Source organism: Lentzea aerocolonigenes (genome assembly GCF_000974445.1).
Taxonomy (GTDB): Bacteria; Actinomycetota; Actinomycetes; order Mycobacteriales; family Pseudonocardiaceae; genus Lentzea; species Lentzea aerocolonigenes.
Map to the genome: position 1 here is coordinate 620,796 of NZ_BBOJ01000001.1, position 111,272 is coordinate 732,067.

At 68.1% G+C, this 111,272-nt stretch carries 112 protein-coding genes, 2 tRNA genes, 1 other RNA gene and 1 pseudogene (2 of these 116 cut by a window edge); 66 read left to right on the forward strand and 50 right to left on the reverse strand.

What is annotated here, in order from left to right:
* Positions 1-267 carry the 3' portion of an ABC-2 membrane transporter-related protein gene (locus AOM45_RS03070; RefSeq protein ID WP_030469517.1) on the forward strand. It extends 711 nt beyond the left edge of the window, so 267 of the gene's 978 nt are visible here — the last part of the coding sequence; its start codon lies off the left edge, out of view; its stop codon occupies positions 265-267.
* Here the strand turns inward: AOM45_RS03070 and AOM45_RS03075 are convergent.
* Complete coding sequence (locus tag AOM45_RS03075) at positions 264-1,031, reverse strand: maleylpyruvate isomerase family mycothiol-dependent enzyme (protein ID WP_030469516.1); 768 nt, start codon at positions 1,029-1,031, stop codon at positions 264-266. The two genes, AOM45_RS03070 and AOM45_RS03075, sit on opposite strands and share 4 nt — an antisense overlap.
* Positions 1,032-1,231: 200 nt before the next feature.
* Here AOM45_RS03075 and AOM45_RS03080 point away from each other — a divergent pair, with 200 nt between their 5' ends.
* Entirely contained in the window at positions 1,232-3,664 is a 2,433-nt protein-coding gene (locus AOM45_RS03080) for a DUF8508 domain-containing protein (protein WP_304607978.1), read from the forward strand.
* Between the two features lie 19 nt (positions 3,665-3,683).
* Here the strand turns inward: AOM45_RS03080 and AOM45_RS03085 are convergent, their stop codons facing one another.
* From AOM45_RS03085 to AOM45_RS03090, 3 genes are all read right to left on the reverse strand, one after another.
* Positions 3,684-4,319: a GOLPH3/VPS74 family protein gene (locus AOM45_RS03085; RefSeq protein WP_030469514.1), complete on the reverse strand. Its 636-nt coding sequence runs from the start codon at positions 4,317-4,319 to the stop codon at positions 3,684-3,686.
* 47 nt (positions 4,320-4,366) lie between these two features.
* Positions 4,367-5,020 carry a GOLPH3/VPS74 family protein gene (locus AOM45_RS48790; RefSeq protein WP_030469513.1) on the reverse strand — a complete coding sequence of 218 codons (654 nt, stop codon included), beginning with the start codon at positions 5,018-5,020 and terminating at the stop codon, positions 4,367-4,369.
* A gap of 57 nt (positions 5,021-5,077) precedes the next feature.
* A tRNA-Ser gene (locus tag AOM45_RS03090) sits at positions 5,078-5,162 on the reverse strand.
* Between the two features lie 129 nt (positions 5,163-5,291).
* On the opposite strand from AOM45_RS03090, the gene AOM45_RS03095 reads away from it, so the two are divergent.
* The 3 genes from AOM45_RS03095 to AOM45_RS03105 are packed head-to-tail and all read left to right on the forward strand — an operon-like array spanning position 5,292 to position 7,335.
* Complete coding sequence (locus AOM45_RS03095) at positions 5,292-5,624, forward strand: YciI family protein (RefSeq protein WP_030469512.1); 333 nt, start codon at positions 5,292-5,294, stop codon at positions 5,622-5,624.
* Positions 5,624-6,805: an RNA polymerase sigma factor gene (locus AOM45_RS03100; RefSeq protein ID WP_030469511.1), complete on the forward strand. Its 1,182-nt coding sequence runs from the start codon at positions 5,624-5,626 to the stop codon at positions 6,803-6,805. The genes AOM45_RS03095 and AOM45_RS03100 overlap by 1 nt, the downstream gene beginning before the upstream one ends.
* Complete coding sequence (locus AOM45_RS03105; protein WP_030469510.1) at positions 6,802-7,335, forward strand: maleylpyruvate isomerase family mycothiol-dependent enzyme; 534 nt, start codon at positions 6,802-6,804, stop codon at positions 7,333-7,335. The genes AOM45_RS03100 and AOM45_RS03105 overlap by 4 nt, the downstream gene beginning before the upstream one ends.
* Here the strand turns inward: AOM45_RS03105 and AOM45_RS03110 are convergent.
* The gene (locus AOM45_RS03110) at positions 7,317-9,050 is read right to left on the reverse strand and encodes a glycoside hydrolase family 84 protein (RefSeq protein ID WP_051783987.1); all 1,734 of its coding nucleotides are present in this window, start codon (positions 9,048-9,050) and stop codon (positions 7,317-7,319) included. The two genes, AOM45_RS03105 and AOM45_RS03110, sit on opposite strands and share 19 nt — an antisense overlap.
* 112 nt (positions 9,051-9,162) lie before the next feature.
* On the opposite strand from AOM45_RS03110, the gene ffs reads away from it, so the two are divergent.
* From ffs to AOM45_RS03140, 6 genes are all read left to right on the forward strand, one after another.
* An RNA gene (ffs, locus tag AOM45_RS03115) (signal recognition particle sRNA small type) lies at positions 9,163-9,257 on the forward strand.
* 31 nt (positions 9,258-9,288) lie between these two features.
* Positions 9,289-11,328: a DNA polymerase III subunit gamma and tau gene (locus AOM45_RS03120; RefSeq protein ID WP_030469508.1), complete on the forward strand. Its 2,040-nt coding sequence runs from the start codon at positions 9,289-9,291 to the stop codon at positions 11,326-11,328.
* A 175-nt stretch (positions 11,329-11,503) separates the two neighbouring features.
* Positions 11,504-12,661, forward strand: coding sequence for an amidohydrolase family protein (locus AOM45_RS03125; protein WP_030469507.1), 1,158 nt, complete (start codon positions 11,504-11,506; stop codon positions 12,659-12,661).
* A 137-nt stretch (positions 12,662-12,798) separates the two neighbouring features.
* The gene (locus AOM45_RS03130; RefSeq protein ID WP_035911413.1) at positions 12,799-13,101 is read left to right on the forward strand and encodes a YbaB/EbfC family nucleoid-associated protein; all 303 of its coding nucleotides are present in this window, start codon (positions 12,799-12,801) and stop codon (positions 13,099-13,101) included.
* Between the two features lie 30 nt (positions 13,102-13,131).
* Positions 13,132-13,740 carry a recombination mediator RecR gene (gene recR, locus AOM45_RS03135; RefSeq protein WP_030469505.1) on the forward strand — a complete coding sequence of 203 codons (609 nt, stop codon included), beginning with the start codon at positions 13,132-13,134 and terminating at the stop codon, positions 13,738-13,740.
* Positions 13,737-14,258: a uridine kinase family protein gene (locus tag AOM45_RS03140; RefSeq protein WP_030469504.1), complete on the forward strand. Its 522-nt coding sequence runs from the start codon at positions 13,737-13,739 to the stop codon at positions 14,256-14,258. The genes recR and AOM45_RS03140 overlap by 4 nt, the downstream gene beginning before the upstream one ends.
* On the opposite strand, the gene AOM45_RS03145 is transcribed toward AOM45_RS03140, so the two are convergent.
* A complete protein-coding gene (locus AOM45_RS03145) occupies positions 14,237-17,515 on the reverse strand; it encodes an AfsR/SARP family transcriptional regulator (RefSeq protein WP_030469503.1) in 3,279 nt (1,092 codons plus the stop codon). The genes AOM45_RS03140 and AOM45_RS03145 overlap by 22 nt on opposite strands.
* Before the next feature lie 216 nt (positions 17,516-17,731).
* Here AOM45_RS03145 and AOM45_RS03150 point away from each other — a divergent pair, with 216 nt between their 5' ends.
* The 6 genes from AOM45_RS03150 to AOM45_RS03175 all read left to right on the forward strand — a co-directional run bounded on the left by AOM45_RS03150 (position 17,732) and on the right by AOM45_RS03175 (position 24,190).
* Complete coding sequence (locus AOM45_RS03150) at positions 17,732-19,411, forward strand: ABC transporter substrate-binding protein (RefSeq protein WP_030469502.1); 1,680 nt, start codon at positions 17,732-17,734, stop codon at positions 19,409-19,411.
* Between the two features lie 42 nt (positions 19,412-19,453).
* Positions 19,454-20,458, forward strand: a complete 1,005-nt coding sequence (locus AOM45_RS03155) for an ABC transporter permease (RefSeq protein ID WP_030469501.1) — start codon at positions 19,454-19,456, stop codon at positions 20,456-20,458.
* 5 nt (positions 20,459-20,463) lie between these two features.
* Positions 20,464-21,390 (forward strand): ABC transporter permease, encoded by a 927-nt coding sequence (locus tag AOM45_RS03160; RefSeq protein WP_051783986.1) that lies wholly within the window; start codon positions 20,464-20,466, stop codon positions 21,388-21,390.
* Positions 21,391-21,396: 6 nt separating this feature from the next.
* A complete protein-coding gene (locus AOM45_RS03165; protein WP_030469499.1) occupies positions 21,397-22,395 on the forward strand; it encodes an ABC transporter ATP-binding protein in 999 nt (332 codons plus the stop codon).
* Positions 22,392-23,498 (forward strand): ABC transporter ATP-binding protein, encoded by a 1,107-nt coding sequence (locus tag AOM45_RS03170; RefSeq protein ID WP_030469498.1) that lies wholly within the window; start codon positions 22,392-22,394, stop codon positions 23,496-23,498. Before AOM45_RS03165 ends, AOM45_RS03170 begins: the two co-directional genes overlap by 4 nt.
* 110 nt (positions 23,499-23,608) lie before the next feature.
* Positions 23,609-24,190, forward strand: a complete 582-nt coding sequence (locus AOM45_RS03175; protein WP_063757098.1) for a TetR/AcrR family transcriptional regulator — start codon at positions 23,609-23,611, stop codon at positions 24,188-24,190.
* Positions 24,191-24,210: 20 nt separating this feature from the next.
* Here AOM45_RS03175 and AOM45_RS49100 read toward each other — a convergent pair.
* Positions 24,211-24,633: pseudogene (locus AOM45_RS49100) on the reverse strand (DedA family protein); the annotation flags it as partial.
* Between the two features lie 198 nt (positions 24,634-24,831).
* Between AOM45_RS49100 and AOM45_RS03185 the strand changes: the two are divergent.
* From AOM45_RS03185 to AOM45_RS51680, 4 genes are all read left to right on the forward strand, one after another.
* Positions 24,832-25,548: a DUF4184 family protein gene (locus tag AOM45_RS03185; protein WP_051783985.1), complete on the forward strand. Its 717-nt coding sequence runs from the start codon at positions 24,832-24,834 to the stop codon at positions 25,546-25,548.
* Positions 25,549-25,706: 158 nt separating this feature from the next.
* The gene (locus AOM45_RS03190; RefSeq protein ID WP_051783984.1) at positions 25,707-27,275 is read left to right on the forward strand and encodes a discoidin domain-containing protein; all 1,569 of its coding nucleotides are present in this window, start codon (positions 25,707-25,709) and stop codon (positions 27,273-27,275) included.
* Between the two features lie 13 nt (positions 27,276-27,288).
* Complete coding sequence (locus tag AOM45_RS51675) at positions 27,289-28,422, forward strand: MFS transporter (protein ID WP_063757097.1); 1,134 nt, start codon at positions 27,289-27,291, stop codon at positions 28,420-28,422.
* Positions 28,419-29,366: a hypothetical protein gene (locus AOM45_RS51680; RefSeq protein ID WP_372497458.1), complete on the forward strand. Its 948-nt coding sequence runs from the start codon at positions 28,419-28,421 to the stop codon at positions 29,364-29,366. Before AOM45_RS51675 ends, AOM45_RS51680 begins: the two co-directional genes overlap by 4 nt.
* On the opposite strand, the gene leuA is transcribed toward AOM45_RS51680, so the two are convergent.
* Positions 29,356-31,164 (reverse strand): 2-isopropylmalate synthase, encoded by a 1,809-nt coding sequence (gene leuA / locus AOM45_RS03205; protein WP_030469492.1) that lies wholly within the window; start codon positions 31,162-31,164, stop codon positions 29,356-29,358. The two genes, AOM45_RS51680 and leuA, sit on opposite strands and share 11 nt — an antisense overlap.
* 292 nt (positions 31,165-31,456) lie before the next feature.
* Between leuA and AOM45_RS03210 the strand changes: the two genes are divergently transcribed.
* The 3 genes from AOM45_RS03210 to AOM45_RS03220 are packed head-to-tail and all read left to right on the forward strand — an operon-like array spanning position 31,457 to position 32,569.
* Positions 31,457-31,753, forward strand: coding sequence for a hypothetical protein (locus tag AOM45_RS03210; RefSeq protein WP_051783983.1), 297 nt, complete (start codon positions 31,457-31,459; stop codon positions 31,751-31,753).
* Between the two features lie 30 nt (positions 31,754-31,783).
* Positions 31,784-32,059, forward strand: a complete 276-nt coding sequence (locus AOM45_RS03215) for a hypothetical protein (protein ID WP_059362183.1) — start codon at positions 31,784-31,786, stop codon at positions 32,057-32,059.
* Positions 32,060-32,068: 9 nt separating this feature from the next.
* On the forward strand, positions 32,069-32,569 hold the full coding sequence (locus AOM45_RS03220) for an NUDIX domain-containing protein (protein ID WP_030469489.1): 501 nt from the start codon (positions 32,069-32,071) through the stop codon (positions 32,567-32,569).
* Here AOM45_RS03220 and AOM45_RS03225 read toward each other — a convergent pair.
* Complete coding sequence (locus AOM45_RS03225; protein ID WP_030469488.1) at positions 32,555-33,115, reverse strand: nitroreductase family protein; 561 nt, start codon at positions 33,113-33,115, stop codon at positions 32,555-32,557. The two genes, AOM45_RS03220 and AOM45_RS03225, sit on opposite strands and share 15 nt — an antisense overlap.
* On the reverse strand, positions 33,115-34,299 hold the full coding sequence (locus AOM45_RS03230) for a glycosyltransferase family protein (protein ID WP_236703072.1): 1,185 nt from the start codon (positions 34,297-34,299) through the stop codon (positions 33,115-33,117). Before AOM45_RS03230 ends, AOM45_RS03225 begins: the two co-directional genes overlap by 1 nt.
* 143 nt (positions 34,300-34,442) lie before the next feature.
* On the opposite strand from AOM45_RS03230, the gene AOM45_RS03235 reads away from it, so the two are divergent.
* The 9 genes from AOM45_RS03235 to AOM45_RS03275 all read left to right on the forward strand — a co-directional run bounded on the left by AOM45_RS03235 (position 34,443) and on the right by AOM45_RS03275 (position 43,559).
* Complete coding sequence (locus AOM45_RS03235) at positions 34,443-35,708, forward strand: aspartate kinase (protein ID WP_030469486.1); 1,266 nt, start codon at positions 34,443-34,445, stop codon at positions 35,706-35,708.
* Complete coding sequence (locus AOM45_RS03240; protein WP_030469485.1) at positions 35,705-36,769, forward strand: aspartate-semialdehyde dehydrogenase; 1,065 nt, start codon at positions 35,705-35,707, stop codon at positions 36,767-36,769. Before AOM45_RS03235 ends, AOM45_RS03240 begins: the two co-directional genes overlap by 4 nt.
* 43 nt (positions 36,770-36,812) lie before the next feature.
* A complete protein-coding gene (locus AOM45_RS03245; protein WP_030469484.1) occupies positions 36,813-37,376 on the forward strand; it encodes a hypothetical protein in 564 nt (187 codons plus the stop codon).
* Positions 37,373-38,851 carry an ADP-ribosylglycohydrolase family protein gene (locus AOM45_RS03250; RefSeq protein ID WP_156094023.1) on the forward strand — a complete coding sequence of 493 codons (1,479 nt, stop codon included), beginning with the start codon at positions 37,373-37,375 and terminating at the stop codon, positions 38,849-38,851. Before AOM45_RS03245 ends, AOM45_RS03250 begins: the two co-directional genes overlap by 4 nt.
* A 10-nt stretch (positions 38,852-38,861) precedes the next feature.
* Positions 38,862-39,590 carry a class I SAM-dependent methyltransferase gene (locus AOM45_RS03255; RefSeq protein WP_030469482.1) on the forward strand — a complete coding sequence of 243 codons (729 nt, stop codon included), beginning with the start codon at positions 38,862-38,864 and terminating at the stop codon, positions 39,588-39,590.
* Complete coding sequence (locus AOM45_RS03260) at positions 39,548-41,002, forward strand: gluconokinase (RefSeq protein ID WP_201779875.1); 1,455 nt, start codon at positions 39,548-39,550, stop codon at positions 41,000-41,002. The genes AOM45_RS03255 and AOM45_RS03260 overlap by 43 nt, the downstream gene beginning before the upstream one ends.
* A 194-nt stretch (positions 41,003-41,196) precedes the next feature.
* Complete coding sequence (locus AOM45_RS49115) at positions 41,197-41,475, forward strand: hypothetical protein (RefSeq protein ID WP_051783980.1); 279 nt, start codon at positions 41,197-41,199, stop codon at positions 41,473-41,475.
* Positions 41,476-41,490: 15 nt separating this feature from the next.
* Positions 41,491-42,387, forward strand: coding sequence for an MFS transporter (locus AOM45_RS03270; RefSeq protein WP_051783979.1), 897 nt, complete (start codon positions 41,491-41,493; stop codon positions 42,385-42,387).
* Positions 42,384-43,559 (forward strand): MFS transporter, encoded by a 1,176-nt coding sequence (locus tag AOM45_RS03275; protein WP_030469480.1) that lies wholly within the window; start codon positions 42,384-42,386, stop codon positions 43,557-43,559. The genes AOM45_RS03270 and AOM45_RS03275 overlap by 4 nt, the downstream gene beginning before the upstream one ends.
* Here the strand turns inward: AOM45_RS03275 and AOM45_RS03280 are convergent.
* Positions 43,535-44,587, reverse strand: coding sequence for an alpha/beta hydrolase (locus tag AOM45_RS03280; RefSeq protein WP_030469479.1), 1,053 nt, complete (start codon positions 44,585-44,587; stop codon positions 43,535-43,537). The two genes, AOM45_RS03275 and AOM45_RS03280, sit on opposite strands and share 25 nt — an antisense overlap.
* A 65-nt stretch (positions 44,588-44,652) precedes the next feature.
* On the opposite strand from AOM45_RS03280, the gene AOM45_RS03285 reads away from it, so the two are divergent.
* From AOM45_RS03285 to AOM45_RS03295, 3 genes are all read left to right on the forward strand, one after another.
* A complete protein-coding gene (locus AOM45_RS03285; protein WP_030469478.1) occupies positions 44,653-45,228 on the forward strand; it encodes an NADPH-dependent FMN reductase in 576 nt (191 codons plus the stop codon).
* A gap of 81 nt (positions 45,229-45,309) precedes the next feature.
* A complete protein-coding gene (locus AOM45_RS03290; RefSeq protein ID WP_030469477.1) occupies positions 45,310-45,732 on the forward strand; it encodes an organic hydroperoxide resistance protein in 423 nt (140 codons plus the stop codon).
* A gap of 16 nt (positions 45,733-45,748) precedes the next feature.
* The gene (locus tag AOM45_RS03295; protein WP_030469476.1) at positions 45,749-46,225 is read left to right on the forward strand and encodes a Dps family protein; all 477 of its coding nucleotides are present in this window, start codon (positions 45,749-45,751) and stop codon (positions 46,223-46,225) included.
* A 59-nt stretch (positions 46,226-46,284) separates the two neighbouring features.
* On the opposite strand, the gene AOM45_RS03300 is transcribed toward AOM45_RS03295, so the two are convergent.
* Complete coding sequence (locus tag AOM45_RS03300; protein ID WP_030469475.1) at positions 46,285-48,096, reverse strand: prolyl oligopeptidase family serine peptidase; 1,812 nt, start codon at positions 48,094-48,096, stop codon at positions 46,285-46,287.
* Between the two features lie 42 nt (positions 48,097-48,138).
* Between AOM45_RS03300 and AOM45_RS03305 the strand changes: the two genes are divergently transcribed.
* Positions 48,139-48,762 carry a hypothetical protein gene (locus tag AOM45_RS03305; protein WP_035911365.1) on the forward strand — a complete coding sequence of 208 codons (624 nt, stop codon included), beginning with the start codon at positions 48,139-48,141 and terminating at the stop codon, positions 48,760-48,762.
* Between the two features lie 80 nt (positions 48,763-48,842).
* Positions 48,843-49,322, forward strand: a complete 480-nt coding sequence (locus AOM45_RS03310; RefSeq protein ID WP_051783978.1) for a GAF domain-containing protein — start codon at positions 48,843-48,845, stop codon at positions 49,320-49,322.
* On the opposite strand, the gene AOM45_RS03315 is transcribed toward AOM45_RS03310, so the two are convergent.
* The 4 genes from AOM45_RS03315 to AOM45_RS03330 all read right to left on the reverse strand — a co-directional run bounded on the left by AOM45_RS03315 (position 49,315) and on the right by AOM45_RS03330 (position 51,259).
* A complete protein-coding gene (locus tag AOM45_RS03315) occupies positions 49,315-49,611 on the reverse strand; it encodes an antibiotic biosynthesis monooxygenase family protein (protein WP_030469473.1) in 297 nt (98 codons plus the stop codon). The genes AOM45_RS03310 and AOM45_RS03315 overlap by 8 nt on opposite strands.
* Before the next feature lie 10 nt (positions 49,612-49,621).
* Positions 49,622-49,849: a hypothetical protein gene (locus tag AOM45_RS03320; protein ID WP_030469472.1), complete on the reverse strand. Its 228-nt coding sequence runs from the start codon at positions 49,847-49,849 to the stop codon at positions 49,622-49,624.
* A 363-nt stretch (positions 49,850-50,212) separates the two neighbouring features.
* Positions 50,213-50,286, reverse strand: a tRNA-Pro gene (locus tag AOM45_RS03325).
* A 19-nt stretch (positions 50,287-50,305) separates the two neighbouring features.
* Complete coding sequence (locus AOM45_RS03330) at positions 50,306-51,259, reverse strand: metallophosphoesterase (RefSeq protein WP_030469471.1); 954 nt, start codon at positions 51,257-51,259, stop codon at positions 50,306-50,308.
* 68 nt (positions 51,260-51,327) lie between these two features.
* Between AOM45_RS03330 and AOM45_RS03335 the strand changes: the two genes are divergently transcribed.
* Positions 51,328-51,798, forward strand: a complete 471-nt coding sequence (locus AOM45_RS03335; RefSeq protein ID WP_030469470.1) for a GatB/YqeY domain-containing protein — start codon at positions 51,328-51,330, stop codon at positions 51,796-51,798.
* Between the two features lie 43 nt (positions 51,799-51,841).
* Here the strand turns inward: AOM45_RS03335 and AOM45_RS03340 are convergent, their stop codons facing one another.
* The gene (locus AOM45_RS03340) at positions 51,842-52,558 is read right to left on the reverse strand and encodes an HAD-IA family hydrolase (protein WP_030469469.1); all 717 of its coding nucleotides are present in this window, start codon (positions 52,556-52,558) and stop codon (positions 51,842-51,844) included.
* Positions 52,559-52,610: 52 nt separating this feature from the next.
* Between AOM45_RS03340 and AOM45_RS03345 the strand changes: the two genes are divergently transcribed.
* On the forward strand, positions 52,611-53,261 hold the full coding sequence (locus tag AOM45_RS03345; RefSeq protein WP_051783977.1) for a GntR family transcriptional regulator: 651 nt from the start codon (positions 52,611-52,613) through the stop codon (positions 53,259-53,261).
* A 1-nt stretch (position 53,262) separates the two neighbouring features.
* On the opposite strand, the gene AOM45_RS03350 is transcribed toward AOM45_RS03345, so the two are convergent.
* Positions 53,263-55,722 carry a penicillin-binding protein gene (locus AOM45_RS03350; RefSeq protein WP_035911363.1) on the reverse strand — a complete coding sequence of 820 codons (2,460 nt, stop codon included), beginning with the start codon at positions 55,720-55,722 and terminating at the stop codon, positions 53,263-53,265.
* Between the two features lie 238 nt (positions 55,723-55,960).
* Here AOM45_RS03350 and AOM45_RS03355 point away from each other — a divergent pair, with 238 nt between their 5' ends.
* A complete protein-coding gene (locus AOM45_RS03355; RefSeq protein WP_030469466.1) occupies positions 55,961-56,251 on the forward strand; it encodes a WhiB family transcriptional regulator in 291 nt (96 codons plus the stop codon).
* Between the two features lie 4 nt (positions 56,252-56,255).
* Here AOM45_RS03355 and bagB read toward each other — a convergent pair whose 3' ends face one another.
* Genes bagB through AOM45_RS03370 form a run of 3 tightly spaced genes read right to left on the reverse strand, consistent with a single transcriptional unit; the run spans position 56,256 to position 58,665 of the window.
* Positions 56,256-57,380, reverse strand: coding sequence for an ATPase BagB (gene bagB, locus AOM45_RS03360; protein ID WP_030469465.1), 1,125 nt, complete (start codon positions 57,378-57,380; stop codon positions 56,256-56,258).
* On the reverse strand, positions 57,377-58,369 hold the full coding sequence (bagA, locus tag AOM45_RS03365) for an ATPase BagA (RefSeq protein ID WP_030469464.1): 993 nt from the start codon (positions 58,367-58,369) through the stop codon (positions 57,377-57,379). The genes bagB and bagA overlap by 4 nt, the downstream gene beginning before the upstream one ends.
* A gap of 44 nt (positions 58,370-58,413) precedes the next feature.
* Positions 58,414-58,665 carry a hypothetical protein gene (locus tag AOM45_RS03370; protein ID WP_030469463.1) on the reverse strand — a complete coding sequence of 84 codons (252 nt, stop codon included), beginning with the start codon at positions 58,663-58,665 and terminating at the stop codon, positions 58,414-58,416.
* A 68-nt stretch (positions 58,666-58,733) separates the two neighbouring features.
* Between AOM45_RS03370 and sp36 the strand changes: the two genes are divergently transcribed.
* From sp36 to AOM45_RS03385, 4 genes are read left to right on the forward strand one after another with little or no spacing between them, the layout of a single operon-like run.
* Positions 58,734-58,889: a Sp36 family protein gene (gene sp36 / locus AOM45_RS50510; RefSeq protein WP_112262548.1), complete on the forward strand. Its 156-nt coding sequence runs from the start codon at positions 58,734-58,736 to the stop codon at positions 58,887-58,889.
* Positions 58,886-59,338 (forward strand): RidA family protein, encoded by a 453-nt coding sequence (locus tag AOM45_RS03375; RefSeq protein ID WP_030469462.1) that lies wholly within the window; start codon positions 58,886-58,888, stop codon positions 59,336-59,338. The genes sp36 and AOM45_RS03375 overlap by 4 nt, the downstream gene beginning before the upstream one ends.
* Position 59,339: 1 nt before the next feature.
* Entirely contained in the window at positions 59,340-59,942 is a 603-nt protein-coding gene (locus AOM45_RS03380; protein ID WP_030469461.1) for a hypothetical protein, read from the forward strand.
* Between the two features lie 11 nt (positions 59,943-59,953).
* Entirely contained in the window at positions 59,954-61,132 is a 1,179-nt protein-coding gene (locus tag AOM45_RS03385; RefSeq protein WP_051783976.1) for a hypothetical protein, read from the forward strand.
* On the opposite strand, the gene AOM45_RS03390 is transcribed toward AOM45_RS03385, so the two are convergent.
* Positions 61,126-61,935, reverse strand: coding sequence for an MBL fold metallo-hydrolase (locus AOM45_RS03390; RefSeq protein WP_030469459.1), 810 nt, complete (start codon positions 61,933-61,935; stop codon positions 61,126-61,128). The genes AOM45_RS03385 and AOM45_RS03390 overlap by 7 nt on opposite strands.
* Positions 61,932-62,726, reverse strand: a complete 795-nt coding sequence (locus AOM45_RS03395; RefSeq protein ID WP_030469458.1) for an NUDIX hydrolase — start codon at positions 62,724-62,726, stop codon at positions 61,932-61,934. The genes AOM45_RS03390 and AOM45_RS03395 overlap by 4 nt, the downstream gene beginning before the upstream one ends.
* Before the next feature lie 39 nt (positions 62,727-62,765).
* Here AOM45_RS03395 and AOM45_RS03400 point away from each other — a divergent pair, with 39 nt between their 5' ends.
* The 3 genes from AOM45_RS03400 (at position 62,766) to dnaN (ending at position 65,253) form a co-directional block, all read left to right on the forward strand.
* Positions 62,766-63,122, forward strand: coding sequence for a hypothetical protein (locus AOM45_RS03400; protein ID WP_030469457.1), 357 nt, complete (start codon positions 62,766-62,768; stop codon positions 63,120-63,122).
* Between the two features lie 14 nt (positions 63,123-63,136).
* Positions 63,137-64,027, forward strand: coding sequence for a Gfo/Idh/MocA family protein (locus tag AOM45_RS03405; RefSeq protein ID WP_030469456.1), 891 nt, complete (start codon positions 63,137-63,139; stop codon positions 64,025-64,027).
* 134 nt (positions 64,028-64,161) lie between these two features.
* Positions 64,162-65,253 (forward strand): DNA polymerase III subunit beta, encoded by a 1,092-nt coding sequence (dnaN, locus tag AOM45_RS03410; protein WP_030469455.1) that lies wholly within the window; start codon positions 64,162-64,164, stop codon positions 65,251-65,253.
* 266 nt (positions 65,254-65,519) lie between these two features.
* Here the strand turns inward: dnaN and AOM45_RS03415 are convergent, their stop codons facing one another.
* From AOM45_RS03415 to AOM45_RS03425, 3 genes are all read right to left on the reverse strand, one after another.
* Positions 65,520-66,773 carry an MFS transporter gene (locus AOM45_RS03415; protein ID WP_030469454.1) on the reverse strand — a complete coding sequence of 418 codons (1,254 nt, stop codon included), beginning with the start codon at positions 66,771-66,773 and terminating at the stop codon, positions 65,520-65,522.
* 348 nt (positions 66,774-67,121) lie between these two features.
* Complete coding sequence (locus AOM45_RS03420; protein ID WP_030469453.1) at positions 67,122-67,796, reverse strand: Crp/Fnr family transcriptional regulator; 675 nt, start codon at positions 67,794-67,796, stop codon at positions 67,122-67,124.
* Positions 67,797-67,975: 179 nt separating this feature from the next.
* Positions 67,976-68,215 (reverse strand): hypothetical protein, encoded by a 240-nt coding sequence (locus AOM45_RS03425; protein ID WP_030469452.1) that lies wholly within the window; start codon positions 68,213-68,215, stop codon positions 67,976-67,978.
* Between the two features lie 136 nt (positions 68,216-68,351).
* On the opposite strand from AOM45_RS03425, the gene nth reads away from it, so the two are divergent.
* Genes nth through AOM45_RS03445 form a run of 4 tightly spaced genes read left to right on the forward strand, consistent with a single transcriptional unit; the run spans position 68,352 to position 71,475 of the window.
* Positions 68,352-69,059, forward strand: coding sequence for an endonuclease III (nth, locus tag AOM45_RS03430; RefSeq protein WP_035911358.1), 708 nt, complete (start codon positions 68,352-68,354; stop codon positions 69,057-69,059).
* Positions 69,056-69,616 (forward strand): TlpA family protein disulfide reductase, encoded by a 561-nt coding sequence (locus AOM45_RS03435; RefSeq protein ID WP_030469450.1) that lies wholly within the window; start codon positions 69,056-69,058, stop codon positions 69,614-69,616. The genes nth and AOM45_RS03435 overlap by 4 nt, the downstream gene beginning before the upstream one ends.
* A complete protein-coding gene (locus tag AOM45_RS03440) occupies positions 69,613-70,272 on the forward strand; it encodes an NUDIX hydrolase (RefSeq protein WP_030469449.1) in 660 nt (219 codons plus the stop codon). The genes AOM45_RS03435 and AOM45_RS03440 overlap by 4 nt, the downstream gene beginning before the upstream one ends.
* Before the next feature lie 15 nt (positions 70,273-70,287).
* Positions 70,288-71,475 carry a MarP family serine protease gene (locus AOM45_RS03445; RefSeq protein WP_030469448.1) on the forward strand — a complete coding sequence of 396 codons (1,188 nt, stop codon included), beginning with the start codon at positions 70,288-70,290 and terminating at the stop codon, positions 71,473-71,475.
* Here AOM45_RS03445 and AOM45_RS03450 read toward each other — a convergent pair.
* Positions 71,438-72,151, reverse strand: a complete 714-nt coding sequence (locus tag AOM45_RS03450) for a TetR/AcrR family transcriptional regulator C-terminal domain-containing protein (RefSeq protein ID WP_030469447.1) — start codon at positions 72,149-72,151, stop codon at positions 71,438-71,440. The genes AOM45_RS03445 and AOM45_RS03450 overlap by 38 nt on opposite strands.
* Before the next feature lie 69 nt (positions 72,152-72,220).
* Between AOM45_RS03450 and AOM45_RS03455 the strand changes: the two genes are divergently transcribed.
* The gene (locus AOM45_RS03455; protein ID WP_030469446.1) at positions 72,221-73,705 is read left to right on the forward strand and encodes an FAD-dependent monooxygenase; all 1,485 of its coding nucleotides are present in this window, start codon (positions 72,221-72,223) and stop codon (positions 73,703-73,705) included.
* Here the strand turns inward: AOM45_RS03455 and AOM45_RS03460 are convergent.
* The 4 genes from AOM45_RS03460 to acs form a co-directional block, all read right to left on the reverse strand.
* Positions 73,677-74,594 carry an alpha/beta fold hydrolase gene (locus AOM45_RS03460; RefSeq protein ID WP_030469445.1) on the reverse strand — a complete coding sequence of 306 codons (918 nt, stop codon included), beginning with the start codon at positions 74,592-74,594 and terminating at the stop codon, positions 73,677-73,679. The two genes, AOM45_RS03455 and AOM45_RS03460, sit on opposite strands and share 29 nt — an antisense overlap.
* Positions 74,591-75,031, reverse strand: a complete 441-nt coding sequence (locus tag AOM45_RS03465; RefSeq protein ID WP_030469444.1) for a phage holin family protein — start codon at positions 75,029-75,031, stop codon at positions 74,591-74,593. Before AOM45_RS03465 ends, AOM45_RS03460 begins: the two co-directional genes overlap by 4 nt.
* The gene (gene nhaA / locus AOM45_RS03470; RefSeq protein ID WP_030469443.1) at positions 75,028-76,194 is read right to left on the reverse strand and encodes a Na+/H+ antiporter NhaA; all 1,167 of its coding nucleotides are present in this window, start codon (positions 76,192-76,194) and stop codon (positions 75,028-75,030) included. Before nhaA ends, AOM45_RS03465 begins: the two co-directional genes overlap by 4 nt.
* A gap of 126 nt (positions 76,195-76,320) precedes the next feature.
* Positions 76,321-78,303 carry an acetate--CoA ligase gene (acs, locus tag AOM45_RS03475; RefSeq protein WP_030469442.1) on the reverse strand — a complete coding sequence of 661 codons (1,983 nt, stop codon included), beginning with the start codon at positions 78,301-78,303 and terminating at the stop codon, positions 76,321-76,323.
* Between the two features lie 259 nt (positions 78,304-78,562).
* Here acs and AOM45_RS03480 point away from each other — a divergent pair, with 259 nt between their 5' ends.
* Entirely contained in the window at positions 78,563-79,291 is a 729-nt protein-coding gene (locus AOM45_RS03480; protein ID WP_030469441.1) for a hypothetical protein, read from the forward strand.
* Here AOM45_RS03480 and kynU read toward each other — a convergent pair.
* The gene (kynU, locus tag AOM45_RS03485; RefSeq protein ID WP_236703074.1) at positions 79,281-80,381 is read right to left on the reverse strand and encodes a kynureninase; all 1,101 of its coding nucleotides are present in this window, start codon (positions 80,379-80,381) and stop codon (positions 79,281-79,283) included. The genes AOM45_RS03480 and kynU overlap by 11 nt on opposite strands.
* Entirely contained in the window at positions 80,378-81,193 is an 816-nt protein-coding gene (locus AOM45_RS03490; RefSeq protein ID WP_030469439.1) for a tryptophan 2,3-dioxygenase, read from the reverse strand. Before AOM45_RS03490 ends, kynU begins: the two co-directional genes overlap by 4 nt.
* Positions 81,194-81,299: 106 nt before the next feature.
* On the opposite strand from AOM45_RS03490, the gene AOM45_RS03495 reads away from it, so the two are divergent.
* Positions 81,300-81,740 (forward strand): Lrp/AsnC family transcriptional regulator, encoded by a 441-nt coding sequence (locus AOM45_RS03495; RefSeq protein WP_201779876.1) that lies wholly within the window; start codon positions 81,300-81,302, stop codon positions 81,738-81,740.
* A 95-nt stretch (positions 81,741-81,835) separates the two neighbouring features.
* On the opposite strand, the gene AOM45_RS03500 is transcribed toward AOM45_RS03495, so the two are convergent.
* From AOM45_RS03500 to AOM45_RS03510, 3 genes are all read right to left on the reverse strand, one after another.
* Positions 81,836-82,747 carry an N-acetylmuramic acid 6-phosphate etherase gene (locus AOM45_RS03500; protein WP_030469437.1) on the reverse strand — a complete coding sequence of 304 codons (912 nt, stop codon included), beginning with the start codon at positions 82,745-82,747 and terminating at the stop codon, positions 81,836-81,838.
* Complete coding sequence (locus AOM45_RS03505) at positions 82,744-83,664, reverse strand: MurR/RpiR family transcriptional regulator (protein WP_162185691.1); 921 nt, start codon at positions 83,662-83,664, stop codon at positions 82,744-82,746. The genes AOM45_RS03500 and AOM45_RS03505 overlap by 4 nt, the downstream gene beginning before the upstream one ends.
* 71 nt (positions 83,665-83,735) lie before the next feature.
* A complete protein-coding gene (locus AOM45_RS03510; protein ID WP_030469435.1) occupies positions 83,736-84,182 on the reverse strand; it encodes a carboxymuconolactone decarboxylase family protein in 447 nt (148 codons plus the stop codon).
* Positions 84,183-84,232: 50 nt separating this feature from the next.
* Here AOM45_RS03510 and pdxR point away from each other — a divergent pair, with 50 nt between their 5' ends.
* A complete protein-coding gene (gene pdxR / locus AOM45_RS03515) occupies positions 84,233-85,570 on the forward strand; it encodes a MocR-like pyridoxine biosynthesis transcription factor PdxR (protein ID WP_201779877.1) in 1,338 nt (445 codons plus the stop codon).
* Here pdxR and AOM45_RS03520 read toward each other — a convergent pair.
* The 4 genes from AOM45_RS03520 to AOM45_RS03535 form a co-directional block, all read right to left on the reverse strand.
* Positions 85,553-87,076 carry a serine hydrolase domain-containing protein gene (locus tag AOM45_RS03520; RefSeq protein WP_051783974.1) on the reverse strand — a complete coding sequence of 508 codons (1,524 nt, stop codon included), beginning with the start codon at positions 87,074-87,076 and terminating at the stop codon, positions 85,553-85,555. The genes pdxR and AOM45_RS03520 overlap by 18 nt on opposite strands.
* A gap of 7 nt (positions 87,077-87,083) precedes the next feature.
* A complete protein-coding gene (locus AOM45_RS03525) occupies positions 87,084-88,289 on the reverse strand; it encodes an exo-beta-N-acetylmuramidase NamZ family protein (protein ID WP_156094021.1) in 1,206 nt (401 codons plus the stop codon).
* Positions 88,286-89,938 carry a glycoside hydrolase family 3 protein gene (locus AOM45_RS03530; RefSeq protein WP_051783993.1) on the reverse strand — a complete coding sequence of 551 codons (1,653 nt, stop codon included), beginning with the start codon at positions 89,936-89,938 and terminating at the stop codon, positions 88,286-88,288. Before AOM45_RS03530 ends, AOM45_RS03525 begins: the two co-directional genes overlap by 4 nt.
* Before the next feature lie 626 nt (positions 89,939-90,564).
* A complete protein-coding gene (locus AOM45_RS03535; protein WP_051783973.1) occupies positions 90,565-91,359 on the reverse strand; it encodes an HAD-IB family hydrolase in 795 nt (264 codons plus the stop codon).
* A 436-nt stretch (positions 91,360-91,795) separates the two neighbouring features.
* Between AOM45_RS03535 and ssd the strand changes: the two genes are divergently transcribed.
* From ssd to AOM45_RS50515, 7 genes are all read left to right on the forward strand, one after another.
* A complete protein-coding gene (gene ssd / locus AOM45_RS03540) occupies positions 91,796-92,830 on the forward strand; it encodes a septum site-determining protein Ssd (protein WP_030469429.1) in 1,035 nt (344 codons plus the stop codon).
* A gap of 1,044 nt (positions 92,831-93,874) precedes the next feature.
* The gene (locus tag AOM45_RS03545) at positions 93,875-94,987 is read left to right on the forward strand and encodes a TadA family conjugal transfer-associated ATPase (protein WP_030469428.1); all 1,113 of its coding nucleotides are present in this window, start codon (positions 93,875-93,877) and stop codon (positions 94,985-94,987) included.
* Positions 94,984-95,751 (forward strand): type II secretion system F family protein, encoded by a 768-nt coding sequence (locus AOM45_RS03550; protein WP_059362202.1) that lies wholly within the window; start codon positions 94,984-94,986, stop codon positions 95,749-95,751. The genes AOM45_RS03545 and AOM45_RS03550 overlap by 4 nt, the downstream gene beginning before the upstream one ends.
* Positions 95,748-96,275 (forward strand): type II secretion system F family protein, encoded by a 528-nt coding sequence (locus tag AOM45_RS03555; RefSeq protein ID WP_030469426.1) that lies wholly within the window; start codon positions 95,748-95,750, stop codon positions 96,273-96,275. Before AOM45_RS03550 ends, AOM45_RS03555 begins: the two co-directional genes overlap by 4 nt.
* Positions 96,276-96,961: 686 nt before the next feature.
* A complete protein-coding gene (locus tag AOM45_RS03560; RefSeq protein WP_030469425.1) occupies positions 96,962-97,321 on the forward strand; it encodes a hypothetical protein in 360 nt (119 codons plus the stop codon).
* A 218-nt stretch (positions 97,322-97,539) separates the two neighbouring features.
* The gene (locus tag AOM45_RS53710; RefSeq protein WP_369406682.1) at positions 97,540-97,893 is read left to right on the forward strand and encodes a helix-turn-helix transcriptional regulator; all 354 of its coding nucleotides are present in this window, start codon (positions 97,540-97,542) and stop codon (positions 97,891-97,893) included.
* 529 nt (positions 97,894-98,422) lie between these two features.
* Entirely contained in the window at positions 98,423-98,602 is a 180-nt protein-coding gene (locus AOM45_RS50515) for a hypothetical protein (RefSeq protein ID WP_156094017.1), read from the forward strand.
* Positions 98,603-98,647: 45 nt separating this feature from the next.
* Here the strand turns inward: AOM45_RS50515 and AOM45_RS03565 are convergent, their stop codons facing one another.
* The 5 genes from AOM45_RS03565 to AOM45_RS03585 form a co-directional block, all read right to left on the reverse strand.
* Positions 98,648-99,097, reverse strand: a complete 450-nt coding sequence (locus tag AOM45_RS03565) for an NUDIX domain-containing protein (RefSeq protein WP_030469424.1) — start codon at positions 99,095-99,097, stop codon at positions 98,648-98,650.
* A gap of 2 nt (positions 99,098-99,099) precedes the next feature.
* Positions 99,100-100,359, reverse strand: a complete 1,260-nt coding sequence (locus AOM45_RS03570; protein ID WP_030469423.1) for a DegT/DnrJ/EryC1/StrS family aminotransferase — start codon at positions 100,357-100,359, stop codon at positions 99,100-99,102.
* Entirely contained in the window at positions 100,356-101,411 is a 1,056-nt protein-coding gene (locus AOM45_RS03575; RefSeq protein ID WP_035911355.1) for a Gfo/Idh/MocA family protein, read from the reverse strand. Before AOM45_RS03575 ends, AOM45_RS03570 begins: the two co-directional genes overlap by 4 nt.
* Before the next feature lie 104 nt (positions 101,412-101,515).
* Positions 101,516-102,034 (reverse strand): hypothetical protein, encoded by a 519-nt coding sequence (locus AOM45_RS50520; RefSeq protein WP_156094015.1) that lies wholly within the window; start codon positions 102,032-102,034, stop codon positions 101,516-101,518.
* Positions 102,035-102,102: 68 nt separating this feature from the next.
* Positions 102,103-102,408: a hypothetical protein gene (locus AOM45_RS03585; protein WP_156094013.1), complete on the reverse strand. Its 306-nt coding sequence runs from the start codon at positions 102,406-102,408 to the stop codon at positions 102,103-102,105.
* A 465-nt stretch (positions 102,409-102,873) separates the two neighbouring features.
* On the opposite strand from AOM45_RS03585, the gene AOM45_RS03595 reads away from it, so the two are divergent.
* Positions 102,874-104,277 carry a helix-turn-helix domain-containing protein gene (locus tag AOM45_RS03595; protein WP_030469418.1) on the forward strand — a complete coding sequence of 468 codons (1,404 nt, stop codon included), beginning with the start codon at positions 102,874-102,876 and terminating at the stop codon, positions 104,275-104,277.
* A gap of 398 nt (positions 104,278-104,675) precedes the next feature.
* Here the strand turns inward: AOM45_RS03595 and AOM45_RS03600 are convergent, their stop codons facing one another.
* The 3 genes from AOM45_RS03600 to AOM45_RS03610 all read right to left on the reverse strand — a co-directional run bounded on the left by AOM45_RS03600 (position 104,676) and on the right by AOM45_RS03610 (position 107,825).
* Entirely contained in the window at positions 104,676-105,155 is a 480-nt protein-coding gene (locus AOM45_RS03600; protein ID WP_156094011.1) for a hypothetical protein, read from the reverse strand.
* A 114-nt stretch (positions 105,156-105,269) separates the two neighbouring features.
* On the reverse strand, positions 105,270-106,664 hold the full coding sequence (locus AOM45_RS49125; protein WP_081902325.1) for a NucA/NucB deoxyribonuclease domain-containing protein: 1,395 nt from the start codon (positions 106,662-106,664) through the stop codon (positions 105,270-105,272).
* Positions 106,665-106,700: 36 nt separating this feature from the next.
* The gene (locus tag AOM45_RS03610; protein ID WP_156094008.1) at positions 106,701-107,825 is read right to left on the reverse strand and encodes a hypothetical protein; all 1,125 of its coding nucleotides are present in this window, start codon (positions 107,823-107,825) and stop codon (positions 106,701-106,703) included.
* 652 nt (positions 107,826-108,477) lie between these two features.
* On the opposite strand from AOM45_RS03610, the gene AOM45_RS03615 reads away from it, so the two are divergent.
* The gene (locus AOM45_RS03615; protein ID WP_030469414.1) at positions 108,478-108,759 is read left to right on the forward strand and encodes a helix-turn-helix domain-containing protein; all 282 of its coding nucleotides are present in this window, start codon (positions 108,478-108,480) and stop codon (positions 108,757-108,759) included.
* A gap of 115 nt (positions 108,760-108,874) precedes the next feature.
* Here the strand turns inward: AOM45_RS03615 and AOM45_RS03620 are convergent, their stop codons facing one another.
* A complete protein-coding gene (locus tag AOM45_RS03620; protein ID WP_059362189.1) occupies positions 108,875-109,162 on the reverse strand; it encodes a hypothetical protein in 288 nt (95 codons plus the stop codon).
* A gap of 137 nt (positions 109,163-109,299) precedes the next feature.
* Positions 109,300-110,115, reverse strand: coding sequence for an alpha/beta hydrolase (locus AOM45_RS03625; protein ID WP_030469412.1), 816 nt, complete (start codon positions 110,113-110,115; stop codon positions 109,300-109,302).
* 458 nt (positions 110,116-110,573) lie between these two features.
* Between AOM45_RS03625 and AOM45_RS50525 the strand changes: the two genes are divergently transcribed.
* Positions 110,574-111,272 carry the 5' portion of a hypothetical protein gene (locus AOM45_RS50525; RefSeq protein WP_156094006.1) on the forward strand. It continues 198 nt past the right edge of the window, so 699 of the gene's 897 nt are visible here — the first part of the coding sequence; its start codon is at positions 110,574-110,576; its stop codon lies beyond the right edge, outside the window.

Sequence of the window (111,272 nt, forward strand, 5' to 3'; positions counted from 1 at the left end):
CTCGACTGGACCATCGCGTCCGGCTACACGGACTCGGCGGGCCGGCCGCTGTCGCTCTACGACTCCGCGGCGATGTACTCCGCCGCGGAGAAGGAAGGCGTGAAGTTCAGCGCGTACCTGCACGAGCGCGGCGTCCAGCAGTGGGTCGAGTTCCAGCCCGCCGAACGGTTCTGGACGTTCCAGCTCGTCGAGACCACGATCTTCGCCGGTCTCGCCGCGGCACTGCTCGCGCTCGTCGTGTGGCGGTTCCGGCGCCGCGTCTTCTAGAAGCGCACCCGGTCCAGGAGGAGATCGAGCAGCTCTGCGTCCCCGAACACCTCCAGGCCTTCCACGGGTCGCCGCCGGTACACCGCGAGCACCAGCTCGACGATCAGCCCGCGCACCGCGACGGCGGCCTTCTCGTGGCCGTGCCGCACGACCGGTCGCGAGCCGGTGAGATCGATCACCAGCTCGGCGTCGGCGTCGGTGGCGTGCAGGTGCACGGTCCGCCCCGGACCGACCAGGGGAGCGGTTTGCTCGGGCCACCGGTAGAAGGCGAACGGCAGCGCCAGGTCGGTCCACTCGACCAGCGTGTCGCGGGCGACCTCCGGATCCAGCTCGAAGGGCACTCCCAGCGCGTTCGTCACGTCCCAGCGGTGCAGCACGGTCTCGTGCGTCATCCGCCGCGACCACACGCGCGGGCCGGGATGCCCGCCGAGGACCGCGATCATCTCGTCCGGATCGACCTCGGACAGCGCCTCCGACAACGACTTGGCGCCCTCCACCAGCCACGGGACGACCTCGGAGGTCTTCTCGCCGACGTAGGAGTCGAGTTGCTGGGCCTCGTTGCGGTCGTACGGGATCTCCGCGACTCTCTCGCGGATCATCAGATCCGTCCACCGGTGCGCGAGGCCGACGTGGCGGATGAGCTGGTTCAACGTCCAGTCGGGGGTCGACGGCACCTGGACGCCCAGGTCGGCGCCGTCCAGCGACGACACGAGGAGCGAGGTCTGGTGGATGATCTCGGCGCAGCGGCGCTCGTAGGTCAGCATGCCCTCAAACGTAGGGACGCCGGCCGGTGCCTGGGAGGGGTTCACCGGCCGGCGTTCCGAAATCGAGCATACACCATGATCGAACACTTGTTCGAGTGATCATTGATGGGCCAACCGGTTAACCGTTAGTAACAACGCCTTCCAAACGTCACTCGATCGAGGAAAGATGCGGCGGTCCGCCGCATCCCCTGGAGGAAGTTTTGAGACCCACCCTGCCCGGCGTCGGGACAGCGGTGGCGGCGCTCGTGTTCGCCGCCGTCCCCGCCGTTGCCGCACCCAGCACCGACGCCTTGATCTCCGAGGTCTACGGAGGCGGCGGCAACTCCGGCGCCACGCTCAAGCAGGACTTCGTCGAGCTCGCCAACAAGAGCGCGAGCGCGATCAGCCTGGACGGCTACAGCGTCCAGTACATCTCGGCCAGCCCCGGTGCGACGACGCAGTGGGGCGTGACCCCGCTCGCCGGTTCGATCGCGCCCGGCAAGACGTTCCTCGTCGCCGAGGCCAAGGGCACGGGCGGCACCGTCGACCTGCCGACGCCGGACGCCGTCGGCACGATCGCCATGGGCGGCACCAGCGGCACGATCGCGCTGGTCAACGGCACCGCGCCGCTCACCTGCAAGACGGCGGCCGACTGCGCGGCCGACTCGCGGATCAAGGACCTCGTCGGCTACGGCACCGCCGTGGTCAGGGAAGGCACCGCGGCCAACGTCCTGAGCAACACCACGTCGGCGTTCCGCAACATCGAGCTCGGCGACACCGACGACAACGCGACCGACTTCAAGGTCGGCGACCCGAACCCGACCAACTCCAAGGGCGAGACGCCGGGCGGCGGCAACCCGGATCCCGACCCCGACCCCGTGCCCGGTGACAAGCGCATCCACGACATCCAGGGCGTCACGCGCATCTCGCCGCTGCTCGGCCAGAAGGTCAGCAACGTCCCCGGCGTCGTCACCGGCACGCGCGCCACGGGTGACCGCGGCTTCTGGATCCAGGACACGGTCAGCCCGGACGCCGACCCGCGCACCAGCGAAGGCGTCTTCGTCTACACGGCCGGCAGCGCGCCGACCGTGGCCGTCGGCGACAACGTGCTGGTCAGCGGCACGATCGCGGAGTACCGGCCGGGCGGTGAGACGGGCTCCAACCAGACCCTCACCGAGATCACCCAGGCGACCACGATCACGGTCTCCAAGGGCAACCCGGTCCCGGCGCCGGTGGTCGTGAAGAACATCCCGACCGGCTACCTGCCCGCGCCCGGCGGCAGCATCGAGCAGCTCCCGCTGGAGCCGGAGAAGTACGGCCTCGACTACCTCGAGTCGCTCGAAGGCACGCTGGTCCAGGTCAACGACGCCCGCGTCGTCGGCCCGAGCAACTCGTTCGGCGAGGTCTGGGTGACGGTGAACCCCGACCAGAACAAGAACGAGCGCGGCGGCACCACCTACACCGCCTACGACCAGCCCAACAGCGGCCGGTTGAAGATCAAGGCGAGCCCGCTGCCCGCGTCGAACGTCGGTGACGTGTTCACCGGCGCGACCGTCGGTGCCATCGAGTACACGAACTTCGGCGGCTACACGCTGGCTGCTCTGACGCTCGGCACCCACACGTCCTCCAACCTGCAGCGCGAGATCACCGCGCAGCAGAAGGAGAGCGAGCTGTCGGTCGCGACCTACAACGTCGAGAACCTCGACCCGTCCGACCCGCAGGAGAAGTTCGACCGGCTCGCCGAGGGCGTGACCACGAACCTGCGCAGCCCGGACGTCGTCGTGCTGGAAGAGATCCAGGACAACAACGGCGCCACCAACGACGGCACCGTCGCAGCCGACCAGACGCTGCAGAAGTTCTCCGACACGATCGTCGCCAAGGGCGGCCCGCGCTACCAGTGGCGGCAGATCGACCCGGAGAACCTCAAGGACGGTGGCGAGCCCGGCGGCAACATCCGCGTCGGCTTCTTCTTCAACCCGCAGCGGGTGTCCTTCGTGGACCGTCCCGGCGGCGACTTCAAGACCCCGGTCGAGGTCGTCAAGAAGAACGGCCGTGCCGCGCTTTCCGTGTCACCGGGCCGGATCGACCCGCTGAACGACGCGTGGGCGAACAGCCGCAAGCCGCTCGCCGGTGAGTTCAAGTTCCGCGGCCGCACGGTCTTCGTGGTCGCGAACCACTTCAACTCCAAGGGTGGCGACGAGGCGATGCACGGCCGCAACCAGCCGCCGACGCGTTCGTCCGAGGTGCAGCGCGCCAAGCAGGCCGCGGCGCTGAAGACGTTCACCGAGCAGATCCGCGCGATCGACAAGGGCGCCAACGTGGTCCTCGCGGGCGACCTGAACGACTACCAGTTCTCGCCCGCGGTGAAGGCGCTGACCGGTGACGGCAACCTCAAGGCGCTGATCGAGACGCTGCCCGTGAACGAGCGGTACAGCTACGTCTTCGAGGGCAACTCGCAGACGCTCGACCACCTGATCATGAGCAGGAACATCACGCGGTTCAGCTACGACGTGGTGCACATCAACGCCGAGTTCGCTGACCAGGCGAGCGACCACGACCCGCAGATCGTCCGCGCCCGCCCGTCCACGGGTGACGCGAACATCGACAAGATCGTGTTCGCGCTCGAGGACATCCTCGACTGCCTGAAGAAGTAACCGCTGCTCCGCCGCCGCGTCATTCCCCTGACGCGGCGGCGGTGGCCGCAGCCGCCACTCCGGCCTGCACCGCCGCGACCGCCCTGCGCACCGCGTCGCCTGCCCAGTTGCCCGCGGCGATCCCCTTCGCACGTTTCTTCAGCTCGCGCCTGTCGCCGTCGAACACCCGGTGCACGGCGTCCACCGCGTACAGCAGCGTGATCAACGCCCCCGTGCGCTCGTCCGCTCCCCGGTGCCCGGCCGCGACCTCGCCGACCGCCTCGCGCACCTCACCGTGCGCCCGCTCGTCGGTGATCACGTACCTCTTCGCGGGAAAGATCCCGAGCACCTTCCGCGGTTCCACGCGCACGGCACCGCGATCGACCAGCCGCGCGATGACGTTGTCCTGCAACCGCTTCCTGATGCGTTCCACCGCGCGTTGCGGCCTCATCGGCCGGTCGAACCGCGACATCGCCTCGTACAGCACCGGATCGTTCAACGGCGTCGGGTCGACGACCTGGAGCTTCTTCCCGTTGGGCTCGAACGCGACGCGCCCCGAGTTCACCAGCTCGATCAGCACGGCGCCGGCGAGCGCGTTCTCCGCCGGGGAGAAGCCGCTCCGCACCCTGCCGGTCCGCTGGTCGATGAACAGCAGCATGAGGTCGTCGTGCAACATGAAGTCACGGTAGGTGCGCGGCCTGCGCCAGCAATCCCACTTTCGTCTCAGCTGCTGCTCACCGAAGTAGCGGCCACCGTCGTGGCCACCATCATCGCCATCAGCGCGACCTGGACCGCCTCCAGCGCCTTCTTCACCGCGACCCCGGCCCAGTTCCCGGCGGCGATCTCCTTCGCCCGCGCGTTCATCTCCCGCCGGTCGCCGTCGAACACCTTGTGCAGGCCCTTCACCGCGTACAGCAGCGAGATCAACGCCCCGGTGCGGTCGTCCGGCGCGCGATGTCCCAGTGCGACGCCGCCCACCGCGTCCCGGAGGTCGCTGACCGCCTGCGGGTCCTGGATCACGTAGCTCGTCGTCGGGAAGATCCCGAGCATCTTCGTCTTCTCGACGGACAGCACGCCCCGGCCTTCGAGCTGGGCCATCACGTTGTCCCGCACGTGGGTCCGCAGCTTCTCGACCGCCTGCTGCGGCTTCATCGGCTTGGTGAGTCTGCTGAGCGACTCCTGCAGGAACTCGTTGGGCAGCGGTGCCGGGTCCACGACCGCGAGCCTCTTGCCGTCCGCGTCGAAGGCGACCCGTCCGGAGTTGACGAGCTCCAGCAGCACGGCGCCGGCGAGGGCGTTGTGGATGGACGTCGTGTCCATGAGCACGCGGCCGGTCTCCTCGTCGAGGAAGAGCAGCATCAGATCTTCGGGCAGCATGGCCTCATAACGCCAGAAGGGCGCCGACTGTTGCAAGTCGACGCCCTTCGCAGCGAGCGGAGGATACGGGATTTGAACCCGTGAGGGGGTGAACCCAACACGATTTCCAGTCGTGCGCACTAGGCCGCTATGCGAATCCTCCGTGGAGAACCTTACCGGACAGGTGTTCCGCGACCCAAAACGGGGGTCGCCGGAAAAACTCCGGGGGCGGTGTCGATCTGGCGGGTGCCCGCTCGTCGTGATCCCGTAAGACCGACCGAGGAGGACCTTCGTGAAGTACATGCTGATGATCTACGCGGCCTCTGACCAGCAGGCCACCTGCACCGTCGAGGACTGGATCGCCCACGAGAAGGAGATGCGGGACGCGGGCGTGCTCGTCTCCGGCCACTCGCTCGCCGACCTCGTCACGGCGACCACCGTCCAGGTCGGCCAGGACGGCAGGCGCACGGTCACCGACGGGCCGTTCGCCGAGACCCGCGAGGTGCTGGGCGGCTACGAGGTCATCGACGTTCCTGACCTCGACGCGGCGCTGGAGTGGGCGGCGAAGTGTCCTGGTTCACGTGACGGCGGCGCTGTCGTCGTGAGGCCGATCGCCGAGTTCTGATGAACGTCGAGCAGGTGTTCCGGGAGGAACGCGGCAGGCTGCTCGCCACCCTGGTCAAGCGCTTCGGCGACCTCGACCTCGCCGAGGAGGTCACCTCCGACGCGATCGAGGCGGCGCTGCGGCACTGGCCGGTGGACGGGGTGCCGGACCGGCCCGGCGCGTGGTTGCTCACGACCGCGCGCCGCAAGGCCGTCGACCGCCTGCGCCGCGACCAGGCCTACGCGGCGCGCCTGGCGTTGCTGCAGGTGGAGGTCGACCGGGCGGATCCGCCGGCGACGGACGCGCTGCCGGACGAGCGGCTGGAGTTGTTCTTCACGTGCGCGCACCCCGCGCTGGCGGCGGAGGACCGGGGCGCCCTGGTCCTGCGTTGCCTGGCCGGTTTCACGACGCCCGAGGTCGCGCGGGCCTACCTGGTGCCGGTCACGACGATGCAGCAACGGATCGTGCGGGCGAAGAAGAAGATCAGCCAGGCGCGCATCCCGTTCCGCGTGCCGGACCCGCACGAGCTGCCGGAACGCCTGCCCGGCGTGCTGCAGGCCGTCTACTCGATCTTCACCGAGGGCTACGCGGCCCAGCGCACCGATCTCGCGGACGAGGCGATCCGGCTGGCCAGGATCCTGCGCTCGCTGATGCCGGGAGAACGCGAGGTCACGGGCCTGCTGGCGTTGATGTTGCTCGTCCACGCACGCCGGGACGCGCGCGCTGAGCTGCTGGAGGACCAGGACCGCACGCTGTGGGACCAGGACATGATCGCCGAGGGCAGCGCGCTCACGGAGCTGGCGCTGACCGGCGGCCACGGCCCGTACGGGGTGCAGGCCGCGATCAACGCGCTGCACGACCAGGCCGAGGACTTCACGAGCACCGACTGGCCGCAGATCGTCGCGCTCTACGACGTGCTGGACGGCCTCGCGCCGTCGCCGGTGGTCGCGCTGAACAGGGCCGCCGCCGTCGCGATGCGCGACGGTCCGGAGGCAGGGCTCGCGTTGCTCGACGAGCTCGCCGGCGAACCCAGGTTGCGCGACTACCACCCGTTCCGGGCGGCCCGCGCCGACCTGCTGCACCGCCTGGGCCGCTCCGAGGAGGCCGCACAGGCCTACCGCGAGGCGATCGCGCTCGCGGGCACCGAATCCGAACAGGACTTCCTGCGTCGCAGGCTGAGCGTCGTCGAGGGGCGATCATGATCATGAAGTGGCTGGAGGCGGAACGGCTGGGCGTCGCCGACCTGCTCGAGGACCTGACCGACGACGAGTGGCGGCGCGAGACGCTCTGCGCCGGCTGGACGATGCAGGAGATGGCCGCTCACCTGACCACGTCGACCCGCACCGGGTGGCGTGACGTGCTCACGGGAGCGGTGAAGGCGCGGTTCGACTGGAACCGCATGGAGGACGAGAAGGCTCGCGCGATCGCCGCGCGGTGCACGCGGCCGGAGCTGATCGCGCAGATCAGGGAGACGGCCGGGTCGCCGAAGCGGGCGCCGATGGCCGCGCCGATCGACCCGTTGGTGGACTTCCTCGTCCACGGCCAGGACATCGCCCGGCCGTTGGGCCGCGTCCGCGAGATGCCGCTCGAACCGGCCCAGGCCGCCCTGGAGCACGTGCTGAAGAGCCCGTTCTGGGGTGCGCGCAAGCGTTTCCGCGAGTCGGGGGTCCCGGACCTGCCGACCCCCGACCTGCTGATGCTCGCCACCGGACGTCACATCTCCGGCGCCTGATCCAGGAACTTCTCCAGCTTGCCGTCGCCCGTCTTCAGCTTCTTGTCGAGCCGCTTCACCAGCTCGTCGGAGTCGGCGAAGCGCTCGCGGTTGCCGCCCAGCCCGTCCGCCGTGGCCTGGAGCGCCTTGCCGAGCAGCTCGGACTGGTCGAGCCACGGCGCGGAGTCCGTGACGAACCCGGGGTGCGCCTTCTCCCGGATCAGCTTCGCGGCGCCGGCCAGCACGTCCGCGTAGGCGCGCAACCCGGCCACCGCGGTTCCCTTGTCCCCGGCCCGCCACTTCTCCGTGAACTCGTCGAGCTCCCCGGCGAGGCGCGGCGCCGTCCACGAGTTGAGGTCGAAGAACGCCAGCAGCGCCGTCGTCAGCTTCTCGTCGCCGCCCGCGAGCAGCCGGGCGTAGGCGTCTTCCGAGCGGTGTTCGTCGTACGCCGCGTCGTTCCAGGCGTAGTCGGCCATCTCGAACATCGCGACCCGGCTCGCGTAGGCCTGGCTCATGGGGTTCGCGAGGAGCCCCTCGACCTGCAGACCCGGTTCGCGGTCCGAGTACGAGCCCAGGAACAGCCGCCCCGCCGCGTCCGGGTAGTCGTTGACCGGGTAGTTGTCCCAGATCAGGGTCTTGCGGCCCCACAGCTCCCTGGCGCGCTCGGACTCCTTCCTGGTGATCGCCCTGGGCACCACCGCGGTGCCGGTCCACATGACGACGACGGACTTGTCCAGGCCGTCGCGGAAGACCTTCTTGTACGGCGTCGGGGTGATGTCGCCGTACTCGGTGAGCACGGTGATCAGCGGTCCGACGTCCGGCATCTGGTTGCGGATGGTCAGCGCGGTGTCGTTGAGCAGGTCGTTCTGCGCGCGGGCGGCGTTCGTTCGGTTCGGCGGCCCGTACTCGGCCTGGTCCTCGGCGCAGTTCCACTTCGCGTAGTCGATGTCGTCCAGCAGCAAGGCGAACGACTTGATGCCCGCGTTGTGCAGCTGCGCGAGCTTGGCCCCGATCGCGTCGCGGTCGGCGTCCTTCGAGTAGCACATGGAGAGGCCTGGAGCGAGTGAGTAGGTGAACTGGACGTGCGAGGCGGCGGCCCGTTTCGCCAGCTCACCGAGCTCGGCCAGGCGGTCGGCCGGGTAGAGCTCGCGCCAGCGGTCGCGGTGGTACGGGTCGTCCTTGGGCGCGTACACGTACGAGTTGGACTTCACGGAGGCCGCGAAGTCGATCTGGTCCTGCTGCTCGGCGTAGGTCCAGCGCCGTCCGTAGAAGCCCTCGACGATGCCGCGCAGGCGCAGCGACGGGTGGTCGTCGATCTTCACGCCCAGGACCTTGCCCTGTTTGACCAGCTGGCGGAGGGTCTGCGCGGCGTAGAACGCGCCTGACGGGTCCGCGCTGGCGATGCTGATCTCGTCCCGCCCGACGTTCAGCGCGTAGCCCTCGGCCGGCAGCGACTTGTCGGTGCGGAACCGAACCTTGAGCTCGCCGTCACCGGTGCCACCCGTCAGTGCCTTCTCGACCACCTGACGGGTGATCGCCTCGACGCCACCCTCGACGGTGACGGAGGCAGGGATCGGGACGTCGTCGCCCACGCGTTCGCTCGCCTGAGGCGTTGGCCACACGTCCACGTCGCTGGCGCGCTTGGGAGCGGCGGTCTCCCGTGTGGCCCAGAACCCGACCGCACCCGCCGCCACCAGCACGATCACGGCCACGAAGATCAGGCCTTTTTTGCGCATGATCGCCAGTCTGCACGACTCGGGTCGTGGCCCGGGAGTGTTGTCCACAGGTGGGGACAACACTGTGGGCAACTCGAACACCCGTTCGAGTCGAACCCTTCGCTACACTTGCTGCGGACCTCGTGCGGCACACATCTCGCGAACCTCCCCAGGGCCGGAAGGCAGCAAGGATAAGCGGGCTCTGGTGGGTGCACGGGGTCCCCTTTTTGTGTCGGTGCCCACCGGTACTGTCTGCGGCGTGGCGCTCGCTCTGTATCGCAAGTACCGTCCGGCCACGTTCTCCGAGGTCGTCGGCCAGGAGCACGTGACCGATCCCCTGCGCGTCGCCTTGTCGGCGGGCCGGGTGAACCACGCGTACCTGTTCAGCGGCCCGCGCGGCTGCGGCAAGACGTCGTCCGCCCGCATCCTGGCCCGCTCGCTGAACTGCGTGAAGGGCCCGACACCCGACCCGTGCGGCGAGTGCAACTCGTGCATCGGCCTGGCGCCGAACGGCACGGGCAGCGTCGACGTGGTGGAGCTCGACGCCGCGTCCCACGGTGGTGTGGAGGACGCCCGCGAACTCCGTGACAAGGCCTTCTACGCCCCGGCCGAGTCCAAGTACCGCGTCTTCATCATCGACGAGGCCCACATGGTCACCACGCAGGGCTTCAACGCCCTGCTGAAGATCGTCGAAGAGCCGCCGGACCACCTGATCTTCATCTTCGCCACCACCGAGCCGGACAAGGTCCTCCCGACCATCCGCTCGCGCACGCACCACTACCCGTTCCGCCTGATCCCGCCCGGCGTGATGCGCGGCCTGCTCGAACGCAACTGCGCGGCGGAGGGCGTGGCCGTCGAACCGGCCGTCTTCCCGCTGGTGATCCGCGCGGGCGGCGGCTCGGCCCGCGACACCCAGTCGGTCATGGACCAGCTCCTCTCCGGCGCGGGCCCGGACGGCGTGAAGTACGAGCGGGCCATCACGCTCCTCGGAGTCACCGACTCGGCCCTGATCAACGACGTGATCGACGGCCTGGCGGCAGGCGACGGCGCCGCGGTCTTCGGCACCATCGACCGCCTGGTCGAAGCCGGCCACGACCCCCGCCGCTTCGCCTCGGACCTGCTGGACCGCCTCCGCGACCTGGTCCTGCTCTGCGCCGTCCCGGACGCCGCGGACCGCAACCTGGTCAGCGCCCCGGAAGACGAGCTGGCCACCATGTCGGCGCAGGCCCAGCGAATCGGCCCGGCGGCCCTCACCCGCTACGCCGAGATCGTCCACACCGGCTTGGTCGAAATGCGCGGCGCCACGGCCCCGCGCCTCCTGCTGGAACTCCTCGTCTCCCGCATGCTGCTTCCGTCGGTGAGCCAGTCGGAAGCAGCCCTGCTCCAACGCCTGGAACAGCTGGAACGCCGCCCACCAGCAGCAATCGCCGCACCGGGCGAGCCCCAGGCAGCCGCCCCCGCGGGCGGCCCGGTCTTCACCCGCAAGTCGCAACAGCCGACGGACCCGGCGCCCGCGGAACAGCCGCGCCAGCCCGCGCCCGCACCGGCCCAGGCGGTGGCCCCCGCGCCTCAGGCCGCCGCTCCCGTTCAGCGTCCGACAGTTCCAAGTCAGCCTGCGCCTGCTCCGGCCGCTCAGCCCCCGGCTGCCGCGCCGACTCCAGTCGCCGCCCCACCCCAGGCCGCAGCTCCGCCCTCCGAGCCCGCCGCCCCGGCCCCCACCACCGGCGGCATGGACGCGACCGCGGTCCGCCGGGTCTGGTCCGAGCTGCTCGCCGCGGTCCGCGCCTCCAGCCGCAGCACCGAGGCGATGCTGACCAACGCCATGGTCAGCGAGGTGGACGGCAACGTCGTCACCATCACCCACACCTCGGCCCCCCTGGCCCGCCGCCTGGCGGAGCCCCGCAACACCGAGGCCATCGCCAACGCCCTGGCCACGGTCCTGGGCGGCACCTGGCAGGTCCGCTGCACCCACGGCACTCCCAGCGCCGCCCCACAGGCCGCAGCCCCCGCCAAGGCCCCGCGCCCGGCCCCGACCCGCCCGAGCCAGGCCCAGACCGCCAGGCAGCCCGAGCCCCAACGCCAGGCCCCGCGCCCACCGGCAGACGACGTCCCACCGCCCCCGGAACCCCCGGAGCCAGACGAACCCCTCCCGCCGGAACCCGACGACGAAGAGGCGATGCTGGCCGAAGCCGCCCGCCCGATCGACCCGGACAGCGTGAACGAGGCCCAAGACCCGGAAGCCGTGATGCTCAAACTCCTGGCCGACGAACTGGGCGCCCGCCCGCTCAAGAAGGCCTGACCACCCGCGCTGCCGCCGCGAGCAAGCAAACGCGGCGGCGCGAGCCGAGTAGCCAGGCAACGCGAGCGCGCCGGGAAACGCCCACCGGCGCCTCGGGCCGAGCGAGCGCAACGCCCGCGAAGGCCGGTGAGACGCCACCGGCCGGAAGCATGGTCGAGCCGGACGGGGGAGCACAGTGGCCACGGCAACCACGATCGTCAACGCAAGGGTGTTCGACGGCACGAAGCTCCAAGCCTGGACCTCGGTCCGCTTCGCCAACGGCGTGATCACCGACTGCGCGCCCACCTCAACCGCCCAAGAGGGCGACGAGGTCATCGACGCACAGGGCAGCACCCTCCTCCCAGGCCTGATCGACACCCACGTCCACCTCCTTCCCGGCGCCCTGGCCAAATCCCTGAACTTCGGCGTCACCACGGTCCTGGACATGTTCAGCAAGCCCGACCAGCTGACCACCGCCAAGCACCAGGCCGCCTCAAACCAGCACGTGGCCGACGTGCGCTCCTCCGGCATCGGCGCCACCGCCCCAGGCGGCCACCCGTCCCTGATCTACGCCCCGCTCCCCACCCTCACGACCCCGGACCAGGCCGACCGCTTCGTCGCGGACAGAGCCGCCGAGGGCTCGGACTACCTGAAAGTCATCGCTGCCCCAGGCGGCCTCTGGCCGTCACTGAACTCCGAAACCATCAGCGCCCTGGTAGCCGCCGCCCACGCCCGCAACCTGCTGGTAGTCGCCCACGTGAACTCAAGGGCAGGCGTAGAACAGGTCGTCTCGGCAGGCGTAGACGTGATCGCCCACGTCCCAGCAACCGCCGAACTGGACCAGCCCCTCGTAGACCGCATCGCCGAGGCCGGAATCGCAGTGGGCCCAACCCTCGTCACCGCCGAAAACACCCTCGGCACCTCCCAAGCCGAGGCCAACGCGCGCCGCCTGGCCACCGCAGGCGTCACCCTCCTGGCAGGCACCGACGCCCCCAACCCGGGCACCGTCTACGGCGAAAGCCTTCACCGCGAACTGGAGCTCCTGGTCAGATGCGGCCTGAGCCCGACCCAGGCCCTCTCCGCCGCCACCGCCGAACCGGCACGAGTCTTCGGCCTCGACGACCGAGGCCAAATCGCACCAGGCAAACAAGCAGACCTGCTCCTGGTGACCGGCGACCCGCTGACCGACATCACCGCAACCCGCGCCATCGAACGAATCTGGCGAGCAGGCACCCCGCACGAGCGAACCGAATTCGTCCCGACCAAGCCAGAAGCCGAGCAACTGGAAGCCTTCGACACACAGGTCGCGAAGGCAGTGGCAGCAGTGCGCAAGGCGATGGCCAACAGGCTTTGAGCAAGACCACTTCACCCACCGCACCGGGGACGACCAGCACAACCGGTGCGCCCGGAAAAACCCACCCCCGTACGCTGGAGACACCACAAAAACCACCGGAGAGGACGGACCACGCGGTGCAACCCGGTCAGTTCGACATGCAGGCCCTGCTCCAGCAGGCCCAGAACATGCAGCAGCAGATGGCGACCGCTCAGGAAGAGCTGGCCAACACCGAGGTCACCGGCAACGCGGGCAACGGCCTGGTCACCGCCACCGTCACCGGCGGCGGCGAGCTGGTCAACCTCGCCATCGACCCCAAGATCGTCGACCCGGAGGACGTGGAAACCCTCCAGGACCTCGTGATCGCCGCGATCAAGGACGCCAACCAGAAGGCGCAGAGCCTGGTGGAGCAGAAGCTCGGCCCACTGGCCCAGGGCGGCCTCGGCGGACTGCTCGGCTGACCGAGCGCGAACGAAGAAACGGGCAGAGAGATGTACGAGGGCCCGGTACAGGACCTGATCGACGAACTGGGCAGACTCCCAGGCGTGGGCCCCAAGAGCGCCCAGCGCATCGCCTTCCACCTCCTGGCAACGGAACCGGCTGACATCGAGCGGCTCCAGCACGCGCTCCAGAAGGTCAAGGAAGGCGTCGTCTTCTGCGACGTCTGCGGCAACGTGTCCGCCGAGACCAGGTGCCGCATCTGCCGAGACCCCAAGCGGGACCTCAGCCTGGTCTGCGTGGTCGAGGAGCCGAAGGACGTCCAGGCCATCGAGCGCACCAGGGAGTTCAAGGGGCGCTACCACGTCCTGGGCGGCGCGCTCGATCCGTTGAGCGGTGTCGGGCCGGACCAGCTCCGCATCCGGCAGCTGCTGAACCGGATCGGCACGACGACCGACGGCGTGGACATCTCCGAGGTCATCATCGCCACGGATCCCAACACCGAGGGCGAGGCCACGGCCACCTACCTGGTCCGGATGCTCAGGGACTTCCCGGGGCTCACCGTCACTCGGCTGGCCAGCGGTCTGCCGATGGGTGGCGACCTGGAGTTCGCGGACGAGCTCACCCTGGGGCGTGCGCTATCTGGTCGCCGGAGCATGTGACCAACGCTCCACCGCGGCTGGGCACCACCCGCCTGGTCGCGGTGGACGGCCCGTCCGGCGCAGGCAAGTCGACGTTCGCCAGGGACCTCGCCGAGCAGCTGAACGCCCAGCTGATCAGCACCGACCACTTCGCGACGTGGGACGACCCGACGACGCGGTGGTGGCCGCGGCTCACCCAGGCCCTCGACGACGTCGCAAACGGCAAACCTGGTCGCTACCGCAAAACCGACTGGTCCCAAGGCTTTCCGTGCGTAGCAGAAGGCAACGAGGTCACGATCAGTCCACAAGGGACCATCATCCTGGAAGGCTTCTCGTCAGCCAGGAAAGCAAACGCCACAAGGCTGAGCCTGGCGATCTTCGTCGACCACGGAGACGAAGCAACCCGCCTGGAACGCGCCGTCGCACGAGACGGTGAGAACGAAAGAGAACACTTCATCCGTTGGCAGCAGTACGAACGAGGCTGGTTCGCGGTCGACGAGACGAAGGCCAGAGCGGACTACGTCGTCACCTCGAGCTGAGCGCGGACGACCGAGGCCTCCGGCGTTCCGATCGCGCTCAACACCTCCAACGCGGACGACCAGTGCGTCCGGGCCGCGTCGATGTCGCCCAGCGCGCCGTACGCGTCGCCGGCCAGCAGGAGGGCGCGTCCGAACACCCAGCGGTGGCCGGAGTCCGAGCCGACCGAGGCCGCGCGCAACGCGCATTCCAGGGCACCGGAGGCGTCCGAGGTGTCGAGGTGGATGCGCCCGAGCACGAGCAGCACCTCCATCTCGGCCAGGCGGAACTGCGAACGGCCCGCCTCGACCAGCGCCGAGGTGGCCATCGACATCGCTTCCTCGTACCGGCCGCTGCCCCGGTACGAGGCCGCCAGACCGCGTCGCGCCGAGCAGATGCCCCACGAGTAGCCGGTCTCCACGGCGATCGTCAGCGCCGACGAGAACTGCTCGACGGCGTCCTCGAAGCGGCCGGCGCCCTCCAGGGCACGGCCGAGCAGGTTCATCGCGTCGCAGACGCTCTTGGCGTTGTCGAGGTCCTGGGCGATCTGCATCGCGGCCGACGCCTCGACCGCGGCTTCCTCGTACCGGCCGCGCATGATCAGCGTGATGGCCATGCCCTCGTGCATGGTGTGGCCGAAGTTGCGGGCGGCCGCGCGTTCGTACAGCTCGCTCGCCTGCGCGAAGTAGGAGGCGCCGAGGTCGGGCTCGCCGCGCCACGCGTGCACCTCGCCCAGCGCGCGCATCGAGTTGGCCTGGGTGATCCACGAGTCGAGGCGCGTGCCGACCTCCAGGGCCTCCTCGAACGTCGACGCCGCGCGGTCGAGCTGGCCCAGCTGCATGTAGACGCCGCCGAGGTTGAACAGCGCGTTGGCCTGGACCTGGAACGCGCCGATCCGGCGGGTGATCACCAGGGCGCGTTCGAGGTGATCGGCGGCGTGTTCCAGCTCGCCGAGGTCGATGTTGACGCTGCCCGCGTTGGACAGCACCGCCGCCTCGGCCTCCGGCAGGTCGATGTGCTCCTGCAGGGCGATGGCCTGCTGGTAGTAGCCCAGGGCGTTGCGGTGCTGGCCCGTCACCCAGTAGAGCGTGCCCAGCGACGACAGCATCGCGAGCTGGCCGAGCTCGTCGCGCGGCGCGCGGGCGCCGAGCAGGCCCGCCTTCGCCGTCTCGCGCCACTCCGCGGTCAGGCCCTGCGTGTAGAAGTAGCCGCGCAGGGCGTCGGCCAGCTGCCACGGCGAGTTCTCGGGATCGCGTTCCACGGCGTGCGCCACCAGGGCCACGAGGTTGGCGCGTTCGACGTCGAGCCACGTCAGCGCCTCGGTGGAGCTGCTGAACGTCCGCGGCAGCACGCCGTCGAGCGGGGTCGGGCGCGGGAAGCGGAACAGCGTCGACTTCATCGCCGACGTGGCGTTGTCGACCGAGCGCACCGCCCAGTCCAGCAACCGCCGCAGCGCCAGCCTGGAGTCTGCGCGACCGTCCTCGAAGGCCAGACGTTCGGCCGCGTAGTCGCGCAGCAGGTCGTGGAACTGGTAGCGGGACGGCGCGTGGTTCGCGATCAGGTTCGCCGTCGCCAGGCGGTCCAGCCGACGGCGAGCGTCCTGTGTGGTCAGTCCGGACAGCGCCGCCGCCATCTCGGGGGTGAAGTCCGTGCCCGGCACCAGCGACAGCAACCGGAACATGTGCGCCAGCTCGGGTTTCAGCGCCGTGTAGGACAGGTCGAACGCCGCGTGCACCGCGACCCGCTCGTCGCCCTCGACCGCGAGTGCCGCCAGCCGGTTGCCCGCGCGGAGCTCCTCCACGTAGTCCGCAATGGACAGTTCGGGGCGTGACACCAGGTTCGCGGCAGCGATACGCAAAGCCAATGGCAGATGCGCGCACAGCTTGGCCAGCTCGAGCGCGGCGTCCTCCTGGGACGCGACTTCGTCCGCACCCAAAATGCCTGCGAGGAGTGACTGCGTCTCGCTCCAGTCGAGCACGTCGAGCCGCACGTTCGACGCCGCGTGCGAGACGGCCAGACCGCGCAGCGTGTCCCGCGAGGTCACCAGCACCGCGCACCCCGGCGAGCCGGGCAGCAGCGGCCGGATCTGCTCGGCCGACGACGCGTTGTCGAGCAGCAGCAGCACGCGCTGGCCGGTCAGCGTCGACCGGAACATCGCCTCCTGCTCGTCCTGGTCGAGCGGCACCTGGTCCGGCTCGGTCCCCAGCGCGCGCAGGAACCGCGGCAGCACGTCGACGGCGCTCAGCGGCGGGCCGGGAGCGTACCCGCGCAGGTTGACGTACAGCTGACCGTCCGGGAAGTCCGCCCGCATCCGGTGCGCGGCGTGGACGGCCAGCGCCGTCTTGCCCACGCCCGGCGGTCCGGCCAGCGTCACGACCGGCACGCCCTGCGCGGTCCGCAGCAGCGCGACGATCAGGGAAACCGCCTCGTCGCGGCCGACGAAGTCCGGGATGTCGGCGGGCAGCTGCGACGGCACGACCCGTTCGGGCTTCGCGGCCACGACCGGCGCACCGGACGACGCCGCGGCCACCGCGTCGATCGACCCGGACAGCACCTGGCTGTGCACGCGCCGCAGCTCGTCGCCGGGATCGATGCCCAGCTCGTCCCCCAGCAACCGGGAAACCCGCTGGTAGGCGGCCAGCGCCTCGCTCTGCCGGCCGGAGCGGTACAGCGCCACCATGAGCTGCGCCCAGAACCGCTCGCGCAACGGATATTCGCTGGTCAGCCGGGACAGCTCCGCGACGAGCTCGCCGTGGCGGCCCAGTTCGAGATCGACCTCGACCCGGCGTTCCAGCACGTGCAGACGACGTTCGTCGAGGCGCGGCACCTCGTCGCGGTGCAGGATCTCCGACGGCACGTCGACCAGCGCCGGGCCTCGCCAGAGCCCCAGGGCGGCGGCGAACGCGGCCGAGGCGGCCTGCAGGTTCCCGGCGGCGCGCTCCTGCTCGCCCTGTTCGATCAACGGCTCGAAGCGCATCAGGTCGATGGACTTCTCGTCGACGTCGATCAGGTAGCCGTCCGGGACGGTCCGGATGGGCACCGACGGCCCGAGGAGCTGTCTGAGACGCATCACGTACGTCTGAAGAGTGGCTCTCGCGCGGGCAGGAGGCTCGTCGCCCCACACGTTCCCGGCGAGCTCGTCCACGGACACCGAAGTGCCCGCACGCAGCAACAACGACACCAGCAGCGCTCGCTGGCGACCCGCGCGGACGAGCAGTGGTTCGGAGTCGATGAGGACCTGGAGGGGGCCGAGCACGCGGAACTCGACCTGCCTGTTCATACGACCTCCTCCGCGTGTCGTTGTCGTTTCTACAGCCTAGGAGAGCGTTCGACGCATCTGCCGTGCTCACGTTGGGTCAGCGGGCATGCGCCAGACGTATCAGAATGCCTGGTCTAGTGGCCGGATCGTGACCTGAGTTGACCCGGAGGGGTCATGAACAACGGTTATGGTCGGCGACCACACCGTGAGATGTGCGGATTGTCCAAGGGGTGTTTGATGGTCCACTCAGTAACGGCTCGCCGCCGTTGGGTCGCCGCGATCGGCTTCCTCAGCGTCAGCGCGCTGGCCCTGTCCGGTTGCGCGCAATCCCAGCGCGACTCCGGTGGTGGCGGTAAGCAAGGCGGAACGCTGACCTTCGGTGCCGCAGGCGCGCCGAAGCTCTTCGACCCGTTCTACGCGACGGACGGCGAGACCTTCCGGGTCTCTCGCCAGATGTACGAGGGCCTGGTCGGCTTCAAGCCGGGTACCGCCGAGGTCGAGCCCGCTCTGGCCAGCAAGTACGAGCCCAGCGCGGATGGCAAGACGTGGACCTTCACCCTCCGGGAGGGCGTGAAGTTCCACGACGGCACCGCCTTCAACGCCGAGGCCGTCTGCTTCAACTTCGAGCGCTGGTACAACCAGAAGGGTGCCGCGCAGAGCGACGCCGTCTCGCAGTACTGGCTGGACAACTTCGGCGGGTTCAAGGACACGCCGGACAAGCCCTCGCTGTACAAGTCCTGCACGGCCAAGGACGCCAAGACCGCGGTCATCGAGCTGAACGAGGTCACCTCGCAGTTCCCGTCGGTCCTCGGCTTCACGTCGTTCTCGATCTCCAGCCCCGAGGCGCTGAAGAAGTACGACGCCGACAACGTCGTGGCCGCCGGTGACGCGTTCACCTACCCGGCCTACGCGAACGAGCACCCGACCGGTACGGGCCCGTTCAAGTTCGGCAAGTACGACAAGGCCAACAACACGGTGGAACTCGTGCGCAACGAGGACTACTGGGGCAACAAGGCCAAGCTGGACAAGATCGTCTTCAAGATCATCCCGGACGAGACCGCCCGCAAGCAGGCGCTCAAGGCCGGCGACATCGACGGTTACGACCTGCCGAACGCGGCCGACTGGGCCGGCCTGAAGTCCGACGGCTTCAACGTCGCGATCCGCCCGGCGTTCAACGTGTTCTACCTGGGCATCAACCAGAAGAACAACCCGAAGCTCGCCGACCTCAAGGTCCGCCAGGCGATCATGTACGCGATCAACCGCGAGCAGCTGGTCAAGTCGCAGCTGCCCGAGGGTGCCAAGGTCGCGACGCAGTTCATGCCCGACACCGTGAACGGCTACAACAAGGACATCAAGGCCGTCGGCTACGACCTCGAGAAGGCCAAGTCCCTGTTGAAGGAGGCCGGTGCGGAGAACCTCAAGCTGAAGTTCTACTGGCCGTCCGAGGTCACCCGCCCGTACATGCCGTCGCCGAAGGACCTCTTCGGTGCGATCTCCGGTGACCTGGAGAAGGCCGGCATCACGTTCGAGGTCGTCACCAAGCCGTGGAACGGCGGCTACCTGACCGACGTCGACAACAGCATCCCGGACCTGTTCCTGCTCGGCTGGACCGGTGACAACGGCACCGCGCACAACTGGGTCGGCACCTTCTTCGGCCGCACCGACAACCGCTTCAACACCGGTGTGTCGGCGTGGGGCAACACGCTGAAGACGGACCTGGCGAAGGCCAACTCCGAGCCGGACGAGGGCAAGCGCACCAAGCTGTACGAGGACATCAACAAGCGGATCATGGAGGAGTACCTCCCCGCGATCCCGATCTCGCACTCCCCGCCCGCTCTGGTGTTGAAGTCGGACATCAAGGGTGTCGTCCCGAGCCCGTTGACCGACGAGAAGTTCGGCCCGGCCTCCAAGGGCTGAGCTGACTAGCTCCCACCACAAGAGAACAACGGGGTAGCTCAAGTGCTCCGCTACACGATTCGACGGCTGATTCAGCTGGTCGGCGTGGTGCTGGTGCTCTCGCTGCTGCTCTTCGCGTGGTTGCGACTTCTCCCAGGAGGGCCGGTTTCGGCCCTCCTGGGAGAACGCGCTACGCCGGAGTCGCGCGCAGCCCTCACCAAGCAGCTCGGCCTCGACCAGCCGATCGTGGTCCAGTACTTCAAGTTCCTCGGTCGCGCGGCGACCGGTGACTTCGGCGTCTCCACCGGTGTTCAGCCCGGTGACTCGGCGCTCGACATCTTCCTCCAGCGGTTCCCCGCGACGCTCGAGCTGAGCTTCTTCGCGATCCTGATCGCGATCGCGATCGGCGTTCCGCTCGGGTACCTCGCCGCGAAGCGCCGCGGCAGCTGGTTCGACAACCTCAGCGTGGTCGGCTCGCTCATCGGCGTCGCCGTTCCGGTGTTCTTCCTGGCCTACGTGCTCAAGGACGTGGCGGCCTCCGGGCTCGGCCTGCCGTCCAGCGGTCGTCAGGACGCCATCGACGCCACGCGCGTCACCGGGTTCTTCACGCTCGACGGCATCATCACCGGTGAGTGGGACGCGACGTTCAACGCGCTGGAACACCTGATCCTGCCCGCGATCGCGCTGGCCACCATCCCGTTCGCGGTGATCTTCCGGATCACCCGTGCCGCCGTGCTCGACGTGCTCGACGAGGACTTCGTGCGCACGGCCGAGTCGAAGGGCCTCACCGCACCGGTGATCCGCCGCCGGCACGTGCTGCGCAACGCGATGCTTCCGGTCGTCACGACGATCGGTCTGCAGACGGGCGCGCTGCTGTCCGGCGCGGTGCTCACCGAGAAGGTGTTCTCGTTCGCCGGTGTCGGCGAGGCGCTCGCCATCGGGTTCGAACGCCGTGACTACCCGGTGCTGCTGTTGCTGATCATCATGGCGACCATCGTCTACGTCGTGGTCAACCTGCTGGTCGACCTGTCGTACGCGGTCATCGACCCGCGCATCAGGACGAGGTGAGCGCTGTGGTTCTCGGACTTTCCTCCAAGAAGGACAAGATCGACGGTCTCGCCGAGACTGCGGGCGTCTCGCTGGCCGCGAGCGCGTGGAAGAGGCTGCGCCGCAGTCCGGTGTTCCTCACCGGCGCGGTGATCATCGGCATCTTCATCGCGATCTCGCTGCTCTCGCCGTGGCTCGCCCCGCACAACCCGGCCGATCCGATGCTGATCGACCAGGTCGTGAAGGCGCGCAACGAGATCCCGCCCGCTCAGCCGGGCCACCCGCTCGGTGGTGACCTCCAGGGCCGCGACTTCCTGTCGCGACTGCTGGTCGGCTCGCAGCAGACGTTGATCGTCGGTGTCGGTGCGACGCTGATCGGCCTGTCCGGCGGCCTGATCCTGGGCACGCTCGCGGGCGCCATCGGCGGTTGGGTCGACTCGGCCGTCATGCGTCTGGTCGACGTCATGCTCTCGCTGCCGTCGCTGCTGCTGGCGTTCTCGATCGCGGCGATGTTCGCGCGGCCCAGCCAGTTCACCGTGATCCTCGCGGTCGCGATCGTGCAGATCCCGGTGTTCGCCCGGTTGCTGCGCGGCTCGATGCTGGCGCAACGGCACAGCGACCACGTGCTGGCGGCGACGGCGCTCGGCGTGAAGAAGGGCGCGATCGTGTTCCGGCACATGCTGCCGAACTCGCTCGGCCCGGTGATCGTGCAGTCCACCCTGGTGCTCGCCACCGCGATCATCGAGGCGGCGGCGCTGTCGTTCCTCGGCCTCGGCAACCCGGACGACCGGGTGCCGGAGTGGGGTCAGATGCTCGGTGACGTGCAGAAGGTGTTCGACACCCACCCGCACCTCGCCGCGTGGCCCGCGATCTGCATCATCATCGTCGCGCTCGGCTTCACGCTCATGGGCGAGACGCTGCGCGAAGCCCTCGACCCGAAGAACAGGCGGTGAGTCGTCGTGGCACTGCTCGAAGTTCGTGACCTCACCGTCGTGTTCCAGCGCAAGGGCGAGGAGCCGTTCCGCGCGGTCGACGGCGTCAGCTTCGACGTCGAGCCCGGCCAGACGGTCGGTCTCGTCGGCGAGTCGGGCTGCGGCAAGTCCGTGACATCGTTGGCGATCATGGGTCTGCTGCCCAAGCGCGGCGCCAAGATCACCGGCACCGTCTCCTACGACGGCACGGACCTGCTGAAGCTCTCGGACAAGGAGATGCGCGACCGTCGTGGCCGCGATCTCGGCATGGTCTTCCAGGACCCGCTGTCCTCGCTCAACCCCGTCGTCCCGATCGGCCTGCAGGTCACCGAGGTGCTCGAACGGCACCGCGGCATGCCCCGCAAGGAGGCCATGATCGAGGCGAAGAACCTGCTCGACAAGGTCGGCATCCCTGACCCGAACCGCCGGCTCAAGGAGTACCCGCACCAGCTCTCCGGCGGCATGCGGCAGCGCGCGCTCATCGCGATCGCGCTGGCGTGCCGGCCGAAGCTGCTGATCGCGGACGAGCCGACGACGGCGCTGGACGTGACCATCCAGGCCCAGATCCTGTCGCTTATGAAGGAACTGGTGCAGGACCTCGGCACCGCACTCGTGATGATCACCCACGACCTGGGTGTCGTCGCGGGCCTGTGCGACGAGGTCAACGTGCTGTACGGCGGCAAGGTCGTCGAGAAGGCCATGCGGCACAAGCTCTTCGCCGAGCCGCGCCACCCGTACACGCACGGCCTGCTGTCCTCGATCCCGCGCCTGGACGCGGCGCCCGGCGAGAAGCTGACGCCGATCAAGGGTTCCGTCGCCGACAACATCCCGTGGTCGGAGGGGTGCGCGTTCGCACCCCGCTGCCCGAACGCGCTGGACATCTGCGTTCAGGTCACGCCCGCGGAAGAGGACCAGCTGGGTCGCCTGCTCCGCTGCCACAACCCGGTGGTGCCGGGAACTCCCGCCGCCGAGGAGGTGCCGGTATGAGCGAGACCCTGGTCTCGGTCCAGGACATGAAGGTGCACTTCCCGATCAAGCGGGGCGTGTTCTTCGACAAGACCGTCGGCTACGTCTACGCGGTGGACGGCGTCGACCTGGAGATCAAGCGCGGCGAGACGTACGGCCTGGTCGGCGAGTCCGGCTGCGGCAAGTCCACCCTCGGGCGGGCGATGCTGCGGCTGAACGAGCCCACGGCCGGGAAGATGGTCTTCGACGGGCACGACTTCTCGACCCTGAAGGGCGAGGAGCTGCGCAAGATGCGGCGCCGGATCCAGATGGTCTTCCAGGACCCGCTGTCGTCGCTCGACCCGCGCCAGTCCGTGGAGTCGATCCTGGTCGAGGGCCTGCGGGCGCACGACCTGGACGAGGGCAAGGAATCCACGTCGAAGCGGCTCCGCGAGCTGCTGTCGGCCGTGGGCCTGCCGACGACGGCGCTGCGCAAGTACCCGCACGAGTTCTCCGGCGGTCAGCGGCAGCGCATCGGCATCGCCCGCGCGCTGGCGCTCAACCCGGACCTGATCGTCGCCGACGAGCCGGTGTCCGCTCTGGACGTCTCGGTGCAGGCCCAGGTCGTGAACCTGCTGGAAGAGCTGCAGGAGCAGTTCGGCCTGACCTACCTGGTGATCGCGCACGACCTCGCCGTCGTGAAGCACATCTCCGACCGGGTCGGCGTGATGTACCTCGGCGGACTGGTCGAGGAGGCCACGTCCGAGGACCTCTACGCCGAGCCGCTGCACCCGTACACGCGGGCGCTGCTGTCGGCGATCCCGGTGCCCGACCCGGTGGTCGAGGACCGGCGCGAACGGATCCTGCTCGCCGGTGACCTCCCGTCGCCCGCGAACCCGCCGAACGGCTGCCGGTTCCACACCCGGTGCCCGTGGCGGCAGCAGACCCGGTGCGACACCGAACGCCCGGCGCTGCGCGAGCTCAAGCCGGGTCACAAGGTGGCGTGCCACTGGGCCGAGCAGATCCAGTCCGGCGAGATCCAGCCGCACGAGGTGAAGCCGATCCTGATCGAGGAGGACGACGGCATCTCCCCAGACGTCCCTCTGGTAGGCCCAGCCTCAGTAACCGAGGCCCTCAACCCCTAGTTTCAAAGTTCACGCGGGAGCCCCGCGTACCGAAAAAGGGTACGCGGGGCTCCCGCGTGTCTCACGCCAGTGGCGAGTGGGGCTCTAGTGGGTGACGGTTCAGTGGTGCGGTGGACAGTCGCGGGGCGATATTGCTGAGGGCCGCCGAGATCGCGTCCGTCGAAGGGCTCGAAGGAGTCACGATTGGGCGGCTCGCGGTCGAGCTCGGCATGAGCAAGAGCGGGGTGTTCTCGCACTTCGGCGCCAAGGAAGAACTGCAGATCGCGACCGTCCACACAGCTGCGGAGATCTTCGCGCGCGAGGTCGTGACCGCCGGCGGCACCGCACTGGACCTGTGCGAACGCTGGCTCGACTACTCGAAGCGCCGCGTGTTCCCCGGCGGCTGCTTCTTCGTGGTGACGCGCTCCGAGTTCGCAGCACGCCCCGGCCGCGTGCGCGAGGTGCTCATGCTCTTCACCCTGCGCTGGTTCTCACTGCTGGAACGGCTGACCGGCGACGCGCAGCTGGCGTTCGAGCTCGACGCCCTCCTGACCGCCGCGGACCGGTTCGCGGTGCTCTACGACGACGCCTCGGCGTACGAGAGGGTGCGGCTGGCGTTGCGCGCACGGATCGCCATGCCGACCGGGATGGAGATGAGCGTGGCCACGGCGAACGACAGCAGCATCGCGAGCCAGGCGTCGTCGATGATCTGACCGCCGATGTACCCGACGGTGGCGGGGTAGACGCTCCACAGCGTCGACCCGACCGCGGCGACCGGCACGAACCTGCGCAGCGGCCACTTCAGCGCACCCGCCAGCAACGCCCCGACGATCCCACCCGCGGGCAGGAACCGCGCCGCGATGAGGATGGTCTCGCCCTTGGACGCGAGCTGGTCCGCCGTCCACACGACCATGGCCCGCGCCTTGGCGTTCTTGTTGACCTTGTCGAGGGCCTTCATGCCCATCCGCCGACCCGCGGTAAAGTTGATCATGTCGGCGATCAGGCAGCCGGCCGCGGCGACCGCGACCACGAGGTACAGCGGAACCTCACCGGACGCAGCCAGGACACCGGCGCCGATGAGCACGGCCTCCGTCGGTGCCAGTGGCACGACGGCGACCAGGAACAGCACGACGAGACTGGCGGCTGTGGTGCTCATGATCCGTGAACGTACGTGACGCAGATGAACAATCCCGACCTGGGTGTTTCTTCAGCGTGCCCACAGGTGGCGGAGTCGATCCAGGGCCGCAACCGGCAGCCTTCACCGCGTCTTCCGGCGCCCAGCAGGGCGCGATGCACCCGTCTGAACGTCGAAATACGGGGCAAAGGCTGCCGGTTGCGGCCCTAGGCTGGTCACGTGCCGTTCACGCTCGCGCATCCGGCCGCCGTGCTGCCGTTGCGCCGGCACCTCTGGTTCCCAGGGCTCGTGGCGGGCGCCGTAGCACCCGACGTGGGCTACTACCTGCCGTTCCTGCCGACCCACGACGTGCTCGGCGGATCCCTCGCCGCGGTGGTGTTGCTGCTGGCCGGACGGGTGATGCTGCCTTCGCTGATGGCGTTGGCGCCGACGTTCGTGCGGGACCGCGTGCAACGCCCCGGTGGCTTCCGTCAGCCGTTCGTGCGCGCGTTGTCCATCGTGGTGGGCGTGCTCACGCATCTGCTGTGGGACGGCTTCACGCAGACGGACGGGTGGTTCGTTCAGCGGTGGGACTGGCTGAACGTGTCGGTCATCGGACCGCACCGCCTCTACAACGTGGTCGGGTACGTGTCGTCCCTCGGAGGCCTGGCGCTGCTCGCCTGGACAGCGCGCCGGGCTGCTCCGAACGGCCCTGCCCGCTGTTCGAACGGGCATGACTGGCCGTCACGCACCGGGAATTCCCGGTACCAGTTCCGGATCTTCATCGGGCTCGCCGCCGTGGTCGGCGCCGTCGTTTCACTGTCCGATCCGGTCAGTCAGGTCAGCTCGTATGACTGGGTGCGCTGCCTCCTGCTGGGCCTGATCCAGGGTGCGGCCGCGGGTTTGGTCGCGCACGCCGTTCTGTGGCGCTTCAACCAGTCAGTGCGTGACACGTGATGACTGCTCGGTTCTGCCGGTAAAGCTCCGATCTGTCACGCGTTCAACGGCCAGTTCCGCCGTTGACCTGTGTCCTGGGCCACAACTAGCCTCCGAAATCAATTAGGAAAGCTTCTTTACCAATACTTCGAGCCGCTGCCCTTGCCCAGGAGGACGAAGTGATCAGAAAACACACCCGAACAGGCGTCGTGGTGGCGGTGTTGGCGCTGGTGATACCGCCTCTCGCGGCATCAGGCACCGCCAACGCGGCCGACGTCCTGCTCTCCGCCAACAAGCCCACCACCGTGTCGTCGGTCGAAGCGGCGACCTTCGGCGGTGCCAACGCAGTCGACGGCAGCACGACGACCCGCTGGGCGAGCCTCGAAGGCCACGACCCCGAGTGGATCGCCGTCGACCTCGGCGGCAACGCCACCATCTCCAGGATCAAGCTGAACTGGGAGGTCGCGTACGCGTCGGAGTACAAGATCCAGACTTCGACCGACGGGTCGACGTGGAGCACGAAGAAGACGATGACCGGCCAGAACGGTGGCATCGACGACGTCGCCATCGCCACGTCCGGCCGCTACGTGCGGATCTACGGCACCAAGCGCGGTACGTCCTACGGCTACTCGCTGTGGGAGATGGAGGTCTACGGCAGCAACCCCAACGGTGACAACACCGCCCCGACGGCACCCACCGGCCTCGTCTCGACCGGCACCACGTCGAGCTCGGTGAGTCTGCAGTGGACGGCCGCGACCGACAACGTCGGCGTGACCGGCTACGACGTCCTGCGCAACGGCAGCGTCGTCGGCTCACCCACCGGCACGTCGTTCACCGACACGGGCCTGGCGTCCGGCACGGCGTTCACCTACACCGTTCGCGCCCGTGACGCGGCGGGCAACCTCGGTCCCGCGAGCAACGCGGTGCAGGTGACGACCCAGCCGGCCGGACCCGGCGACACCATCACGGTCGTCGTCGCCGGCGACATCGCGTCGCTGACGAACACCGAGCACTACGAGACCGCGAAGCTCATCGACCAGATCAAGCCGAACCACATCCTGACGGTCGGCGACAACCAGTACGACAGCGGCAAGCTCACGGAGTTCATGGCCCACTACGACAAGTCGTGGGGCAAGTACAAGAGCATCACGCACCCCGCGACCGGCAACCACGAGTGGGAGGACAACCTCAACGGCTACAAGTCGTACTTCGGCACGCAGGCCTACCCGCAGGGAAAGCCGTACTACAGCTGGGAAGCCGGCGAGTTCCACTTCGTGTCGTTCGACTCGAACACGCTCTACGAGACCGGTAGCGACTCCACCCAGCTGACCTGGCTGAAGAACGACCTGGCTGCGAACACCAAGCCGTGCGTCGTCGGCTACTGGCACCACCCGCGGTTCAACTCCGGCCAGTACGGCGACAAGTCCGTGATGGCACCGCTGTGGAACGCGTTCGCGGACGCCAAGGCCGACGTCGTGTTCAACGGTCACGACCACCACTACGAGCGCCTGAAGCCGTTGAACAAGAGCGGTTCGGTGGACGAGACCAACGGCATGCGCGCGGCGATCGTCGGCATCGGCGGCGACTACCTCTACGACGAGGTCAACCCGCGCACCGGCGTCGAGAAGTGGTTCGCGGACAGCCACGGCGTCATGAAGCTCACCCTCTCCGGCCGCTCCTACTCGTGGGAGGTCATCGACACGGCCGGAACGGTGCGCGACAAGGCCGGTCCGTACACCTGTCGTTGATTCGGAGGCCGTCGTGTACATCGCAACAGCTCGACAAGCTCCCGCCGCGGGTGGCACCGGCAGGATCGCCGCGAACGTGCTCGCTCTGGGCGCGGTGTCACTGCTCACGGACGTCTCGTCCGAGATGGTGACCGCGATCCTGCCGCTCTACCTCGTGCTGGGGCTGGGATTCTCCCCGCTGCAGTTCGGTGTGCTCGACGGCATCTACACCGGTGTCACGGCACTGGTTCGTGTTGCCGGCGGTCATGCGGCCGACCGCTGGCAACGGCGCAAGCTCGTGGCCGGTCTGGGTTACGGGATCTCGGCGGTGGGCAAACTCGGACTGCTCGCCGCCGGGACCTCCGCCACCGCGATGGGGCTCGTGCTGGCCGGTGACCGGACCGGCAAGGGCTTGCGCACCGCGCCGAGGGACGCGCTGATCACGTTGAGCAGCGAGCCCTCCGCGCTCGGACGCGCCTTCGGTGTCCACCGCGCCATGGACACCGTCGGTGCGTTCCTCGGCCCGCTGGTGGCGTTCTGTCTCTTGTGGACGCTCCCGGCGCGTTACGACGTGGTGTTCGTCGTCAGTTTCTGCTTCGCGGCACTGGGTTTCCTGGTGCTCGTGCTCTTCGTCCGCGACCACCGTGACGTGTTGCCACGCGTCGCGGTGTCGCTGAGGAACGCCTTCGGGCTGCTGCGGTCCAGGCCGTTCCGGCGGGTCTGCCTGGTCGCGTGCGGACTCGGGTTCCTGACGCTGGGCGACGGGTTCATCTACCTGTTGCTGCAGAAGAAGCTGAACGTCGAGGTCGCCTACATCGCGTTGCTGCCCCTCGGCACGGCCGGCGTGTACCTGCTCGCCGCCGTGCCGATGGGGGCGCTCGCCGACCGGGTCGGGCGGTGGCGGATCTTCCTCGCCGGTCACCTCGCGCTGTTCGGGGCGTACGTGCTGCTCGCCGGCACGTCCGGGATTTCTTTGCTCGTCGGTGTTCTGCTGCTGCACGGGTTGTTCTACGCGTGCACGGACGGCGTGCTGATGGCCGTCGCAGGTCCGTTGATGCCCGACGAACTGCGCACGTCCGGTCTGGCCCTGCTCCAGACCGGCCAGGTGCTCGCTCGGGCCTGCTCCTCGGTCCTGTTCGGTGCCCTGTGGACGTGGTTCGCGTGGTGAGGATCCTGATCGTCGTCGCGGCGGTGATCGCGCTGGGCTTGGGCGCGACCGCCTACGCCCTGCGCTCTCCGGATGAGGTGGCCGTCGCTGTCGAAGCCGGACCGGTCGAGCTGACGCCGGGCCGGCTGCTGTTCGTGGACGACGTGACCGGGAAGGTCGCCTCGGTGCCGCTGTCGGCGCCGGGCGGGCCTCGCCGGGTGAGCTCGTTGTCCTGCAAGCGTTTCTACACCGCTGCCCAGCAGGGTCTGTGCCTCGCGGACGGTTCGCGCCCGATCCCCGGTTCGACGGCGGTGTTCGTCGACCGGACGTTGACGGAGCGCCGGCGCGTGGACGTGGCGGGCGTGGCGAACCGCGCCAAGCTGTCGGCGGACGGGCGGATGGCGTCGTGGACGACCTTCGTCACCGGTGACTCGTACTCCCAGGCCGGGACGTTCTCGACCCGGACCGCGATCCTCGACCAGCAGACCGAGGTGTACTCCAGCAACATCGAGGGCACGCGGATCGCCGGCATGAAGATGGCCGGCGACATGAACTTCTGGGGTGTCACGTTCACCGCGGACGACCGCACGTACTACGCGACCATGAGCACCGCCGGCAGGACGTACCTGATCCAGGGCGACGCCGTCGAGGAGTCGGCGAAACCGTTGCGGGAGAATGCCGAATGCCCGTCGCTCTCACCGGACGGCAAGCGCGTGGCGTTCAAGAAGCGGGTGGCGGGCGATGGCGCGCGACCGTGGCGCGAGCACGTGCTGGACCTGACCACGATGGTGGAAACGCCCCTGGCCGAGACGCGTGGGATCGACGACCAGGTGGTGTGGCTCGACAACGACACCATCGCCTACGGCCTGCCGGGCGAGGGCATCTGGGCCGTGCAGGCGAACGGGGAGGGCGCGCCGCGGCAGTTGGTGCCGCACGCGTCCTCCCCGTCGCTGGTCACCGGTTAGCGCGGTTGACTGCGCTCACGATCGCGCGGAAGCTCGCCGCGACCGTGGACGAGTCGATGCCCACGCCCCACAGGACGCGGTCGCCCACGGCGCACTCGAGGTAGGCGGCGGCACGGGCGTCGTCACCGGCGGACAGCGCGTGCTCGGCGTAGTCCAGCACCCGAACGTCGTAGCCCACCGACGCCAGCGCGTCGACGAACGCGGCGATCGGGCCGTTGCCGGACCCCGTGATCTCCTGCTGCTCGCCGTCGATCAGCAGCGTCGCGGTGATCTCCTCGTGGCCGCTGCCGTCCGACGACGCGCGGTGCTTCAGCAGGTACAGCGGCACCCGGCCGTGGAGGTACTCCTCCGCGAACGCGTCCCACATCTCCTTCGGGTTGATCTCGCCGCCCTGCGTGTCGGTGACCTCCTGGATCACCCGCGAGAACTCGATCTGCAGGCGCCGCGGCAGGTCGAGGTGGTGCTCCTGCTTCATCAGGTACGCCACGCCGCCCTTGCCGGACTGCGAGTTGACCCGGATGACGGCCTCGTAGTTGCGGCCGACGTCCTTCGGGTCGATCGGCAGGTACGGGACCTCCCACGGGAAGTCGTCGACGTGCTGGCCCGCGTCCTTGGCGTCGGCCTCCAGGGCCTCGAAGCCCTTCTTGATGGCGTCCTGGTGGCTGCCGGAGAACGCCGTGAAGACCAGGTCGCCGCCGTACGGGTGCCGCTCGGGCACCGGCAGCTGGTTGCAGTACTCGACGGTGCGGCGGATCTCGTCGATGTCGGAGAAGTCGATCTGCGGGTCGATGCCCTGGCTGAACATGTTCATCGCCAGCGTGACCAGGCAGACGTTGCCGGTGCGCTCACCGTTGCCGAACAGGCAGCCCTCGATGCGGTCCGCGCCGGCCAGGTACCCCAGCTCGGCCGCCGCGACGCCCGTGCCGCGGTCGTTGTGCGGGTGCAGGCTCAGGATGATCGAGTCGCGCTGGGCCAGGTTGCGGGACATCCACTCGATGCTGTCCGCGTAGACGTTCGGCGTGGCCATTTCGACCGTGGCCGGCAGGTTGATGATCAGCGGCTTCTCCGGGGTCGGCTGGATGACCTCGGTGACCGCGTTGCAGACCTCGAGCGCGTAGGTCAGCTCGGTGCCCGTGTACGACTCGGGGGAGTACTCGTAGCGGAAGTCGGTTTCCGGGTAGTCGGCTTCCTGCTGCTTCGCGAACTTCGCGGCGTCCGTGGCGATCTTCTTGATGCCGTCCTTGTCGGACCTGAAGACCACTCGGCGCTGGAGGATCGACGTCGAGTTGTAGAAGTGGACGATGGCCTTGTTGGCTCCGCGCAGGGACTCGAAGGTCCTGGCGATCAGCTCTTCTCGGCACTGGGTGAGGACCTGGATCGTCACGTCGTCCGGGATGGCGCCGTCTTCGATGATCTCTCGGACGAAGTCGAAGTCGGTCTGGCTGGCTGCCGGGAAGCCGACCTCGATCTCCTTGAAGCCCATGCGGACCAGGAGGTCGAACATCTTGCGCTTGCGGGCCGGCGACATGGGGTCGATCAGGGCCTGGTTGCCGTCCCGCAGGTCTACCGCGCACCACTGGGGGGCGGTTTGTGCTCGTTTGGTGGGCCAGGTGCGGTCCGGGACGTCGATGACCTCTACCAGCTCGTGGAACGGGCGGTAGCGGTGGAAGGGCATGCTGCTGCCGAGTTGGCGGTTCCAGGTGGGCTGCTGTGCTGGCGCCTGGCGGGCGGGCTGGCGGATTCGGCTGGTGCCGGAGGTGTACGCGTCAGCTGAGGTGTAGGCGTCGCTCGGGGTCATTTTGGTGTGCTCCTGCGGGTCGTCTCATGGGAACGACCGGCGGCAACGCTGAATCCCGCGACGGGGGGCCGGTCTGATCAGACCCCGTCACGGCAGCGAAGCAGGAGGGAACGCCACACGAGGGACAGGGTAGTCACAGATTGGGCTGTTGTGGAACTCGGGGACCGGATCGTGGGATGTTTTGGGTTCGCTCTGGTTCCGTAAGCCGTGCCGAGGTCGCCTTCAGCCTCGGCCTCGGGGTAGTGGTCGGTCCGCAAGTTTTGCCGGGCTCGAATCCGGGAAAAGCTCATGTATGTCCAGATTACGTACGACCAGTGGCCGCGGCACGGCTTCCCGCGTGATCAGCGGCATCGGCGCGCTCTTCGCCCTCATCGAGGTCCTCTACATCCTGATGATCGTGCTTGGCGCTAACCAGGCCAACGCGTTCTTCAAGTTCATCCAGTCCCTCGCCGAGCCCCTCGCCCTGTTCTTCCCGGGGTTGTTCAACACCGGCAACTACAACGTCGACGTGTTCTTGAACTACGGTCTGGCCGCCGTGTTCTGGCTGGTCGTGACTGGTTTGCTCGCACGTGCGGTGTCTCGCTACTGAGTAGTAGATTCCTGACCTATGCGAACGCGCGTGGTCGGGATCGCCGCAGCGGTTGTCAGTTGGGTCGGCCTCGCGCTGGCGGTCGTGCTCGTCGTTCACGTCGTGCTGACCGTCGGCGGGGCCAACCCCGACAACCCCATCACCAGCACGGTCAAGGCCGTGGCTGAACCTGTGGCGCTGGCGTTCAAGGATCTGTTCTCGCCTGCTGATGCCGAGTTGAGGGTCATCGTCAACTTCGGGCTCGCGGCGGTGTTCTGGTTGGTCGTTCGAGCGATCGTCCTGAGGCTCGTTAGGCGCCTGAACTAGGTTTTGACCATGGCGCGCGACGACTTCTGCAACAGCTGTGGGGCCCGGTATGAGGACACGGCTGGTTACCCGCGCACGTGCGGTGGGTGTGGGCACGTGGTGTGGGCCAACCCGGTGCCTGTCGTGGTGCTGCTCGTGCCGGTCAAGGACGGGGCGCGGACTGGGCTGTTGACTGTGCGGCGGGCCATTCCGCCGGTGGGGGAGCTGGCGTTCGTCAGCGGGTTCATGGACTACGGGGAGTCGTGGCAGCAGAGTGCTGCTCGCGAGTTGGAGGAAGAGGCCGGGGTTCGGGTTGATCCCGACGGGTTGCGGCCCCTGCACTTCGTGTCGACGCCGGATGGTGGCACGGTGCTGTTGTTCGCCACGGCGCCCGCGATCGGTGTTGAGGACCTGCCGCCGTTCGTGCCCAACGACGAGGCTTCTGAGCGCAAGGTCATCTTCGAGTGGGAGCCGTTGGCGTTTCCGCTGCACGACGATGTCGCGTCGCGGTACTTCTCAGCCGAACAGTGACTGGCCCCAGGTGTCGGTGAAGACCGTTTCCGAGAGCGGGTGGCGGCGGCGTTCTCGCTGTTCGCGGGCTTGAAGGTCCTCGGGGAGGTCTTCGAGATCGCCCTGGCGGCCGATGGCCATGGCCACCAGGGGGCGGACGTCGTCGGGCATCGAGAAGGTGTCGTGGGCGGCTTGCTTGTCGAAGCCGCCCATCATGTGGGCGATGAGGCCCAGGTCCACTGCTTGGAGAGCGATGTTCTCCATGGCCAGGCCCAGGCCGAACTCCACGTTGGGGAGGTCGCCCCGGTCGTCCTGGGTGATCACGCAGCCGATCAGGAGGATCGACGCGCGGTGGGCCCAGGTCTTGTTGCCTGGGCGGAGGGTTTCGAAGATCTTCGTGAACGTGGCCGTGCCTCGGTGGCCGACCACGAAGCGGGCCGGCTGGCTGTTGCCGTGGGACGGGGCCCAGCGGGCTGCTTCCAGCAGGGTGCGGAGTTCGTCGTCGGAGACGGTGGCCTCAGCGTCGAAGGCTCTTGGGCTTCTGCGGCTCGAGATCAGCTCGTTCATCAGATCGCATACTGCCAAACGGCCAGGGAGTAGGCGCCGAACCAGGCGCTGAACAGGATGGCCATGCCCAGCACCGTCAGGACCGTGGACGGGCGGCGGCGGGCCAGGACCAGGGCCAGTGGGATCAGCAGGGTGAAGGCTGGGAGCAGGAGGCGGGCCTTCGAGTTCATCAGGCCGTTCGAGCCGATGTCCATGGCCAGGACGCCCAGGCCGTACGCGATCAGCGGCCACTCCAGGCGGCGCTGGAAGGCGTAGAAGACCAGGACGATGGCCAGGGCCAGGAGCCAGACCGTGCCGGTTTCGAGGACCGAGCGCGGGTTGCCGAGGTGGCTGAGGCTGAACTCCCAGGTGGCGGCGCCCCCGTCGAACTTCGAGTTCCAGCCGCGTTGCTGCACGCCGAACCAGCCCGCGAGGTCGCCGGTGCGGAACGAGACCCAGGCCAGGTAGCTGAGCATGCCCAGCGGGGCGATCAGGCCGCCTGCCCACGCGCGCCAGTCGCGGCGGTTCGCGATCACCGCCACCACGACCGCGAGGCCCACTGCCGCGATGAGGGCCGCTGCGGTGGGGCGGACCAGGCCCGCTGCGGCGCAGCAGACGCCGGCGAGGATCCAGCGCTTTTTGACCACGCCCACCAGGGACCAGATCGCGAACGCGCAGAACGTGGCCTCGGAGTAGGTCATGGACAGGACCACGGCCATGGGGGAGGCGGCGAAGAGCGTGACCAGGATCAGGCCCGCGCGCGAGGAGCCGTCGCGGACCGTGCGGCCCAGGACGAACAGGCCGTACGCGCAGAACAGGCCGCTGATCAGGCTGACCGCGAAGGCTGCGCCCACCAGGTCCACGCCCGGCAGGCCGTCCACCCACCTGATGAGCGCGGGGTAGCCGGGGAAGAACGCCAGCGGGGTCTCGGCCGTGCGGTGGCCCGCCGCGTCGGTCAGGCGTTGCGGCACGTCGTTGTAGCCGCCCTGGGCGATGCCGAGGAACCACTCGCCGTCCCACGACTTCAGGTTGTCGACGGACGTGTCGGTCTTGCCGGTGGTCTTGTTCTGGTACTCGACGACCAGCTGCAGCACGAAGAGACCGACCTGTCGCACGAACAGGTAGATCAGCGCCGGAGCCGTCCAGAGCGCGGCGGGGTGTCTGAGCGCCTCGGCCAGCCGTGTGCGCGCAGTGCTCTCATGCACGGCTGCTGGGTCCTCCACGTCAAAGGCGATCGACGACACCCGGACAGAGTAGTCACGCGCGTCACGGCTCCAGAGTCTCACCAGGTGGTCCGGGTAGGCTGCCTACGACGTGCAGTTTTAGTCGCGTGAAGGAGGTTGGGTCGGTGGCGCTCGTCGTCCAGAAGTACGGCGGTTCATCGGTTGAGAGTGCCGAGCGGATCAAACGCGTGGCCGAGCGCATCGTCGCGACCAAAAAGGCGGGGAACGACGTCGTGGTCGTCGTGTCCGCCATGGGTGACACGACCGACGAGCTGCTCGACCTCGCCCGCCAGGTGTCCCCGGTGCCGCCCGCACGTGAGCTCGACATGCTGCTCACCTCGGGCGAGCGGATCTCGATGTCGCTGCTCGCGATGGCGATCCACTCGCTCGGTGCCGAGGCGCGCTCGTACACGGGCTCGCAGGCAGGCGTGATCACCACCTCGGTGCACGGCAAAGCCCGGATCATCGACGTGACTCCCAGCCGGATCCAGGACGCGACGTCCGAGGGGGCCATCGCGATCGTCGCGGGCTTCCAGGGCGTCTCGCAGGACTCGAAGGAGATCACCACGCTCGGCCGTGGCGGCAGCGACACCACCGCGGTGGCGCTCGCGGCGGCGACCAAGGCCGACGTGTGCGAGATCTACACCGACGTGGACGGCGTCTACACCGCCGACCCGCGCATCGTGCCGAACGCGAAGAAGCTCGACACGATCACGTACGAGGAAATGCTCGAGATGGCCGCCTGTGGCGCCAAGGTGCTGATGCTCCGCTGCGTGGAGTACGCCCGGCGCTACAACGTCCCCGTGCACGTCCGCTCTTCGTTCAGCAACAAGACCGGAACCATCGTGTCCGGTTCAGTGGAGGACCTTCCCGTGGAACAGGCGATGATCACCGGCGTCGCGCACGACCGGTCTGAAGCCAAGATCACCGTGACCGCCGTCCCCGACCACCCCGGCATCGCGGCCAAGATCTTCCGGGTCGTGGCGCAGGCCGAGCTCGACATCGACATGGTCGTGCAGAACGTCTCGCAGGCCGCGTCCGGGCGCACCGACATCACGTTCACGCTGGCCAAGGTCGACGGTCCGCGTGCCGTCGCGGCGCTCGAGAAGGCGCGCGGCGAGATCGGGTTCGACCAGGTCCTCTACGACGAGCACGTCGGCAAGGTGTCGCTGATCGGCGCGGGCATGCGTTCGCACCCCGGCGTCACGGCGACGTTCTGCGAGGCGCTGGCCACGGCCGGCGTCAACATCGACATCATCTCCACCTCGGAGATCCGCATCTCGGTCATCTGCCGCGACACCCAGCTCGACGACGCCGTCCGTGCCCTGCACGACGCGTTCGAGCTCGGTGGCGACGAAGAGGCCGTCGTTTACGCAGGGACTGGACGATGACCGCGCCTGTACTCGCGCTGGTTGGCGCGACCGGTGCCGTCGGCACCGTGATGATCGACATCATGAACACCCGCTCCGACTTCCCGTGGGGCGAGGTCCGGCTGATCGCGTCGCCGCGGTCGGCGGGCAAGAAGATCAGCGTGCGCGGCCAGGAGCTGACGGTCATCGCGCTCTCGCCAGAGGCGTTCGACGGCGTCGACATCGCGATGTTCGACGTGCCGGACGAGGTCTCGGCCGAGTGGGCCCCGATCGCCGCTTCCCGCGGTGCCATCGCGATCGACAACTCCGGTGCGTTCCGGATGGACGCGGACGTGCCGCTGGTCGTGCCCGAGGTCAACGCGGACCAGATCGACAACCGCCCGCGCGGCATCATCTCGAACCCGAACTGCACGACGCTGTCGATGATGGCGTCGCTCGGTGCCCTGCACCGCGAGTTCGAGCTCAAGGAACTGGTCGTGGCCTCGTACCAGGCCGCGTCCGGCGCAGGGCAGTCCGGCGTCGACCGCCTGTACGCCGAGGTCAGCGCGCTGGCCGGCAAGGAGGCGGGTGTCGTCGCGGGTGACGTGGCGCAGGCGCTCGCCGCCGCCGGTCTGTCGGCAGAGGACTCGCCGTTCCCGGCTCCGCTGGTGCTCAACGTGGTGCCGTGGGCGGGTTCGCTCAAGGACGACGGCTGGTCGTCGGAGGAGCTCAAGGTCCGCAACGAGGCCCGCAAGATCCTCGGCATCCCGGACCTGAAGGTCTCCGCGACGTGCGTGCGCGTCCCGGTCGTCACCACGCACTCGCTGTCCGTCCACGCGACGTTCGCCCGCGAGGTCACGGTCGAGGCCGCTCACAAGATCTTCGAGGAGCAGCCGACCATCGTCCTCATCGACGACCCGGCCGCGAAGAAGTTCCCGACGCCCGCCGACGTGGTGGGCGGCGACCCGACGTACGTGGGCCGCGTGCGCCAGGCGCTGGACTTCCCGAACACGCTGGACTTCTTCGTGTGCGGTGACAACCTGCGCAAGGGCGCGGCGCTGAACACCTACGAGGTCGCGGAAGAACTCGCGAAGCGCCTCTGATCTGTCCCGCTGTCGCCGCCCGGCCAGGTAGGGTCGGGCGGCGATGGGGGAGATCGAGTGGATCAGGCCGCCCCGCCTCACCGAGGTCGTGGCCGCCTATCAAGGGTTTGCCGCGGGTGCGGGTGTCCGAACAGGACTGGTCGACCAGCTGGTCGCGTGTTCTGCCGACGATCCCGCGAAGGCGCTGGCGGAGTGGGCCGCGAAGCCCGCCGTGCAGCCGGATCTGGTGTCCCGGCAAGGAGCCCGTGACCAGGTCAAGATCCATTACCGCGGCAAGATCAGGTCGCAGGGGCCAGGAGCGTTGATCTGGGCGCTGCCCGCCGCCGTCCAGCGTCTAGACGAGGACCGGATCCGCGAGCTCGTCGCGCTCACGCACGGCCCGGACTCCCCGGCCGTCGAAGCCGTGGTCCTGCTGGCCGAACACCTCTTCACATCGTCGGAGCTCGAACCTCCCGACGCCGACCCGTTCACCGCCGCGGGTGCGCTGGCACAGGCCGTGCGCGGTGAGGGCAGGGGTGTCGCGCGAGCGATCGCCGGTGCGTTGCAGGGCGGGCCGGAGCACGAGATCCGGCACGTCGCCGAAGAGCTGTACCGGAGGTCGTGGTGAGCAGGCCGTTGACCCCGATGGAACACCTGCTGGCGAAGTACGAAGGCGACGTCAACGGCTTCGGCCACCACGCGGCGCACGGTGAGTTGCTCGTTCCCGGTGAGTCGCTGCTGACCGACGTCGAGGTGCTCGACGTCTACACGGACGAGTCGCGGATGCCGGCGGATGTCGAGCAGTGGAACCGCCTCCCGTTGCACACGATCCTCAGCAGACTGGTCAAGATCTCGCCGCAGCGGCTGCACGTCAATCCCGGTCAGCCGTTCGACACCGAGTTCGATTTCACCGAACTGGGTGACGCCGCCGCGCAGCACATGCGGATCTGCGGGTGCGGTGAACGGCCGTCCGCCACGCGCGAGGCCCGCCGCTGGGCCGATGCCGCGGGCCGCAGGTTCTTCGTGGTGCGGCACAAGGACAACGCACGGCTGCGCGGATGCCTGACCGCGGGCGCGATCGGTGACGCGCTCGGTGCGAACACCGAGAACCTGCCGATGGAGGTCATCCATGAACGGCACGGGCCGGACGGCATCACGGACCTGCCGGAGAAACCGGACATCACCGACGACACCCAGATGACGCTGTTCACGTTCGAGGCGGTCATCAGGTGGCACGTCCTCGAACGACTCAGCGGTCCCGCCGATCTCACCGCCGTCACGCAGAACGCCTACCAGCGGTGGCTGCACACGCAGAAAACGCCGTGGGAGAAGGCACGCGGCGCACTGTCCACTCTGGAGGAACCGGACGGCTGGCTGATCACGCACCGGGACCTGTTCCGGATGCGCGCGCCCGGACTCACGTGCACGAGCGCGTTGCAGGAGTTCGCCCGCACCGGTGAGCAGGCCTCGATCACCAAGCCCGTCAACAACTCCAAGGGCTGCGGCGGAGCCATGAGGGTCGCGCCGGTCGCGCTCGCCGACGAGGACCCGCAGATGGTGTTCGCGCTGGCGGCCGCCAACGCGGCGCTGACCCACGGCCACCCGAGCGGCTACCTGTCGGCAGGCGTGTTCGCCGTGCTGGTGCACCAACTGTTGCGCGGCAAGGGTTTGCCGGAAGCGCTCGAGGTGGCGGTCGACTCGCTCGTCCGGCGTGAGGACCACGAAGAAGTCGTCGCCGCCATCGAGCACGCCGTCGAACTGGCCGCGCTGGGGGAGCCGAGCGTGGCGCGCGTCGAGGAACTGGGACGCGGCGGCGTCGGCGACACCGCGCTCGCGATCGCGCTGTACTCGGCGCTCGTCACCGACGACCCCAACGAGGCGTTGCTGATCTCGGTCAACCACGGCGGCGACAACGACTCGACGGCGTCGATGTGCGGCAACCTCGTCGGCGCGCTGCACGGCATCGGCAAGATCCGCCCGGACTGGGTCGAGCGCGTGCAGTTCCGCGACGTCATCGACCGGATGGTCTCCGACTGGGAGCTCGAGAACAGCCCGGCCGCACCGGTGGCACAGGAGTGGTTCACCCGCTACCCACCGTCCTAGGGTGAGATCCATGGCGGAGAGCGACGAGCAGTACGACGCGCTGGGTGCGATCTACGAGCGCGCCAAGCACATCCCCACCGGCCTGGCCGAGCGCGCCACCCTGCTGTCCGCGGTCGGTGACCTGCGCGGCAAGGCGGTGCTGGACGTGGCGTGCGGCACCGGGTTCTACGCGCGGCTCTTCCACGACCTGGGCGCGACGACGGTCGTGGGCGTCGACTCGGCCGGCGAGATGATCGGCTACGCCCGCCACGTCGAGAAGCGCGAACAGCGCGGCATCACCTACGAGCAGCACGACGCGACCACACTGCCGGTGCTCGGCGAGTTCGACGTGGTGACCGCGGTGTGGCTGCTCGGCTACGCGGACGACGTGCCCGCCCTCGACGCCATGGTCGCGAACCTTGTCGCCAACCTCGCTCCCGGCGGACGGCTCGTCGTGCTCGTGCCGAACCCCGAACCGGACTGGGAGCTGTACGCGAAGTACGGCCGCTACGGCTACGAGATCATCCCGACCGGCCCGATGAACCTGAAGCAGCCGGTCAGGGTGCAGGTCCTCGGCGACCCGCCGTTCGACTTCGACTCCTTCTACTGGGAGCGCGGCGTGTTCGACGGCGCGCTCACCCGTGCGGGACTGGCAGAGGTCACCCGCCAGCCGGTCGTGGTGCCGGACGAAGAGGAGTCCTGGGACGCACTGCTGCAGTGCCCGAGCTTCGGCGTCTTCACCGCCGTGCGGTCCTCGTGATCGTCCTCGCGGTGGACCTCGGCACCACCGCCACCAAGGTCGTCGCGGTCGACGCGCAGGCTCGCGTCATCGCCTCGACGGAACGCGCGTACCCGATGCGCACCAGCGGTCTCGAAGCCGTGCACGACCCTCAGCACGTGCTCGACGCCGCGTTCGACGCCCTGCGCGAGCTGGCGTCCGACGACGTGCGGGCCATCGCGCTGACCGGTGCCATGCACTCGATCATGGGCCTCGACGCCGACCTGCGTCCGGTCACCGAGTCGTTGAGCTGGGCCGACAACCGCGCGGTCGAGCAGACCGAACGCCTGCGCGGGACGGCGGAGGGCCGCGAGCTGCACCAGGCGACCGGCGCGCCGATCCACTCGTTCACGCCGCTGATGAAGCTCGCCTGGTTCCACGAGAACGGCGTCCGCGCCGCGAAGTGGTGCGAGATCAAGGACTTCGTGCACCTCCACCTCACCGGTGCGCTGCTCAACGAGCACTCGTGCGGCTCGGGCACGGGCCTGATGAACGTCAACACCCTCCAGTGGCACGAGCCGTCGCTGGAGTTCGCGGGCATCACCGCGGACCAGCTCCCGCCGCTCGTCGAACCCACCCACTCGACGCCGCTGAAAGCCGAGATCCCCGGTCTGCGCCGAGGCATCCCGGTGATCGTCGGCGGCGGTGACGGGCCGCTCGGCAACCTGGGCGTCGGTGCGGCCACCCCCGGCGCCGGCGCGGTTTCGCTCGGCACGTCGGGCGCACTCCGCGTGGCCCAGCAGGGTCCGGGCGTCGACGCGGAGGGCCGCACGTTCAGCTACGCCATCGCCGAGGGGCTCTGGGTCCGCGGCGGCGCGATCAGCAACGGCGGTGTCGTCGCGCAGTGGGCTTCGGAGACGTTCGGCATCCCCATCGGTGATCTTCTCGACCAGGCTTCGACGGCCGACTCGGACGGCCTCGTCGCGCTGCCGTACCTGCTGGGGGAACGCGCGCCGTGGTGGGACCCGACCGCGCACGCCGCGCTGCTGGGCCTGCGTCGCGAACACACCCCGCAGCAGATCACCAAGGCACTGGTCGAGGGCGTGTGCCAGCAGCTGGCGCTGGTGCTCGAAGCCGTCCCGCACGTGACGTCGTTGCGGATCACCGGCGGCGCCTTCCGCGCGCCGGTGTGGGCGCAGACCCTGGCGAACGCGCTCGGCACGCCGTTGCACCTCACCGAGGACACCGGTGGGTCGGCCGTGGGCGCGGCGCTGCTGGCGTGGCGCGCTCTCGACGAGATCCCGAGCTTGACCGTCGACCTCGTGCGGCCGATCCGGACGATCACGCCGGACGAGGACGCGATCAGGCGGTATGCGCGGGCACGGCCGTTCGTGGCGAAGGCGTACCGGGCGCTGGAGGAGCTGTACAGCGAGGACACCGGCCCCAGAACGTGACCTCGGCACGTTCGACGTGGAACCCGGCGAGCTCGGCCGCCGGCTCGAAGACGCAGTCCACGTCCTCGATCCGCCCGCATTCGCGACACACGAGGTGGTCCAGAGCTGGCACCTGACCACACTAGTACTGCGATCTTGAGCACATCAAGAAAACGAAAGGTTAAACATTTTGCCATCCCGGTGAGGATGGCCTTGTGGATCTCGCTCCCTTCAAACACGTTCTCATGCTGCCCAGGGTTCGTTCTCTCGCGTTGTTGATGTTCTTCGCGAGGATGCCTCCCGCAGCGACCGGCGTGATCCTCACGTTGCACGTCGCGGTCACGCTCGACCAGGGCTACGGCGCCGCCGGACTGGTCGGCGCCGCCGGCACGATCGGCATGGGGCTCGGCGCTCCGATGATGGGCAGGCTGGTCGACGAACGCGGCCTGCGCGCGATGCTGAGGGTGAGCGTCACGGCGACCGCGGCGTTCTGACTCACCGCGCCGTTGATGGGTTACTGGACGTTGCTGGTCAGCTCGTTCGTCGTCGGTCTGCTCGGCGTGCCGATGATGTCGATCGGCCGGCAGGTGATCACCGCGCTCGTCCCGGACAGCCAGCGGCGGGTCGCGTTGTCGGTCGACTCGATCTCGGTCGAGCTGTCGTTCATGGGTGGGCCCGCGCTCGGCGTGTTCGTGGCGACGAAGTTCTCCACCAACGTCGCGTTGATGTTCATCGGCGTGTCGCTCCTGGTCGCGGGCGTGCTGCTGTACTGGGCGAATCCGCCGACGGTCCACGAGGACGAGGTCGTCGACGGGCCGAAGCCGAGGATCGTGGAGTGGATGCGCGGCCGGATCGTCGGCGTGCTGGTCGTGTGCACGGGCGCGACCGTGTGCCTCGCCGGCATGGAGGTCTCGGCGATCGCGTCGCTGGAGCACATCGGCAAGCAGAGCTGGCTCGGTGCGGTGTTCTTCGCGATGTGCGCGGCGTCGATCGTGGGCGGTCTGGTCTACGGCGGCGTGAAGAGGGCGCCCAGCGTGCTGGTCCTGCTCGCGCTGATGGCCGCGTTGGAGATCCCGGTCGGACTGGGCGACGGCAACGTGCTGCTGCTGTGCCTGCTCCTCGTTCCGATGAACCTCATGTGCGCGCCGTTGATCGCGGCGTGCGGTGAGCAGATCAGCAGGCTCGCGCCGCCGACCGCCCGTGGCCTGGCGATGGGTCTGCAGGGGTCGGCGTTCACCGTCGGCGGCGCGATCGGCGCACCGCTCGCCGGTGTCGCGATCGACCGCGGCGGCGCTCCTGCCGGGTTCGCGGTCGTCGGCGTGGCCGGGCTCGTGGTGGCGGGTGTCGCCTGGGCGCTCGCCCGGCAACGTAAACCCGTTGCCACCGGGGTGACGATGGCACCGTGAACCTCGCCCCGTTCAAGTCCGTCCTGGCGCTGCCCGGGGTACGACCGCTGATGCTGCTGATGCTGTTCGCCAGGATCCCTCCGACGGCGGCCGGCGTCACAGTGACCCTGCACGTCGTCACCACGCTCGACGAGGGGTACGCGGCGGCCGGCTCGGTCGGTTTCGCGACCATGATCGGTCTCGGCCTCGGGTCGCCGCTGATGGGCAAGCTGGTCGACAGCAAGGGGCTGCGGATCACGCTGATGCTCAGCCTGCTGGAGGGCGTCTTCTGGGTCACCGCGCCGTTGATGGACTACTACGTGCTGCTCGTTCTCGCGTTCGCCAACGGTCTGGTGGCGGTGCCGGTGATGTCGATCGGCAGGCAGGCGCTCACCGCGATCGTGCCCGAGCCGCAGCGAAGGCCGGCGTTCTCGTTGGACTCGATCTCGGTCGAGCTGTCGTTCATGGTCGGGCCCGCTGCGGGTGTGCTGATCGCGACGAAGTTCTCGTCCGGCATCGCGCTGGTCTCGATCGGTGTGGCGATCCTGGTCGCGAGCGCGGTGCTCTTCGTCGTGAACCCGGTGCTGGTGCACGAGGACGAGGTCGCGGAAGGACCGCCACCGAAGCTGCGGGAGTGGTTGCGCGGGCCGATGATCGCGGCGTTGATCATCCCGTTCGGCGCCACGATGTCGTTGTCGGGGATGGAGATCGCGTCCATCGCCTCGCTGGAGCACGCGGGGAAGCAGGCCTGGCTCAGCTTGATCTTCGTGGTGATGTGCGCCGCGTCGGCGTTGGGCGGGCTCGTCTACGGCGGCCTGAAACGGGCGCCGGGAGGACTGGCCCTGCTGGCGATCATGTCGGCGCTGCTGATCCCGGTCGGCATCGGCGACGGCAACGTGTGGCTGCTGGCGCTCGCGCTCGTTCCGGCGAACCTGGCGTGCGCGCCGACCATCGCCGCCTCGTCCGAGCAGATCGCCAAGATCGCGCCGCCGACGGCACGCGGGCTGGCGCTGGGACTGCAGGGCTCGGCGTTCACGTTCGGCGTTGCCGCAGGTCAGCCGCTCGCGGGGGTCGCCGTGGACCACAGCGGACCCCCGCTCGGCTTCGTCGTCGCCGGTCTGGCCGGACTGACGATCGCGGGACTGGGCCGGGTGCTGTCCCGTCAGCGTCAGGCGGTCTCGGCCACGTCCTGAGCGGAGTTGGCGAGCGCCAGGCCGGTCCGGAGCGCACCGACGGCTTCGGACACGGCCTCGCGGAAGATCCCGCCGACGCCGAGCACGTTCGCGAAGCCGTGGAAGAGGCCTTCGTGCCTGCGCAGCACGACCGGCACGCCCTCGGCGGCCAGTCGTTCCGCGAAGGCCTCGCCCTCGTCGCGCAACGGGTCGTAGCCCGCGGTCGCGATGTAGGTGGGCGGCAGGTGCGAGACGTCCTCGGCCAGCATGATCGACAGGCGCGGGTCGTGGCGGTCCTTGCCTCCGGCGCTGTACTGGTCGAGGAACCAGTCCATCTTCTCGTCGGTCAGGAAGAACCCGTTGCCGAAGAGCTCACGCGACCGGCGGCGCACCGACGCGTCGACGCCGGGGTAGAAGAGCAGCAGGAACGCGATGTCGACCTCGGCGGCGTGCGCGGTCACCGCGGCCAGGTTGCCGCCCGCGCTGTCGCCGCCCAGCGCGATCCGCTTCGGGTCGATGCCCAGGTCCTCCGCCTTCGTGACGGCGTACCGGAGCACCTCGGCGGCGTCGTCGGCCGCGGCGGGGAACGGCGCCTCGGGGGCGAGCCGGTAGTCGGCCGCCAGCACCCGGACACCGCCCTCCCTCGCGAGGAACCGGCACAGCTGGTCGTGGCTCTCCAGGCTTCCGGTGACCCAGCCACCACCGTGGTAGAAGATCAACAGCGGCGAGCCCTCCGCGAGGCCGTCCGGCGTGTAGAGACGACCGGCGAACTCCCCGATCGTGAGCTCCCGCGTGCTCAGTCCGGTGATCTTCGGACCGGCGACGAGCTTCGAACTCAACTCCAGGTCCAGTCGGCTCTCGGATGCTGACTTCGTGCGCCAGTCCGTCCCGGACAGCTGCTGGAGCTTCAGCAACAGCTGCGCCTCCGGGTGCAGGTCCTGGCCGTCCAGGCGGATCGGGGTACCGGCGATGAGGCGGCGCACCGGACCGGGAAGACCGAACGCGAAGCGCAGTGCACCGGCCAGCACGGCCGCCTGGAAGTTCGACATGTGTTGCACGTTACTAGCGAGTAGCGCTGGATCTCCAGATAGCTGGAGGTGGAAGGATCGATGTCATGACGGTGACGGTGGTGGGCATCGGCGGCTCGATCAGGTCCGACTCGCAGTCCGAGCGGGCGCTGCGGGTGGCGCTCGACGGTGCTCGCGAGCTCGGTGCGCGGACGATCCAGTACAGCGGCCCCGAGCTGGTGCTGCCGTTCTACGACCCGTCCGTGCCGGAACGCACCGACGTCGCTCTGCGCATGGTGGAGGACCTGCGCCGCGCGGACGGCGTGATCCTCGTGTCGCCCGGCTACCACGGCACCGTGTCCGGCCTGGTCAAGAACGCCCTCGACTACATCGAGGACCTGCGCGACGACGAACGCCCGTACCTCGACGGCCGCGCGGTGGGCACGATCACCGCCGCGTACGGCTGGCAGGCCGCGGTGAACACGCTGTCCGCGGTCCGGTCCATCGTGCACGCGCTGCGCGGCTGGCCGACGCCGCTCGGTGCCGCGATCAACTCCGCGCAGGTCAAGTTCGACGGCGACGGTGCCTGCTCCGACTCCGACGTGGACCGGAACCTGCGCGTGATCGGCCGCCAGGTGGTGGAGTTCGCGCTGCGCCACGCGTCTCAACTCGACGTGAACTGACTCACGATCGGGCAGACAAGTCGCGTGCGATCCGTTGGGTACCAGTGGGTAACAAAAACCACTGACTCAAGGGAGAGCGGAATGAACACGCTGTACACGGCCGAGGCGACTGCTTACGGCGAAGGCCGCAACGGCGAGGTGCGCTCCTCCGACGGCGTGATCGACGAGGTGCTGTCGATCCCGAAGGAGATGGGCGGCCCCGGCGGTGACGCGACCAACCCCGAGCAGCTCTTCGCGGCCGGCTACGCGGCGTGCTTCAACTCCGCCCTCGCCGCCGTCGCGCGCGCGGGCAAGATTCAACTTCCTTCTTCTGAGGTAACCGCCAAGGTGGGGATCGGCCCGAACGGGACCGGCGGCTTCCAGCTGGCCGTCGAGCTCGCCGTGCACGTCCCCGGTTTCGAACAGGCGGTCGCGGAGAAGCTCGTCGAGCAGGCCCACCAGGTCTGCCCGTACTCGAACGCGACGCGCGGCAACATCGAGGTGGCGCTCACCGTCACCGTCTGAGGAGGCGCGTTCAACCATGGCCAAGAACCCGATCACCAGCCCGCTCTCCGACGCTGATCGCGATGCAGTCGGCGCCGTGCTGCAGGCAGCACTGGTCGACCTCGTCGATCTGTCCCTGATCGGGAAGCAGGCGCACTGGAACGTGATCGGCAAGAACTTCCGCAGCGTCCACCTGCAGCTGGACGAACTGGTCGTGCTGGCCCGCAACGCCGCCGACCAGGTCGCCGAGCGCGCGGCCGCCCTCGGCGTGACGCCGAACGGCACGGCGAAGACGATCGCCGCGTCGTCCGGCGTGCCCGAGATCGCGACCGGCTGGCTGAAGGAGGACCAGGTCGTCACGGCGATCACGGCCTCGCTGGCCTCGCTGATCACCCGCATGCGTGCCCGCATCGACGAGACCGACAAGCCGGACCTCGTCACCCAGGACCTGCTGATCGGGATCACGCAGGAACTGGAGCAGGCGCACTGGATGTGGCAGGCGCAGGCCGCCTAGTTCTGCTGACACGCGGGGGCCCCGCGTTTCCTCCGGGGAACGCGGGGCCCCCGCGTTCCTCAGTTCGCGAGGTGCCGGCGGGCGAAGTCCACCTCGGCCGCCGTCTGCCGCATGGTCTCGGCGACGACCAGCGAGCCGTGCCCGGCGTCGTAGCGGTACATCTCGTACGCGTGGCCGCGCGCCGCGAGCGCGTCCAGGTAGTTGTCGATCTGCCGGATCGGGCAGCGCGGGTCGTTCTCTCCCGCGAGGATCAGCACCGGCGCGGTGACCTGGTCGACGTACGTGAGCGGCGAGCACTCCTTGTACAGCTCGGGCAGTTCCTCCGGCGAGCCGCCGAACAGCGCCCGGTCGAACGCCCGCAGCGGTTCCATCTCGTCCTCGTACGCGGCGAAGTAGTCCGCGACCGGGACGCCCGCGACGCCGACGCTCCACCGTTCGGGCTGCGTGCCGATGCCGAGCAGGGTCAGGTAGCCGCCCCACGACGCGCCGTTGAGGACCGACTTCGACGGGTCCGTGAGCCCGGACTCGACCGCCCAGTCGTGCACGGCGGCGATGTCCTCGAGCTCGGTCAGGCCCGGCCTGCCCTCGATGGCGTCACGCCACTTCGAGCCGTAGCCGCTGGAACCGCGGTAGTTCACGTGCACGGTGGCGAACCCGGCGTCCAGCCACACCGCGCGGTAGGCGGAGAAGCGGTCCTCGTCGGAGGAGTGCGGGCCGCCGTGGATCAGGAAGACCGTCGGGAACGGTCCTTCACCCTCCGGCTTCGAGACCAGCGCGTGCACGTCGCCGACGAAGACGTCCTCGAGCTTCGCCGACGTCGCGGGCTTCGCGCCCTGCGGCTCCACCAGCACGCTCTCGGTGCCGTCGGTGGCGAGAGCGCGGATGACCGTGGACCTCTCGGCCGACGACCACGAGTACTCGACGGTGCCGTCCGGCCGCACGCCGGCGGAGCCGATCACGCCGGGCGCGGTGTCCAGAGTGGACAGTTCGCCGGTCGTGAGGTCGTAGCGGTGCACGGTGTTGCGGGCGTGGTGGGTGTGCACGATCAGCAACGCGGACGCGTCCGGGTACCAGTCGGCGGAGACCTCACCCGGCAGGTCGAGGACGATCTCGCGCTCGGTGTCGGCGGCGACGTCCCAGATCAGCAGCTCCTCGCGGCCGCGGCGCTCGTGCAGCACGAGCAGACGCTGGTCGCCGCGCACCGGGCTGAACGAGACGGCGTCGAGCCCCTTGCCCTTGCCGTCCCACTTCTCGGCCCTGGTCTCACCGGTCGCGGCGTCGAGCGCGCGCAGGGCCATGTGCCGGTTGTCGCCGTGTTCGGAGTGCGCGATCACGACCAGCGACTCGTCCTTGGACAGCGCGGACACGCCGGCGTCGTTGACGTGCTGGTAGAGCACCTCGGCCTGCCCGTTGCGGGACAACCAGACCGTGGTGCCGTCGTCGGTCGACGCGGCCACCGCCGTGACGTCGCGCCCGATCTCCAGCCCGGCCGGGTAACCGGGCGTGACGCCGGCAACCGCGGGCTCGGCCTTGCTCCCGTCGGCCTCGAACGGCTCGCGCACCCAGACGCCGAACTCGTCGCCGTCGTGGTCGTCGAACCACCAGATCTCGGTGCCGTCCGGGTTCAACGTGCCGTGCGACGTGCCGTTGGGCCGGTCGGTGACCCTGCGGTGCTCGTCCTTGGCGCGGTCCCAGGCGTAGATCTCCCACACGCCGCTCGCGTTGGAGACGTACAGCGTGCGGTCCGGCGCGTCGTCGGCCCAGCCGGGCAGGCTCATCCGGGGAGCGGTGAACCGCTCGCGCCACCGGGTCTCGGCGGCGGGATCGTCGAAGAGCTGGTCCGGAACGTTCGGAGAGGGGTGCGTCGTCACGCTTCAACACTAGAGTCAGTGGTCGTACTAGGGGGATTTGATATGACGCAACCACCACCTCAGTGGGGCGCTCGGCCGCCTTACCCACCGCAGGCGAACCCACAGCACCCACCGCAGACGTATCCGCAGCACCAGCAGCACGGCTATCCGCAGCAGCCGCCCCAGGGGCATCCACAGCAGCCACCGTCGGCCCACCACCAGCAACCCTGGCCCGGCTGGCTCCCGCCCAAGCCACCTCACCTCACGATCCTCGCGATCCTGAACTGGATCCTGGCCGCCGGTCTGCTGGCCATCGCGGCGTTCGTGCTGATGAGCTTCCTGATGTCCGGCGCCACGCTGGTCGTCGGCATCCTGCTCGCGGCCGTGGTCGCCGGGTTCGGGGTGCTCAACGCCCTGGGCGCGCTGTCGGTGAACCACCCGCACTTCCCGAACACCGTCGCCTCGCAGATGGCGGGCATCTTCACCGCGCTGGTGCTGGCGGTGGCGCTGTTCCGCTCGGTCAGCCGCGGCGTCGCCGAGCTCGTGCCGTCGATGGCCTCCGCCGTGCTGCTCGCCGTCTGCGTCTTCAGCCTGGTCCTGGCGACGCGCCCGGCCGTGAAGCGCTGGATCGTGGCGAAGCACCAGCTGTCGCTCTCGCAGGGACACCGGCCGAGGAACCGCCGATGACCTCCGAACTGGCTCAAGGATCAATTCGTCCCCGAAGGGAATGTCTAGGTACCCGGCCGGGTGAGCGTTAATGTTGATACATGTCCGAAACGATGGATCGCCTCGCCGGCGCCGCCACGTTGGAGGAAGTGCAGCGGATCGTGCGCACCACGGCCCGCTCCTCGCTGGCCGCCCACGGTGCCACGCTGGTGCTGCTCGACGGCGATCTCTGCTACTACGCGGACGAGGACTCGATGAGTCCTTTGTGGAAGGGTCAGCGTTTCCCGGCCGTGAACTGCATCAGCGGCTGGTCGATGCTGAACCGCCAGACCGTGGCGATCAGGGACATCCGCTTCGACGCGAGGATTCCTCAAGAGGCGTACCGGCCGACGTTCGTGCGAAGCCTGCTCATGGCCCCGATCCTGCGCCCCGAACCGCTCGGCGCCATCGGCTGCTACTGGGCCGTCCCGCACGCCGCGACTCCCGCCGAGACCGAGACGCTGGAGGCTCTGGCGCTCGCGGCCGGTGAGGCGCTCGAACGCTTCCCCGAGGGCCTGCCCGCACGGGGCTTCTTCAGCTGACGTCCTGGAAGTGCCGCAGCGTCAACGGTTGCTGCAGGTACTCGTCCTCGTCCGGAAAGGTCACCGGATCGGTGCGCCAGCCCGGTCCCGCGTAGTTCTCGAGCGACTGCTCGTCCCGCCACCGGCTGACGTACTGCACCTTCCGCGGGTCGGCCAGGTCGACGAGCACCTCGTGCCCCTCCAGGCCGTCGTAGGTGTCGGGGAACGTCCTCACCAGACTCCGCACCCGTTCGACGAACTCCTGCTCTCGCCCCGGCTTCACGAGCGCCTCGGACACACGCGTCAGCATGCGCCCGATCCTATTGGCGGGGCAGCTCTTCCTCGAAGATCCGGTCGACCTGCCGCGACGCCCGCGTCAACGCCTTGACCGCGACGACGAGCGCCACGAAACCGGCGGCCACGGCAACGGTCACCCAGACCGATGTGAGCAGGTAAACGATCGCCAGCGACTGCGACACCACAATGGTCTTGGCCGCCACGACGAGCCGTGACCTGTGGACAGGATTGACAGCGGAGGCGGAGTTCATCAGACGTCTCCCGACTTTTCAACGAGTGCCGAACGCGCAGTCCGTCTTTCGCGTTGATCTCGGAACCCGTTACTTACCGTGAGTTGAATGGTCAACCTTCACTCGAAGGGGTTAACGCTACGTGGACGTTCCGTAAGATTTGGTCCGGAACGGTGGCGCTGCGTCATACAACCACGGTGGCGTCTACGGCTGCCCGTGTCGAGCCGCGTCACACGATCGAGTGGCTTCTCGGGACGCTTGATGTCTTTTTCCGAACACGGGAAGGACCTTTGACTCTGGAGTGGAAGGGACCTTCTGGCCAAGTCGGCGGAAAACAAAAATCGGGCCGATTCCACTGCATCGTGGAATCGGCCCGATTCTTAATCGGGGTGACAGGATTTGAACCTGCGACCTCTTCGTCCCGAACGAAGCGCGCTACCAAGCTGCGCCACACCCCGGCTGGGAACGAGTAGAACTCTACATCATGTCCGCGCCAGCTCCGAATCGGACCCCCTCATTTCGCCCCTGACCAGGCGTAACGGGCCGAGGAACGAGGGTCAGCAGCGAAGCCTCCGGAGGGCAGCAGAACCGCACCGGCGCGTACGGCGAAGTGCCCATGCCCGCGGACACGTTCATCCACATGTGCGAGCCCCAGCGCGACACGCCACGGGCGCGTGAGCGGTCCAGTTCACAGTTGGTCACCAGGGCGCCGTAGAACGGCACGCGGAGCTGGCCGCCGTGGGTGTGGCCGGCCATCACGAAGTCGTAGCCGTCGGCGGCGAACGGGTCGAGCACGCGCGGTTCCGGGGAGTGGGTGACTCCCAGGCGCAGCACGGCGTCGGGGTCCGGGGCGCCGGCGATGTCGGCGTAGCGGTCGCGCTTCAGGTGCGGGTCGTCGAGGCCCGCGCAGAAGATCTCCTGGCCGTTGACCTTGATCGTCTTGCGCACGTGCGTCAGGTCTTCCCAGCCCCGCTCGACCATGCCGGCGCGGAGGTCGCGCCACGGCAGCGTCACACCGTGGATGCGCTTGGTCTTGGAGGACGGCAGCAGGTAGCGCACCGGGTTCTTCAGCTTCGGCGCGTAGTAGTCGTTGCTGCCGAAGACGAACACGCCCGGCTTGTCGAGCAACGGGCCGAGCGCGCGCAGCACACCCGGGACGGCGTCCTTGTGCGCGAGGTTGTCGCCCGTGTTGACCACGAAGTCCGGGTTCAGGTCGGCGAGCGCGGCGACCCAGCGCTGCTTCGACACCTGGTTCGGCGTCATGTGCAGGTCTGAGATGTGCAGCACACGGATCGGCCTGGCTCCCGGCGACAGGACCGGCACGGTCGCCGTGCGCAGGGTCCAGTGCCTTCGTTCGATTCCGGCGGCGTACGCGATGGTGGCGGTGCCGACTGCGGCGGTGGCGAGGAGTGCGCGACCGAGCGTGTTCACGTGTCAAGGGTACGGAAGGCGGATAACTCGATCGGCGCGGCATCCGGCGGGCGGTACCGTTCTGCGCCATGGCGGAGTTGAAGACGCGGCTGCAGAACGACCTGACTGCGGCCATGAAGGCCAGGGAGACGGTCACGGCCGGTGCGCTGCGGATGGCGCTCACGGCGGTCACGAACGAGGAGGTCGCGGGCAAGGAGGCCCGTGAGCTCTCGGACGACGACGTCGTGAAGGTCCTCACGCGCGAGGCGAAGAAGCGCAAGGAGGCCGCGGAGGCGTTCGACGGTGCCGGCCGGGCCGAGAAGGCCGAGCTGGAGCGCCAGGAGCTCGCCGTGCTGGAGGCCTACCTCCCCGCCCAGCTCGACGACGCCGCGCTCGCGTCCATTGTGGACAAGGCCGTCGAGGCCGTTGCCGCGCAGCTCGGTGAGGCGCCGGGGCCCAAGCAGATGGGCCAGGTGATGAAGGCCGTCAACGCCGAGGTCGCCGGGCGTGCCGAGGGTGGCAGGGTGGCCGCCGCGGTGAAGTCCAGGCTCGCGAACTGACGAAGCGTGCCGCAGCGGCGGAACCCCGCTGCGGCACCCCTTTCTAGAACGCCTTGTCGACGGCGTCCGCGAACTCGCCCATCGACCCGAACTCCAGGTCGTAGCTGTACTCGCCGGACGGCTGCGGCGTCGCGCCCCAGCCCGGCCGCTCGCGCCGCCGGTTGATCCACACCGACGGCAGCCCCTCCCGCTTGGCCGGGACGTGGTCGTGGAACAGGCTCTGCGCCACGTGCAGCAGGCCGGAACGGTCCACACCCAACGAACCGAGCGTGGTGTCCAGCGCCCGGAAGTGGTTCTCTGCGGGCTTGTACCCGCCGACGTCCTCCGCGGTGATGATCGCGGCGAAGTCCCCGCGCAGCTGCCGGTTGCTGCCCGCGAACCCCGCGCGGTGCACATTGGACAGAATGATCAATTGGTAGCGCGAAGCCAGTCGCGCCAACGCATCGGCGGAGTCGGGGAACGCCGGCCAGTCCGGCACCGACGAGCCCAGCCGCTGCGCCCACTCGTCGCTCACCTCGCGGCCCAGCGCGGCACCGGTCCGGCGGAACGCCGTGGCCAGCACGTCCGGGTACAGCCTGAACGGCGTCTCCGCCTCCACCGCTGCCTCGTGCGGGGCGTACGCGAGCAGCAGTTCCTCGTCGGGAAGATCGAGTCCCTGTTCGCGCGCCCACGGTGAGAGCACGGCGGCGATGCCAGCCTCCCAGTCGATGAGCGTGCCGTAGCAGTCGAAGCTGAGTGCCTGGAACTTCGTCAGATCCATGACCCGAACTGTAATACAGTTGAACTGTAGGGCAACTGGTTAAACTAGCCGCATGTCAGCCCTGGACGGTCTCGAGGTGCGCCGCACGACGACGGCCCAGCAGCTCGCCGACGGCCTCGCCGAACGGATCATGGCCGGTGCCTTCGGCCCTGGTGACAGGCTCAGGGAGAGCGCGATCGCGGCCGAGCTGGGCGTCGCGCGCAACACCATCCGCGAGGCCGTCCGCATCCTCGAGCTCACCGGTCTGGTCCGCTACGAGGTCAACCGCGGCGCCGTCGTCATCGCACCCACGCCGGAGAACGTCGAGGCGCTCTACACCGCCCGCGAACGGCTGGAGACCGCCGCGGTCGCCCGCACCCCGCGCCCGGAGCAGCTCGACGCGATCACCGCGGCGTTCGAGGAGCTGCGCGCAGCTGCGGAAGCCGGCGACCTGCGCGCGATCGTCGACCGCGATCTCGCGTTCCACCAGGCGATCGTCGCGTTGCTCGACAGCTCCCGGCTCGACGAGTTCTTCGCCGCGTTGACCAAGGAGCTGCGCTTCTACCTCACGGTCCTGACCAGGTCCGAGACGCCGGACGAGGTCGTCGCCGAGCACCAGGTCATCCTCGACGCCATCCGTCTCGGCGACCGCGACAGGGCGGTCGCCGAGATCCGCGCCCACGTCGACGCGAGCGTTCAGCGCCTCAAGGCGATGCTGGCCTGAGCTATCTGGGTTCCCCGGGCTCGGTCGGCAGTGTGATCGGCGGTGGCTCGTTCGGGTTGCCGGGATTGCCCGGCTGGCCCGGTGGGGCCGGCGGCTGGTTCGACGGTTCCGTCGCCACGGGAGGTGGCACGTACCCCGAGCTCACCGAGAGCGTGATCACCGTGCCGCGCAACGCGTTGCCGCGCGGCGACTGGCTCACGACCGTCCCCTTCGACTGTTCGGAGTTGACCGTCTGCTGGCTCACCTTGTAGCCGGCCTGTTCCAGGATCCGCACGGCGTCGTTGACCTGCCTGCCCACGACGTCCGGCACCTGGATCTCCCTGCCGCCCTTGAGGTAGCGCTGCTCGACCGGCGCCAGCTGCTTCACCGGCAACGACGCGTGCATCTTCGTCATGGTGTCGAACCACGTCCTTGCGGGGATCGTGCCGCCGAAGATGTTGCCGTTGCCGCACAACCGTGGTGCGCCCGCACCCGCCAGGCAGATCGGGCGTGGCGAGGTGCCGTCGTTGAACGTCTGCACGGCGCCCGCGAAGTCGGGGGTCGCGCCGATGAACGCGGCCGACTTGTACTCCTCGGTGGTGCCCGTCTTCGCGATCATCGGGCGGGTCCACTTGGCGGCGCGGGCGGCCGCGGCGGCGGTGCCGCTGCCCTGGTCGTCCTTGCTCATGCCGGCGGCGAGACCGTTCGCCAGGCCCTCGGCCACGACCTGCTCGCACGGTGCCTCGTTGACCGGGACGGCCTTGCCGTTGCGGTCGAGCACCTTGGCGATCGGGGTCGGCGGGCACCACTTGCCGCCGCTCACGATGGTCGCGACGACGTTCGCGAGCTCCAGAGTGGACACCGGTGCCGGTGACAGCGTGAACGACGCGTTGCCGCCGTTCTGCTTGTAGAACTCGGTCTGCGAGATGCGGTTCTGCTTGTCCTTGGCCTTCGGGTCCGGCCGGGTGCCCTGCAGGTTCGTCGCCATCGTCTCGCGCATGCCCAGACGCGACGCCATGTCGACCACGGCGTCCATGCCGGTCTGTTCCTCGAGGATCACGAAGCCGGTGTTCGGCGAGGTTGCGAGGGCCTGCTGCAACGACATCGACGACGGGTAGCTGCCGTCGAAGTTCGAGAGGCAGTACCAGCGCGTGCCGGGCTCACCGGTGCTCGGGCAGCGCTGGGCGCCACCCTTGAACACGCGGGAGACGTGGTGGGTCGGCGTCGCGATGGTGTTCTCGATGCCGAGACCCTTCTCCAGCGCCGCCGCGGCCGTGAAGACCTTGTAGACCGAACCCGCGCCGAACTTGTTCTCCACACCGCTCGGCAGGTCGTAGGTCGTCTGCCGCTGGTCGGCCTTCAGGCCGTAGTCGCGGTTCGCGACGAGCGCCAGCACCTCGTGGCGTTCCTTGCCCGGCCGGACGATCGCCATCGTGTTCGCGATGCCGTCGATGTTCTTGCCGACACCCGCCTCCGCCGCGGCCTTCGCGGTCGAGGTGGCTGCTCTGTCCAAAGTGGTCTGAATGGTGTAGCCGCCGGTGCGGAGCTGTTCTTCGCTGAACCCGGCGCGTTGCAGGTAATTCACAACGTACGAACAGAAGAAACCGTTTTCCGGACCGGCGCCGACACAACCGTTCGGTGGTGTGCGAACAGGGTTCGCGAGTCCGAGTCCTTCCTTCTTCGCCGCCTCGCCCGCGTCGCGCGACAGCTTGTCGTTCTCGACCATCCTGTCGATCACTTTGTTGCGCCGCTCCAGCGCTTTGTCCGGATACGCTTCGGGGTCGAGTGCTGACGGACTGTTCACCATTCCGGCGAGCATCGCGGCCTGAGGGACCGTCAACTTGTCCGGCGTGGTGTTGAAGTAAGCCTGGGACGCCGCCGCGATGCCGTAAATGGTGGAACCGAATGGCACGACGTTCAGGTACCTGGCGAGGATCTCCTCCTTGCCGAGCTTTCGCTCCAGCTGCAGGGAGATCCGGGCCTCGCGCATCTTGCGCGCGATGGTCTGCTCCTGGGCCTTGGCCTGCTCCAGCTTGTTGTTCCGCGCCACGACGTGGACCAGGTAGTTCTTGACGTACTGCTGCGTCAGCGTCGAGGCGCCCTGCGACACCGAGCCGCTGACCTGGTTCGTCAGACCGGCACGGATGGTGCCCTTCCAGTCCACGCCCTGGTGCTCGTAGAACCGGCGGTCCTCGACCGAGATCAGCGCCGCCTTCATGGTCGGCGAGATCTTCTCGGGAGGTGTCAGCACTCTGTACTGGTCGAACAGGTAGGCGATCGGCGCCCCGTCCTTGTCGGTGACCGTCGTGATCAGCGGGGGGTCCGTGGTCACGAGGTCGGCCGAGATGCTGTCCACCGTGTCGCTGGCGCGGTTGGACACGAGGCCCGTCGCGCCCACCACTGGGAACAGCATGCCGGCGAGGAGAACCCCAGCCAGCAGGCACAGGCCGAGCATCTTGAGCACGCCATTCCTGACTCGCACGCAGGTCAGCGTACGCCGTACACGAACGGGTGAAGGTGATCAGTAAGGCCCGTTACGCAGCATGAGTAGAAGTGCGCAAGACAGGTAACAGTCGGGTGACCCAGGGTTGGACGTGGAACCGAACGGCACTACAGTCCGTCAACGTCCAAGGAATGTTGCCGTAGCTCGAACGCTACGGCATCCGTGGCAGGGGTGTGGCGGATTTTCCACATTTGGACAGCACTGAGGAGTGGGGGATATGAACCAGGGGGATTGGCGTATCAACGCTTCGTGCCGAGATGAGGAGCCCGACCAGCTCTTCGTCCGAGGTGCGGAGCAGCGCAAGGCGAAGCTCGTGTGCCTGGGTTGCCCAGTTCGCATGGAATGCCTGGCCGAAGCGCTGGACAACAGGATCGAGTTCGGGGTCTGGGGAGGCATGACCGAGCGCGAACGCCGCGCTCTGCTGCGCCGCCGTCCGGACGTCGAATCGTGGCTCGAGCTCCTCGACAACGCACGTCAGGAGCACCTCGAGGACACGAGGGTCGGCTAGCAGCTCACTCCCCGGCGAGCCGCCGACCTATCTCCCGGAGGCCGTCCAGGTCGTGCACGTCCGCGGGCAACGCGGGCACGCCGACCAGCGAAACACCGGGGTGAGCACGTGTGAACCGGGCCAGCAGCCGCTTTTCCCGATCAGCGACTGCTACCCGGTCCGCATGCAGCCGGAGAACCGCCGCGGCGAGCGGCGCCTCACCGGAGCGGTCCAGGTCGTCCGCTGCGGCGATCGCCTTCGCCGCGGGCAGGTCCGCCGCGAGCACGGGATGAGTCCTGTTCGCGACCAGCCCGCACAACGGCATGCCCTCGGCGCTGAGCCGTTCCACGAAGTAGCTCGCTTCGCGCAACGCGTCCGGTTCCGCCGCCGCCACCACCACGAACCCGGTGCCCGGTGAGCGGAGCAGCTCGTACGTGCGCTGGGCACGTTCGCGGAATCCGCCGAACATGCTGTCGAAAGCCTGCACGAACGTCGACGCGTCCTGCAGCAGCTGACCGCCGACGATCGTGGACACCGCACGCGTGAAGAGGCTGAAGCCGGTACCGACGATCTTGAGCAGGCCGCGGCCGCTCGCCCGTGCCGGCGCCGACAGCATCCTGATGAACTTGCCGTCGAGCACCGTCGACAGCCGCTGCGGCGCGTCCAGGAAGTCCAGCGCCGACCGCGACGGCGGGGTGTCGACGATGATCAGGTCCCACTCGTCCTGCGCGACCAGCTGACCCAGCTTCTCCATCGCCATGTACTCCTGCGTGCCGGAGAACGACGAGGAAATGGTCTGGTAGAAGGGGTTCGACAGGATCTGGTCGGCCCGGTCGCGGCCCGCGTGGGTCAGCACCATGTCGTCGAACGTGCGACGCATGTCCAGCATCATCGCGAACAGCTCGCCCTTGGGCTCGAAGCCCTCGACGACGACCTCGCGCGGGTGGTTGTCGAGCTCCCGCAGGCCGAGCGACTGCGCGAGCCTGCGCGCCGGGTCGATCGTCAGCACGACGACGCGCCGGCCCCGTTCCGCCGCTCGCAACGCCAGCGCCGCGGCCGTGGTCGTCTTGCCGACACCGCCCGAGCCGCAGCACACGAGCACGCGGGTCGCCGGGTCGTCCAGCAACGGGTCGAACTCGAGCTTGTTCACCGCACACCCGCCGTGACCAGCACCTCGGCCAGTTCGTAGAGCGCGGCCACGTCCACCCCGTCCGTCAGCTCAGGCAGCTCCAGCGTCGGCAGGTCCGACTCGCTGAGCAGTTCCATCGCTTCCTTCTCCGACTGCACCCGGATGGCGTGCTCCACCGTCTCGTCGGCCAGACCTTCGAGCGTGAACTCGTCGAGGTCGAGACCCGCGGCCTGCAACCCGGCGCGCACCCGCGACTCGTCGACCCTGCCTTCGGCGGCGACCGAGATCGAACGGGCGGGCAGCCGGATCGGGTTGACCCGGTTGACCAGCACCGCACCCGGTCGCAGATCGGCGGCGTCCAGCTCGGCGACCGCGTCCAGGGTCTCGCGCACGGGCATCTCCTCCAGCAGCGCCACCAGGTGCACCGCGGTGTCACCGGAGTGCAGCAGCCGGACCACGCCCTCGCTCTGCCCCTTGATCGGCCCGACCTTCGCCAGGTCGGCCATGGCCTTGGTGACGTCGAGGAACTTCACCACGCGGCCCGTCGGCGGCGCGTCCAGCACGACGGCGTCGTAGAGGTGGCGTCCGTCGGGACCCGTCCGGTTCACGCACTCCTTGACCTTGCCGGTCAGCAGGACGTCCCGCAGGCCGGGTGCGAGCGTGGTCGCGAACTCGATGGCGCCCATCTTGCGCAGCGTCCTGCCCGCGAAGCCGAGGTTGTAGAACATCGCCAGGTACTCGAGCAGCGCGGCCTCCGCGTCGACGGCGAGCGCGTGCACCTCACCGCCGCCCGGCGCGGACGCGATCCGTTCCTCGGAGTAGGGCAGCGGGGCGCGGTCGAAGAGCTGGGCGATGCCCTGCCGGCCCTCGACCTCCACCAGCAGCACCCGGCGGCCTCCGGTGGCGAGCGCGAGCGCCAGCGCGGCCGCGATCGTGGTCTTGCCGGTGCCGCCCTTGCCGGAGACCACGTGCAGACGGGCTCGGGTCAGCTCCTCGGTCCACGACGTCACACCTCCAGACTAGGTGCGAAACCGGTCAGGCGTGGACCAGCCGGTCAATCAGCCATGGTGAGGAAGAGAACGGCCATGGCGGTGGCGGCGACCAGCGCCCAGGCCACGACCGACGGCAGCCACAGCGCGATGCTGGCCGTGATGACGACCACGACCGCCAGTCCGATCAACCCGGCCTGCACGACGGCCGCGCGCTGGCTGTGCTTGCGGTCACGCACCTGCGCCATGGCGACGAGCACCATCACCAGCCCGCCCACGGCGAACAGGCTGGTGGCGACGATCCGCCAGGTCTCCATGTGATCAAGGTAGCCCGAACGGCCGGAACCACGCATAGGTCGATCGGGTGGCGCGTTAGGCTCGGCGCATGACGAAGTGGGAGTACGCGACCGTGCCGTTGTTGATCCACGCCACGAAGCAGATCCTCGACCAGTGGGGCGAGGACGGCTGGGAGCTGGTCACCGTGCTGACGAACCCGACCGGTGAGCAGCACGTCGCGTACCTGAAGCGGGTGAAGGGATGACCTGGAGCACGCGCCTGAAGGAGCTCGGCGTCGAGCTCCCCGGAGTCGCCGCCCCGCTCGCCGCCTACGTGCCCGCCACGCAGAGCGGTCCCTGGGTCTTCACCTCGGGCCAGCTGCCGTTCGTCGACGGGAAGCTGCCCGCCACCGGCAAGGTCGGCGCGGAGGTCTCCCCCGAGGAGGCCAAGCAGTACGCCGCGACCTGCATCCTCAACGCCTTGGCCGCGGTCCACGCGCTCGTGGGGATTGACTCGATCAAGCGAGTCGTGAAGGTTGTCGGCTTTGTGGCCTCCGCTGAGGGCTTCACCGGTCAGCCGGGCGTCGTGAACGGTGCCTCGGAGCTGCTCGGCGAGATCTTCGGCGACGCGGGCAAGCACGCCCGGTCGGCCGTGGGGGTGGCCGAGCTGCCGATCGGCGCTCCGGTGGAGATCGAACTCATCGTCGAGGTGTGACATGTCGGACACGTGCCACGAACTGCTGCTGCGACTCGCCGGCCGGCTGCCGGACGAGCTGCTGTGGCGGTACCGGGACTGGGCGGCCTCGGACGCATACGCGGTGCTCGCGCGGTCGTTGCCGCGCACTCTGCTGCACGGACGCATCCCTCTGACGGATCACGAGATGCGCCTTTTGCAGGACGCGCTCGTGCCCTACGGGGCCGAACCGGGTGCTGTCAGTTCGGTCAAAGGGCTGGACGAACTGCCCCCCACCGACTACACCTTTTCCCCGGAGTCACCCGATCGGGTGCCGATGGGGGATTCCGCGACCGTCGTTCTCGGTGCCACGCTGCGAGGCCGGCACGGGGTCGGTGAGGTTCGCTCCTGCTGGCGCATCGGTCCGTCCGGGGTCAACCGCGTCCTGCTGGTCGCGGCGACCACCGGCCACGCCAGGCTGACCGGTGAGCTGCAGCGGGTTCTGCGGGCGTTGGGCGAACACGACCCGTGTGTCGAGGTCGTGCCGTCCGGTCTGGACCTGCCGCCCTACCACCGGGCGGCGCTGGCGGCATCGGAGCTGGTCTGCGCCGGCGCCGAGTCCGATGAGCACCTGGTGCTCAGCTAAGGAGAGTTGACGTGACGAACGACGGTGTCGGCCTGCCGGTCCGTCTCCACGATCTCCTGCTGTCGATGGCCGGGCGTGTCGACGACGACGCCCTGTCGCAGGCCCGCGAGTTCCTCGCGGTCGGAGAACTGGACCGCTCGATCGAACTGCTCGTCGGCACGCTCCTCGCCGGCGGCATCCCGGTGCTGCCCGACGAGAGGGCGGCGATCACGTGGATCCTCCACGAGGTCCGCTCGGACGCCTCCCTGACCGACCGCCTGCCGGTCGTCGAGATGCTGCCGTTCCTGCGCCACCGCTTCACGTCCGAGACCGACCCGGCCTCTGACGTCGCGAGCCTGCTGACCCGCGCGGTGTCGGTGCTGCCCGACGTCCGTTCGGTGCGGTGCGTCTGGCGTTCGTCGCCGGCCGGTGCCACGCCGGGCCCGTTGCCGCAGCGCGTGGTCCTCGTGGACATCGGTCCGCAGGGCTTCGCGCCCGCGACGGCCTACCGGGTCGACGCGGTGCTGCGGAAGGCCGGCGTCCGCGCCTCGGTCGAGGTGCTGACCACCGGCACGCAGCTCAGCGACTACCACGCGTCGGCGGTGACGTCCTCACGGGCGGTGCCGATGTCCGGCGCTCCGGTGACGCCGGCCCCTCCAGCACAGCCGGCCATGGCTCATGAGCCGGCGGCGACCTGGTTCGACCAGTCGGAAGAACTTCCCGCTCCGGCGCCGGTGGCAGAGCCGACACCGGCGCCGGAGCCCGTGGAAGAGACCGGCTCACGTCGCACGCGTTCGTCTTCGTCGAATCTCGAAGGCTCGCAGCCCTTTCCTCCCAAGCCCGTGAAGCGCATCCCGATCGTGCCGACCGAGGCCGGGATCGAGCTGCTCCCCGGACCCTCGCCGATCGACCGGGCCGAGATGCTCCCCGAGCCCACGCCGATCAACAGGGCCGAGGTGACCACCGAGCTCAAGGCCGACGAGCTGGCGGCGCTGCAGGCCGCGCTGGCCGAGTCGCCCGCCGAACCGTCGTCCGTGGACGCGAACCTCAGCGAGCGCGAGCGCGCCCTGTTGCAGCAGCTGCACGAGGAGCTGGCGCAGCGGGAGCAGACCGGTGCCAAGACGACCGACTCCGGTCGCTGGCAGATCGACAGGTCCTCGTCGCGTCAGTCGGCGTTCGGGGTGGCGAACAACGGGCACCAGCCTCAGTAGCCGGTGCGCAGGTACTCCAGCTGGGCCCGCACCGACCACTCGGCGGCGGGCCACAGCACCCTGTCCACGTCCGCGTAGACGATCTCGACGACCTGGCGCGGTGTCGGTGCGCCGCCCAGTTCCTCGACCGCCCTGCGGACCTGGTCCAGCCGAAGCTTCCGGTGGGCGAGGTACATCCGCGCGGCCTCGCCGGCGTCCGCGAGCTCGGGGCCGTGGCCGGGCAGCACGGCGGTGTGCTCGGGCAGTTCGGCGAGCAGCCTGAGGGACTCGAAGTAGTCGCCGAGCTTGCCGTCGGGGTGAGCCACGATCGTCGTGCCGCGGCCGAGGACCGTGTCGCCGGTCAGCACGGCCTCACCGTCGATCACGAAGCACAGCGAGTCGCTGGTGTGGCCGGGCGTGCCCAGGACGCGCAGCTCCAGGCCGGCGCTGGTGATCACGTCGCCGTCCACGAGCCCTTCGGAGCCGTAGGTGAACGTCGGGTCGAGCGCGCGCACCGGGGCGTTGACGAGCTCTGCGAACTGACGGGCGCCCTCGGAGTGGTCGGGGTGTCCGTGCGTCAGCAGGATTTCCGCGATCGGGCCGAACGACGCGATGCGTTTGAGGTGGGCCTCGTCGAGAGGGCCGGGGTCGATGACGACGTACTCGTCGGCGTCCGGTGCCTTGAGCAGCCACGTGTTGGTGCCGTCGAGCGTCATCGGTGACGGGTTGTCGGCCAGCAGCACCGCGGCGTGCGGCGTGACCTGGCGCAGTTCGCCGTACTGCGGGTGCGCGGCGCGGGCGCCGATCAGCGGGGAGCCGCTCACGGGAGCACCACCCGGATGACGTCGCCGTCGCGGATGAGCTTCGGGATGATCTTCTCGACGCTGCGCTGCTCGGCCATGACCTTCTCAACGCTGCCGAGAGCGCCGATCTCGTCGAGGGTGCGCCAGGTGGGCGGCATGAGCATCCGGCGGCCTTCCTGGGCGTCCTGGACGGCTTCCGCGGGGGTCTGCCACGACGCGTCGGAGGCCTCGGTCGTCTCGCCGTCGGCGCGTTGCCCGGTCGGCAGGGCGGCGACGAAGAACCGGGTGTCGTAGCGGCGCGGTTCCTCGTACGGGGTGACCCAGTTCGCCCACGGCCTCAGCAGGTCCGCGCGCAGCACGAGGCCGTTGGCGGTGAGGAACTGGGCGAGGGAGATCTCGCGGTCGACGAGCTGCCGCCGTGCCTCGCTGAAGATCGACGTGTCGGCGACGACGGAGGTGGCGTCGGGCCCCGCGAGCAGGACACCGGACTCCTCGAACGTCTCGCGCACGGCCGCGCACACGAAGGCGCGGGCCGTCGACTCGTCCACCCCGAAGGCGTCGGCCCACCACTGCGGCGGCGGACCGGCCCAGGCGACGGACGTGTCGGCGTCGCGCCGGTCGACACCACCACCGGGGAAGACGGTCATGCCGCCCGCGAACGCCATGCCCTTCACACGGCGCAGGAGGAAGGCCTCCACGCCCTGGTCACCGTCCCGCAGCAGCACGACGGTGACGGCGTCGCGGGCCTGCGCGGGTTGGGAAGCGGGCGAGCTGGGTACCAGGTTCCCCGGCAAGGTCATGTCGTCGGGCATCCTCCGAGCGTACGACCGCGCTTACCCGAGGATGGTGTGATGGCGACGAAGGTCTCCGGTTGTCTGGTGCAGATCCTGTTGTTCCTGCTCGGCGCGGTGCTGGGCACCGGCCTGACCGCGGTGGCGGGCGTGGTGATGTTCGTGCCCGACCGCACGACCGTGATCAGCGTGGACCCGACGTCCACTGCTCCTGGCGTGTACGTGAAGAAGGTCGAACGGCTCGTTGGCGGCACCTACTACGAGATCTGGCTCGGCCCGACACCGGACCGCGGCCACGTCGTCACCGTGCCCGCCGGCTGGGACCACGACCCGAAACGGGAGACGACGAGCGACGGCATGCGCCTGAAGTTCGGCAACGGCGGCGAGATCTTCGTCCCCAAGGCCAGTTACTCCTGAGGCAGGATGTGCGAGTGGACGAACAGCTGCGCGTAGGACTTGTCGGCGCCGGACCGTGGGCGGAGATGATCCACGCCCCCGGCATCGCGAACCACCCGGGAACCGCGCTGACCGGCGTGTGGGCGCGCCGCCCGGAAGCCGCCGCGGAACTGGCCGGCCGCTACGGCGCCGAGCCGTTCGAGGACTACGCCTCGATGCTGTCCACAGTGGACGCCGTGGCGTTCTGCGTGCCACCGGGCGTGCAGGGTCCGATGGCGATCGAGGCGGCGCGGGCGGGCAAGCACCTGGTGCTGGAGAAGCCGATCGCGGAGTCGGTGGAGGTCGCCTCCGAGTTGGCCGCTGCGGTAGCTGAAGCCGGCGTCGCCTCCCTGGTCGTGCTGACCCGCCGGTACGCCCCGGAGACCAAGGAGATGCTGGCCCAGCTGCACCGCACGGGCGGCTGGACCGGCGCCGACAGCCGCTGGATCTCGGGCGCGCTGCTGGACGGCCCGTTCTCGAACTCCCCGTGGCGCCACGACAAGGGCGCGCTGGACGACGTGGGCCCGCACGCACTCGACCTGCTCGACGCGGCACTGGGCGAGATCACCGACGTGATCGCGGCGAACGTCTCGTCGACGGGTCTGTGGCAGCTGATCCTGCAGCACGCCGGCGGCGCCACGAGCACGGTCTCGCTGTGCCTGTCGCTGCCCCTGCAACCGCCGTTCGCGGACTTCACGGTGTTCGGGGTGAACGGCGCGCGCACCCTGACGAACCGGGACACGCCCGCGCTGGAGTGCTTCACGAACCTGCTCGACGACTTCGTGGCGATGGTGGACAGCGGCACCACCGCGCACGAGTGTGACGTGCGACGCGGGCTGCACCTGCAGCGGATCATCGACCTGGCGCGGAGCAAGGCCGGGGCGTGACCGCTGGGCCGATCGGCGGGCACCCGTCCGTCACCCGCTGAGACGAAACGCTTCCGCTCCGTGTGCACACCGGCTACCTTGCCTCCGGTCGAGGCGATCCAAAATTGTCAGGGGTCGTCGCTAACGTCCCCGGCATGGACCTCACCGCCACGACAGCCGAGCTCGCCGGCGCCGCCGCCGAGGTGGCGCGGCTGCTGCCCACGCGCGTGCTCGACCCGGTGCTGGCCGGGCTTCGCCTGAAGGCCGGCACGGACGTCGAGATCGCGGGCAGCGACCAGGAGCACGGCGTGCGCCTGACCGTGCCCGCCACCGTCCACACCGAAGGCGAGGTGCTCGTGCCCGCGAAGCCGCTGGCCGCGACCCTCCAGGCACTCGACGACCCGCGGGTGAGGCTCAAGGTCGAGGGCCAGCGGCTGGCCGTCCGCACGCCGAGCTCGAGGTTCGCGATCCCGCTGCTCGACCTGCACAACCACCCCGGCGTCCCGGAACTGCCGCCGCGGCAGGGCCACCTCGACGCCGACAGGCTCAAGATCATCGCTGCGGTGGCGGGCGCGGCGAGCAAGGACGACGCGTTGCCGATCTTCACCGGCATCCGCATCCAGTCCGACGACCAGAAACTGCACGTGATCGCCACCGACCGCTACCGCATGGCCTACGCGACCCTGCCGTGGGAACAAGAAGGTCAAGTGGACCTGTTGGTACCGGCGAAGCCCATCGCCGAAGCCGCCCGGCAGGCCGCGGGCAGGGTCGCTCTGCACGCGAACGAAGACCGCCTGGGCCTCTCCTGGCACAACAACTCGATCTCCACCGCACTCTTGGCCGCTCCGTTCCCGGACGACCGGGCGCGCCGACTCCTGGAGGCAGTCATCGACAGCACGGTGCTCGTGGACGCGGACGCGTTGGCCCGCGCCGTCCGCAGAGCAACTCCCTACGGCGGCCCGCACCAGGCGGTGACCATCCAGGTGGAGGACAGCGAGGTCCGCGTGAAGGGCAGCGATCCGCAACAGGGCGAGTCGGAGGAGTTCGTCAAGGCCACGGTCGAGGGCGACCGCGTGACGAAGACGTTCCAGGCCCGCTACCTCGCGGACGCGCTGAAGGCGTTCGCGGGCCGCCGGATCGAGCTGAAGATCCAGGACGGCCTCCGGTCGACGGTGCTGACGTCGACGCCGGGCGAGGACGGGGTGGAGCTGACCTACCTGGTCGTGCCGATGCGCTCGGTGGCCTGAACGGGCTGCGAGCTCACGCTGGCTCGCGGATGCGTTGAAGGGCTGTTCGCGGGTCGCTGGGTCGCGTTGAAGGGCCGTTCGCGCGCCGCCGAACGCACGAGGCGGTGTGAGCGCGACGGCCTTCCCCTCGCGCTGACCGCGTGCCGTGCCCGACCGGTACGGCCCCCACGGCCGCCGTGGAAGCGATTCGCGGACCTCTCGAACGCTCAGAACGCACGAAGGGCCCTCCCGTGCCGTCCAGCACGGAAGGGCCCCTGCACCACGACTCAGCGGGCCGCGAGCTCCATCTCCGACCGAGCCGGCAGCGACTCGGACCGCGGCACGCCCCGCCGCACGGTGCCACGCAGCAGCCACACCGCCAGCGCGATCAGCAGCCCCGCGACGCCCGACGCGACGAACGCCGGTCGCGTGCCGAAGTGCTCGATCAGCTGGCCGGACAGGCCCTGGCCGATGGCGAGGCCGACGGTCACCGACGTGATCACCCAGCCGAACGCCTCCGCAGCCATGCCGTTCGGCGTGACCTGCTCGATCGCGGCGGAGTGCGCGGTCGACTGCGGCGTGATCAGCGTGCCGACCACGAACAGCGCCAGCCCCAGACCCACCAAGGACGCCGGGATCGCCAGCAGCAGCGACAGCAGGCCGAACCCACCCAGCAGCACCGGCAGGCGCAGGTGCATCGGGCGCGGCCACGGGCGCATGCCGTAGAGCACGCCGAAGATCACCGAGCTGATCGACCACAGCGACAGCATCAGGCCGCCCATCGAGGCGTGGCCCGCGGCCTTCGCGAACGCCGGCACGGCCACCTCGACGAAACCGATCGTCACGCCGAAGCCCAGCGCGGCCAGTGCGACGGTCCGCATGCCGGGGTAGGCGAACGCGCCCAGCATGGGCCGGGGCGTCGCAGCCACGGGGCCCCAGGCGCGCACCACGGGGTTGAACGCGAACCACAGCGCGCCCACGACCATCAGCAAGGCTCCGGTCACGACACCGGTGCCCGCCCACGGCGCCGCCAGCAGCAGGCCGGCGAGGCCCGGTCCGAGGATGAAGAAGACCTCCATGCTGATCGACTCGTAGGCGTAGGCCGCCATCCGCGTCGGGCCGGAGGGCACCATCCGCTCCCACAGCGCACGGGACGCCGAGCCCACCATCGGCTCCGTCGCACCGACGCCGAGGGCCAGGGGGACCAGCGCGAACACCGAGGCCGAGGCTTCGACGGAGATCACCGAGGCCGTGACGAACAGGGCGAACAACCCGGTCGTGAAGACCAGCGGGCGGGTCGGGCCGAAGCGGTCCATCAGCCGGCCCTGGACGACGGAGCCGAGAGCCACGCCCACCAACGCCGCCGCCGAGACCAGGCCGGCGACCGCGAACGAGCCCGTTGCGCGCTCGACGTAGAGCAGCAGCGAGAGGCCGACCATCGCGATCGGCAGGCGGGCGAGCAGCGACGCGACCACGGGGCCGCGCATGCCGGGGGTCGTCAGGGCGGCACGGTAGTCGGAGAGACGGGCAGAGTGGGACATGTGTACCAGTATGCCAAACCTGGTACGGATGTACCAGATCGGGTGCGCGGCGTCACGATGGTTGCGATTTGGTCACGGCAATGGGATGACCGGGTGAAACATGCAACGAATCAGGCGCAGACGAGGTCCTTGAGGGTGAAAGGGCTTGAGCGGTCGGGGAGGAGACGTGCGAAAGTTGACTCATCGACCGAGACCAACCTCTGGCTTGAGGGTCGGGGCCTGCGCGCCAGAGGGATGGAGGCACGGTTCGTCGGGGGATGGGCCGTGCAACACAAAGGACCGGTGCGCCACGTCGGGGGTGGCGCCCGGTCCTTTGTGTTTTCGACGTTCTCGGAAGAGCTTCCGTACCTAGCGGGCCCGGCGAGCCAGTCGCTCGGGGTCCAGGATCAGCACGCTCTTGCCTTCCAACCGCAGCCAGCCGCGGTGCGCGAAGTCGGCCAGCGCCTTGTTCACGGTCTCGCGGGACGCGCCGACGAACTGGGCGATCTCCTCCTGCGTCAGGTCGTGCGTGACGCGGAGCAGACCGGCCTCCTGCGAACCGAAGCGCTGTGCGAGCTGCAGCAACGCCTTGGCCACGCGGCCGGGCACGTCCGTGAAGATCAGGTCGGCCAGCATCGAGTTCGTCCGGCGCAGCCTGCGGGCGAGTGCCCTCAGCAGCTGCTCGGCGATCTCCGGCCGGTTGGTGATCCACTGACGGAGCGCGGGGCGGTCCATGGACACCGCGCGCACCTCGGTCACCGTCGTCGCGGTCGACGTGCGGGGGCCGGGATCGAAAATGGACAGTTCGCCGAACATGTCGGAGGGTCCGAAGATCCCCAACAGGTTCTCGCGGCCGTCCGGCGACTTGCGGCCGATCTTCACCTTGCCGGACTGGATGATGTACAGGCGATCGCCCGGCTCACCCTCCGCGAAGATCACGTGGCCACGCGGGAACTCCACCGTCTCCAGGGTCTGCGCCAGCGCCTCTGCGGCTGCCGGGTCAACCCCTTGGAAGATGCCCGCTCGCGCCAGGGTCTCGTCCACCTCATCCCTCCTAATCGACGCGACGGCACGCCTACCACCATCTTTGGTGGAGTCAGCGCCGTGCCGCCGATCACTGCGTTGCAGTCTAAGGGCTGTGTTGTGGATCGCCGCTCGGCTCGCCGTCTTAGTAGGAACAACCCAACTGACTCGATCCAGCCCGACGGGCCAGTCTACGCCATTCAGCGCACGCGCTTGCGGGCACCTCCACGCCCACGGCGACGCAGGCGGAACAGCTCCAGTGCGCGACCGATGCCGTGTCCGTAGAGCGCCTTGACCTCATCGGGCCGAGCGGACTCCAGGAACTCCTCGACCTCGTTCTCCTGCACGGCAACGTGCCGGAGCTTCGCTTCGACGCGCTCCATGAAGAGCGCGAAGAACATGATCACGATCGGGACGACGATCACAAGCCAGGCAGTCATGATGCTCCGCAGTGTGGCGCATGTGGGATTCGAGTACGCGTCTAGGGGGTCGGTCCGGCGTGTTGACTACGCTGAATCAGTGCCCGCTACCAAGAAGCCGGAAACCAAACTCGGCCTGACCCGCAGGGCCCGCCGGATGGTGCGCGTGCTGGCCGAGGGATACCCCGACGCGCACTGCGAGCTGGACTTCACGACGCCGCTCGAGCTGCTCGTGGCGGTCGTGCTGTCCGCGCAGTGCACCGACAAGAAGGTCAACGAGGTCACTCCCGCGCTCTTCGCGAAGTACCCGACGGCCGCCGACTACGCCGGCGCCGACCGGGTCGAACTCGAAGAGATGATCCGCCCGACCGGTTTCTACCGGAACAAGGCAACGTCTCTGATGGGTCTCGGTGCTGCTCTTGTGGAGCAGTACGACGGTGTGGTTCCGGGCACTCTGGAGCAGCTGGTCAAGCTCCCCGGTGTAGGACGCAAGACCGCCAACGTGGTTCTCGGCAACGCGTTCGATGTGCCCGGCATCACAGTCGACACCCACTTCGGCCGCCTCGTCCGCCGCTGGGGCTGGACCGAGCTCGAGGACGCGGTCAAGGTCGAGCACGCGATCGGCGAGCTCATCGAGAAGCGCGACTGGACGATGGCCTCGCACTGGATCATCTTCCACGGCCGCCGCGTCTGCCACGCCAAAACGCCTGCGTGCGGCGCCTGTCTGCTGATGAAGGACTGCCCGTCGTACGGCCTGGGCCCCGAGGACCCGGTCAAGGCGGCCAAGCTCGTGAAGGGTGACGAGAAGCCCCACCTGATCGAGCTCGCCGAACGGGTCCGCGCCGGTGAGAAGCTGGTGGGGTGAACAACCGCACCCGCTGGCTGATCCTCGTGCTCGTCCTCGGCGTGGCGGGTGTCGTGGCGCTGTGGCCCCGTGACAAGGCACCGGAACCGCCCACGTCGAACCGCCCGGCGCAGGACGTGGCCGCGTTGCGCGCGCAGGCCCAGCTCCGGCCGTGCGTGCCCGGAGGAGAGGGCGGCGTCGACGTGACGTGCCTCGGCGACGGCACCCGGACGGCCCTCGCGCTGAAGGGGCCGATCCTGATCAACTTCTGGGCGACCTGGTGCCAGCCGTGCCAGGAGGAGCTGCCGGTGCTGGAAACGTATGCGAAGCAACCAGGTGCGGTCCCGGTCGTCCCAGTTCTTGTGGAGAGCAGGGAAGCCGACGGCCTGGAGCTTCTCGCGCGGCTCGGCGTGCGGCTGCCGTCGGTCTTCGACGGGGCTGACGAGCTGCGCAAGCAGATGAAGGCGCCGATGAGGCTGCCCACCACGTATTACGTAGCAGCGGACGGTCAAGCTCGGCTGATCACGGACCCGCTGTACTTCAGCACGCCCGAGCAGGTCGAGAAGGCGGTGCGATGACGGAGGCAACCGAGCCACCCGACTGGATGCAGCGCCTGGCCAAGGCCACCGAGCAGATCGACGCGCGGACGTTCATGCGAGTCCCGCGGGCTCCGGAGGACGGGGTCCGCAAGGCGTCCGTGCTGATGCTGTTCGGCGAGGACGAGAACCACGGGCCGGACGTGTTGCTGCTGCGCCGTGCGGACACGCTGGGCTCGCATCCGGGTCAGGTCGCGTTCCCCGGCGGGGCCGCCGACGAGACCGACGACGGGCCTGTCGGCACGGCATTACGCGAGGCTTACGAGGAGACAGGTGTACTTGCGTCAGGAGTGAGACCGCTCGCCCTGTTGCCGGAGCTGTACGTGCCGGTGTCCGGGTTCGTGGTCACGCCCGTGCTCGCCTACTGGGAACAGCCGAGCCCCGTCGCACCTGTCGACCCGGCGGAGACCGCCGCCGTCGCACGGGTGCCCGTCGCGCACCTCGCGGATCCTGCGAACCGGTTCCGGGTGCGTCACCCTGCGGGTTACGTCGGAGCGGCCTTCTCCGCGCCGGGCATGCTGGTGTGGGGTTTCACCGCGGGGTTGATCAACGGCCTGATCGCACTCGGCGGCTGGGAACAGCCGTGGGATGCGACCGATGTGCGTGACCTTGAACTAGCGTTGCGCGCTACACAGTGAGGCGGAGGTTCTGGGTTGAACTGGGTTGACCTGCTGGTGCTGGGCCTGGCCGCGATAGCCGCGGTGTCCGGGGCCAGGCAGGGCATGGTCGTCGCGCTGCCCGCGTTCGTCGGTGTGCTCGTCGGCCTGATCCTCGGCACTCAGATCGCACCGCTGCTGGTGTCCCAGTTCGAGAACGTCGTGACGAAGGTCGTGTTCGCGGTCGGCATCGTGGTGCTGCTCGTGGCGCTCGGCGAGACGATCGGCGTCTACATCGGCAGGACGATCAAGGCTCGGGTCAACGCGTCGCCGTTGCGCGGCGCGGACAACGCGCTGGGCGCGATCGTGCAGGGCCTGGTCGTCTTCGTCGTGGCGTGGATGATCGCCCTCCCGCTGACCTCGGTCGTCGGGCTGCCGGACCTCACGTCGTCGCTCAAGCAGTCGGTGATCCTCGGCAAGGTCGACGAGACCATGCCGCAGGCCGCCCGCGTGCTGTCCGGCGACCTGCAGAAGCTCTTCGACGTCTCCGGCTTCCCGCAGGCGATGGACCCGTTCAACCGGACGCCGCTCAAGGCGGTCGAGCCGCCGAACAGCGAGCTCGCGAACTCCCCGGTTGCGACCAAGCTGAAGTCCTCGGTCCTCAAGGTCCGCGGACGTGCGCCGTCGTGCTCGCGTGCGCTGGAAGGCACCGGCTTCGTCATCGCGCCGGAACGCGTCATGACCAACGCGCACGTCGTCGCCGGCACCAACGAGGTGACGGTCGAGGTCGGCCGCGGCCAGTTCGACGCGACCGTGGTGGCCTACGACCCGAGGGTGGACATCGCCGTGCTCGCGGTGCCGGACCTGGAGGCCACGCCGCTGCAGTTCCGTTCGGACGAGGTGCAGCCGGGCGAGGACGGCATCGTGCTCGGCTACCCGCTGGACGGCCCGTACAAGTCTTCTCCCGCCCGCGTGCGGGAGCGGATCCCGCTGCTGCGCGGCCCGGACATCTACGACGCGCAGACGGTGACGCGCGACGTCTACACGGTTCGTGCCGAGGTCCGGTCCGGCAACTCGGGTGGTCCGCTGGTCGACCCGAACGGCCGGGTGATGGGCGTGGTGTTCGGTGCCGCGGTCGACGACCCGGAGACCGGCTTCGTGCTCACCGCCCAGCAGGTGCAGCAGATGGTGCAGAAGGCGCCGACGCTCACCCGCCGGGCTTCGACGCAGGGCTGTGCCTCGTAGCGATGCCGTCGAGCACGTAGGTGAGGCCGGAGTCGAACCTCTGCGCGGGATCGGGGTGACCGCCCTCGTAGATGAACCTGGCCAGCGTCGGGTACCGGCCCGTGGCGAGCATCCGCTCGATGTACGGGCCGGACGCCCGCTGCCACTGCTCCTCGGTCAGGCCGGTCGACCGTTCCGCGCGGATCTCGGTGATCTCGTTGCGGACGGCGCCGTAGACGTACGCCATCACCGCGGCGACCGCGCTCATCACGTCGTCGATGCTCTCGAACCCGACCGTGCCGAGCGTGCTCTCCATGAACGCGAGCGAGTTCGGGCCCCGGTTCGGCCTGCCGCCGAGCAGGTCGATCAACCACTCGTGCCGCTTCGCCGCGTCCCGGATCTCGTGGGCGATGTGCCGCAGCCCGGTCCGCCAGTCCGCTGACGGATCCGGTGGCGTGATCTCCCCGTAGACCTCGTCGACCATCAGGTCGAGCAGCTCGTCCTTGGTCTCGATGTAGCCGTAGAGGCGCATCGGGCCCGCGTTCAGCGCGGCCGCGACCTTGCGCAACGACACCTCGTCGAGCCCTCCCCCGTCGGCGAGCGTGATCGCGGCGCGCACGATCAGCTCCCTGCTCAACGGGGTCGGCGACGGCCTGCTCGGCGGCTCCGGACGGTCCCACACCAATTCGTTCGTCATCGAGGTGGACAATACAGTGTCTGTCGGCGATACAGTGTATTGAGAAATACGGTGTATCGAGGGGATGGCATGAAGACTTCGGTGTTGGTGGTCGGAAGTGGGGTCGCCGGGACGTCGGCCGCGTTGTTCCTGGCGTGGCACGGGGTGCCCGTGACGTTGGTGGAGAAGCATCCGAGCAGCTCACCGCACCCGCGTGCGGTCGGCTTCACGGCGCGAACCGGTGAGCTGTTGCGCGCGGTCGGACTTGAGGCCGAGCTGCCGCCGAGCAGGGTGGCGAAGGGCTTCGGCATCCGGCGCGTGCGGTGCGCGAGCCTGGTCGGGGAGCGGTTCGAGGAGACGTTCTGGTCGCCACCCGCGGAGGTGTCGGACGTCGAGTACTCGCCCAGCAAGGGCGTGGCGCTGGCCCAGGACAGGATGGAGCCGATGCTGCGGGACAAGGCCCGCGAGCTCGGCGCGGACATCCGGATGAGCACCCGGATGCTGGAGTTCTCCCAGGACCACGACGGCGTCACGGCGATCGTGCAGGGCGACGGCGAACCGTACGAGATCCGGGCCGACTACCTGATCGCGGCGGACGGCCACCGCAGTCCGGTCCGGGAGGCGCTCGGCATCACCCGCAGCGGGCGCGGGTACATGCACACGTCCCGCAGCGTGCTGTTCCGCGCGCCGCTGGAGGAGTACCTGAAGGACGGCATCGGTCAGTTCGTGGTGGACGGCGTGGGGTTCCTGACCACCTACGGCGACGGCCGCTGGGTCCTGATGCTCGAGGACCGCGAGTACGACGAGCCCGAGCTGCGGCAGAAGATCTTCCAGGCGATCGGCCGCGACGACCTGGAGGTCGAGATCATCACGACCGGCCGCTGGACGATCACCGCGGCCGTCGCGGACGAGTTCTCCCGCGGCCGGATCTTCCTGGCCGGCGACTCCGCGCACACGTTGCCGCCGAGTCGCGGCGGGTTCGGCGCGAACGTCGGCATCGAGGACGCGTACAACCTGGCGTGGAAGCTCGCCGCCGTGCTGGACGGCGAGTCACGACCGTCCCTGCTGGACACCTACGACGCGGAACGGCGCCCGGTCGCGTTGCTGTGCCACCAGCAGATCTTCGCCCGCAACGACGGCCACAACCGCGACGGCGAGCCCGAGGACGCGCCGTTGATCGACAACAACGCCATGCACTACGGCGTCCTCTACCGGTCGGATGCCGTGCTCGGCGCGGGCCCGGAACTGCCGCCCGCCCGGGTCCCCGAGCTGTGGAACGGTCAGCCCGGTACGCGGGCCCCGCACGTGTGGCTCGAGCCCGGCAGGTCCACTGTGGACCTGTTCGGACGCGGCTGGGTCCTCGTGGCGGACCACCCGCAGTGGGAGGAAGCCGCCGCACGGGCAGGCGTCCGGTACGAACGGATCGAGCAGCTGGACGTCTTCGGACTGTCCGAAAAGGGCGCCTCGCTGGTGCGGCCCGACGGCCACGTCGCGTGGCGTTCGGTCGACCTGCCGGACGACCCGGCGGCGGCGCTCGAGGCCGCGTTCAGCTCAGCTTCTGCAGGAACTCGGTGATCAACCTGCTGGTGGTGTGGGGTGCCTCCTGGTTCGGGAAGTGCCCCACCTCCGGCAGGTACCGGAACTCCGAGGAGGGCCCGAGCCACGGCAGCGAGTCGCGGGCGGAGGACTCCAGCGTGATCGGGTCCAGCGCGCCGTGGATCTGCAGCACCGGCACCCGCATCGGCTTGTTGACGGCCTCGGCGAACCGGCGGCCGTCGCTGCGCAGCTGCGAGCGCACCGCCCAGCGGTAGTACTCCATCGCGCTGTGGGCGACGCCGGGCACCGTCATGGCCTGCCGGCAACGTCGGATGACCTCGTCGAACTCGGGCGCCGAACGCCACTTCGGACCGGACCACACGGACAGCAGCTTGGCGACCTGCAACGCGTTCTCGCTGGTCAGCCAGCGTTCCGGGTAGATCGGCAGCTGGAAGCGGAGCACGTGGGAGTTCACGCGGGGATGCCTGCGGAACGCCCGGCGCGTCACGAGCGGGTGCGGTGCGGACAGGACCGAGATCGACGAGACCACCCGCGGGTGCATCGCGCCGACCGTCCACGCCGTGGCGCCGCCCCACGCGTGACCCACCAGGTGTGCACGCGGGGCGCCGAGCGCCTTGATCAGGCCCGCGACATCACCCGCGAGCGTGAAGCCGTCGTAGCCGCGCGGTGGCTTGTCCGAGTCGCCGTAGCCGCGCAGGTCGACCGCGACCGCGCGGTAGCCGGCCTCGGCGAGCGCGGTCAGCTGGTGCCGCCACGACCACCAGAACTCGGGGAACCCGTGCAGGAGCAGCACGAGCGGGCCCTCGCCGAGCTCGGCGACGTGCAGGCGGATGCCGTTGGCCGAGACGTCGCGGTGCGTCCACGGACCCGCGACCCGCACCACCGACGGGTCGGGTTTGCGGCTCAGTTGTCGTCGCCCCTGCGCGTGAGGGCCGCGACGGTGTCCTTCGCGGCCGCGATCGACTTCTCCGGCGCCTTGATCTTCTTCACCTTGCGCCAGCCCAGCAGACCGAACAGGCCCGCGGTCAGCAGCATCAGGAAGAAGACGATCCCGAAGCCGACCGAGTACCACCAGCCGAAGATTTCCGAGATCAGGAACCCGAGCGCCATGAACAGGAAGAACAGGCTGAAGCACAACACCGTCAGCGCGACGATGAAGAAGACGCTGCCCTTGACGCCCTTCTTGACCGACGCCGCGATCTCGCCCTTGGCGAGCTCGACCTCTGCTCTGACGAGCGTCGACACGTGGGCGGTCGCATCACGGACGAGTCCGCCGATCGAGGCCTCGGCCGCCGGGTCGTCTGCGGTCAGCGGAATCGACGCGATGTGCTCCCTGGTGGTCACCCGGACATGGTGCCATGAGCCCGGCTGCGACGAATGAGCAACACCGCGGCGAGCAGCGACGCGATCATCGAGGCGAGCAGCACGGCCGCCTTCGCGGTCTCTGGCTCGGCGAGGGAGAGCTCGGCGATCAACAGGCTGACCGTGAACCCGACACCGCCGAGCACCGCCACCGCGACGATGTCCCGCGGCCCCGCACCGGACGGCCACACGGCGGCCTTGAACCACACCGCCAGAGCCGAGGCGCCGACGATCCCGATCACCTTGCCGACCACGAGCCCGACGATCACACCGATCGCGATCTTGTCAGAGAAGAGCTTCCCGAGCGCCTCCGCGCCCACCGGCACACCCGCCGCGAACAGCGCGAACACCGGGACCGCGACCCCGGCCGACCACGGCTGGAGCCGGTGTTCGAGCCGGACCGCCGGTGCCTCCTGCTCGTACGGGTCGCGCTTCACCCGTGTGAGCAACGCCAGCGCGACGCCCGCGATCGTCGCGTGGATGCCCGACTCGTGCATGAACCACCAGGTGGCGAGCGCGATCGGCACGTACGCGAACGGTGTGGTGATTCTCTTGTGCTGCAGGAACCAGTACAGCGCCAGCAGCAGCACGACGGCACCGGCGGCGAGCAGGTTGAACTTCGCGGTGAACAGGACCGCGATCACGATGATCGCGCCCAGGTCGTCCACGACGGCCAGGCTGAGCAGGAACACCCGCAGGCTCGACGGCAACCCGGACGCCGTCAGCGCCAGCACTCCCAGCGCGAACGCGATGTCCGTCGCGACCGGAATGGCCCAGGCCTTCTCGATCCCCGGCTGTCCCCAGCCGATCGACAACGCGACCAACGCGGGCACGATCATCCCGCCGATCGCCGCGACCACCGGCAGGATCGCGGCCTTGAACTCCGACAGCTCTCCGACGACGAGCTCGCGCTTCAGCTCAAGGCCGGCCACGAAGAAGAAGAGGGCGAGCAGTCCGTCCGTGGCCCACTCACCGACGGACAGCGGCCCGGCGTGCAGGTCCCGCAGCGCGAAGTAGGAGGGGGACAACGGCGAGTTGGCCCACATCAGCGCGATGGCCGTCGCTCCGAGCAGCACGGTGCCACCGACGGTTTCCGTGCGGAGGTAACGGGCGAACTCGGCGACAACGGCCTTCTTGCGCGACAAAAGGGCTCCTGGGGCGGTCAGCAGGTACACGAATACTCGTGCCGACCAGACTTCCCGGCTCACCCTGATGCGATCTTAACGCCAACGGGCGCCCTCGAGTGAGGACGCCCGTCACGTTTGCGCTGATCAGTCCTCGGACTTGCCCGACTGCAGGCCCGCGGAGATCAGGTCCATCACCGACGAGTCGGCCAGCGTCGTCACGTCGCCGACCGTGCGGTTCTCCGCGACGTCGCGCAGCAGGCGGCGCATGATCTTGCCCGAGCGCGTCTTCGGCAGCTCCGGCACGACCATGATCTGGCGCGGCTTCGCGATCGGGCCGATCTCCTTGGCCACGTGGTCGCGCAGGGCCTTGATCGCCTCGGCACCGCCGGCCTCGTCGCCCGCGCCACCGCGCAGGATCACGAACGCCACGATGCCCTGGCCCGTGGTCGCGTCGGACGCGCCCACGACCGCCGCCTCGGCCACGGTCGGGTGCGAGACCAGTGCGGACTCGACCTCGGTGGTGGAGATGCGGTGGCCCGACACGTTCATCACGTCGTCGACGCGGCCGAGCAGCCACAGGTCGCCGTCGTCGTCGTACTTCGCGCCGTCACCGGCGAAGTAGAAGCCCTGGTCCTTGAAACGCGACCAGTAGGTGTCCCGGTAGCGCTCGTCGTCGCCCCAGATGCCGCGCAGCATCGACGGCCAAGGCTCGTCGAGCACCAGGTAGCCGCCGCCACCGTGCGGGACCTCGACGCCCTCGTCGTTGACGACCTTCGCGCCGATGCCGGGCAGCGGGCGCTGCGCGGAACCGGGCTTGGTCGACACGACACCGGGCAGCGGCGAGATCATGATCGCGCCGGTCTCGGTCTGCCACCACGTGTCGACGATCGGGGCCTTCCCGCCACCGACGTTGTCGCGGTACCAGATCCACGCCTCGGGGTTGATCGGCTCACCGACCGAACCCAGCACGCGCAACGAGCTGAGGTCGTACTTGGCCGGGATGTCCGCGCCCCACTTCATGAAGGTGCGGATCAGCGTCGGCGCCGTGTAGTAGATCGAGACGCCGTACTTCTGGATGATCTCCCAGTGGCGGCCCTCGTGCGGGGTGTTCGGCGTGCCTTCGTAGACGACCTGCGTCACGCGGTTCGACAGCGGGCCGTAGACGATGTAGCTGTGGCCGGTGACCCAGCCGATGTCCGCGGTGCACCAGTACACGTCGGTGTCCGGCTTGAGGTCGAAGACGTTGTAGTGCGTGTACGACGCCTGCGTGAGGTAGCCGCCGGACGTGTGCAGGATGCCCTTCGGCTTACCCGTGGTGCCCGAGGTGTAGAGGATGAAGAGCGGGTGCTCCGAGTCGAACGCCTCGGGGGTGTGCACGTCGGACTGGCTGTCCACCAGCTCGTGCCACCACACGTCCTTGTCGGTCCACGCGACCTCGGAGTCGGTGCGCTTGACGACGATGACCTTCTCCACGGACGGCGCGCCGGCGACGGCCTCGTCCACGGCGGGCTTGAGCGGAGCCGGGTTGCCGCGGCGGTACTGGCCGTCGGTCGTGATCACGAGCTTGCACGAGGAGTCCTCGATGCGGGTGCGCAGCGCCTCGGCGGAGAAGCCGCCGAACACCACGCTGTGCATCGCGCCGACGCGGGCGCAGGCGAGCATCGCGAAGATCGCCTCGGGAACCATCGGCATGTAGATCGCGACGCGGTCCTCGGCGCCGATTCCCAGCGACACCAACGCGTTGGCGGCCTTGGAGACCTCGCGCTGGAGCTCGGCGTAGGTGATGGCGCGGGAGTCACCGGGCTCGCCCTCCCAGTGGATCGCGACCTGCTCGCCGTGGCCGGACTCGACGTGCCGGTCGACGCAGTTGTAGGCGACGTTGAGCTTTCCGCCCACGAACCACTTGGCGAACGGCGCGTCCGACCAGTCGAGCACCTGCGTCCACTTGGTGTCCCAGTGCAGCCGGTCCGCCTGCTTCGCCCAGAACGCCTCGCGGTCGGCCTTCGCCTCCTCGTACAGCTCGGGCTTCGCGTTCGCCTGTGCCGCGAACTCGTCGGAGGGCGGGAACGTCCTGCTCTCCGTGAGCAGGTTGTCCAGAGCTTGGCCCTGGCCTGGCGACTGCGTCATGGTGCGAGACCTCCTGGAAAATCCAGACCGGTTGGGGATGCGGGTACTGACCGTAGTGCGAGCCAGTTCACTTCCAACAGGCTCCTCCCTCAAAAGGTTCAGACCAATATTGGGAGGTTGGTTACACGGCTGTCACTGTGTAACCCGTTTTGTCTGGTTGAAGCACGTGTGGCGCGATGAACGGGCCAAGTTGCGCGCTCAACGGTCCGCGCAGTGAGCTGGATCACGCGTTTCACCTGGTCAGGTACTCTGCGCGACCGTGACCGATCCGCTTGCTCCGCTGCTTTCCTTGCCCGGTGTGGCCGACGCCGCCAACGCGGCCAAGGACGCCGTCTTCCAGGTGCACCGCCATCGGGTGAACCTGCGCGGCTGGGCCACGACCGCGGCCGAGGCGTCCGTGCGCGCGGCGCGTGCGTCGGCGGCGCTGGAGGGCGGACCGACCGAGATCCCGTCGTCCGGCGAGGTCTCGGACCCCGTGCTGGCGGGGTCGTTGCGGGTCGCCGAGGCGTTGGGAGGTCTCGTCGGCACGTGGCAGCGCGCGCCGTTGCAGGCCCTCGCGCGGTTGCACGTTCTCGCCGCCGCGGACCTCGCATCGGACGTTGGTCGTCCACGGGTGTCGGAGGACGTGTCGCAGCGACTCGATCTGCTCGGGTCGTTGGTCACCGGTGGAACGTCGGTGCCGGCCCCGGTCGTGGTCGCGGTGGTGCACGGCGAACTGCTCGGCCTCGCGCCGTTCGAGGTCGCCAACGGCGTGGTCGCCCGTGCGGCTTCGAGGCTGACGTCGATCTCCACCGGGCTCGACCCCAAGGGACTCGGCGTGCCCGAGGTGGCCTGCCTGCGCCGGTCGTCCGAGTACGAGGCCGCGTCCGTGGCGTTCGCGTCCGGTGAGCTCGAAGGCCTCGCTCAGTGGATCCTGTTCGTCTGCTCCGCCCTGGAGGCGGGCGCCCGCGAGGCGCGCAGCATCGCGGACGCCGCACTCACCGGGTGATGTCCGCGAGGGTTTCCGCCGCCTTGATCGCGTCGTCGTCGGTCACGTAGAGCGGCGCGAACCCGAACCGCAGGACGTCCGGCGGCCGGTGGTCGCCGATGACGCCCCGCGCGATCAGCTCGTCCATGACGGCCTTCGCGTCCGGGCAGCGCACGGAGATCTGGTTGCCGCGGACCTCCGGCGTGATGACCTCCAACGAGGTCAGCTTCTCGACGTGCTCGCGGAACAACGCCGTCAGCTTCAGGCCGCGCTCGCGCAGTTCGGCGAGGTCGACGTCGTCCCACACGTCCAGCGCCGCGTCGAGCGCCAGCATCGACAGGATGTCCGGCGTGCCGACGCGCGCCCGGACGATGCCGGGGTCGGGCTCGTAGCTCGGCTCCATGGCGAACGGCTCGCGGTGCCCGTTCCAGCCCGACAACGGGTTCTCGAACGTGCTCTGCCTGTGCTTCGGCACGTAGATGTAGGCGGGGGAGCCGGGGCCACCGTTGAGGAACTTGTACGTGCAGCCGATGGCGAAGTCGACGTTCAGCGCGTCGAGCTCGATCGGCAGCACGCCCGCGCTGTGGCAGAGGTCCCAGACCACCTGCGCGCCAACGGAGTGCGCCTGCTCGGTGAGCGCCTTCATGTCGTTGAGCGCACCGGTCCGGTAGTCGACGTGGTTGAGCAGCACCACGGCGGTGTCCTCGGAGAGGTCCAAAGAGGACGGATGCGCGGCCCGGATCTTCAGACCCGTCAACGACGCCACGGACTGCGCGATGTAGCCGTCGGTCGGGAACGTCGACTCGTCGCACACGATCTCGGTGCGGCTGGTGCCCTTCACCGCGCCCATCAACGCCTTGAAGACGTTGACCGACGTGGAGTCGCCGACCACGACCTGACCTCCGGCGGCCCCGATCAGCCGGCCGATGCGGTCACCGATCCGTTGCGGCGCCTCCCACCAGCCCTCGCTCCACGACCGGATGAGCCGCGTGCCCCATTGGTGCTTGATGACTTCCTGCATGCGCTCGGCGACGTGCTTCGGCGGTGCGCCGAGGGAGTTGCCGTCGAGGTAGATGACGCCTTCGGGAATGTCGAACAGCTCGCGCTTCACACGTAGCTCCTGGCAGTCCACAGCTCGGGGAACACCGCTCGTTGGGTGCGCTTCTCCAGCCATGCAACACCGGCGGATCCACCGGTGCCCACCTTCGCGCCCATCGAACGGCGGGTCGCGAGCAGGTGGTCGTAGCGCCAGCGCGCGAACTCCTCGGCGATGTCGGTCAGCGCCTCGCCGAGCTCGAGCAGGTCGCGGTCGTCGCCGCGGTAGATCTCCGCCCACACCTGTTCGACCTCGGGTGACGCCTCGTAGGCCTTGGTGAGGTCGCGGTCGAGGATCTCCTGCGGGATGGCGAACCCGCGGCGTTTCAAGGCAGCCAGCACGTCGTCGTACAGCGAGGGCTTCGCGAGCGACTCCTCCAGCTGCGCGTGCATCGCCGGCACCGCGCGGTGCGGCACGAGCATCGACGCGGACTTCTCGCCGAGCAGGAACTCCATCTCGCGGTACATGCCCGACTGGAAGCCGGAGCCCTCGCCGAGCGCGTCGCGGAACGAGTTGAACTCGGTCGGCGTCATGCGCGCGATCGGCCGCCACGCCGCGGACAGCGCCTGCAGGTGCAGGTCGGAACGGCGCAGCGTGCGGACGGCGGCGCGCAGGTCGTCGGCGCGGAGCTCGGTCTGGGCCTGCCGCCACTCGAAGCAGAGCAGGCCGAAGTACAGCTCCATCACCTGCGTGATGACCAGGAACGACATCTCGCGCGGATCTTTGGACCACTGCTGTTGAAGGGTGTGCAGCACCGACGCGTGCACGTAGTCCTCGTACGGCGTGGTGCCGCCGAAATCCAGCTTGGGGGAGACGGGGCAGCTCATGCCTTCAATCCTCGCTCGAACCGTCGCTCACCTGAATGGATGACGAAAGGCGTTCGGCCCGAACTTCTTCTGAACGCAAAACGGATCGGCGGGTAGCTTTGCGTTCGTGTTGGACGAGGTCGACAAGGCCCTGTTGGAGGCGCTCCAAGAGGATGCGCGCCTGTCGTACAACGAGCTCGCACGGCGAGTGCACGTCTCACCGCCGACGGTCGCGCAACGGGTCCGTCGGCTGGAGAACATGGGGGCCATCACCGGTTATCGCGCCGTGGTCGACCCCACCGTCGTAGGGCGTCCTGTCGTCGCGTTGGTGCGCATGAAGTGCTACGGCCCGAGGTGCATCACGGTGCATCCCGAGCTGCTCGACGACCTGCCCGAGGTGGTCGAGGTGGTGCGGCTGACCGGCGACATCTGCTCGGTGGTGAAGGTCGTGACGACGTCGATCACGGAGCTGGAACGGCTCCTGGTGCGGCTCGCGAGCCACGGGGAGACGTCGAGCGCGATGGTGCTCTCCACCCCGATCCCCTGGCGCCCCGTGCGACCCGCCTAACCTCACCCGTCCGTGTTTGCTGACTGCACGCGGGGACCCCGCGTACTCCAGGAAAGTACGCGGGGTCCCCGCGTACCGTCTGAAACAGGGGGAAATCAGCCGGCTAGGCGATCCAGGGCGTTGCGGACGTGGCCCTTCGTGTCCTCCAAGGCAGCGGCCGCACGTTCGGTCGGCACGCCGGAAAGCAGGTGCACCAGCGCCACCTTGAGGTCACCGGACGCGTCCGTCAGCGCCTGCTCGCAGTCGCCCGCGGGCAGGCCCGTGGCCTCGTGCAGGATCCGGATCGTCCGCCCGCGCAGCTTCGCGTTCGTGGCCCGCATGCTGACCATCAGGTTCGAGTAGGTGCGGCCGAGCTTGACCATCACGGCCGTGGAGAACGACGTCAGCACCAGCTTCTGCGCCGACCCGGCCTTCATCCTGGTCGACCCGGCGATCGCCTCGGGGCCGGTGTTCAACGCGACCAGGACGTCCGGCTCGAACGGCACCGACGCGTTGTTCGACACCAGCACGGTTCGTGCGCCAAGCGCTTGCGCCTCCTGCAGCGCGCCGATCACGAACGGCGTGCGCCCGGACGCCGTCACGCCCACGACCAGGTCTTTCGCGGTCGCGTGGCGGCGGATCTGGGCCGCGCCGGAGTGGTCCTCGACCTCCTCGACCGCGCGGACGAGGGCCTCGGGGCCGCCCGCGTGGTGGGCGACGAACCAGTCGGCGGGGGCGTTGAACGTGGGCACCAGCTCGGCGGCGTCCAGCGTGGCCAGACGGCCGGAGGTGCCGGCGCCGACGTAGTGGACGCGGCCGCCGGACATGATCGCGGTGACGCCGAGGTCGACCGCGCGGGCCAGCTCCGGCAGTGCCTGGGCGACCGCCGACGGGACGGTGCGGTCCTCGTCGTTGATCATGCGCAGCACGTCGATCGTGGAGACCCGGTCGATGTCCGTGGTGCGTGGGTTCCGTTGCTCGGTCGGAGAGTCCACGCGCACCACCACACCGTTCCGGGGGGAGATCATTTAGTCGTCTCCCGCGGCCGCCTGCGGCCGTCTGGTCTCGCGCCCAGCCGGTGGCCGGACACCGCTTCGTAGGTCGCCTCCAGCGCCGTCTTCGCCGTGTCGACGTGGTGCTGGGCGACGCCGATGAACAGGCAGTCGATCACGGTCAGCTGCGCGATGCGGCTGGCCATGGCGCCCGAGCGGAACGTGGTCTCGCGCGCGGCCGTGGTCAGCACGAGGTCGGCGACCTCGGTGATGGGCGAGCGCGGGAAGTTCGTCAGCGCCACCGTCGTGGCGCCGGCTTCGCGCGCGACCCGCAGCGCCTCGACGGTCTCCACGGTCGAACCGGTGTGGGAGATGCCGACGGCGACGTCCTGGCCGGTCAGCACGGCCGCCGACGTCAACGCGACGTGCGTGTCGTTCCACGCGAAGCAGGTGAGGCCGATGCGGTGCAACTTCTGCTGCAGGTCGAACGCGACGAACGCGCTCGCGCCGAAGCCGTACGCGTCGACGCGGCGTGCGCCCGCGACGGCCTCTACGACCTTCGCGAGCGACTCCACGTCGAGCTGTTCGGCGGTCTCCTCGACCGCGCGGGCGTCGGCGAACGCGACCTTGCCGACGACCTGCTTGAGGTCGTCGCCGGGGCCGATGTCGCCGCCCATGTCGTGGTTGGCCCTGGCCTGGCTGCGGGCGGTGTCCGCGGCGAGCGCGATGCGCAGCTCCGGGTACCCGCCGACGCCGATGGCCTTGCAGAACCGCGTCACCGTCGTCTCACTGGTGCCCGCCTGCTCGGCGACCTCGGTGATGCTGCGGTGCGCGACCGTCGCCGGGTTCTCCAGCACCACCTTCGCGACGCGCTGCTCGGCGCGCGCGAGACCCGGCAGCAACGACCGGATCTTCACCAGCGGACTCGACTCGGCACTGCTTTCAGTGGACACGTGGGAAACTTACTAACCGCCATGGCGAGGGTCAACGCACTGTGTCCGAAAGTCACCCTGTCGGCGCTCGCTCAGCGGACGTCGGGGCGCTTCCTGGTCGAGACGGCGATCCGGTTCCACGAGTTGATCGTGAAGATCAGGGCGATGAGCTGCGCGAGCTCCTCCTCTTCGAAGTGCTTCGCGGCCTGCTCGTAGACCTCGTCGCTGACGTACTCGTGGCTGCTCAGGACGGTGATGGCCTCGGTCAGCCGCAGCGCGGCCTGCTCCTTCTCGGTGTAGAGGTCGCCTGCTTCCTCCCACGCGCTGAGCAGGTAGATGCGGGCCTCGGTCTCGCCGCCCTTGCGGGCGTCGACGGTGTGCATGTTGAGGCAGTAGGCGCAGTGGTTGAGCTGGGAGGCGCGGATGCGGACGAGCTCGGCGAGCTGCTCGTCGAGACCTTCGCGGGCGGCGGCGTCGAGGGCGATCATGGCGCGGTAGACCTTCGGTGCCTTCTTGGCGAGGTCGATGCGGTTCGTCATGTCAGTGAACCTATGCCGCTGATTGGCCCTGGGCATGGTGCAATCGGATCGTGGAATCGTGGGCCAATCTTGACTTCCACCTGGACCTGTCCGGTCCGGGTGGCCTGCGGCACCGGTTGACGGCGTCGCTGCGGGAGGCGGTCCGGTCGGCGCGGCTGCCTCCGGGGACCCGCCTGCCGGCCTCGCGGTCGCTCGCCGCCGACCTGGGGATCGCGCGGAACACCGTCGCGGAGGCGTACGCGGAACTCGTGGCCGAAGGGTGGCTGACCGCTCGTCAAGGTTCGGGAACCGTTGTCGCGCAACGGGTCGCGCCACCTCCTCCGGTGACGCGCCGGGCCGTGGACGCGGACGTGCGGTTCGACCTGTCGGTGTCCACACCGGACATCACCGAGTTCCCGCGCACGGAGTGGGTCCGCTCGACGCGCCGGGCGTTGATGGCGGCGCCGTCGGAGGCGTTCGGGCCTGGTGACCCGCAGGGCCGGATCGAGCTGCGGACGGCCCTGGCCGAGTACCTGGCGCGGGCACGTGGCGTACGGGCCGACCCCGAGCGGATCGTGGTGTGTTCGGGGTTCGCGGACGCGGTGCGGATGTTCAACCGGCTGCTCAAAGGTCCTGTGGTGGTCGAGGAGTACGGGCTCGACTTCCACCGGTCGTTGTGGAAGTCGACCGTGCCGTTGGCGGTGGACGACCACGGCGCGAACACCGAGCAGCTGCCGGACGACCGTCGTGCGTGCGTGCTCACGCCAGCGCACCAGTTCCCGTTGGGAGGGCCCCTGCACCCGTTGCGGCGCGCGTCGGCGGTGGAGTGGGCACGGCGCGTGGGTGGCGTTGTGCTGGAGGACGACTACGACGGTGAGTTCCGCTACGACCGGCAGCCCGTGGGAGCGGTGCAGGGGCTGGACCCGGAGCACGTGGTGTACCTGGGCACGTCGAGCAAGGCGTTGTCGCCGGCGTTGCGGATCGCGTGGATGGTGCTGCCGGACCGGTTCGTCGATCCGGTCCTGGCGTTGAAGACCGATCGCGAGCAGTACATCAGCATGCTCGACCAACTGACGTTGGCCGACTTCTTGTCGTCGGGTGCGTACGACAGCCATGTGCGACGAATGCGGTTGAAGTACCAACGGCGGCGCAACCGACTCGTGGAGGCTGTCTCGCCGTACGCGTCGGTGTCCGGTATCGCGGCCGGTATGCACGCCGTGCTCGACACACCGCACGAGAGCGCCATCGTGCAGACGGCACGCGAATGCGGGATCGAGGTCAGTGCTCTCTCGTCGTTCCGGCACGAGCTGAGCGACGACGACCGCACGGGAATCGTGGTGAGCTTCGGAGCGCCCGCGTTTCCACGGGCGCTCCAGCCGTTCGCCGCGGTGCTAGCGGCTTGCTGCTGACCAGCCTTCTGCCGTGACGTTCCCGCGTGCGTGCACGTAGACGCCACGGCCGTTGTACTGGCCTGCCTTCGTGTAGACGAAACGGGACTTGACGGGTTCTGTCGGCACCCAGCGGCGGCTCGTCGTCGTGATCGTGCGGACGTCCTGCCACTGCGTGCCGTCCCAGTGCTGGATCGTCAGCTTGTCGCCCTTGTCGACGTCGACGAAGACCTCGACCGGGCGGTCCGCGGTGAGAGTGCCGCCGGAAGTCGTTGCGCGCCACTGCCTTCCGTTCGCCTTCACGGCGAGCGCGTTGGCCAGACCGTCGGTGACGACCCGGCGCGCGGGGTTCACGCTGCCCCAGTCGCGGCTGGGGTGCACGCGGTTGGTCAGCAGGATCGCGATCGACCGTGAAGCCTTGTCGATCACGAACGACGTGCCGGTGTAGCCGGTGTGGCCCGCCGTGCCCGGTCCGCTCAGCCCGCCCATGTACCAGCGCTGGTCGAGCTCGAAGCCGAGTCCGTGGGCGTTGTCGGGGAACTGCTGGTTGAAGTTCGTGAGCATCAGCTCGACGGAGTGCTCGGTCAGGATCCTGCGGCCCTGGTAGGTGCCGCCGTTGAGAATCGTCTGACCGAGGATGGCGAGGTCTTTGGCGGTGCCGAACACACCGGCGTGTCCGGCGACTCCTCCGAGGGACCACGCGTTCTCGTCGTGCACCTCGCCGCGGACCATGCCGCGTGGTGGCGCGGACTGGAACTCCGTGGCGGCGGTGCGGTCCTTGGCCTTCGGGTTGTAGCCGGTGTCCTTCATGTTGAGCGGCTTGGTGATGCCGTCTTTCACGGCCTGGTCGAGCGTCTTGCCGCTGACCTTGTGGACGAGTTCGCCGAGCGTGATCAGGTTCAGGTCGGAGTAGACGTACGTGGTGCCGGGGGTGGATTTCGGCTTCACGTCCATGACGGCCTTGATGCGTGACGGGACGTCTGGGTACAGCTTCCACAACGCGATGAACGGTTCGAGGCCGCTCGTGTGTGTGAGGAGCTGCTTGACGGTGATGTTCTCCTTGCCGTTCACGCCGAACTCGGGCAGGTAGGTGGCGACGCGTTCGTCGATGTCGACCTTGTGCTGCTCGACCTGCTGGATCACCGCGATCGACGTGAAGAGCTTGGAGATCGAGGCGAAGTCGAAGATCGTGTCCTTCTGCATCGGGACGCGTTCTCGTTCTGGCAGCTGGGTTTCCTGGTCTTGGTAGAGCACCGCGTAGCCCGTGCGGTCGTGCGTGACGATCTTGCCGTCGTGCACGTACATCGTGACGGCGCCGGCGAAGAGCGGTTTGCCGTTCGCCTGGGGCTTCTGGAACTCGCGGAGCTGGCGCAGCGCGGTGTTGATCGGTGCCGGGTCGAGGTTCGCCCAGTACGGGTTCGACTCGCGCAGCGTCGTCCAGGGGTGCGCGAAGCCGTCCTGGGGCTGGTCGAAGTGGCCGGGGATCGCGGCCGTCACGAGTGCGACGGCCAGTGCAGGGATGAGCATGGCGTCCTCACCGGTAGCGCAGGTAGGGCAGGCGGGTGCGGCGGAACTGCTGGAGCTCCTGCTGCCACGCGCCGACGATCTCGGCCAGGTCCGCCCCGGCGTCGATCATCCTGCGCAGCCGGTCGGAGCCGCTGAGCTTGTCGATCCAGTTGTCGGGCCGCCACGCGAACACACCGGGGTACAGCGACTTCGCGGTGATCAGCATGGCTGTTGCGGCCTTGATGGCGTCGAAGGAGTGCGGATCGGTGACGTGCAGGGTGACACCGCCGCAGGTCTTGCCCTGGAACTTGTTGAACGTCGGCGAGAAGTAGGTCTCGCGGAAGCGGATCCCTTTGAGGTTGAGGGTGTTGAGCTGCTCGGCCCAGCGCCAGTCGATCCCCGGTGCGCCCACGGTTTCGAACGGGCGGGTGGTGCCGCGGCCCTCTGAGAGAACAGTGCCCTCGAACAGGCACGTGCCGGGGTAGACCAGCGCGGTGTCCTGGGTGGGCATGTTCGGGCTCGGTGGCACCCACGGCAGCCCGGTGTCGAGATCGTTCCGCCGCCAGTGCTTCACGTTGACCACTTCGAGGTGCGTCTTGACGTCGAACTCGCCTCGGAAGAAACGGGCCAGTTCGCCGACGGTCATGCCGTGCTGCTGCACGATCGGCTTGAGGCCGACGAAGGTGGCGTAGGCGGGGTCGAGCTGCGGGCCGTTCGCGGTGCCACCGACGGGGTTCGGGCGGTCCAGGACGATGAAGTCGAGGTTCGGTGCGGCCTGCATCGCCGTGTACATCGTCCAGATGTACGTGTAGAAGCGCGCGCCTACGTCCGCGATGTCGAACACGAGCGTGTCGATGCCCGCTTTCGTGAACATCGCTTGGATCTTCGCGGCGTTGGCGCCGTACGTGTCGTACACCGGGATACCGGTGCGTGGGTCCGCGTAGTCGCCCTCGGAGCCACCGGCTTGTGCGGTGCCGCGGAAGCCGTGTTCGGGGCCGAAGACGGCGAGCGGTTTGGCGTCGAGGGCGACCATCGAGTCGACGATGTGGGTCTGGTCGGTGAGGACACCCGTCGGGTTCGTGAGCACGCCGACCTTGCGGCCCTTCAGCTTGCGCCAGCCGTCGCGCGCGAGCTGCTCCGCGCCGGTGACGAGCTTCGGGGCCGCGGTGGCGGTGCCGGTGGTGACGAGGGGGACGGACAGTGCGCTTGCAGTGAGGAAGCTCCGCCTTCTCACCAGGTCACTCCGTGTCCGAACGGGTAGGGGGTCGGGCCGGGCACGTCGACGGGGAGCTTGCCCTGAGGCTTGGTCTCGCCGAGCAGGATCTTGGCCAGCGCTTCCATGGAAACGGTCGTGGTGGAGTAGGTGGCGAGCCACGTCTTGGCGTTGCCGTACGCGACGTCGTACGGGTTGCCGGTGGCGGCCGCGATGACCGGTTTGCCGGTGGCGACCAGCTGGTTGAGCAGGTCGAGCTGCGCGGGCCTGGTGCTCAGGTTGTTGGTCAGGACGACGATCTTGTCGGCGTTCGCCGCCGCTGCCAGCGCCTGTTGGATCTGCTGCGGCGTGGGGCTGGTCGCCGTGACGACCTTGGCGGCCTTGAGCCTGGTCGCGAGGGTCGTGGTGGCGTCACCGGTGCCGACGACCAGGGGGGCAGCGGCGTTCAGCGGGATCGCCTGGGCGTCGTTGCGGACGGCCGTGATGGTGCGGTCGGCGATGGCCTGGGCCCGTTGCCCGTTCGATCCGACGATCTGGTCGACCTTGTTCTCGTCGGCCTCGGCGTTCAGCATGACGCCGCGCAGGAGCTTCATCTTGAGGATGCGCAGGACGCTCTGGTCGATGCGCTGCTCGGAGATCTCACCGCTGCGGACGGCCTTGACGACGCTGTCGATCGCGAGGCCCAGGTTCGGCGGCATCAGCAGCTGGTCGACGCCCGCCTTGATGGCGAGCACCGGGATCTCGGCGTCGGAGTGGAGCTTGCGGACGCCGGCCATCTCCAGCGAGTCGGTGATGACGACGCCGTCGTACTTCAGCTCCTCGCGCAGCAGACCGGTGATGATCTTCGGGCTGAGCGTGGCCGGGTTGCCGGACGGGTCGATCTGCGGCACCTGGATGTGCGCGGTCATGATCGAGTCGATCTTCGCGGCGACGGCGGCCTTGAACGGCGGTGCGTCGATCTGACGCCACTGGTCGAGGCTGCGGTTCGAGACCGGCAGGGCGGTGTGGCTGTCCTCGGACGTGTCGCCGTGGCCGGGGAAGTGCTTGGCGGTCGAGGTGACCGAGTTCGGGTCGAACCAGCGGCGGCCCTCGTAGCCCTGGATCTGGGCGCTGAGCATGTCGGCCGCGAGCTTCGGGTCGCTCGAGAAGCTGCGCACGCCGATGATCGGGTTGGCCGGGTTGGAGTTGATGTCCGCGTCCGGCGCGAAGTTCTGGTTGACGCCCATCGCCCGCAGCTCCTGGGCGGTGATGCGGGCGGCCTCCTCCGCGTCCTGCGTGCTGCGGCCGGCGCCGAGGGCCATGTTGCCGGGCAGCTGCGTGGCCGGCGGGCCGATGCGCGTGACGAGACCCATCTCCTGGTCGGTCGAGATGAGCAGCGGGATGCGGCTGGCCTTCTGCAGGCCGTTGGAGAGCTGCGCGATCTGCTTGGGGGTGTCGATGTTGTCGCGCGTGGAGTTGTTGAAGTAGATGACACCGCCGGGCTGGTACTTGCGCACCACGTCCGCGGGGGTGGCCACTCCGAAGTCGGTCTGGTTCTTGGGGTGCGGGACGTCGGCGGCCTGGCCGTTGACGTACGTGACGAAGAGCTGGCCGACCTTCTGTTCCAGCGACATCCCGCGCAGCGTGGTCACAGAGGCGTCCGCTCTCGCCACCGGCGTGAGGGCGACCATTGCTGTGACCAGCGTCAACGCGGCGAACTTCCGCACTGTCCGAGCCTCCCGGTGATGTTCCCACAGGTAACTGGCGTATTTCGCAAGTTACTCACGGCAGCGTGGTGGGTCAACGGGCGGACATTCTGCCTTTCGGCGGGTTCTGTTGCCGTAACAAGCAGACGGGGCACCCTCGAAAGGGTGCCCCGTCTTCAGCGCGGGCTTGCGAGTTACCAAGCGTGCAACTCGTGTCGTACAACCCTGGCCTCGGCGTCCGGCGTCCCGGTACGCAGGCCCTAGACGACAAGCCTCCCGCGGCGTGCTGCGCGTGGGTACTCGAAGTCCGCGCACGGAGCCCTGCCGGGGTGGAGTCTGGCTTCTCTTCGCCAGGTCCCTGGCCGACCCGAGGTCCGCACCACCATTTAAGTGCGTGCGGGCGGTCACAGCAAGGGCTCGGAAGGGTGCACCGTTCAAGCCACGTTCAGTAGTGAAAGTACTGGCGTTTCTGGATTTGTGAGCATTTGTTCGCGTTCGGGTACCGCCACCAGGGCGGCACCGTGCACTCACGCGGGCACCACGTGTGCGCGGTGTTGCCGCTACTCGCCGGTACGTGTCTCGAAGGGTGCGTATGTCCATCACAGACTTGACTAGTCGCGGTTCCGCTTGCGCCGCAGGCCGTACCAGGCGGCGCCGGCCGCGGCGACCGCGCCGAGGCTGATGGCCGTGACCGCGACGGCCTTGCCCGACGGGGTGGGGATGCGGGCGCGCAGGCTCACCGGGTCGACGAACTGCTGCACCGGCCAGTCCTTCTCGAGCGCGATGCGGCGCAGGCCCCGGTCGGGGTTCACGACCGTCGGGTGGCCGACGACCTCCAGCATCGGCAGGTCGGTGACGCTGTCCGAGTAGGCGTAGCTCCGGGAGAGGTCGTAGCCGTGCTCGGCGGCGAGCTGCTTGATCGCGACGGCCTTGTTGTCGGCCGCGCAGTAGAAGTCGATGTCGCCGGTGTAGCGGCCGTTCTGGATCACCATCTTCGTGCCGACGCTGTAGTCCGCGCCGATCATCTCCGCGATGGGGGCGACGAGCTCCGCCCCGGACGCGCTCACGATGACGACGTCGTGGCCCTGCTCCTTGTGGTCGGCGATCAACTGTGTCGCTTCTTTGTAGACGAGTGGATCGACGATGTCGTGCAGCGTCTCGCTCACGATGCTGCGGATCTGCTCGACGTCCCAGCCCGCGGCCAGCGCGGTGATGTGCGCGCGCATGCGGTCCATCTGGTCCGCGTCCGCTCCGGCGAGCATGAACACGAACTGCGCGTAGGCGCTCTTCAGCACCGCGCGGCGGTTGATCAGACCCTCCTGGAAGAAGGGACGACTGAACGCCAGCGTGCTCGACTTCGCGATCACGGTCTTGTCGAGGTCGAAGAAGGCGGCGATCCGACTCATGTACCTCAGCTTAGGTGTACTCGTCAGTAGGCCGTTCGGGCGGCATTTCGTTCGTGTACGAAACCGTTGTGCGCCACGGTTACCGAAACTTGCTCCGTAGCAGTTGCCGAAGTTGCGCGCAGGACTGGCGCAGGGGGATACAGTAGGAGAGTCCGGTTCGACGGACGGGTTCAGTCCGACCCCCCGGGACTGAACCATTGACGACCCCCGTCCCTCCCCCCTGGCGGGGGTCGTCCCATATCCAGAGCCCGTTTCCCCGTGGCCTCGACTGGACCTCTGCCGCCCTTTCCCGGCAACCCCTCAGAGTCGCACACACCCCCGACAGTGCCGGTGTCCAAGGGCTCTCAAGATCGCGACTTGTCCACACCCGCCGATTTGTCCACATCTGGATCACTCCCCGTTGTGTCGTTCATCACGACAGTCGACGGTGGACCCCATGACCCACCCCATCGCCCTCCTGACCGACGACACCCTGCTGGACGAGGTCCTCCGCGTGGCGGCAGCGGCCGACTGCCAGCTCACCTGCGCCCCGGACGTGACGTCCCTGCGCGCCCAGTGGCACACCGCCCCCTTGGTCCTGCTCGACCCGCCGTCGGTGTCCGCGTGCCTGGACGCGGGCTTCCCCCGCCGCGCGGGCGTGCTCGTGATCCACGGCGGCGACCCGCCGTGGGCACCAGCCGTGGCCCTGGGCGCCGACGCCGTCCTGGAACTGCCCACCGAGGGCCGCTCCCTGGTGAGCGCTCTCAGCGACCTCGGCGAAGGTCCACCGTCAGACCGCGGCCGCGTGGTCTCCTTCGTGGGCGGCAGAGGCGGCGCAGGAGCCTCGATCCTGGCCGTGGCCTGCGGCCGCGAGGCCGTGGTGGCCGGAGGCGAAGCGATGCTCGTCGACTGCGACCCGCTGGGCGGCGGCCTGGACCTGGCCCTGGGCACCGAGTCCGAAGAGGGAGCCCGCTGGCCAGGCGTGCACTGCACAGGCGGCCGAGTCCCGATGTCGGCCCTGCGAGCGGCCCTCCCCACCTCCGGCAGCCTGAGCGTCCTGGCCTGCGACAGAGCAGGCCCAGACCCAGAACCAGCAGCGGTGGCAGCAGTCCTGGACGCAGGCCGCCGAGCCGGCAACACCGTGGTCTGCGACCTCCCCCGCCACCCCACGGCAGCAGCGTCGGCAGCCCTCGACCGCACAGACCTGACCATCCTGGTCGTCCCAGCCGAAGTCCGAGCCACAGCAGCCGCCACCAGACTGGCCACCCACCTGCTGACCCAGGGCCGAACCATCCGCCTGGTGGTCCGAGGCCCGTCCCCGGGCAACCTCCAAGCCACCGAAATGGCCGACGTCATCGGTGTCCCCCTCCTGACCCAGATGCGCCCGGAACCGGGCCTGCCCGAGGCACTGGAACGCGGCCGCTTCCCGCGCAACCCCAAGGGCCCACTGGCCACAGCAGCCCGCCTGGTCCTGAAAGAACTCCGCCCATGACCGCACACCACGCCACGCACGCCGCCGCTACTCGGCTCAGCCACCGGAAGCCTTTGCGCAACAACAACATCGCCCAACACCACGACCTGCCCACCTAACCGCAACCAGCCCCGCCCAGCTCGCCACCAGGTCCGCTCGCCCACCGCGTGGCGCTGTCCACCCGACCCGCCGCAGCGCCGCCTTCGAGCCTGTCCGCCCGACCCGACTGTTCGCGCGGCTAATCCCAAACAGCCCTTTCCACCCAACGTGTCTGGCTGCGACGCCCAGCCGCACTCCCGAGTTCACCGAGCCGAGCAGCCCGCCCCCTCCGGGCGGCCGGCCCCGCCTGCCTGCCCAAATTTCCTGCGAGCGAAAGGAACCAGCCGTGACCCGCCTCCGAATCTGGTGCCGGATGTTGCTCAACCTCATCCACTACGGCCGCCCCACCCCACCTCCGTACATCTTCAGGGAGCCCCCGAAATGACCCGCTTCCTCGCCTGGTGCCACGAAACCTGGCTCCGAGCCACCGGCCGGGAAATCCCCCGAGGCCGCCACGCCCGCCACCCGAACCACGACCGACCCGCCGCCCTGACCACCCAACGCCACCCGGAGCCGGCGACATGACCACCCGCGCCCGCCTCATCCGGAGGGCACGACACAACTGCCACTGAGCCGCTCGCGCACACCCGGAATCCGTGCCATGACGGCAGTCCGGATCACCCACGTCCACCTGGAGTCGTGCCGTGACCGCAGTCTGAATTGTTCGCGCCCACCGGTAGGCGCGTCATGACCGCCGCCCGCACCAGCTCGGAGTCGGCGCCATGACCGCAGACCTGGTCACCCTCGCCGACCCGGAATCCGCTGTGTGACTGCAGTCCCGCTCATCCGCACCACGTGGAGGGCGTGCCGTGACCGCAGTCCGGATCACCCACGCCCATCCGGAATCCGCGTCGCGACTGCAGTCCCGCTCACCCAAAGCCAGCGACATCACCCGTCCGCATCCCCCCGACCACGCGAACCCGACGCCAAGCCCGCACCCCGCCAACCCACCCCAGAGGCCGCACCATGACCGCCGCCCTGATCGACCGAGTCCGCCACCGCCTGGCAGGCGCCGACATCGAAATGACCGCCGCAGTAGTAGCCCACGCAGTCCGCTCAGAAGCCGGCGGCGTCCTGGCCGACTCAGACGTCCTGGAAGCGCTCCAGGTCCTCCGCCAAGAGTTCAGCGGCACCGGCCCCCTGGACCCGCTCTTGGCCGACCCCGGCACCACCGACGTCCTCGTCACCGCACCGGACCAGGTCTGGGTCGACGGCCCCAACGGCCTGCACCGCACCGCGGTCACCTTCCCCGACGAGGACGCGGTCCGCCGCCTCGCCCAACGTCTCGCGGTGGCCGCCGGGCGTCGCCTCGACGACGCCTCGCCGTGCGTCGACGGGTGGTTGCCCAGCAGCGGGGTCAGGCTGCACGCCGTTCTGCCGCCCATCGCCCACAGCACGTGCTTGTCGTTGAGAGTCCTCCGCCCGGCCACTCACGACCTGAAAGCGTTGCAGCGGCTCGGAACGTTCGACGCCGAGATCGCCGACGTGCTCGACCAGATCGTCCGCAAACGCCTGGCGTTCCTGGTGATCGGCGGCACCGGGTCGGGGAAGACGTCGTTGTTGTCGGCGCTGATCGCGTGTGTCCCGCACACCGAACGGGTCGTGTGCGTCGAGGACGCCGGTGAGCTGCACCCCGACCACCCGCAGTTCGTGCGGTTGCTGGCGCGGCCCGCGAACGTCGAGGGAGCCGGCGAGATCACCGTCAGGAACCTCGTGCGGGAGGCGTTGCGGATGCGGCCAGACCGGATCGTTGTCGGTGAGGTGCGGGGTGCGGAGGTTCGCGAACTGCTCATGTCCCTCAACACCGGGCACGAAGGTGGCGCCGGGACGCTGCACGCCAACTCTCCTGCCGAGGTGCCGGCGAGGCTCGAAGCGTTGGGGGCGTTGGGCGGGCTCGACCAGCAGGCGTTGCACAGTCAAGTTGCTGCTGCGGTACGGCTGGTGTTGCACATGCGCCGTGACGGCAACTCGCGCTACCTCAACGAGATCGGGGCGTTCGTCCGCAACGGGAAGACGCTTGAAGTTCGTCCTGTCTGGACGCGAAAGGACGGCTGGCAACAGAAGGAGCTGCTGTGGTGAGCCTCCTGCTGCTGGCAACGGCACTCATCGCCTGGCCCCAGCTCAAGCCACTCCGCAGGCTCAGGCCCGCCGACAAGCGAGAAATCGTTGTGCCGCCGTACATCTGGCTGGCAGCGGCGGTCGTCGTCACGTACCTGGCGGCCGGCATCGGCGGACTGGTCGCTGGGGCCGTGCTCACGACCGCGATCTACCGGATCCTCAGGCACGGCAAGCGGAACAAGGCCCTCCGAGAGGCGACTGAAGCGCTCAGCAACGGGCTGGGCGGCGTGATCGACGAGCTGCGTGCCGGGGCCCATCCCGCGGCGGCGGCCGAAGGTGCTGCGCAGGACACACCTGCTCCGGCGGCGGAGGTGTTGAAGGCCGCTGCGGCCACGGCGCGGCTGGGTGGTGACGTGGAGCGGACGTTGCGCGAGTTGCGTCAGCCGTTGCTGAAGCCGGCGGTGGAGCAGCTGGCCAGGGCGTGGCGCGTGTCGGCGAAGCACGGGGTGGCGCTGGCCGACGTTCTGGACGCCACCCGGCGCGACCTTGACCAGCGGGCGGCTTTTGCGCGGCAGGTGCACGCGCGCATGGCCGGGCCGCGGGCCAGTGCGGCGGTGCTGGCCGGGCTGCCGGTGTTCGGGGTGTTGCTCGGTGAGCTCAGCGGTGCCAGGCCGTTGCACGTCCTCGTCGGCACGACGGCGGGGCAGGTTCTGCTGGTCCTCGGCGCCCTGTTCCTCGCCGGTGGGCTGTGGTGGACGAAGCGGATCACGGAGGTGGAGCCGTGACGTTCCTCCTCCTCGCGTTGGCGGTTCTCGCGCTACCGGTGTCGCCACGAGCGATCGCACGGTTGAGGCCCCGAGCACACGATCCGCCGCCTGCCACCAAGAAGAGCGACGATCCGTTCGAACGGGCCGCCGCGTGGGACCTGCTGGCCGCCTGCCTGCGGGCCGGGCTGCCGGTGCCCACGGCGATCCAGGCGGTCGGCATCGAAGAGCTGAGTCGGGTTGCCGAGCTCCTGCGGCTCGGGGCCGACCCGGTCACGGCGTGGGCGCCCGCGCTGGAGTTGCCCGCCACGGCGAAGCTCGCGAGGGCCGCCAGGAGGACCGCGCGGTCCGGGGCGGCGCTCGCCGGGCAGGCCGCCGAGCTCGCCGAGCGGACCAGGGCCGACGCGGCTGACCGGGCGGAGGCGAAGGCGCAGAAGGCCGCAGTCGCCGTGGCCGCGCCACTCGCGCTGTGTTTTCTGCCGGCGTTCCTCTGCCTCGGCGTCGTTCCGGTGGTGCTGGGGCTCGCCGGTCAATTCCTCACCTGAAGGAGACGAGAGATGGAACTGCTCAAGGACGACAGCGGCATGAGCACCGTGGAGTAGTCAACTGTGTGGCTATGCATCCCCGGGACACCGTCAGTCTACCAGCGGGGATGGGTGTTTTCATGATCAAATAGCCGTGTGGATCGCCGTGTGCGTCGCTCCACGGGTGGCAGGTCCCGGAGCTGCGGAGACGGGGTGCGGGCCGAGCGGCATTGCCCTGCTCCAGGATGTTTCTCGGGGCTGCGCGGCAAGATCAACAACTGTAGGGGTTAAGGGCATCATTGACGCCCTCGCATGCGCTCATGAGACACTTGCCACGTGACCGCGCCTCAGGCTGGCCGTACGAGCCCGACCGAGAGCGATTCCTTCTCGGGCTCATTGCTGGCGCCCTCTGTGTGGTTGAGCGAGTGGGTAAAGATCTGGCGCGCATCTTGGGAAATGAGTGCTCAGCAGCGAACGCTGCTTCGTCTGCTTAGTGTCTTGCTGATGCAGGTGGCTCAACTCGTCGTGCGGCGACTCGTCCAGCCTGCCACTCCGCTTCAGCGCTCCATGCTGGCTGATGTTGTTGCATCCCCGCATGTCACGCGAGGCCCAAGCTTCTACCTGACCCAGGCCAATCAATCCTGGGGAGCATTCGCCGCGTAAAGCGCTGAGGGTGCTCCCTACCTGAGTCGTAGGAGTCCCTCGCTATGGGCGGCAACGCCTGCTTGAGCGTCGCTGAGTACGGTGCCCCTTGGTGGGCGATCCTCGTCTTCGGCACGCTCTGGCTGCTCATCTCAGGCAGCCTGCGCTTGCTAGAAAAGATCATCGAGAGCGAAAATCTCAAGGACCTCATCCTCCGGCTGTGCGCGATGGTGGGGTTGTCTTCGAAGAAGTTGACGGACAGCCAGGCGCGCATTGTGCTGGACAAACCCGAGGTGTCCGAGGAGCCGTCGAAGGACGACACTCGTAGTCTGGAGCTGAAGAACAAGCCCCCGCCAAAGAAGCGTCGTCGCGGGCAGGGTAGGCGCGACAGGGAACGTGGAAGGCGTGGTCGGCCGAAGCAATGACAGCCTCCGGTCATGGTGGTTGATCAGCAGGATTTCATTGAGCACACAACCGTGTCACGTTGGTGCACCGGGGGCATCACTCGTTCGGCTGCCCGCCGTTTGGTGCACGTCGACTGCGGCATTGAGCGGACCTGGACGGCCGCTTCCGGCTTGGTTTCTACCTAGGTAGACAGCAGGGCATCTACTTAGGTAGATTCTGGGTCATGGCAGAGCCGAAGATGACGGCGCACACCCAGGAGTTGCTACACGTACTTCTTGGGCGTCGCACCGGGGAGGGGCGGCGGCACGAAGTGCTGACGCGCGGCTTGTACGGCCTGGAGCTATCCAAGATCACGGGGCTTCCAAACGGCACCTTGTTCCCTGCGCTTGAACGTCTACGGCAGGCGGGCTGGGTTGAGCGGTACTGGGAGCAGGACGAGGTTGCCGAGGCTGAAGGTCGTCCACGGCGGCGGTACTTCAAACTCTCTGCCCAAGGTGCCCAGGCGGCTCCTGCCGCCCTTGTCCGGGTCGCAGCCGAAGGGTCCCTCAAAGGTGCACACGCCTTGCGCCCTGGTTTGGCGGGTGGCTTTTGATGACGCCGGACGGTGAAGGTGTGGGGTCTGGTGACGGGCGGTTAAGGCGTTTATGGCAGGTTTCCGAGTGGGTTGTAGATTCAATCAACCGTTTCGTGCGTGCCACAGTATCTAGCGGTCGTGACGAATTCCGTTCGATCGTGCCGAGAGTCTTCTCATCCGACTCTGCCTCTGGAGCTATGGACTACACGTCGATGCACTGGGTGGACGGAGCGAGTTCGCCTAGCCCTCGAAGCAATGAGGCGGTTAACCGTAACCTTATTTCGCAATTCTGGTACCGCATGTTTCAAGGCTGGGGAAGCTTTTGGCGTGATGGTGTTACGGTGTCACCAGGTCAGCGCTCACTTGCGCTCACTTGCGCCGCAAGACTTCTCCCTGGCCAAGAGCGCGATGATTGGCTTGAGGAGAACCGAGCTTACCTCAGTGATATAGACGGTCGTCTACGTCGTCGCTGGTGGGTGGTTCGCCAAGTTCTGGCTATGCCTCGCTACGCATACACTGTCCGCACCGACGCCAAGAAGGAGTCGGCATGAGCAGTGACGAGGCTCCTTCTAAGCCTCCCGCGTCCCAACGCTCCTGGCGTGATCGCTTTCTTGATCCGGTGTCGCGCCAGGGCGCCCTGTTCTACTCCATCACGGGCGGCCTCATCGTGTGGCTTCTTGTCGACGTAATTCCGCACATTCGTGTAGCCATCAGCTGGCATCCGTAAGTGGTGCCCCTGAACCTGCGCAGGGGCACCACCGCGTGGGAGCTTTCAGTTCGCCTGCAGCTCCCGATACGCTTCGAACACCTTCTTCACCGCGTCAGTCACCGGCAGCTCCTCTTCGATTGGCGCCCACTGGAACTCGTCGTGCTCCTGCAGTACCACAGGCTCCGTCGCCTCGACCGCCACCACGAAGTTGAACTGCCTGCTCTTCTTCCCGCTCCCGGAGAGGTAGTCGAAGCTACCGAGGTACGCCGTGGCCACGGCGACTTGGAGTCCCGTTTCCTCCTCCACCTCGCGCACGAGCGCGGACTTCAGATCCTCGCCAGCCTCGACCTTGCCGCTCGGCAGTTCGAAGATGCCGCCCATAAAGTCGTCCGCGGGACGCTTGAGCAGCAGCACCTTGCCATCATCCTCAACCACGGCGCCCACCACGAGCTGCGCGACGCCATCGAGGTCGGCATCTTCCACGAGCTGATCAAGCAGCCCAGAGTCGATCATCTTCATCCCTTGAGGTCGTGGTGGTGTAGGGCCACCTTCTTGATGCCGTCCACGTAGGCACGCGCGAGCGGCACATCTTCCTCCCGGTGCCAGACCGGAAGCTTCAGGGTGTGCTGGTGAACCACCTCAGCCACCGGGAAGTCACCTGGCTGGTAGTGGATCGCCGCGAACTCCCGCTGTTGCGGGAACAGGGCTGCAGGGCACTGGAAAAGTGGTAGCTGGTTGAGGGGACAGGTTGAGCCTGGCCGGTCGACCTCCTTGAGTCCCTCAGCCAGCAGCGCCTGGTGGAAGCGCTCGACTGGAAGACCATCAAGTTCATCCGGAACGTAGGCGAGCGGCAAGCCGTACCAAGAGGCCTGGTGCTTGTTCGGCAGCTGCGGCACCGAGACGCCGGGAACCTCTCGCAGCTCGTCGCACATCAGCTTGGCGATCTCGGCGCGGCCGGCGAGGTACTCGTCGAGGTGCGCGAGCTGGTCGAGCGCAAAGGCGGCGGCAAGCGGGTGGATGCGGAACTTCAGCCCCATCCCGGTCACGGCGAAGCGGTGCAGTTCATGACCGCTCGGTATCTCGCTGCGGCACCGCTTGTTGTAGTGGCCGAACATCAGGGTCCGGTAGTACACCTCGTCATCGTTGGTGAGCACGAAGCCGCCCTCGCCTGCCGAGAGCGGCTTCGGCCCGTTCATCGAGAACGCGGCCGCACGACCGAAGCCGCCAACCTTCTGCCCATCGAGGCTCGCCCCGTGCGCGTGGGAGCCGTCCTCGAGTAGCACCAGGTGGTGTTCGTTGGCCAGTGCTCGCAGAGCAGGCACGTTGGCCGGGATGCCCCACATGTGCGTCGCCACGATGGCGACTGTGTTCGGCGTGATCTTCCGAGCCACCTCCGTCACGGAGATGTTGCCGGTCTCGTCGGAGTCAGCCAGCACGGGAATCGCGCCGAGGTGGAGCAGCGGCGTGGCGGTGGCGAAGAAGGTGTACGCGGGCACGATCACCTCGTCACCGGGCTCGATGATGCTGGCGGCGTAGGCCGCGTGCAGTGCTGCTGTGCCGGAGCTCATCGAGACGGCGTGCTTCACGCCGAAGTAGTCGGCCAGCGCGTCCTCCAGCTCCGCAACTACGCCGGAGCGGTCGTAGATGGAGATGTTCTCGCCGAGCTGCTCGACCACCGCCTTTTTGCTCTGCTCCGTGATCGGGGGCCAGCTGAAGTGCGGACCAGGCTGGCGGATGACCGGTTCTCCGCCAAGCAGTGCCAAGGGCGAGTTCACAGCAGCTCCTTCGGGTTGACGTGGGCCCGCGAGCGCGCGGACTCGTAACAGCTCTGGATGAAGGCCAGATGGGCGAGGTTTTCGCTGGGGCCGCTGACGTTCTCCCGCATGCCCTCGATGACCCGGCAGAAGTGGTTGATCTGGCTCACCGCGGCCGAGGGCCAGGCCTGCTCACGGCAGAGTGACTCCACCACGTCGCCACCGTTGGTCAGCCGGCGAATCCGGCCGCGTTCGAGATGGACGATGCCCTTGTTCCCGATCAGGCGGATCTCCTCGGCCTTCGGCCCGATGAAGCGCGAGAGCAGTAAGGAGCCGTACAGCCCGCTGTCGTAGCTGAAGTGGATGAGGGCGGTGTCTTCGGTGTCGTAACTGCGATCCAGCCGGGCCCTTGTAGAGATATCGGCCAGCAGCCGATCCGGCAGGCCGAAGTACCACAGCAACGTGTCGACCAGGTGGTAGCCCATGTCGATGATGCAACCGCCGCCTGCCTGCTCTGAGCGGCCGCGCCATCCTTCTGACGGGTCGGTGGTGTGCATCGTGTACGCCGCGTTCACCATCATCGGCGTGCCGATCTGGTCTGCCAGTTGCGGGAAGCTGGTGTAGATCGGGTTGAAGCGGCGCTGCAGCGTCACCATCAGGCGGATGTCAGCCTTCTTGCAGGCTTCCGCCAGCCGCTTGGCTTCATCGACCGAGGTGGCGAACGGCTTTTCCTTCAGCACGTGGATGCCGTGCCGTGCGGCCAGTTCGACGATGCGGCGTCCTTCGCTATGCGGCACGCACACCACGACGAGGTCGAGGAGCTCGGCCGCGAACATCGCTTCGGCGTCGGTGTAGCCCGGCACCTCCAGCCTCTGCTGCTGCTCCCGAAGAACCTCGCTGCTTGAGTCGCAGATCGCGACCAGTTCTGCGGCGTCCGAGCCGAGCAGGCCTGGAATGTGATCTTCACACGCCTGCTTGCCGAGCCCGACCACTCCGGCTCGAAGCTTGGCGGTTCGCTCGACTACTTGAAGCCCACGCGGGCGCGTGAGCGGCAGCTGTGCCAGTTCGGTCATAAGCTGCGACTCCCTCCTCTGTTAGATCAGTGCTGATCAACGCCGCACCTGCTCCTGAGGAGCTGGCACGGCGGTGGCTCAGGTTTGGTGTGGTTCCGTGGTCTTCAAGAACCCGACGAAGAAGGCTCCTCGTTGGAGTCGAGCGTCCTCAGTCCATTAAGGACGCGCTGGAGCAGCTGCTGGTCTTGCAGAGCAACGCTGGCGCAAACAGGTCCTTGAAGCCGCTCCCGCCGCGGGATGCCGGCCGGGGCGTTGAGCGCAGACCCTTCTTGCATCAGGGTGGTGCGCACGGCGCACCACATCACGCGGCGGCCTCGGCCTGGAAAGTCGTAGCCACCATCGTCGGCGGTGCTGGCCGGAAGTGAGCGTGGTGCTTCCGTGTGGGAGTCCCAGACCTCAACGACGACGGCTCGCGGAACCAGGCGCAGACGGAAGGCCAGGTAGTTCAGAACTTCCGGCTCACCGCTCTCGGCCAAGATGGCTTGCTGAACGAGTGCATCCGCGACGTCGCCAAGCTCCTTCTCACACGAGCGAGCAAGCTGCCACTTGTGGGCGGCGTATCCCACCAGGAGCCGAGCACACGTGATGGCGCTCGGCACGGCCACGAGCTCAAGTTCGTACACGCGAACCTCACCGCGGGGCTGAGGAAGATGCGGTACCACGGCAGCTTGCTTGGGAGCCTGTAGAAGAGTCATGGCCTGACTCCCGCGCCGAGCTCCGGAAACAGCACCAGGACGCGGGTGCCGTTCTTCGACTCCAGCAATTCCTTCATGGCGAGCTGCACGCCCTCGGCGTGCCCAAAGTGGTGGAGCGCTGGCACCAGAACATGAAGAGCCTCGCCGTCCGTCACTGCTGCGAGAAGCTCAGCAAAGGCCGTGGTGTGCTCGAAGTGCCTGTCCACCAGGAAACGCGTGATCACAAAGCCTTCGAGACTGGCGAACGCTGCCATCGTGCGGCGCAGCGCCTCGATGCGGATATCGGAGGTTCCCGGTCGCACGCGGATGTAGCCGAGCAGCGGCCGAGCTACTGGTGGGTGGCAGGATCGGCGATGGGCGTCGGGGGGTGCACAGCATCGCCGATCCTGCCGGTTCGCGGGGTGCATCGCTTAGAGCACCGCCAGGTTGTGGTGCGCCAACACCACTTGCTCACATGGCCAGCTCGTTCCGCACCCGACGCAGCGCTCCGCGTGGCTTAGATGCGTCTCGAACACTGCGATCGCAATTTCGCTGAGGTGATCGAGCGCGGGGAGTGGATCGAGGGCGCCGCTTGGCGTCACGGTGTTTTGCCTGGTCATGCCCTCTCCTGCCGCCGTTGCCGTCCGACCGGGTGTGGCCGTACTCTCACCAAACCGGTCGTAACGGGCCAAACACAGGGCGCAAGGATCGACGGTTTCCGGACATGAACCGGACGCCGGGGCGATGACCTGGCCAAATGGGAGGCCTGGCGCAAGGGGAGAGGGGCGATGGTGGACGAAAACCAAAGTCCGTTCGCCAGAAGGCGCGAGACGATGGGCTTCTCCCAGGAGGCCCTGGCCGAGCGCCTCGGCATCGACGTACGCACCGTGCGCCGTTGGGACACCGGCGATTTCGTCAAGGGGCCTCAACCGTGGATCCGAGCCAAGCTGGCTCGTTGTCTTCAGATCACACTTGAAGGACTCGATGAGCTGCTGACGGCTACCGTCAAGCACGAGGCGTCGGTGGTCGAGGGCGAACTCGTTTCGCCGGAGGTCACCACGGTGCCGCCTGGTGCAGTGATGCTTCCGGTTCTCGTTGACGGCAAGCCGGTTCTGTTGCCGGTCGATCCGAAGGCCCTTGCAGGAAGCGGGTTTCCCACCCTCGCTACGCCGAGCCGAGAGGATGCGATGAGCCAACTCAGCCGCCGTTCGCTGCTGCGCTTCAGCGTTCTTGCCTCTGCGCTTCCCGCGCTGGACGAACAAGCACACCACCACATCGCCGCGGCGATGGAAGATGCCCGCCGCTACCTCGACACCGATCTGGTGCAGCGACTGCGGGAGCAGCTGGCGAGTTGCAAGTCGAGCGATGGTGGTTCAGAAGCGAAGCGGACGCCGCCGCTCCCGATCGTGCTCGGCATCCTTGGAGCGATTGAGGAAGCGGCACGCGAAGTGCAGCCAGGTGTGCGCCACCAGCTGCTCTCGCTCGGGGCCGAGTGCGGAGAGTTCGCTGGCTGGTTGTACCGGGATGCCGGAGATCTCACCCGAGCCTTGTACTGGCATGACCGCGCGATCGAGTGGGCCCAGGTAGTTGGAGACACTGCCATGCAGGGCTACGTGCTGCTCAAGAAAGCGCAGCTCGCCTACGACGAGCGCGATCCGCACCGAATGCTCGACCTGACACAGGCCGTACGCGGTGGTGCATGGCGTCTACCGCTCAGGGTGCAAGCCGAGGCAGCACAACAAGAAGCGCGCGCCGAAGCCATGCTCGGCGCTTCGCTCGACTCAGTGGAGCGGAAGCTCGGTGAAGCTCGGCAGCTCCTGAGCGTCAGCCAGGCTGAAGACTGCTCGCTCGGTGCGCACTACAACGACACGCTGCTCACCATGCAGACAGCCGTCTGCCTCGCGGAAGCTGGGAAACCACGGCGGAGCGTCGACCTCTACAGCGAGGCGCTCACCGAGAACAGCTTCTCGCCGCGCGACTACGGCTTCTTCCTCTCCTGGATGTCCGCTTCCTTGGCGCTCGCCGGCGAACCGGATGAAGCCGCGAGGACGGGCATCGAGTCGGCGAAGCGCGCTAGCAACTCCAGTTCGCAGCGCACGCATCGGGAGTTGGAGCGGGTTGTCGAGGTGTTGGCGCCGTGGCAGAACCGCCCGGCAGTGAAGGAGCTTCATGGTGCAGTGCTGGCACCGTAAGTCGCGATGCATGTGTGGTCAGCTCACGCTCGCAGCCGATGATCGGAGGATGACGTGTCACGCGACTTGATCCGATCCGTGGGCATAGTCGGGTTCTTTCTCTGCGTGGCCGGGCTGATCATCTTCCTGAATCAGCCGTCCGCACCCCCCTTGAGCCCCTCTACCAGGCCGGGGATCTTGGTTCCGATCGAGTGCCCTGACGGGATGACAACTGACGAATGCAGGCAGCGTTACTCCCCTCGAATCGAAGTTCGACAGGGAGCGGACCCTGTCGCAGTGATCGTCGGCGCGGTTGGCTTGGGTCTCGTCGTCTCTGCGCTATGGGCATTGCGGCGACGGCAGAATCCGGCCGCGCCTGAACCGCCTGCTGCGAGCACTGACGCGGAGTAAGTGGCGTGCTACTTCTCAGCTGGCCATATCTGGATGAGCCACTGCTCCAGGCCTTCAGCGAAGCTGGCTGGTTCAGCCGCTTCAGCGGCCTGGATCTCGGCTTGGCCGCTTACGTAGGCCCGCACGTTGTATGTTCCAGCCGCAGGTAGGACAAGGGTTTCATCGCCCATGGCCGCGGTGATCGACCACAGCCGCAACTCTGTGCCGTCAGTCGAGAAGGTGGCGTCAGCGGTGGCGTCGAACGGCTCGTCACGAGCCGGTGGCTGAGTTGCCCACAGCTCAACTCGGATCGCAGGAGAATGGTCGCTCTCGGCGCTTTGGAACAGCACGCCACCGCGCCCACCGGCTAGCAACCAGTTGCCTCCTGGAGGTACCGGAACTTCGGCTGCGGCGTGCATGCGTGCCATGTCTTGTAGGCAAAACTGCCCGTACTCCACATCCACTGTGTCATCAACGGCCGAAAGAGGAGCAGACGGTGCGCCAGTCATATCTAGCAGTGTAGGCCTGCAGGCAAGCGTGAAGTTCTATCAAGTGCCTGTGTGGGTGATCGCGAAGGGCCGCACGACCACCCACACAGCGAGGGCGCTAAAAAGCAACCAGCCTTACGGCGTGATGATCACATAGAACGGGTCACCGTCGAGGATTCGGTCACGACTCATCCAAGCTCCGTAATACCGGCCCGCCGCGCCGTTGTGCTCTCTTGAGACAGGGCGGACAGCGTATCCCCAGATCGAGTCGGGCTTGACTGCGGCGGAGTTTTGGTAGGTGGTCGCAAATGGATACTCGTCGCATTCCATTTTAATGTTTGAGTTGGTCGGGTGCTTGGTGTAGTTGCTGGTGAAAAACTCCTTGCATGTGCGTTTGATCTTTCGGCGGGATGCTTTGATCAGCTTGCCGTCGTCGTAGTCCTTGTAGAGCCGGGTCAAGGGGGTTCCTTGGTATGCTCCAGGAACTGGCTTTCCCCCAGGAGGTGCGATCCGTGGACCTCCTGCCTGGGCGTCGCGAATAAACGATGCCGACTCGCCCATGTCAGCATGAGACGCACTCATCTGAAGAGATGATAGTGCGGCATGGAAAACGCACTTCCCGTTGACGTCGTACACGTAAGAGGCGGAATCGCAGCGCAAGGGGGTGCTTTTCAACGTGACTGAGTTTGGCGGCGCGCCTGTCGAAGCGCCGGTGAGAACGAAGCCGTAGGCGAAGTACCCGCGCAGTTCTGCCTTGTACTTGTCTTGTGGCACCGCGGTAGTGGACGTACGAACGGTAAAGCCAAACGGGAATCCGTTGTAAGTGGTTTTCCACTGCTGGACCGTGAAGCCGACACCCACTGCGGGCGTATGTGAGTCGGCAGAGCAAGTGCTGGTGCGCAGCGGGTCGGCATTGTTGCAGCCAAGGTTCAATGAAATGAGGCCTTCGTTGGAGCGTCCATCAAGATCCTTGAAGCGCATTCGAAAGCCGAACTCGATGTCCTGCGTCGCCGGTGTGCTCGTGGCGATCATGGTCACATCGAAATATGAAGTGCCGATCTGAACATAGACGCCATTGACTAGCTCCATGTGTCGAACGGCAACGACACTCGTTGAACACATATTGAACTTGTCCTTGAACCACCACCCGTTATCACCCGCCTGGCCTTCGCACTCCTCGTAGCCGATGGCCGAGGCAGGGAGGTATTCTCCAGTCTTCTCGTTGTATTGCTTGGGGTCGTTGACGATCACAAACCGCTTGTCGTAAGCCGGGTTATAGAGAGCTTCGCCCTTTGGTGCGCGTTCGACCAACTTGTCGAGTTCGGACTCAAGGGTCGTAGGCGGCTTATCTGAAGGCCCCATCGTAAGGGTGGCAGGAGCGTCGCCGGTTTGAACGCCGGTGGGCAGAACGGGTGCCTGAGGTTGAGCGGCTGACGCCGGTGCGGGTGATGCGGCAGCAACATCAGTGAGCACCACACTCGCGGCAAATGCGAGCATGAGCAGTGAGGTTCTAAGCTTTGAGCGTTTCATGTTCACCTTCGCAGGATGATGGCGATTTTGGCGGCCTCAGGTGACGATGTCGTAGTTTTGCCAATTTGAACTGAGGCGAACGCCGGGCTCTAGGGTGTTTTGACTGGCGCCTTGCTTAGGGGTTCGTACCTTGAAAACCCAGAGCTCGCCGTTGCGCTTGACAACCACGATGTCGTCGGTGCCATCACCGGTGACATCGGCTGCAGCCCCTAACCGTCGGTCGTATGCGAACACGTCCGGAGCGTTGTCGAACCGGCGCATCAACGTGCCCCACGGCCAAGTATTTTCGGAAACTTGGCCGTGACTGTTCGCGTAGTAGTTCAACTGGAGATCGCCAGTACCCATGACGCCAAAGTCGGGCATGTCTGAATACCAGTTCGTTAAGAACCAGAAGTCGGTGTTGCTGAGGCTGGGGCCTTGAGTGCGCGGTCCCGCCTGAATCTGAGGCCCGAAGGTGTTGACGCCATTCAACGAACGAGTGTTCGCCTGAAATTTTAGTCCTGCGCTCTTGCTTAACCAAAGGAGATCGTCGTAGCCATCGTTATCCGCGTCGGTAGGCCACAAGCGGTAGGCTTCCTGGTATCCACTGCCGACCTGATACGGCCCGGTCCACGTAGCGGCCCCGTTGAAAGTGCCGGTATGGGGGTACAGCCACAGCGTGCCGTCGGGCTTTCGGCCAATAATGTCGCCGAGATAGCTTTCCTTCTCGGCTTCTTCGGTTCCATCCTTCGCAGGTGAGTCGACGAAGTTGCCGATGCCGATCCAGTTGAAGATGTTCCACCCTGTGCCGGTGACGAGTGGAGGCAGATACGTGGAGGTACCGCTGAAGGCGCCCGAATGGACGTGGACAGAAAGCTCGCCATTTGTTGCGTTGCGGGTCACCAGGTCTGGCCAGTTGTCTCCGGTCACATCGTAGGCGTGAGCGGCAGACAAGAAGGATCCGCTGTCAAATGCCCCCATTGCTTCGCCAGCGGGTTGAGGTATGGGAGCGGCCGATGAACTCGGCGCAAAAATGACCATGCTGGACGCAAATAGGAAGACCGCTGCGACCTTCTGGTACCGCCGTGCGGTCGATGATCTCAATCTCATGTTTTCCCCAATGAGTGCGATTGCAAAGCGCAGGCGCAACTGGGATTCGATCGACGAATGGAATGTGAACACGCACGCGTGTGCGACGGCGAGATTGGCGATACTAAAATATTGATGGCCTGCTCGCGCGCAGCTGTGATGGTTATGTGAGCTGCACTTGTCGACTAGCCGCTACTGGTTTCGAGCCTACTGAGTGCGTCGGTTCCCAGTGCGCATACGTGAACCATCGTGCCCCCTCCATCGGCGTACCCTCCCCAAGGCGCCGCCGATGAACGTAGCGGCATTGAGCGGACTTATGTGAGGTGGATTCAGCAATCACCTGATTAGCCGCAAAGAGGGCAAGCTGGCGGTCACCGGTCGCGTGGCTTGATCTCTAGAACACTGGGCTGTTCGTGCTCAGCTGCGTCCAACGGGTACCCGCTGATTGCTCGCTGTCACAGCGGTATCGCAGTTCGCTATGTGTCGATGTTTGCCGGCGGGCGGGCTCAGGGTCGGCGAAGCGCACCAGCTCGCACCGCGAGCTGGTGCGCGGTGTCGAGGTGCAGGTCCCGCGCACAACGCACGGCAGTGAAAGAACTTCAGGCCGTTGTCTAGGTCGATCTGGCGCTGATGTTGTCCCGGTTCAGAGCTGAAGTTTGCGGTTCTCGCTGGTAGACGACCTAAGTTTCCTCTTGCGTTGGTTCGCGGTCAGCAGCTCGCAGCCAAGCGGCTCCAGCCTGGCGGCGTGACGAACTCAGCCGAGGAACCGAAGAAGCTCTTCTTCACGGTCGCCGAGGCGGCCAGGGTGCTACGCGTCGACCAGGCCACCATCTACCGCTCGATCCGCGAGGACGCCTTCCCTGCGGTCCGGCTCCGCACGCGCTACGTGGTTCCAGCCGCCGCGATCGAGCAGATGATCGCTCGCGTCATGGAGTCCGGTGGTGTGGTGGATATTGCGGAGATGACAAGGCAGCGCCGGGAGGAGAAGGAGTTCGAGCGGCAGCAGCATCGAGGCAAGGCGTGGTAGAGCGCGCGCCTCGACGCGCCAATGAACGCATGAGGATTCATGCGGTGCAGAGGTATCCGCGTGATCCTCGCCCTGATCAACAGGGAGCGACTGGGGCCACCCACCTGCGACCACTTCAATCGGTCGGGCGAAGACGTTGCACTGCCGCGCGAGCGGTTCTCAAGTCGATCATCAGCTCGTTCTCGATCGCGCGTGCAAGCGCATCATCGTCGAGATCGTCCGGAAACTCTTGGGACACAACGGGTTTCGAGGTGTGCTTGTGTTTGACCCTGATCTTTCGGTCGGTTGTGAAGTGCTCGAACGTCCGCTCTCCGGAGGATGGTAGGACACCAGGCCTGGTGAGGTACACGGCGTGACCGTCGTCCTGATTGTGTTCGACTTCCCATCTGTCCTCGCGGCTCATGATCACCAACTCCTGCGACGGGAGCCAAGCCTACAACCAGCCAAAACGCCTCTACCAGTGCGTTCACTCCAGTGCGTACTTTCAGGACCCTGGCTTGCGGGTCAAGAAAGTGATCGATAGCGCGTTCCAGATAATGATTAGCTGAGCCAGTTTCGAACCGCCTCGATCACCTGGGCCTGCCACTTCTGGCTCTGAGGGTGGGCGTACTCCGGATCGTCGTGGACGGCGAACCCGTGCTGGGAGCCTTCGAGCTCCAGCAGCTGGTGCTTGCACGTGAGTTGGCCGTTGGCCTCGCGGGACGAATCCACCGGGATGAAGGTGTCCTCGGTGCCGTGCACGATCAAGGTAGGTGCCGCGATCTCGCCGAGCACCGTCCTCGGCTGCAACCAGAACACCTCGTTCAGGATCGGCCTGCCGAGCTTGAAGGTCGGTGAGTGGCCGAGGTAGCCCTGCTCAAGGAGCTGCTCGGCGCCTCGGTCGTTGATGTAGCCGTTCTCCCACGCCTTCTTCTCGTCAACGAAGCGCTTCTTGTAGTCGATGAGCGGGTTGAAGAGCACCAGGCGGCTGATCGCCTCCGGCCGCTTCGCTGCGTAGTACGCCGCCGTACCGCCGGAGAAGCTGGCAGCGACGATCGACGGCGGCTGCACGTTCGCGAACTCGTTCAGGTGGTCGAGCCCAGAGTCGATCGCATTCAGTACCGCAGAGAGTGACAGGTCTTCCTGGCGTCCTTCGCTCTCGCCGTGGCCGGGAAGGTCGAATCGCAGCGAGGCGATGCCGGCCTCGGCGAGACCGCTGGCCAGTCGCGTGAAGAAGCCGCCCTCTTCGCGGGTGACTCCTGCACCGTGAACCAACAGCACCGCGTGCCGCGGCGAGCCATCAGGTGCATCGAACGTTCCCGCGAGCTTCAAGCCGTCATGCGTGCGCACGGTGGTGCTGATGCTGCGGGTGCTCATCCCAGGCTCCTTGAGGTCGAAGGTGACCTCTTCATGATTCCCACCCGCGGCCCTGCCTAGCTACCTGGTGAGGCATGAAGAACACCAAGCACCAAACTGCGCGCTCCAGAGTTTGCGCAGTTCAAGCATGGTGGTGTCCGGTTCCTGCCCTTGAACTGTCCGGTCTTCAAGGCCCAGGTTGCCGGATGGGTCCAGTGACATGGTCTGCGGTACGAAGCGTGTTGCTTGGTGGAAGACCAAGCTGGCAAGCAGTGGCCCGACGGCGGCGGAGCTGTAGCGATTTCAGTTTGTCATGTATCTGGCATTGAAATCTCGGCCACCGAACACTCGGTAATCGCGGCAACGTACCCGAACGTACCATCCCATCCGAGCAGGGCTCGACTTACGCTCATTGGTCAAACGCACGCACGAGCGGCGAGGTGGAGGAGTGTTCAAGCACGCCACGAGGGGAGAGCACAGTGTTCAAGAGCTTCCTTGAGTGGCTTGACGAATATCTACAGCGTGAGGACTCGACGGCGGTTGTTAGAGCAGTCGTTGGCCTTATGGGATTCGCCGGCCTACTCGGCACCGTGTTGGGAAGTTCGGTCGTTCGCGGTGGCGGTTTCGTTGCGATCTCCTTGTTTGTTATCTCGGTAATTCTCTTGCTGCTTGCTGACCGGAGGAAACTTAAGAAGAAATATGACTCGCACCGCAAGTTCCTTCGACGCTACTGTGACTTTATCGCCGAGCATCACAGCCGCCCTCTCATCCGCATCACGCTGTGGAAGCAGGTTGCGTTCATTCAAGCGAATGGTGATGTGCGAGAGATACTGCGGATAAACGCCGTTGCGGAGAGGCGCGAAGTGTACTTCCTTCGGTTCCGCGCAGGCGGTGGCGAGGCGGAGCTGTCCAAACGTCAGCAGCGTAGGGTGAAGGTCAACGCCCGTGCCATTACAGTGAACGGCCAACGCGGGCCACGGTGGGAAGTGACGCGGTCTTGGCTCCCGGATGGCCGCTTGAACTCAATTGTTCACTTCCATGAGCCAGTGCGTAGAGGCGGGAAGATAGACATCGAGATTGAGCGATTCTGGCCGGGTAAGTGCGCACCTCTAATGCGTGAAGGTGCCACTGAGCCGTTTACGTTCCGATTCACCGGGCTCATGCCTGCGGATGCCATT

What these genes read in the sequence shown, in the direction of transcription:
- AOM45_RS03075 (WP_030469516.1), bottom strand. Translation starts at nt 1,031, where the DNA reads ATGCTGACCTACGAGCGCCGCTGCGCCGAGATCATCCACCAGACCTCG.
- AOM45_RS03085 (WP_030469514.1), bottom strand. Translation starts at nt 4,319, where the DNA reads ATGTTGCACGACGACCTCATGCTGCTGTTCATCGACCAGCGGACCGGC.
- AOM45_RS48790 (WP_030469513.1), bottom strand. Translation starts at nt 5,020, where the DNA reads ATGCTGCCCGAAGATCTGATGCTGCTCTTCCTCGACGAGGAGACCGGC.
- AOM45_RS03100 (WP_030469511.1), top strand. Translation starts at nt 5,624, where the DNA reads ATGAACGTCGAGCAGGTGTTCCGGGAGGAACGCGGCAGGCTGCTCGCC.
- AOM45_RS03105 (WP_030469510.1), top strand. Translation starts at nt 6,802, where the DNA reads ATGATCATGAAGTGGCTGGAGGCGGAACGGCTGGGCGTCGCCGACCTG.
- AOM45_RS03110 (WP_051783987.1), bottom strand. Translation starts at nt 9,050, where the DNA reads ATGCGCAAAAAAGGCCTGATCTTCGTGGCCGTGATCGTGCTGGTGGCG.
- AOM45_RS03130 (WP_035911413.1), top strand. Translation starts at nt 12,799, where the DNA reads ATGCAGGCCCTGCTCCAGCAGGCCCAGAACATGCAGCAGCAGATGGCG.
- recR (WP_030469505.1), top strand. Translation starts at nt 13,132, where the DNA reads ATGTACGAGGGCCCGGTACAGGACCTGATCGACGAACTGGGCAGACTC.
- AOM45_RS03145 (WP_030469503.1), bottom strand. Translation starts at nt 17,515, where the DNA reads ATGAACAGGCAGGTCGAGTTCCGCGTGCTCGGCCCCCTCCAGGTCCTC.
- AOM45_RS03150 (WP_030469502.1), top strand. Translation starts at nt 17,732, where the DNA reads ATGGTCCACTCAGTAACGGCTCGCCGCCGTTGGGTCGCCGCGATCGGC.
- AOM45_RS03170 (WP_030469498.1), top strand. Translation starts at nt 22,392, where the DNA reads ATGAGCGAGACCCTGGTCTCGGTCCAGGACATGAAGGTGCACTTCCCG.
- leuA (WP_030469492.1), bottom strand. Translation starts at nt 31,164, where the DNA reads ATGACCCCGAGCGACGCCTACACCTCAGCTGACGCGTACACCTCCGGC.
- AOM45_RS03210 (WP_051783983.1), top strand. Translation starts at nt 31,457, where the DNA reads ATGTCCAGATTACGTACGACCAGTGGCCGCGGCACGGCTTCCCGCGTG.
- AOM45_RS03220 (WP_030469489.1), top strand. Translation starts at nt 32,069, where the DNA reads ATGGCGCGCGACGACTTCTGCAACAGCTGTGGGGCCCGGTATGAGGAC.
- AOM45_RS03225 (WP_030469488.1), bottom strand. Translation starts at nt 33,115, where the DNA reads ATGAACGAGCTGATCTCGAGCCGCAGAAGCCCAAGAGCCTTCGACGCT.
- AOM45_RS03240 (WP_030469485.1), top strand. Translation starts at nt 35,705, where the DNA reads ATGACCGCGCCTGTACTCGCGCTGGTTGGCGCGACCGGTGCCGTCGGC.
- AOM45_RS03245 (WP_030469484.1), top strand. Translation starts at nt 36,813, where the DNA reads ATGGGGGAGATCGAGTGGATCAGGCCGCCCCGCCTCACCGAGGTCGTG.
- AOM45_RS03255 (WP_030469482.1), top strand. Translation starts at nt 38,862, where the DNA reads ATGGCGGAGAGCGACGAGCAGTACGACGCGCTGGGTGCGATCTACGAG.
- AOM45_RS03270 (WP_051783979.1), top strand. Translation starts at nt 41,491, where the DNA reads ATGGGTTACTGGACGTTGCTGGTCAGCTCGTTCGTCGTCGGTCTGCTC.
- AOM45_RS03280 (WP_030469479.1), bottom strand. Translation starts at nt 44,587, where the DNA reads ATGTCGAACTTCCAGGCGGCCGTGCTGGCCGGTGCACTGCGCTTCGCG.
- AOM45_RS03285 (WP_030469478.1), top strand. Translation starts at nt 44,653, where the DNA reads ATGACGGTGACGGTGGTGGGCATCGGCGGCTCGATCAGGTCCGACTCG.
- AOM45_RS03290 (WP_030469477.1), top strand. Translation starts at nt 45,310, where the DNA reads ATGAACACGCTGTACACGGCCGAGGCGACTGCTTACGGCGAAGGCCGC.
- AOM45_RS03295 (WP_030469476.1), top strand. Translation starts at nt 45,749, where the DNA reads ATGGCCAAGAACCCGATCACCAGCCCGCTCTCCGACGCTGATCGCGAT.
- AOM45_RS03305 (WP_035911365.1), top strand. Translation starts at nt 48,139, where the DNA reads ATGACGCAACCACCACCTCAGTGGGGCGCTCGGCCGCCTTACCCACCG.
- AOM45_RS03310 (WP_051783978.1), top strand. Translation starts at nt 48,843, where the DNA reads ATGTCCGAAACGATGGATCGCCTCGCCGGCGCCGCCACGTTGGAGGAA.
- AOM45_RS03315 (WP_030469473.1), bottom strand. Translation starts at nt 49,611, where the DNA reads ATGCTGACGCGTGTGTCCGAGGCGCTCGTGAAGCCGGGGCGAGAGCAG.
- AOM45_RS03320 (WP_030469472.1), bottom strand. Translation starts at nt 49,849, where the DNA reads ATGAACTCCGCCTCCGCTGTCAATCCTGTCCACAGGTCACGGCTCGTC.
- AOM45_RS03335 (WP_030469470.1), top strand. Translation starts at nt 51,328, where the DNA reads ATGGCGGAGTTGAAGACGCGGCTGCAGAACGACCTGACTGCGGCCATG.
- AOM45_RS03340 (WP_030469469.1), bottom strand. Translation starts at nt 52,558, where the DNA reads ATGGATCTGACGAAGTTCCAGGCACTCAGCTTCGACTGCTACGGCACG.
- AOM45_RS03345 (WP_051783977.1), top strand. Translation starts at nt 52,611, where the DNA reads ATGTCAGCCCTGGACGGTCTCGAGGTGCGCCGCACGACGACGGCCCAG.
- AOM45_RS03355 (WP_030469466.1), top strand. Translation starts at nt 55,961, where the DNA reads ATGAACCAGGGGGATTGGCGTATCAACGCTTCGTGCCGAGATGAGGAG.
- AOM45_RS03370 (WP_030469463.1), bottom strand. Translation starts at nt 58,665, where the DNA reads ATGGAGACCTGGCGGATCGTCGCCACCAGCCTGTTCGCCGTGGGCGGG.
- sp36 (WP_112262548.1), top strand. Translation starts at nt 58,734, where the DNA reads ATGACGAAGTGGGAGTACGCGACCGTGCCGTTGTTGATCCACGCCACG.
- AOM45_RS03375 (WP_030469462.1), top strand. Translation starts at nt 58,886, where the DNA reads ATGACCTGGAGCACGCGCCTGAAGGAGCTCGGCGTCGAGCTCCCCGGA.
- AOM45_RS03380 (WP_030469461.1), top strand. Translation starts at nt 59,340, where the DNA reads ATGTCGGACACGTGCCACGAACTGCTGCTGCGACTCGCCGGCCGGCTG.
- AOM45_RS03395 (WP_030469458.1), bottom strand. Translation starts at nt 62,726, where the DNA reads ATGCCCGACGACATGACCTTGCCGGGGAACCTGGTACCCAGCTCGCCC.
- AOM45_RS03400 (WP_030469457.1), top strand. Translation starts at nt 62,766, where the DNA reads ATGGCGACGAAGGTCTCCGGTTGTCTGGTGCAGATCCTGTTGTTCCTG.
- dnaN (WP_030469455.1), top strand. Translation starts at nt 64,162, where the DNA reads ATGGACCTCACCGCCACGACAGCCGAGCTCGCCGGCGCCGCCGCCGAG.
- AOM45_RS03415 (WP_030469454.1), bottom strand. Translation starts at nt 66,773, where the DNA reads ATGTCCCACTCTGCCCGTCTCTCCGACTACCGTGCCGCCCTGACGACC.
- AOM45_RS03425 (WP_030469452.1), bottom strand. Translation starts at nt 68,215, where the DNA reads ATGACTGCCTGGCTTGTGATCGTCGTCCCGATCGTGATCATGTTCTTC.
- nth (WP_035911358.1), top strand. Translation starts at nt 68,352, where the DNA reads ATGGTGCGCGTGCTGGCCGAGGGATACCCCGACGCGCACTGCGAGCTG.
- AOM45_RS03440 (WP_030469449.1), top strand. Translation starts at nt 69,613, where the DNA reads ATGACGGAGGCAACCGAGCCACCCGACTGGATGCAGCGCCTGGCCAAG.
- AOM45_RS03450 (WP_030469447.1), bottom strand. Translation starts at nt 72,151, where the DNA reads ATGACGAACGAATTGGTGTGGGACCGTCCGGAGCCGCCGAGCAGGCCG.
- AOM45_RS03455 (WP_030469446.1), top strand. Translation starts at nt 72,221, where the DNA reads ATGAAGACTTCGGTGTTGGTGGTCGGAAGTGGGGTCGCCGGGACGTCG.
- acs (WP_030469442.1), bottom strand. Translation starts at nt 78,303, where the DNA reads ATGACGCAGTCGCCAGGCCAGGGCCAAGCTCTGGACAACCTGCTCACG.
- AOM45_RS03490 (WP_030469439.1), bottom strand. Translation starts at nt 81,193, where the DNA reads ATGAGCTGCCCCGTCTCCCCCAAGCTGGATTTCGGCGGCACCACGCCG.
- AOM45_RS03500 (WP_030469437.1), bottom strand. Translation starts at nt 82,747, where the DNA reads ATGATCTCCCCCCGGAACGGTGTGGTGGTGCGCGTGGACTCTCCGACC.
- AOM45_RS03510 (WP_030469435.1), bottom strand. Translation starts at nt 84,182, where the DNA reads ATGACGAACCGCATCGACCTCGCCAAGAAGGCACCGAAGGTCTACCGC.
- AOM45_RS03520 (WP_051783974.1), bottom strand. Translation starts at nt 87,076, where the DNA reads ATGCTCATCCCTGCACTGGCCGTCGCACTCGTGACGGCCGCGATCCCC.
- AOM45_RS03530 (WP_051783993.1), bottom strand. Translation starts at nt 89,938, where the DNA reads ATGGTCGCCCTCACGCCGGTGGCGAGAGCGGACGCCTCTGTGACCACG.
- AOM45_RS03535 (WP_051783973.1), bottom strand. Translation starts at nt 91,359, where the DNA reads ATGAGTCGGATCGCCGCCTTCTTCGACCTCGACAAGACCGTGATCGCG.
- ssd (WP_030469429.1), top strand. Translation starts at nt 91,796, where the DNA reads ATGACCCACCCCATCGCCCTCCTGACCGACGACACCCTGCTGGACGAG.
- AOM45_RS03545 (WP_030469428.1), top strand. Translation starts at nt 93,875, where the DNA reads ATGACCGCCGCCCTGATCGACCGAGTCCGCCACCGCCTGGCAGGCGCC.
- AOM45_RS03560 (WP_030469425.1), top strand. Translation starts at nt 96,962, where the DNA reads ATGGGCGGCAACGCCTGCTTGAGCGTCGCTGAGTACGGTGCCCCTTGG.
- AOM45_RS53710 (WP_369406682.1), top strand. Translation starts at nt 97,540, where the DNA reads ATGACGGCGCACACCCAGGAGTTGCTACACGTACTTCTTGGGCGTCGC.
- AOM45_RS50515 (WP_156094017.1), top strand. Translation starts at nt 98,423, where the DNA reads ATGAGCAGTGACGAGGCTCCTTCTAAGCCTCCCGCGTCCCAACGCTCC.
- AOM45_RS03565 (WP_030469424.1), bottom strand. Translation starts at nt 99,097, where the DNA reads ATGATCGACTCTGGGCTGCTTGATCAGCTCGTGGAAGATGCCGACCTC.
- AOM45_RS03575 (WP_035911355.1), bottom strand. Translation starts at nt 101,411, where the DNA reads ATGACCGAACTGGCACAGCTGCCGCTCACGCGCCCGCGTGGGCTTCAA.
- AOM45_RS03595 (WP_030469418.1), top strand. Translation starts at nt 102,874, where the DNA reads ATGGTGGACGAAAACCAAAGTCCGTTCGCCAGAAGGCGCGAGACGATG.
- AOM45_RS03600 (WP_156094011.1), bottom strand. Translation starts at nt 105,155, where the DNA reads ATGACTGGCGCACCGTCTGCTCCTCTTTCGGCCGTTGATGACACAGTG.
- AOM45_RS49125 (WP_081902325.1), bottom strand. Translation starts at nt 106,664, where the DNA reads ATGAAACGCTCAAAGCTTAGAACCTCACTGCTCATGCTCGCATTTGCC.
- AOM45_RS03620 (WP_059362189.1), bottom strand. Translation starts at nt 109,162, where the DNA reads ATGAGCCGCGAGGACAGATGGGAAGTCGAACACAATCAGGACGACGGT.
- AOM45_RS03625 (WP_030469412.1), bottom strand. Translation starts at nt 110,115, where the DNA reads ATGAGCACCCGCAGCATCAGCACCACCGTGCGCACGCATGACGGCTTG.